The organism is Brevundimonas sp. TWP2-1 (genome assembly GCF_049897645.1).
Classification (GTDB): Bacteria; Pseudomonadota; Alphaproteobacteria; order Caulobacterales; family Caulobacteraceae; genus Brevundimonas.
In genome coordinates, this window is the sequence record NZ_JAFCWR010000001.1 from 1,394,556 (window position 1) to 1,504,479 (window position 109,924).

Genomic DNA, 109,924 nt, shown 5'->3' on the forward strand with positions numbered 1-109,924 from the left:
GTCGCGTTCGGCAAGGCGAGCATGCCGACGTCCGTGATGTCGAACAGGGATGTTTTGAACCAATCGACGCCATAGATACGGGCTTGCTGTTGGCCCGCGACGCCGCCGATGCCCATTTCGCCGATGGCGGGCAAGCCCAGTTCATCGACCAGCGTCGGCGTGACGAGACTGGTCTGCGCGGCGGTGTCGACCACCATGCGGAACGGTCCCTTGCCGTTGATCTCGGCCTCCATGGTTGGTCGTCCGCGTGTGTCGCGGGTCAAGACCGCCACTGTCTGACTGGCGACCGCCTCGGCAACAGAGGACTGTTGCTGCGGCTCCCCGGCCGAGGCCTGCATCGTCGTCAGGGCCGCGAAGGAATGTCCGGGTCGAAACGAAGCGCCACCTCGGCCCCGCCGCCTGGAGCCTCTCTGATTTCCACCGCGCCTTCGTGGCGATCCACCACCGCCTTCAGCGCAAAACGCCCTGCCCATTCTAACAGGCTCAGGTCAGCAATGCGCCATTAGCAGTCATGTCGATCTCGCCAGTGACGATTAATGTCGGTACGGCTTTTCCAGCCAAATAGCCCCCAGCGGGAGAGCCCGCACGAAGCGGGATGCCGATCGGCGCATTTCCAGACAAGACGCCGTGTGCGCCTAATGCGCACTGTCGCCTGAACCCTTCGAGGAGCCGAACATGGCGATGACCGTCGCAGACCTGCTGGCGAAGACCCTGGCCTCGGCCGGCGTGCGCCGAATATGGGGCGTTACGGGCGACAGCCTGAACGGGTTGAACGACAGCCTGCGCCGCTTCGACGACATCCAGTGGATGCATGTCCGCCACGAGGAAACGGCCGCCTTCGCTGCGGGCGCCGAGGCGGCGATCACCGGCGAACTGGCGGTCTGCGCCGGCAGCTGCGGGCCGGGAAACCTGCATCTGATCAACGGCCTGTTCGACTGTCATCGCAACCGGGTTCCGGTGCTGGCCATCGCCGCCCACATCCCCTCCTCCGAGATCGGCCTGGGCTATTTCCAGGAGACCCATCCGCAGGAGCTGTTCCGCGAATGCAGCGACTTCTGCGAACTGGTGTCCAATCCCGCCCAGATGCCGGGCGTCCTGGCGCGCGCCCTGAACACCGCCGTCGGCAAGGGCGGGGTGGCGGTGATTGTCCTGCCCGGCGACGTGGCCCTGGCCAAGGCGCCCGACGGCGCCTCGCCCGACTGGAGCCCGCCCGGCAAGCCGCGCATCAGCCCTGCGCTGGCCGATGTGGCGCGCGCGGCCGAACTGCTGAACGGCGCAGAGAAGGTCACCATCCTGGCCGGCAGCGGCTGCGCCGGAGCCCACGATCAGGTCCTGGCTCTAGCCGACGCGCTTCAGGCCCCTGTCGTCCACGCCCTGCGCGGCAAGGAGCATGTTGAATGGGACAATCCCTATGACGTGGGCATGACCGGCCTGATCGGCTTCTCGTCCGGCTATCACGCCATGATGAACTGCGACGCCCTAATCATGCTGGGCACCGACTTCCCCTATCGCAACTTCTATCCGGCGGACGCCAAGATCATTCAGATCGACCATGACCCGTCCAGCCTGGGCAAGCGCGCCCACCTGGCCCAGGGCGTGGTCGGGGATGTGGCAGAAACCGTCGCCGCCCTGCTGCCGCAGCTGAAGCCCGAGCGGTCGTCGCGCTTCCTCGACGCCGCGCGCAAACACTATGGCGAGGCGCGCAAAGGCCTGGATGATCTGGCGCGGCCGTCGGCGAAGGGGCGCCCCATCCATCCGCAGTATGTGGCCGAGGTGGTCAGCCGACTGGCCTCCGACGACGCCATCTTCACCGCCGACGTCGGCACCCCGACCGTCTGGGCGGCCCGCTATCTGAAGATGAACGGTCGGCGGCGGCTGCTGGGGTCGTTCAACCACGGCTCCATGGCCAATGCGATGCTTCAGGGTATCGGCGCCCAGGCGGCCGCGCCGGACCGGCAGGTGATCTCCCTGTCGGGCGACGGCGGCTTCACCATGATGATGGGCGATTTCATCAGCCTGACCCAGCTGGGTCTGCCGCTGAAGGTGGTCGTGTTCAACAACGGCTCGCTGGGCTTCGTCGCCATGGAGATGAAGGCCGCCGGCTTCCTGGACACCGGCACGGACCTTCAAAACCCCGACTTCGCCGCCATGGCGACAGCCATGGGCGTCAAGGCCTTCCGCGTCGAGGAGTCCGACCAGCTTGAGGACGCCATCGCCCAAGCCCTGGCCCACCCCGGCCCCGCCCTGGTTGATGTCGTCACCGCCAGCCAGGAACTGGTCATCCCACCCAAGATCAAGCTGGAACAGGCCAAGGGCTTCAGCCTGTTCATGCTCAAGGCCATCATGAATGGCCGCGGCGACGAGGTCCTCGAACTGGCTCGCACCAACCTCTGAAGTCCGGACAGCAAAACCCCGCCCCGCATCGCTGCGGGGCGGCGTCTTCATATCGAGCCGATCAGGACTGGATGAAGGCCAGCAGGTCCGGGTTGATGACGTCGCCGTGCGTCGTCAGCATGCCGTGCGGGAAGCCCGGATAGATCTTCAGCGTGCCGTTGGGCAGGAGCGCAGCGGCTTTGACCGACGCGTCCTTGTAGGGAACGATCTGATCGTCATCGCCCTGAAGAACCAGGGTCGGCACCGTCATGACCTTCAGCTCTTCGGTGAAGTCGGTCTCCGAGAAGGCCTTGATGCCGTCGTAGTGGGCCTTGGCGCCGCCGGTCATGCCCTGACGCCACCAGTTGTCGACCACCGCCGGCATCTGCGTAGCGCCCGGACGGTTGAAGCCGTAGAAGGGGCCTGCGGCGACAGCCTTGTAGAATTCGGCGCGGTTAGCGGCGAGGCTGGCGCGGAAGCCGTCGAACACTTCAAGCGGCGTGCCCTCGGGATTGGCGGCGGTCTTGAGCATCAACGGCGGGACCGCGCTGACCAACACGGCCTTGGCCACACGTCCGGCGCCGTGTTTGACGACGTAGCGCACCACTTCGCCGCCGCCGGTCGAATGGCCGATATGGACAGCGTTGCGCAGGTCGAGATGTTCGAAAACGGCTGCGGCGTCGGCGGCGTAATGATCCATATCGTGCCCTTCGGACACCTGGCTGGAGCGGCCGTGACCCCGGCGGTCATGGGCGACGACGCGGAAACCTTTCAGGACGAAATACATCATCTGGGCGTCCCAGTCGTCCGAGCTGAGCGGCCAGCCGTGGTGGAAGACGATGGGCTGGGCGTCCTTGGGACCCCAGTCCTTGTAGAAGATTTCAACGCCGTCCGAGGTGGTGACGTAGGCCATGGTGTCGTCTCCGTTTGAAAATGCCGAAGCGGTCGATGCCGCCGAGGCGAGGGAAGGAAGAAGGGAGGAAAGTCCGAGCGCGGCGCCCCCGGCCAGAAGGCCGCGACGAGACGCCTGGGGGAAGTCGGATGCGAATGCCGTCATTTGCACAGGTCCCAGTGGGTCACGCGGTGCGGCCGCGCCCGTAATCGACACCGGCAGATTGACCCTGGGATCCGGCGCGGTCTTGGACCGAACCGCTGCACTTGGCGCCGCTGCATCGGCGAGCGTGTCAGGCAGCCATGCGACTCTCGCGCCGCCATTGGAACGGCGTGGTGTTCAGATGCCGGCGGAACAGGCGGGTCAGGTGTGCCTGATCGGCCAGGCCGCAGGCGTCGGCGATCTGGCAGAGGCTCTCGTCTGTCTGGAGCATCAGGGCCTTGGCCTTGTCCAGGCGGCGGCGCATGACATAGGCGTGCGGTGTCTCGCCGGTCATGACCTTGAAGGCGCGGCAGAAGTGGCTGGGGCTGAGCCGGGCGCGCGCGGCCAGATCCTCGACATGGATTCGCTCGTCCAGGCTGGCGTCGACGAAGGCCGCCACCTGCTTCATCTGCCAGGGCGCCAGGCCGCCGCGCACCGGTTCGACAGCGCGGACCGTTTCACGCGACCGATCATAGGCCTCGCCCGACCAGACCGGCAGGGCGCGCAGCAGCGCCTGGAGCTGGCCGACGCCTTGGCGCGCGGCCGCGGCGTTGCGATCCAGCGCGCCCTCGACCTCGGCCAGAATGCGGAATGCGGTCGGGCCCAGATTTTCCAGCGTCGGCGCGCCGACGCGGGTCTGCGTGAAGGATAAGAGTGCGTCGGTCATGGCGGCCTCCAGGGGATTTGTCTTGCCCCCAAACTGACGCCGCCCGTCGCTGTCCGCCATCGCACGAAGGGGTGGTGAAATACCGACTTGGTCTTGCCTGCCTATCCTTTGGTATGGGTTTGGCGCCGCGCGGGTTTCATCCAAGCCTGCAAACGCCGCGTCAGCGATGATGTCGTCATCTCCAGCCTGAAGGATCGCCATGTCATCCGCCGACCCCATGATCACGGACGACCCCTATGCCCGCACGGCCCAGGTCTATCCCCGGCTGAGCGAAGAGATGATGGCGCGCGTGCGCAACTACGGCGAGGAGGAAGCCGTCGCCCCCGGTCAGGTGCTGTTCCGGCGCGGCGATCGAAGGGCGGACTTCTTCGTCGTGGTGACCGGCGAGATCGCCATCGTCCGCCAGAGCGACACGGGCGGCGACGAAATCCTGATCACCCATCAACCGCATCAGTTCACCGGCGAACTCGACCAGGTGTCGGAACGCGCGCTGCTGGTCGAGGGGCGCTCGACCGCCGACGGCCGGGTGATCCGCGTCCATCACAGCGACCTGTCGCGGCTGATGTCGTCCGAGCCCGACATCGGCGAGCTGATCATGCGCGCCTTCATCCTGCGCCGGATGGGTTTCCTCTACCACGGCCAGGCGGGGGTGGTTCTGATCGGAGAGCCCAATGACGGCGACACCCAGCGACTGGAGCGGTTCATCATCCGCAACTCCTACCCGCTGCGCACCGTCGATCCCAGGACCGACCCGGCCGCCGCCAATCTGATGGAGATTTTCTCCGTCGGCGAGGGCGATCTGCCCGTGGTGATCTCGCCCGACCGGGCGGTGCTGTCGAACCCCAGCCTGCCGGACCTGGCCGATCATCTGGGCCTGACCGAACGGTTCGATCCGGCCGAGATCTGGGACGTGGTGGTGGTCGGCGCCGGGCCTGCGGGTCTGGCGGCGGCGACCTATGCAGCGTCGGAGGGGCTCTCGACGGCCGTGATCGAGACCCTAGCCCCAGGCGGTCAGGCGGGCACCAGCTCAAAGATCGAGAACTATCTGGGTTTTCCCACTGGGATATCGGGCCAGGCCCTGGCGGGGCGCGCCCTGGTCCAGGCGCAGAAGTTCGGAACCCGGATGTCTGTCTCTCGCGCCGCCGTCGCGCTGGATTGCGCCGCACATCCCTTCACGATCCAGCTGGAGGATGACCAGGTCGTGCAGGCTCGCGCCGTGGTGGTCGCGACCGGCGCCCATTATCGCAAGCTGGATGTCGCCGACTATGCCCGGTTCGAGGGCCACGGCATTCACTACGCCGCCACCGCGATGGAGGCGAAACTGTGCAGCGGCCTGGACGTCGTCGTTGTCGGCGGCGGCAACTCGGCCGGACAGGCGGCCATGTACCTGTCCCAGCACGTCGGCCATGTGCATCTGCTGGTGCGCGGCCCGGGACTGGCGGCGACCATGTCGGACTATCTGGTCCAGCGCATCCATCGCTCGCCGCGCATCACCCTGTATACCCACAGCGAGGTGACGAAGCTGGAGGGCGACCACCTGCTGTCCGGCGTGACCTGGACGGACCGATCGACGGGCGCACAGACGCAGGTGCCGGCGCACGCCCTGTTCGTCATGATCGGCGCGCGGCCTAATACGGACTGGGTCAAGGACTGCCTGCCGCTGGACGACAGCGGGTTCGTGATCACGGGCATGCCGTCCGAGACGGCGCCCGGCGCCTCGCCCTATGAGACCAGCCGACCGGGCATCTACGCCGTCGGCGACGTGAGATCCGGCTCCGTCAAGCGCGTGGCGGCGGGCGTGGGCGAAGGCTCCGTCGTGGTCCAGGCCATCCACGCCTATCTGGCGAGCGTCGATCAGGATTGACGCAAACGAAAACGGCCGCCTCTCGAAAGAAGCGGCCGTTCGATATGTCATTCAAAAGAAGCGCGGGATCGGTCCCGGATGCGGCGTCGGCGCGCCGACATCCACCTCCTGCTGGTCGATGTAGCACCAGCCCCAGCCCTCGGGCGGATCATAACCCTCGATGATCGGATGCTGAGTGGCGTTGAAGTGCGCACGGGCGTGGCGGTTCGGCGATTCATCGCAACATCCGACGTGACCGCACTCGCGGCACAGCCGCAGATGCACCCACCAGCTGCCGATCTTCAGGCATTCCTCGCATCCCGCCGCGCTGGGCGTCACAGGCGCGATGGTGTTCAGGTGGGAGCAGGTCATGGCGGCCTCGGTCAAAGGTTGAGCGCGCGGTCGAGACAGCGCGACAGATCATCGGCGGAACACGGCTTCTCCAGATAACAGCCCGCCCCCTCCGCCATGGCCCGTGTGCGGGTCACCGCGTCGGGAAAGGCGGTCATGAAGATCACCGGGAGTGCGGGTCGACTGGCGCGTATCACCCGCTGCAGCGCCAGGCCGCTCATCCCGGGCATCTGCATGTCGGAGATCACGCAATCGACCGCTTCGTTCGAACCCGCCAGAAAGGCCTCGGCGGAGTCGAACGCGCGCGCCTGAAGCCCCATGGATCGCAGCAGTCGTGTCAGACTGGAACGAACCATGCTGTCGTCGTCGACGACTGCGACCAGAGGGGGCGACTGCATTTTTGCGATACTCGGCGACCGCCAAAGGCGAGCCAGTCAGGGTGATCAGACGTTTCCGCGACGGCTGATCTCGAAAAGGAACCAGACGCGGCGTTCGGTCTCGTCGATCCAGTTCTCCAGCAGGCTGGTGGTCGCCACGTCGCCCAGATCGCTGGTGACGGTGTGGGCGGCGCGCATGCGCTGGGCCAGGTCGGCGTTGTCGTCGCGCAACTCGGCCAGCATGTCCTCGGGACTGACGTAGTCGGCGTCATTGTCCAGCACCCGCTGCAGCGTCTTGATCTGACCGATGGAGCGCAGGGTCGTTCCGCCGATCTTGCGCGCGCGTTCGGCGATGGGATCGGTCATGGCGATGATCTGGTCGCCCTGATCGTCCAGCATCAGATGATAGTCGCGGAAGTGCGGACCGGACATGTGCCAATGAAAGTTTTTGGTCTTCAGATAGAGGGCGAAGACATCTGCCAGCAGGGCGTTCAGCGCGCCGCCGATGTCCTGGGTCGCTTCGGTCGTCAGACCCGTCGGGGTCCGAAGCGGCGCCAGACGGCGGGTCTTGAGGGCTTGGTCATCCATGTCGCGATCCTTTCGGGGCTTGTTCGTTGACTGCACCCTAGGCCTGCGTGTCGGTAACCTATTGCTCGCGCCCTCTGCAATTTGGATGGAAACGCGGACATCGGATCGGCCGCCTCATCCTTTCGTTGCCGCTGCGCCGCTCCCTGCCGTAAGCGTGGGCGGCAAGCAGGGGAGTAGCAGCGTGATGTCAGTCCGACCGGATCAGGCGCGACCCTGGCCTGCCTCCAAGGCGCTGCGCCGCCTGCGGCTGTGGATCAGCCCGCCGCTGATCCTGGCCATCTTCCTGCTGGACACCTTCACGCCCCTGATCAGCGCCGTCGCCGTCTTCTACGTCGTGCCTCTGCTGATGCTGGGCGAGTTCCTGTCGGTCCGAAAGATCCAGTTCCTGTTTGCGGGAATGATCGGGCTGGCGACCTTCAGCCTGCTGTACGACCATGGCCCCAACCCGGAATTCGCGACCCTGCTGCGGTTTTGCGTCAGCATCGCCGCCATCAGCATCACCGGCCTTCTGGTCGTCAGGACCCTGCGGGACCGTCAGACGCTGCTAAGCCAGGCGGCAGCCTTGCGGGTCAGCGAAGCGCGCTATCGCAACATCTTCAACACCCTGGCCGTCGGCATCTGGGAGCACGATCTCGCCCCACTGAGGACGGCCCTGCGGCGGCTCCGCGAGACGGGGGTGGAGGATCTGCGCGGCTATCTGATGCAGCGCCCCGAGTTCGTTCGCGAAACCCAGCAGATGATCCCGATCACCGACGCCAACGACACGGCGCTGAGGCTGCTGGGCGTCGAACGCAAGGAGGACTTCTTCCAGACGCTGGCGGAAATCCTGCCCCCGACGGGCGGCAGCTTCATCGACTTCCTGGTCGCCTTCGACGAGGGACACAGCTACTATCAGGCAGAGACCGAAGTGCTGGACCGGAACGGTCGGGCCATACCGATCATCGTCGCCATCACCTTCCCGCCGCCGGGCGGCGAGACGGATCGGGTCCAGGCGGTCATCCTGAACATCGCCGAACGTCGTCGACTTCAGCTCGCCTTCGACCTCGCCAAACAGGACGCTGACCAGGCCCTGCGCGCCGCCGCCATGGGAGAGCTGTCGGCCTCCATCGCGCATGAGGTGAACCAGCCTCTGGCGGCTATCATGACCTCGTCCGAGGCCGCGCTGCGCTGGATGGACCGGTCCCCGCCCAATCTGGACGAGACGCGCGAGGCTCTGGCCGATGTCCTGCACGCCACCCGCCACGCCACCGGCGTGGTGAAGCGGGTGCGCAAACTGGTCAGCCGCAACCGGCCCGAGACCGAACGGGTCGCCGTGGACATGCTGACGACCGAGGCGCTGAGCCTGGTCCATCACGATCTCCGCCGCATGGGCATTACGATCAGCGCGCAGCTGGCCGCCGCTGACGCTGTCATCCAGGCGGATCGCGTTCTGCTGCAACAGGTCGTGGTCAATCTGTTGATGAATGCGGCCCAGGCCATGACCGCGGCCGAAACACCCGATCCGACCATCGCTGTGCGAACCCGTTTGCACGACGGCCAGGCCGTCATCGACATCATCGACAATGGCCCAGGGTTCGACGCCGACAGCGCCCAGCGTGCCTTCGACGCCTTCTACACCACCAAGGCCGAGGGAATGGGCCTGGGCCTGGCGATCTGCCGTTCGACCGTGGATGCGCACGACGGTACCATCGCCATCATCTCCGAACCGGGCGCCGGCGCCAGGCTGTCGATCGCCTTGCCTGTCCTCGCCGATTGACGGTCAGGCGCGGGCCTTGGGCGTCAGGTCTTGGGACAGCCGCACGAGATCCGCGACCGTGTGGACCTGCATCTTCCGCATCAGGCTGGATCGGTGCAGTTTGACGGTGACCTCGCTGAGACCCAGCTCAGCCGCCGCCTGCTTGTTCATCAAGCCGCCGACGACCAGGTCCATCACCTGCCGCTCACGCGGCGTCAGTTGTGCATAGCGCGCCTCGACGCCGGCGACGTCCCCGGCGCGTTCGCGCGTTCGCCGGTCGCGGTCCAGGGCCTCGTTGACCGCATCGATCAGATCCTGATCCCGGAAGGGCTTGGTCAGGAAGTCCACCGCCCCGGCCTTCATCGCCCCCACGGACATCGGCACGTCGCCATGGCCGGTTATGACGATGACCGGCGTCGTGACGCCCTGCGCCGTCAACGCCTTCTGAAAGTCCAGACCGCTCACACCGGGCATCCTGACATCGGTGATGATGCAACTGACGCGGCTGGAAGGCTGATCCGCCAGAAATGCCGTCGCGGATTCATAGAGGGTGGTCGCCAGGCCGATGGACCGGAACAGCGAATCCAAGGCGCGGCGCACCATCGGATCGTCGTCGATCACGATCACGACCGGCGTTTCGAGCTCAGTTCCGGTCAATCGCCCCTCTCCGGATGATCCATTCCCCACCTGCCTACGGAAGCTGGGCCGTCAGATCAATCCGGTGGACGCTCGACCAAGGGCCAGGTCGGGTCGGCGGCTCAAAGCCTCGACATCAGGCTACGGGCCTGAAGCGCGACAGCCATCGTCGCCGCACCGGCGCCGAGCATGACCACGCCGGTCCAGCCGAACCGCGACCAGGCGACCGTGGCGATTGCTGAACCCGCCGCGCCGCCCAGGAACATGGAACCCATGAACAGGGTGTTGATCCGGCTGCGCGCCTCCGGCCGCAAGGCGTAGACGACGTGCTGGTTCGACACGAGGGCGCTTTGCACGGCGAAGTCCAGCAGTATGACCCCGACGACCAGACCGGCGATCGAGGTCCAGGCGCCGAAGATGATCCAGGACGCCAGGGTCAGAAGCGCCCCCAGGGCGATCACCTCGTGCGGCCCGCGCCTGTCCGCGACCCGGCCTGCGAGGGGCGCGGCGATGATCCCGACCGCCCCGACCACACCGAAAAGTCCCGCGACATCGGAACCCAAGCCAAAGCGCGGCTCCTGCAACCGCAACGCCAGTATGGTCCAGAAGGCCGCAAAAGCGCCGAACAGCAGCGCCTGGGTCAGGGCGGCAAGCCTCAGGGCCGGGAACTCTCGCCACAGATCGATCAACGTGCGCAGCAGGGCGGGATAGGACAGTCGGCTATCGGGCCGGCTTGTCGGCAGGACCGCGAACATCAATCCGCCGGCGATCAGGGCCAGCGGCGCACCCAGCCAGAACATCTCGCGCCAGCCGAAGTGGGCGCCGACAAAGCCCGCCAATGTCCGGCTGAGAAGGATGCCGCACAGGACGCCTGACATGACCGTTCCGACCGTCGCGCCCCGCTTCGCCGGCGACGAAAGGTGGGCCGCAAACGGCACGATCTGCTGCGCGACGGTCGCCGTCACCCCGACCACCAGCGACGCGACGATGACCAGGGCCGCGCCGGGCGCCGCCGCCGTCGCCGCCAGCGCAAGAGCCAGCACCACGAACTGCCCGACGATCAGCCTTTTGCGCTCGATCAGATCGCCCAGCGGCAGCAGAAGGAACAGACCCAGCGCATACCCCAGTTGAGTGACCGTAGGCACGAACCGCGTCGCCTCGCCAGGCAGATCGCGCTCCATCAGCCCCAGCATCGGCTGATTGTAATAGATGTTGGCGACGGCCAGCCCTGCGGCGACGGCCATGGCGAAGATCAAGCCGCTGCTTACGCCCGGCGCGCTGGCCGCGTTTGCGGGTGCAGGCTGGTTTTGCTCTGTCATAAGAGGTTCCAGTTCAAAGGCGCGGACGTATCCTGCCCAGTCTGACACCCGCGTTCTTGTTCATTTCCGCTACTATGGCTCGACCTTCACCGGTGAGCGCATCCGCGACAAGATCGCGGCCTCCAAGAAGATGGGCTTTTGGACGGGTGGCCGGGATGCGGCCTGGGCGGTCGCTGTCGCATAAATTTCGCCAGTTCGCGCAAGTTTCGGCCCACAGCGCTTAATCTGACAGCGCTGACGACAGCAGGACGCCCGAAGCCATCGCGGCTTTGGCGAAATATTGGCCGTCAGACAGACTTTGATGATTGCCTTCAAAACCGACGATGAAAGCACAGCAGCAGTTCCAACACCCGGAGACGCCTCATCAGCCGACCAACCCTCCGATGCTTTCGCGCGCGGGCCGAAACAGCTTGGCGGCGGCAGCTTGAGATTTGGTCCGGTCAGGCAAGCTGCATCCCGCGACGTTCAACCTGAGCGCAGGTCGTTCTGATCGGCGCCGTCGCAGGCTTCCGGGCAAGACGCCCGGAAGCCTGCATTGGATCAGAAGTAGAAGCGAACGGCCGCCGTGACGGTGCGGCCAGGCAGAGCCTGGGCCAGCACGACGCCGCTGGCGGGAAGCGCGTCGGCCGACACTTCCGTCAGTGCGGTTTCGTCGAACAGGTTGTTGGCGGTCACCGACAGCACGACGCGGTCGATGGGGCGCACCTGGACGAAGGCGTTGACCGTGGCGTAGCCCGGCATCTTCAGCAGGTTGGCATCCTGGGTATAGCTGTCGGTCGTGCCGACGACGCTGGCGCCGACGGTGAACAGGTCCGTCTCGTACTGGGGCATGACCTGGAAGATCAGGTCGGCCTGACGACGCGGCGAGTTGCCGACCAGGGCCGCATCCTCGGCCTTGGTGATCTCGGCGCTGGTGACGGTGGCGCTGCCGGTCAGGCTGAACGGACCACGACGCACGCCGGCTTCGAACTCGGCGCCCTTGGCCTCGTAGCTGCGCTGGACCAGCACCAGACGGGTGACGCCGCCGGCATCCGCACGGATCTGCTGATTGGTTTCGCTCACCTCGGCCCAGAAGCCCGTGACGTTGGCGAACAGGCCGTTGGCGCGATACTTCATGCCGACTTCGGCCTGATTCACCGGATCGTAGGCCGCGTCCGCCTGCAGCAGGTCGCCGTCGATGGAGCTGATGGCCGGCGAACGCAGGATCTTGTCCGCCGCCGCGCGTGCGCCCTCACTGTAGCGGGCGAACGTCGAGAAGCTGTCCGAGACGCGATAGTTCGCGCTGACGGAATACGAAACATAGTCGTAGTCGTAGTCGACCGGCGTGGCGCTGGCCGCGGGGGCGAAGGCGAAGGTGCGCTCGGCTTCCGAAATGACGCCGTCGTTGTCCACGTCGATCGTGCGCACGTCGGTCAGGCTATTGGCCACGGTGCGGCCGTTGACGTCGCCGCTGTCGAAGCGGATTGATCCGCCCAGCGCCAGCTTGCCCAGCCGGTAGTTCAGCGAGGCGTAGGGCGCCAGCACCTTGTAGGTCACGTCCGTGCGCGAGTTGGACCCGGCGCCCGAAGGACCGAAGAAGTTGACCACCCCGTCCTGGGTGCGGGGCGTGCCGTTCGTATTGAAGATATCGACCAGGGCCGAGTTTCCGCCCCCCACGACGTCCTGAAGGAAGGGGATGTACTGGCGATCGAACTTCAGATCCTGCTGGGCCGAATAGACGCCCAAGGTGGTCGTCAGGTCGCCGCCGCCGATCTTCCAGACGCGGTTGGCGCGCAGGTCGTTGGTGAAGTTGTCCAGGCTGTCGATGTCGGTGTGGACCAAGGTCGAATAGGCCAGCAGGCCGTTGCCGTTCAGGGTCGTCGGGCTGGTGATCGCCTGACCGGCGCGCGGTCCCGTCGCATAGGCCAGGGTTCCAGGACGACGGCCGAACGCCAGGGGCGCCTGGGCCGCCGGCACCACGGCCAGCGGATAGTTGAAGGACTGATCGCCCGACTGTTGCGCGTAACGCATATGTTCGGAGATGGTCCAGCCGTGCAGGTTAAAGCGGGTCTGGAAGCCCAGCGCGCGGACCTGAACCTGATTGCCGTCCTGCAGATCGACCCGCTTCAGGTTGTTGTCGCCGTCCAGCAGCGGGAAGACCGTGGTGTTGCGCGACGTCAGGGTGTCGCGCGTCATCGAGAAGTTGGGCACGTCGCTGTAGTTGGGATCGTCGTTAGTTCCCGAAACCAGCAACGGCGTCGGGCCATAGGCGACGACGGTGTCGTCCAGAATCTTGCCGTACAGACGCACGAAGCCGCCGTCGAAGGTCTTGGTGATATTGGCCTTGATCTGGCCGCCCTTGTTGCCCGTGAAACCCGCGTCACGCGGGCCTTCGCCCTCGCGGTAGAAGCCGCCGACATGGAAGCGCACGGTGTCGCTCAGGTGGCCGCCATAGCTGAAGTCGCCGCGGTAGGTGTCGTAATCCAGCCCAGAAGAGACCTGGAGCGAGCCGCCTTCGATTTCACCCGTCTGCGAGATCAGGTTGATCACGCCGCCCGGCGCGTTGGAGGCGAAGGTCGAGGACGACCCGCCGCGGATCGACTCGATCTGTCCGACGTTGAAATCGTAACGCAGAAAGTAGTCGGGCGTCAGCGCCAGGATGTCGCCGAACTCCAGGACCGGCAAACCGTCCTCCTGGAACTGCAGATATTTGGAGCCGGTGCTGACCATGGGCAGGCCGCGGATCGTGTAGTTACCGTTGACCTCGCCCGTGCTGGCCTCGGCGCGAATGCCCGGAATGGTGCGAAACAGGTCATTGACCGAATAGGCGCCGATCTTGGCGATCTCGACGTCATTGATCGAGCTGGTCGAGGTCGCGCTGTCCAGCCTGTCGCGCGCCTTGGCCACGCCCGTCACGATCACGTCGTCATTGGCCCGCGTCCGGCTGGCCTCCCAGGCGGTCTGACGCTGGGGCGCGGGCTGCGTCTGCGCGTAGGCAGGCATGGCGAGGATAAGCGGCGCGATCGCGGCCGTGAAGTACAGGGATTTCAAGGAAGCCTCCAAGGCGTTGTCTTGCAGTGTGACGACTGGACAACTGATTTTCGTTCGGAAATTCTTCCATGCAGTTTCTTGCATGGCTCTCATCAATAAAACACGGATGTGTTTGATGATTTATAATGCCAGACTACGGATTAATACTGACATAACGGCGCTTACAAAGCTCGGATTGCTACGCCGGTTTCTTCTACAATCAACTGGATCGATATCTTAGAACTCGTTCCAGTCGTCATCGGCGGCCTCGCTCGACAGGGCGAGCGCACCGACCGTGCGGATGGCCTTGGGCGCCGGCCTGGGGGCGGACACAATGTCTCGGCGTGGCGCCGGCGCGGCGGACAGCGACCCAGAGGTCGCCGCATTCAGCCTGAACCTCGAAACTAGGGTCGCCAGTTCGTCGGCTTCGGTCGCCAGTATGCGCGCGGCGGCGGTCGCCTCTTCCGCCATGGCGGCGTTCTGCTGGGTCATGCGGTCCATGCTGCCGACGGCGCTGTTGACCTGCTTCAGGTTCTCGGACTGAACCTGCGCCCCGTGCGCGATGTCCACGATCAGAGTGTTGGCGTCGCCGATCTTGGACACGACCCGCGCCAGCATCTCGCTGGTTTCGCCGACGCGATCGACGCCCAGTTTAACTTCCTCCGACGACCGGCTAATCAGTTGCTTGATGTCCTTGGCGGCGTCGACGGTGCGCTTGGCCAGTTCGCGCACCTCGCCGGCGACGACGGCGAACCCGCGTCCGGCATCGCCCGCCCGCGCGGCCTCGACGCCTGCGTTCAAGGCCAGCAGATTGGTCTGCAAGGCGATGGCGTCGATCATGTTGATGATCTCGCCGATCTCCTGCGATCCGGCCTTGATGGCGTCCATCGCGACGATCGCTTCCTCAACGATCACTCGGCCGTCCGCGGCGTCGCCATTGGCCAGGGTGATGGCGTTGCGGGCATTGGCCGCGCTGCGCGCCGTGTCCCCGACCATGTCGGTGACGTGATTGGTCGCGGTGGTCGTCTGCTGAAGGCTGGACGCCTGCTGTTCGGTTCTCAGCGACAGGGTTTCGGAGGCCGAGCAGATTTGCGTGGCGCCCAGTCGAACGCTTTGCGCCGACCCAGCCACGCTGGCCAAGCTCTCTTCCAGACCCTGCACCGCCACGTTGAAGGCCGTGCGCAGACGCTCGTACTCCGGAGCGAACGGTGTGCGAATGGTGTGGGTCAGATCGCCGGCGGCCAGAGCTTCCAGGGCCGTGTCCAACTCCTCCACGACGTGACGTTGCGCGGTGTCGGCGACCATCTTCTCGCGTTCGGCGGCGTCCTTAGCCAGGTCGGCGGCCGCCTTGGCCCGTTCGGCATCAGCCTTGGCCAGCGCCGTGTCGCGGAACACCAGGACGGCGCGCGCCATATCCCCCAGTTCGTCGGCATGGCTGGCGTCCACGACGATGTCGTTGTCGCCCTTGGCCAGTTGCCCCATGGCCTCGGTCAGGACCGTGATGGGGCGCGCGATCATGCGGCTGAGCATGGCCGACAGGACCATGGCGATCGTGATCAGGGCGATGCCGCCGACGATCAATGCGATGATCGCCGTGACGATCGCGGCTTCCTGACGCTTCAGATTCGCCTCGGTGACGGCGGCTTCCGCCTCACGCAGATCGCGCAGAGGCAGGACGGCGTCGCTGACCAGCACCTTTTTGCCGGCGTCACGGACTTCTTGCTGGGCCTGCTCGCGCTTGCCCGCCCGAACTTCGGCGATGATGCGATCACCCCAATCGGCTCTCCAGGCCAAGGTGGCCAGGCGCGATTTTTCGAGCAGCGCCTGCTTTTCAGCGCCTGCAAGCTGCCCCTGCAGCTCGACGACGACCTTGTCGAACTCGTCGCGCCCTTCGAAGTAGGATTTCAGATAGGTCTCGTCGCCCGTGACCAGAAAACCCCGGAACTGACTGTTTTGACGCAAGATCGCGGTTTCCAGCGACATCGCCTGGGCTTCGATCGTGCGGCTGAGATTGTTGCTCTCGATGGACGAGCGGATCATCATGATCGTCGCGAAGAAGACCGCCATCATGATCGCCGCCGAAACGCAGATCAGAATGAAAGAAAGCCGGAGCTTTCTCGGAATTCGCATCTTAGACATCATGAGCCCGCCCCTTTTACGCACTTATACTTACGACTATGAGGCAGGCCGATTACTCAGCCGACACCACCCCCATGACCCAAATAATGTCCGAGCCAGTCAAAACACCCTGCTTTTCAGGTGACTAGACCTCCTTAGAGCGCAACGGTTAAAAAGATAGTTAAACCTGGAACGTTGAAATTCGCATGCCAAGGCCGCTTCAGACGCGTATAATTCATCCGTCGTTAAACCATGTGATCATAGGTAAGTCACACTGACGGTGGGCGGTTCAAACAACGCCGACCCACAACTTCAGGGCGAAATCAGTTTCGCGCCGGAAGTCTACTGGTGACAGTTCGTTTTATTCGGAATGCGTAATGATGCGATTGGTGACTGGATGACTTGCCCCGTCGCCGACCCCTTTAACGACGAGCTCCTGCGCCAGGCCGAGCGTTGCCGCGCCATGGGGTCCCCCTTCATCGCCGAGGTTCTTGACTCGGCTGGCAGACAGCTGTTTCGCGCGCCCGCCACGGCCGCAAGGATACGGGATTGGCAGGGCGATCAGACCGCCGCAGCTCTGGCCCTGCGGCTCAACGGCGCCTTGCACGCTCTGGCGCGCGCAGGCCGATCGCAATCTCTTGCCAGTCTGTATCGTCGTGAACATCAAGACTTCGACGGCGCCGTCGCAGAGGCTTTCGCCCAGAACGACCGATACATTGCCGATTGGATGCTTCAACCGCCGCAAACCAATGAGGTGGCGCGGGCCGCCGCGCTCATGGCTGCACTGATGGCTGCGCCGCTTGAGCATGCGATGCCGTTCGAACTGCTTGAGCTCGGGTCCAGCTGCGGCCTTAACCTGAATCTGGATCGCTACAGCTATTCCTTGGGGCCGGTCAGGGCTGGAGACGCTTTCTCTGAGGTCAAGATCGAGCCTCTGTGGCGCGGCGCGTCACCGGCCCGCAACCCGATCTCGATCGTGGCGGCGCGCGGTGTCGATCTCCATCCCCTCCATGCCGGCAATCCAATCCACCGTGAGCGATTGTTGGCGTTCGCTTGGGCCGACCAACCGGCGCGGGGCCAGCGCCTGGAACACGCCCTGCGTATCGCCGCAGCCCATCCCCCGCGCATTGATCAGGGGCATGCGACGACCTGGCTGGCCGATCGCTTGGCGGAGCCCCAGGCTGAAGGACGATGTCGCGTCGTCATGCACACAATGGTGCTGCAGTATCTGAGTGACGACGACCGACACGAAATTTCTTCGCTGCTGTCGGCCGCCGGCGGACGTGCGGACGCTGCCCATCCTCTCCTCTGGATCAGCTTCGAGTGGACCCCCGACCGCCGCCAGGTGGAATTGCGCCTCACCGTTTGGCCGACTGGAGAAACCCGCGTCCTCGCCCATTGCCATCCCTACGGCGACTGGCTGGAATGGCTGCCCTCTCCCGCCGCAGCCTTGGCGGCTTGAGCCTTATCCAATCATCGCCGCCAGCCTTCGATCCGACGCGCGCCGGTGTTGCGAAGTCAACTTTCGCACGCTCTGCTTAGGTCGCCAGACCACCGATCGGTGCTGTCAGTCTAACGCTAACTTGTCTCCACTTCAGACCGCCTAACGGTCTGATCGGAGATCGCATTTCGTGAAGCCGCTATCGTTTAAGCGCCATCGCTTCCCAGCGGCGGTGATCCGTCAGGCTGTGTGGCTCTACTTTCGCTTCAGCCTCAGCCTTCGTGACGTTGAAGAGCTGATGACCGCGCGCGGAATCGATGTGAGCTACGAGACGATCCGCTGCTGGACGATCAAGTTTGGACCTCAGATCGCACGGCGGCTGAAGAAGCTTCGCCCCTCCCCGTCTCCCCGCTGGCATCTCGACGAAGTCGTTTGCTCGATCGGTGGAAAGCGCATGTTTCTGTGGCGGGCGGTTGATGATGAAGGCGAGGTGCTGGACGTTGTCGTCCAGCGACGGCGGGACACCGACGCGGCACTGAGGCTGCTTCGACGTCTCCTCCGAAATCAGCCTGTCGAGCCAGAGAAGATCGTGACCGATGGCCTCGGGTCTTACCAGTCGGCGCTGGGCCAACTTGGCCTGCGGCACCTGCATTCGCCTGGCCGACTGCGAGAAAACAATCGAGCCGAGAACTCGCACCTGCCGATACGCCGGCGGGAGCGACAGCAGCAGCTCTTCAAATCCCAGGCGTCAGCCCAGCGCTTTCTCACCACCCACGCTGCGATCTACAACACCTTCTACGTCCAACGACATCTCATCAGCCGCATGAACCTTCGTCGCTTTCGCGCGGGGGCTGGTGGGGCTTGGGCAGTGGCTACCTCCTGAGGTGCGGTGGCCTGACCAAGTTGTGGCCCGCCGACTTAAGCTGACAACGCTATTTCAGCGAATGGCGCTTAGGCGCAATAGCGCTCTGCCCTCTCCTGCTCCGGAGCGTCCGTCATGCGCCAAGAGCAGACTCGGCCTTGAGGTCAAAAAGGCGACATTCCCCATCCCGGCGTTGTGCGGCTGGCCAGCGCGGCTCCGATGGTCACGTTTTTTCGAAAGCCTCGCCGAAGGCCGCAATGTTGCAATGTTGCAATCGACCGGCGCAGAGCCTCGATCAGATCCATCAGCACCTAGTTTCCCGCCTCCGTCAGGCAACTCGGCGGTCTGGGCCATATAGCCAGCGCGCCCCGCCGATTTCTGATCGGCCAAGACAATGCGTTCGGCCGCTAGGCGCGCAAGGTCCGGCGGCTTGACGCATTATGGAGCCTAGACGCGGAACGGATCACGCGTCCAAATACGCTTCCCCTCAATGCCTAGAGGCCCGCGAAATCCACGGCCTTGGCGAACAGTTCGCCGCGGCTGGTGACATCCAGCTTGCGATAGGCGTGCTTGATATGGGTGCGCAGCGTCTCGATGGAGATGTCCTGTTTCTGCGCAATACGCCCTGTTTCCATCCCCGCCAGCATCATCGTCACGATCTGCTTTTCGCTGGGTGTGAGATGATGAATCTGAAGCATCGCTTCGTAACAGATGCGATCCGCCATTCTGTGCGCGGCGAACCCGATGCTGTCGTCGTCGCCCGGTATCAGTTGCTGACACCGTAGAAGCCATTGCCGATCGGCGTCCATGGCGGTTACGGCATAGGTCGCTGCGCCTGGCGCGGCCTCCTGAAGAAGACGCGCGAGCGCCGCCGCCGTCGCTCCGCTGTCGGACACAAGGTGATCGTCCACCACCCTGAACACGCCGGCGTCTCGCAGCATGCGAAAGGCGGCGTCGTTGGCCCAGCCGATGCGTCCTGAACGCGACAGCAGCATCCTGGCGCGGGGGTCGATGTTCACCCAGGCAGCAATGGCGCGAGACCAGGGCGGGATGATCTCTTCATCGTCGTAAAAATTGAGGTCGCCCTGGCGTGCGTCGAAATCACCGACGTCGCTTCCCACGGCGAGAAAACCCGTTACGCCCACGATCATCCCAGCCCTCCCTTATGCCTGGGCCTCTACGCTCGAACCGTGAACAGCCATTCCGACGGTCGAGCATTCAACGGGCACAGTTCACCCCGCTGTCGTATCCAACCGCACGGAGAATTGACATACCCGAGTTTGGGGAGAGGTTGACGCCTGCGAATACGACGCAATCCGCTCCGGTCTAGAAGACCGGCGCCCTCCTTTTCCGTAGAGATCATGGAGCGGCTTCGTTTGTGCATTCCTTCTCGCAACAACGATACGAAAATTAACTAGACAATAATCGGTAGTTTCTTTGACGATGCAGGACGGGCTCCAGCCGTGAATAGATAAAGACGCCACGACATTGTGGCCCCTGCCGATCTCGTTGGGCGGGCAACAATATTGAAAAGCTGGAGGAATATTATGCGGACCTATCTTATTGCGGCGGCGACTGCTGCCGCGGCCTTGCTGGCGATGCCGGCCGTGTCGAGCGCTCAGACCAACGTGAGTGTCTCGACCACCGTGACCAACTTCTGTGGCATCGGCCTGGCCAATGTTGCGGGCGGTAACGTCGCGGTCGCCAACGGCGCACGTCAAAAGGTCACCACATTGCGTATGTCGTGCAATTCGGCGACCGGCGCAAAGCTGACCTCAAGCGCCACCAACGGCGACTTCAAGTCTTCTGCCGGCAAGCTGATCAACTACGACTGGGATCTGTCCGTGCCGGAAATCCCCAGCCTGGGCTTCGCCGCCAATGACACCTATCCCGGCGAGCCGGCGATGATCACCAACTCGGGCGGTTACAGCCAGAAGCTGGCTGACGGCGTCTACGGCGATCTGTTCCTGAACCTCTGCTACAACGTCCCCGGCGGCAGCGGTGTGGGCGGAACGCAGGGCGATCCGACCAACCCCGGCTCCTCGGGTTGCGCCGCCTCTCCCTCGGGTCCAGGCGCCGCATCGGCTCCGGCCGGCACCTACACGGAAATCTTCAACTTCTCGCTCGATCCCGCCTGATTGCAGCGAAAAAGGGGGCCGACTTCGGTCGGCCCCCTGCTTCTTCTTGAGGGATTTCTACAGAACACGGGGGCAACCAATGACACGTCGTGAATTCGCTACCCTGATGGCCGCAACGGCCCTGACGACAGTCCTGATGACGGGAACTACGACGCCGGCCAAGGCCATGGACGTCTCGCCCATGGTGTCCAAGATCACGCCGTCCGGCGGCGGATCCAGCTATCGGATGACCGTCAGGAACGACAGCGCGACCCCGGCGACCGTCGAGATCGAAACCTACCGCATGCAGGTGGACGAAACCGGCGCCCGTTCCTTGGTCGAAGAGGACAAGGACATCCTGGTCTTTCCCGTCCAGTCCGTCATCCCGCCCAATCGCGAACAGGTGATCCAAGTCCGCTATACCGGCGACGCCGCCGAGGAAGGACGGATGTATCTGGTCCGGGCGGCTCAGCTGCCGATCAACATGCAAACGACTCCCACCGAAGGCGGAGCCGGGGCCGATGTCCAGGTCGCCTTCACCATCAACACCTACGTCTTCGTGGCCCCGCCACGGGCGCGGGCTGAAATCGAGGTGACGACGGTGTCGCGCGCGGCGAACGGCGACGTCGTTTTGACCGCCCGCAACTCGGGCACTGGCTTCGCCTATATCCGGGAGTCCAGGATCATCCTGAAGACCGCAGACGGACAGTCGCACGAAGTGCCGGCCGCCGACGTCGATGTCGGCCAGGTCAGCGTGATCGCCGGCGGCGCTACGCGTCAGGTGAAGATACCGGCGGCCCTCGCCGCCTCGGCATCCGGCGACCTCACCGCTTCCATCGTGCTGCTGTGAGGGCGGGCGATGGCCCGCAAGTCCTCTAAGGGCGGGCGGTCCGGCGCGCGAACCGCATTCCGCCGCATCGGCGCCTTCGCCTGCATGGGCGGCGGCCTAGCCACCGTGGCGCACGCCGGGCCGATCCAGTTGACCGACGAGGTCATGCGCACGGCGCCCCATGACTATTCCGTCGTCGTCGCGATCGATCGAGAAGACAGCTCCGGCGGGGCTGCGGACGCCCCGCCTTCAGCCCCAGGTCCACCCCCATCCGCAGCGCCCCCCGCCCAGGACCAGTCTCCCGCGGTCAGGCCGTCATCGGTCTTCACGCCGATCCAGGGGCCGCTGACCCTGGACGGCAAATATCTGGGCGACATCAGCGGCGCGGTCGATAGCCAGGGCCAGGGGCTGGTGGACGCGAGAGCCCTGCTCGACCTGTTGCGGCCCCAGGTCGGGTCTGATCTCCTCACGACCCTGTCAGGCCGGATCGCGACCCAGACGAAGGTCAATATGGCGGACCTGTCCAGCGACGGCTTCTCCCTGACCTTCGATCCCCTTTCCCTGACATTCATCGCGACATCCACGCCCGAAAGCCGGGCGCGGCGCGATGTCGGCTTCTCCCAGAACCCGGTGATCGACCCGGCCGCCTTCGATCAGCCGGCCAACTTCTCGGCCGGCGCGAACATCGCCCTGGCCCAGCTCTATTCCCATACCGAAAGTCAGTTTTCGCCGCTTCAGGGCGGGATCGACATGTTCGCCAACTTCGGCGGCTTCGACGGCGTCACCCTGACCACCGGCATCGATTATGACGGCAGCAACGACCAAGGCCGCTGGCAGCGGCGCGAGATCCGCCTGACCAAGGACATCTTCAAATCCGCCGTGCGTCTGACCGCCGGCGAGTTCGCGCCCCCTATCGACAGTTTCCAGGGCTCGCAGCGGTTTCTGGGCGTGTCGGCCGCACGGGCCTATTCCACGATCCGTCCGTTCCAGAACGTGCGCCCTGCAGGCCGTCGCCAGTTCATTCTCGACCGCCCGGCCCTGGTCGTCGTCGAGGTCAACGGCGTGGTGGTGGAGCGGATCCGCCTGGACGCCGGCCCCTATTCCATCGGCGATTTTCCTTTCGCGCAGGGGGCCAATACGGTTCGCTTGCTGGTCGAGGACGACAACGGGCAGCGCGAGATCGCCGTGTTCGACCTGTTCGGCGGCGCCGGCCTTCTGGATCGGGGCGTGGTGGACTTCGGCGTGTCGGCGGGGGTGCTGGAAGAAGGCGGAAATCTTCAGTACGGCTCTACGCTGGCTACCAGCGGCTTTGTCCGCAAGGGCCTGTCCGACGTCCTGACGGTCGGCGCCAACGCCCAGATCGCCGACCGCAAGGGCCAGGCCGGCGCGATGGCGACATGGGGATCGAAGCTCGGCTTGGTCCAGCTCAGCGGCGCCGCCAGCCACAATGGCGACACCGGCACCAACGGCTATGTCGCCTCGGTCGACTACCTTTTCGAAAGCGCGCTGGGCAAGAACGCCGATGCGCGCCTGGTGGCGTCGGCCCAGGCGACCAGCCGCTACTTTCAGAGCGCCTTCGACCCGTCCGCCTTCAACAACGAGAAATGGCGCGCCGCCGCGCGGCTGCTGGTGCGTTTTCGCGACTATTCGATCAGCGGCGGCGCCGCCTTCGTGAAGGGTCGCGACCGCAAGGACCGCACCGATTACAGCCTGGGCCTGGGGCGCACCTTTCGCCGGTTCGCGGTCAATCTGACCTGGCAGCGCGGATCGACGGACGACGGTCGCGACGAGGATCGCTTCGGCCTGACGCTGACATCGCGCTTTGGCGGACGCTGGAGCAGCATTGCACGCTACGACAGCGACAAGGATTTCCGCGAGGTGGGCTTGTCGCGCGCCTCGTCCGGTCGTCTCAACGACCTGAGCGGCGATGTGCGGCTGTCTCGGGATCGCAGCAACCAGGCGGTCACGGCCGACCTGCGCTACATCAACAATCGGTTCGACGCCGAGCTTGTGTCCAACCGGCTCGTGTCGTCGGAACCGGGCGGCGCGACCCGCCAGGAATCGCTGTGGCGGCTGTCGACGATGATCGGCTATGCCGACGGCGCGTTCGGCGTGGGGCGTTCGGCCCGCGAAGGTTTCGTCATCGCAACGCCCCACCCGACTCTGTCGCGCTCACGCATCAACCTGACGGACTCCAGCGGCTATACGGTCGCGCACAGCGGATGGCTGGGTCCGGCGCTGGTGGGCCTGGATCGCGGTTACGGCGTCAATCGCTACGAGATCGAGGCCGATCCCCTGCCGCAGGGCTATGATCTGGGCAGCGGCGTCATCAACATCTTCCCCGGCTTCGGCAACGGCTATCGCGTCGTCGTGGGCAGCGAGGCGTCGCGCACCGCGCGCGGCGTCCTGATGTCCGCCAGCGGGCCGGTCGCCCTGGCTGGCGGCGTCATCCAGGCGGTGGACGCCCCAGCCGATGCGGAGGGCAAGCCCTTCTTCACCAACCGCTCGGGACGATTCGTCGCCGACGGCCTGGCCCCCGGTCGCTATCGCCTGCTGATCCAGGGCGCGGTGGTAGGCGAATTCATCATTCCCGAGAAAGTGGAAGGAACAGTCGATGTCGGCGAAATCCGCACGTCTCAGCCGCCGCCGTAGCCGCAGGGGGCTAGGGAACCGCAAGACGCCAGCCCTGACTTGGTCAGACACTGTGACGCTCGCTGTGTCACTAGCCCTGGCGGCGCTCCTGACCCTGATGGCCTCGAACGCGAGAGCTTGCGACCTAGCCTTGAGCCAGAGCCCCAACACGGTGGTCATCAACTACAATCCCTTCGCCATCGGCCCGTCCAGCGGCGCTATCGACCTGGGCCTAAAGAACCAGGGCGACGAGGCCTGCGAGTTGCGACTGTCCTTCGTGGACGACGGCGGCGCGGCCGTCTCCAGCCTGGCCCTAGGCGGGGTGGGGGTGCAGTTCCGCCCGCGAGAAGCGTCCGGGCTTCAGACCTCCGACGTCGAGCCGGGGGTCTTCCACTACACCCTCGCCGGCAAGGCGACAGGTCAGGCCCAGTTGGACGCCGCCATCGTCGTGGACGCCGTGCCCGACGCCGGAACCTACGCCAGCGACCTCAAGCTGCTGGTCGAGGACGCCGATGGGACCGCCCTGCTCGCCCCCATCCCGGTGCGCATGCAGCTGGTCTCGACGCCCAGGGCGCAACTGAACCTGGCCGGCGCCGCGGGCGCTTTCGGGTCCGGCTCCAGCGTAGAAGTGGTGGATTTCGGCGACGCCGCCACCGGTCTGACCCGGCGCATCTTCGTCCAGGTCCGCGCCAATGCGCCGTCGGTCATCTCGATCAAGTCCGAGCATGAGGGCGTGATGCGGCGCCAGGGCGATGTGGAGACGGAGTCCAGCGTACCCTACGCCGTCGAACTGGACGGCGCGGCCGTCGATCTGACGGCGCCGTGGACCAAGGACGTCGATCCCCCGCGCACCCTCGCCGGCATGTCGCTGCCGATGCTGTTCACCCTAGGCGAGGTCAAGGGTCAGATGGCCGGTCGTTATCAGGACGTGATCGCCATCGACATCTCGCCGCACTGACCACGGGCATACCCCATCATGGTTAGCCCATGACGGCGATTACGGCCTAAAGATCAAACTGATAACACGTTAACGCGATGGGCCGAACGGCTTGGAGAGGCCGGCCCTTCTAGATCTCAGACTTGAGACCGACAGCCATATCCCGGGTCTTGGCGGTCTTCGAACATTGGGTGGCGCGAATGTATGAGCAGAAGATGGCGGCGGCGACGCCGCAGCGGAACAACCTTGCCGCGACGGCGGTCTTGGAGGAAAAATTCACGCAGCGCCTGACGCCGTTCAGGCCGACTAGAAATCCGGCATCCCTGACCCATGCGGACTGCACCGCCTGGTTCGAACATGACGCCATCGCCCGGTTCGTTCTGGACGCTCAAGGCTGCGTGCTTCGCGCCAACGCTAGGGCCAGAGCCATGATCGCTGCGGGGGTGCTCGGCTCAGGCGGCGCCTTCATCTGTCCCACCCACCGTAATCGCGCCGAGTTCGACACTCTGGTGACGCGCCTGATGGAAGGTCGACAACCTCAAGGCCGGCTGCTGCTTCGGGCGGGCGACGACGCCTGGTGCCTGCTAGATCTGGCGACGGCGCCGGATGCGGCCGGGCGGATCTTCGCGACGGCGCGGCCCGCCCATTGTATGGGTGTCGAGGGCATGGAGCCGTTGCGCGCCATCTTCGGCCTGACCCGCGCCGAGCTCTCGGTCCTTGCCCACCTGACCCAGGGCGAGGCCCCCAAGGACATCGGCCGCAAGATGGACATGTCGATCCACACCGTCCGCGCCCACCTGCGGGCCATTTGCATGCGCATGGGCGTCAAGGGCATCACCGGCGTCCTGAGACTGAGTTTCCAGCTGACGAACTGAACCTCAGGGCCGGCTCGGCTGAAGACACGCCGACGGCGCCGCGTCCGCCTCGTCAACCTATGCCGATTCGCCCCGGACGCGGGCCTTCACGCCATAGCCTCTTATGAAGACACGCGACGCAAGGTGGTGATGATAGCCACCAGTATTAGTGTCCGGCTAAGTCGGCGTAAGGTTGATAAGGAACTCGTTTTGCGTCCGGAAAGCCCGTCAATACGGATTTCGAGATATATGACGAAGCGTGTGATAGATTTAAAGATGCAATTAACAGGGAATAGGCAAGTCCTCCATCGCGGGACCAGGCAGAGATCGGACGTGTCAATCCGATCGATTAGGCGATATTTCGAGGCTACTCAGTCTGCCCGCACAGGACTTTAAAGGTGGCAGCGTCCTGTGGTGCCGGGACCCGTCGCTTACAGTCAGATGGCAGAGACAAGATAGCCAGGGTGTGTGGCGGACAGAGAGGGATTCGAACCCTCGGTAGGCTTTCACCTACACACGCTTTCCAAGCGTGCGCGATCGACCACTCCGCCACCTGTCCGTTTCACGCCACGTCTTGCGCGCCGCCGGAGGTCGATCCGGCGGGAGGCGGGCCTGATAGAACACACTCGCCCCCTCGGCAAGCGCCTCTCGCATCCCCATATGGACTTCAAAGCCATTTTCCGATGAGGGATCCGCAAATGCTGTTCAAGAAAAGCCCCGAAATGCCCACCGCCGACACCGCCCTGCCCGGTCGCGCCGGGCCCCTGGCCACCGATGCGAACCACTACGTCAGCGGCAATCCACTGAAGGGCCCCTATCCCGAAGGTTTCCAGACCGCCATTTTCGGCATGGGATGCTTCTGGGGCGTGGAGCGGATCTTCTGGTCGTTGCCGGGCGTCTGGGTGACGTCGGCCGGCTATTCCGGCGGGATCACGCCCAACCCGACTTATGAAGAGACCTGCACCGGCCGCACCGGCCACACCGAAGTGGTAAAGGTGGTGTTCGATCCGAAGGTGATCACCTATGCCGAGCTGCTGAAGGCCTTCTGGGAAAACCATGACCCGACCCAGGGCATGCGCCAGGGCAACGACGTCGGCACCACCTATCGCTCAGCCATCTACACCCTGAACGCTGAGCAACAGGCCGAGGCCGAAAGCTCGCGCGACGCCTACCAAACCGCTCTGACGGCGGCAGGACGCGGGACGATCACCACCGAGATCGAACCGGCCGGCGAATATTTCTACGCCGAGGGTTACCACCAAGGCTATTTGGCCAAGAACCCGGCCGGCTACTGCGGCATCGGCGGGACCGGCGTGGTCTGCCCCATCGGGGTCGGCGTCGACGCCTGACGTTCGATGCGGCCGCCGGGTTCCAACCGGCGGCCGACCGGCCTATGGATCGCCGAAAAGTGGGAGCGCTCATGTCCGCCTTCGTCCATCCTGACGAGATCCGCAGCCGGTTCTCGGCCGCCCTGTCCGCCCTGTACCGGGCCGAGGTGCCGCAATACGGCGACCTGCTGACGCTGGTGGCCGACATCAACGCCCAGGCGATCAAGGCCGATGCGGTGGGCGCGGACCGGCTGGCGGCGTCGGGCGAACTGGCCCGCCTGTCGGAGGAACGCCACGGCGCCATCCGCGTCGGCACGGCGGCGGAACTGGCGACCATCGCCCGCGCCTTTGCGGTCATGGGGATGGCGCCGGTCAGCTATTACAATCTGGCCCCGGCCGGGGTGCCGGTCCATTCCACCGCCTTCCGCCCCGTCGATCCGGCCGCCCTGGCGCGCAATCCGTTCCGGGTCTTCACGTCGCTGCTGCGGCTGGAGCTGATCGAGGACGAAGCCCTGCGCGAGGAGGCCGCTGCGACTCTGGCCCGCCGCGACATCTTCACCCCTGGCGCGCGCGACCTGATCGCGACGGCCGAGACCGCCGGCGGTCTGGACGAACACCAAGCCGACCGTTTCGTGTCCGAACTGCTTGAGACCTTCCGCTGGCACGCCCAGGCGACGGTCAGCGCCGCGACCTATGAACGGCTGGTCGCCGCCCACCGCCTGATCGCCGATGTGGTCAGCTTCAAGGGGCCGCACATCAACCACCTGACCCCGCGCACCCTCGACATCGACGCGGCCCAGGCGGCCATGCCCGAACGCGGCATCACGCCCAAGGAGACCATTGAGGGCCCGCCCGCCCGCGCCTGTCCCATCCTGCTGCGCCAGACCAGTTTCAAGGCGCTGGAGGAGGCCATCGCCTTCCCCGGCGAACAAGGGACCACCGCCGGCACCCACACCGCCCGCTTCGGCGAGATCGAGCAGCGCGGCTGCGCCCTGACCCCCGCCGGACGCGCGCTGTACGACGCCGCCCTGGCGTCCAAGGACTTTTCGGCCCTGCCCGACGACTGGGACGCGCTGCGACGCGGCGACCTGGCCTGGTTCCGCTATCGCGCCACGCCGCAGGGCCTGGCCGCGCGGGCGGAGACCGCCGATCTGGACGCCTTGATCGCCCTGGGCCACGTCGTCGCCGAGCCGATCACCTACGAGGACTTCCTACCCGTCAGCGCCGCCGGCATCTTCCAGTCCAACCTGGGTTCAGAGGCGCGCGCCGCCGCCTATGCCGTCGACCCGGCCAAGGCCGAGTTCGAACAGGCCCTGGGCCGCCCGGTCCAGGACGAGATGGCCCTGTACCGCGCCGAACAGGACGCCTCCATCACAGCGACCCTGAAGGCTTTGGGGATCACCGTTCCCGTCTAATTTTCCGATTATCCGGGCATTCGTCAGGTCGCTAAGCAGCCTTCAGGCTTGCTGCCTCCGCAATGGCAGCCGTCAAAGCCAAAAAGTAGTCGTCTGCCAAGACTTTTGCCGTGTCTGGCGATAATCGTTCTATTCTTCCTGTAAAAGATGAGCCCTCGAACACAGGGCGGCCCGGGTCATTCTTTGCACGGTGCTGGAAATTGTTGAAAAGCCAACGTCCCAATGCTCGCGCATTATCCCCTCTAATGCCCTTGTCTCCGCGTCCACTGGTCGAGATGCAGTCCCATTCAAGCCGAGCATACTTCCGACCCGGACTGATAATAACGTTGGGAACATCTACGGCCCGGCAAGCGTAGAACCAATCATTTATGCCCTGACGATCACCTCGTTTTACCTCGATCCAGCAACGATCAGGCAAATCCGGGTCTTCTATTACAGCAGTCAGATTATCACTGCGCACCGTATTGCCCAGCTCATAGAGTCTGTTTTGCCACCGCAAGGCATCAATGCGGGCAACAACCTCTTGAGCCTCAAGTCGTATAATCAGCGCCGCATGCGTCTTTGATCCTACCGCAGCAGCTAAGGCCTCGGTCAAATGCGAGGATTTGACATCAGGATAAGCCTTTCTGAGGCTCCGTTTCATAAATACCAAATTTGCGGGCGTTAGGCGCAGCACGGCCATTGGTCCGTTCCTTTCGCTAAGCTGACGATCACCGATTAAACGCCAGCCACCAAAAGGAGCGGGCAACTCATAAATACGAAGTACGCTTTGACCCGGTGACAGGTCAGGTGCGGCAACCAGATTTGAAGCACGCATTGATTCGAAACGGTTAGCAAGGCCGTCGTCGGCACGTCCGCCTAGATGAGTTAGGGCCTGACTCGAAGTTATAGCCGCCGCCTGATCCGTCTCGTCCGCGTCCATCGGGCGTCTTGCCTGATCCGCGTCCCCGGATCATAGACGCGGCCGTGAACCCGTCCGTATCCCCGTCCGTGCGCCGTTATGATCTGGACTGGATCCGGATCGGCGCCTTCGGCCTGCTGATCCTGTATCATGTGGGCCTGGTCTACGGGGTCTACGACTGGCACATCCACAGCGCCCACACCTTCGAGTGGATGCGCGAAGCCATATTGATCACCAATCCGTGGCGGCTGACCCTGCTGTTCCTGGTGTCGGGCGCGGCGCTGCGGTTCATGACCTTCCGGCGCACCCCGCGCCAGGTCGCCCGCACGCGGTTCGCGCGGCTGGTTCCGCCGCTGATCTTCGGGGCTCTGGTTCTGGTGCCGATCCAGTCCTGGATCGAGTCGATGGACAAGGGCGGCTGGCCCGGCGGGGTCGCGGGCTATGTCGCCTGGCTGGGCCATGAGTTCAGCTGGAGCGGCCTCGCCGACGGCGTCCCGGTCAACCACCTGTGGTTCATCGTCTATATCGCGGTCTACAGCCTCGTCGCCGTCCTGCTGTGGCGCGTGCCGGGCCTGATCGAGCGGTTGGGCGACGGACTGGAGAAGACGCTCAGGGGGCCGTGGCTGCTGATCCTGCCGATCCTGTATCTGATCGCCATCCGCATCGGCCTGTTCCCCTGGTTCGGCCTGACAAACACCCTGCACAACGACTGGTACAATCACGCCCTGTCGCTGGTCGCCTTCCTGTTCGGCTTCAGCATCGTCAGGCGCGAGGGCCTGTGGCGCACGATAGAGCGCTATCGCTGGGTCGCCCTGGCCCTGGCGGCGGTCGCCCTGCCGATCATGATGGTCCAGGTCTGGCATCCGGGCGGCCGCGCCTTCTGGGGCGTGCCCAAGGCCGTCGTCTATGGAATCGACCAGTGGGCGGTGATCGTCGCCATCCTGGGCTTCGGCTCGAAACATCTGCGCGACCGGGGCGGGCCGGTGCTCAATTATCTGACCCAGGCCACCTTCCCCTTCTATCTGGCGCACCAGACGGTGCTGGTGGCGGCGGTCTGGATCATCCGTCCGGCCAATCTTCCGGCGCCGATCGAACTGCTGTCCCTGATCGCCGTCACCTTCGTCGGCAGCCTGGCGGTCTATGAGGTCGTGCGGCGCATTCCCGCCATCCGGCCGCTGTGGGGGCTGAAGCCGCTGGACGACCGGCCATGGCCGCTGGACCTTCAGGCCCTGCTCAAGCCCCGGCTGCGCTATCACCGCCGTCGTCGCCTGCTGGGCGTGGGCGTCGCCGCGCCGCTTCTGGCCCTGACGGTCGTGGCCGCCGCGATCCTGGCCTACCCCGGCTTCAACAACGCGACCCAGTATCTCAGCGAACTGGGCGGGGCGACCGCGCGGGCGCCGATGATCTTCAATGGCGGGGTCTTCGTCGCCGGCGTCATGGCGGCGCTGGCGGGCATCGGTTTCGGTCTGGCCGTCTATGCCCTGACCGGGGCGCGCGTCGCCGGGGTCGTCATCGCCGTGGTCTTCGTCCTGGCGGGGGCGGGCATGTCCGCCTCCACCTTGTGGCCCTGGCCCGATCCGCGCCACATGGTCATCAACCTGGCGCTGGGGATCCAGCTGGCCCCCGTCCTTCTGCTGTGGGGCCTGGCCAGGCGCCGCGACCTGCCGCGCCTGAAGATATTCCTGGCCGTCACCTTCGTCGTCATGGCGATCCTGACGGTCCTGACCAAGCATCTGGTCTTCCCCGGCACGGTCAACGACGCCAATGTCGGCTGGTGGGAGCGAATCTACGCCATCGTCCTGGTGTGCTGGGTCGGGGTTGCGGCCTGGGTTCTGGATCGTAAACTGCTGTCGGTCGCCACGGAATCGCCGGCCCCGCGCCCGTCTTCCGCCGCGTTCGAAGCTCCGCTGTAAATTTTCCCCCTCTTTTTTTGCCCTGATCAACATTGCGTGATTGAAAATCGCGCGAATGTGATCGACTATGCATTTCGTGTTGCGGTGCAGCACTCCGCGTCTTCCCAGCCCTCGGGAGGACATCCGGTTCACACGGGGGCGTCCAGAGCGGCATGAACAAGCTGGCGATCCGGCCTGTCGAACAGGCTGATATCGAGACGACGATCCACGGCGCTCACACGCCGAGCTGGTCGTGGCTGCCCGACGAGGCGCCGCTGGCCATGCCGGTTCAGTCTCTGAGCGCACCCGACGCCGTCGCCGACGTGACGCCCGCGACCTCGCCGCGCACCGTCGCCATGCGCCGCATGATGCTGCTGGCCGGCACCATCGCCCTGACCAGCCTGTCGGCCATCACGCCCTTCTACCTGTATGCCCGCAAGGGCTGGGACGGGACCGAGATCCTGGCCTTCGGCATCTTCATGGTCCTGATCACCGCCATCTCCTGCTGGTTCATCAGCGGCCTGATGGGTCTGTTCGTCATGCTGCGCGGCAAGGACCAGGCGGACCTGGCCTTCTCGCCGCACCCGCCCCTGCCGCGCACCCGCACGGCCCTGCTGATGCCGCTGTATAACGAAGACGCCCGCGCCTCCTTCGCCCGCCTGGCGATGATCGATGGTTCGCTGGCCCGCCTGGGCGCGTCCTCGGCCTTCGACATCTTCGTGCTCAGCGATTCGACCAAGGAAGACGCCGCCGCCGACGAGCGTTCGGTGTTCCAGTCGTTCCGCATGGCCGCCAACTCCAAGGCCTTCTATCGCCGTCGCACCGACAATGCCGAGCGCAAGGCCGGCAATCTGGCCGAATGGGTCCGTCGTTTCGGCGGCGCCTATGAGAACATGATCGTTCTGGACGCCGACAGCACCATGGCCGGCGAAACCCTGCTGCGCATGGTCGACGCCATGGAACGCAATCCGGGCATCGGCCTGATCCAGACCGCTCCGGTCATCATCAAGGCCCGCACCATCTTCGCCCGCGTGTCTCAGTATTCGGTGCGCCTGTACGGCCGCGTCGCCGCAGCGGGTCTCGCTTACTGGACCGGCTCGGAATCCAGCTACTGGGGCCACAACGCTATCCTGCGCACCCGCGCCTTCGCCGCCTGCTGCGGCCTGCCGCATCTGAGGGGCCGCAAGCCCTTCGGCGGTCACGTCATGAGCCATGACGTCGTCGAGGCCGCCCTGATGCGCCGCGCCGGCTGGGCCGTCCACGTCACCGCCGCCCTGGACGGATCGTGGGAAGAGACCCCGCCGTCGATCACCGACTTCATCCGCCGCGACCACCGCTGGTTCCAGGGCAACCTGCAACACCTGGGCCTGATCGGCGCCAAGGGCCTGTCGCCCATGAGCCGCCTGCAGCTGGCCATGGGCTGCATGGCCTATCTGTCGTCGCCCCTGTGGCTGGCGTCGCTGATGGTCGGCCTGTTCATCCAGATGTTCTATCCGGTCGACTGGTCCAGCTTCTTCTACATCCTGAACCCCCAGTTCACCCCCTTCATGCTGGCCTCCTTCCTGTCGGGCGTGCTGCTGATCGGACCCAAGTTCATGGGCGCCGCCCTGGTGCTCAGCCGCCCGGCCGAACTGCGCGCCTTCGGCGGCCGTCGCGCCATCGCCAAGGGCATGGCGGCCGAGATCGCCCTGTCGGCCATCCTGGCTCCCATCCTGATGGTCGCCAACACCAAGGCCTTCATCCAGATCGTCTCGGGTCACGACACCGGCTGGTCGACCCAGCAGCGCGAGGCCGATGGCCTGGCCTGGTCCGATGCGTTCCGCGCCATGCGCTGGCAGATGATCGTCGGCGTCGGCTTCATGATCCCGCTGTGCGTCCGCCCCGACCTGGCCACCTGGTTCGCCCCGATCGTCCTGCCGCTGCTGCTGGCCGCGCCCATCGTCGTTTGGACCTCGCGCGTCCGTTCGGGCGACGCCCTGGCCGCCAAGGGCTATCTGGTCACCCCGGTCCAGGAAGGCGTCAGCGTCAATCCCGCCGTCCTGCACACGCCGCGCTCGCCGCTGCGTGCGGTCGCCGGCGGCGTCCTGGCCCCCGTCGCCGCCCCGGCCATGGTCCCGGCCCGCGCACCCGAGCTTTAAGCCACCGATGCGTGGCGGCCACAGTGTCGCCACAACCGTTACGGCCAAGCTCGACGTGTGACGGGATCGCGTCCACCTTCGATTTTCAGCTCCTGCTGTGGACCCGATTCCATGACCAAGAAGACCAGCGCCGACACCAAGCCCGACCTGCGGATCGTCGAGAGCGAATCCGCCGTCTATGATCTGATGCGCGCGCCCGAAACCACCGCCGACCGCGTCAAACGCCTGCAGATGGAGGCGCATTCCCTGGCCCTGGAAGAGATCGAGGCGCTGGAGAAGCTGCTGCTCGACGCCGCCGCCAAGGCCCGGGCCATCGCCGATGGCGGCGACGCCTATCCCGTCGGCGCCCGCGAGATCGCCTCGCGCCTCGCCGCCGACCTGCCCACCAAGGCCGAGACCATCAAGACCATCGTCCACCGCGTCGGCTAAAACCCAACCTGAGCCGGAGGAACGACCGGCCCCCTCGTCCGCTACCTGAAGACCCCCATCTTCAGGAGCCTCCCATGGACGACCAAACCCACGCGCGCGCTGACGATGTCGCCGACCACGAACGCGCCATCCAGCGCGACATCGACGCCAAGGATCAGGCGGCCGGCGACGACAAACCGTCCGGCGCGGTCCAGGCCGGCGCCCGCCCCTATCCCGTCCCGCCCTTCCCCAAACAGCATCAGACCAAGCCCGGCGACGAGGCCGCGCTCGATCCCGCCCCGATGTACGACGCCCCCTTCTGGAAGGGTTCGGGCAAGCTGGACGGGTTCGCGGCCCTGATCACCGGCGCCGATTCCGGCATCGGCCGCTCGGTCGCCGTCCTGTTTGCGCGCGAAGGCTGCGACGTCGTCATCTGCCATCTGGACGAGGACGCCGACGCCGAAACCACCAAGGCCGCCGTCGAGGCCGAGGGTCGCCGCGCCGTGGTGCTGAAGGGCGACGTCGCCGATCCCGCCTTCGCCGAGGCCGCCGTCAAGGCCACGCTGGACGCCTTCGGCCGTCTGGACGTCCTGGTGCCCAACGCCGCCTTCCAGGAACACGTCAGCGCCTTCGAGGACCTGACCTACGAACATTTCGACCGCACGCTGAAGACCAACCTCTACGGCTATTTCAACATGACCAAGGCGGCGGTCCCGCACATGACGACAGGCGGCGCCATCGTCATGACCGGCTCGGTCACGGGGCTTCAGGGCAACAAGGATCTGCTGGACTATTCCCTGACCAAGGGCGGCATCCATGCCTACGCCCGGTCGCTGGGCACCCATCTGGCCCCGCGCGGCATCCGCGTGAACGTGGTCGCCCCCGGCCCGGTCTGGACCCCGCTGAACCCCGCCGACAAGGACGCCGAAGACACCTCGCAGTTCGGCGCCCAGACGGTGATGAAACGCCCGGCCCAGCCCGAGGAAATCGCCCCCGCCTACGTCTTCCTGGCCTCTCCCCAGATGTCGAGCTTCATCACCGGCGAGATCCTACCCATCATCGGCGGCTATTCCGGGGGTTAGCGAACGCCGACGATCCATCCCTTCTTGCCGGCGGGGGCCCACGCCTCCGCTGGCGCCCAGGCGTTCCTGACGCCGCGCCAACGGGCTTGAAGGAACGCCTCCGGCTCGATCTCCACGCCTTCCAGCATCGCCAGGCAGCTGACGCCGTTGATGTGCGCGCGCAGCGTGATCGCCAGTTCGCCCTCTCCGGTCGGCGTCAGCCAGTCTTCCTTGAAGTCGCGCGACAGACCGAACCAGCCGCCGGCCGTTCGGACCGGCTCCTCATTGACGATCAATCGCTCCTGCGCCCATCCGACCCAGGTGAAGGCGTTCTCCGCTCGCACCACCGAATTGCCGACGCGATACACCCAGGCCTGTCCAATCAATTGCATGCGCCGACCTTAGCGCCCGGCTGCAGATCCGCCCTGCGACCTAAGCGCCGATCTCAGGCCAGCACGTCGTCGTAGTCGGGGTGCCGCTTGTGCCAGGCGACGGCGTAGCTGCAGCGCGGAAACAGCTTCAGCCCCGTCTCGCGCGCATGTTCGGCCATCGCCTGCATGAACCGCCCCGCCGCGCCCGATCCGCGCAGCGACTGTTCCGCCTCTACGTGTAGGATCATCCGCGCGTCGCCCTTCACGGCATAGTCGGCCCAGACCAGGCCCGACCCCTTGTCGTCGTCGAACGCCTGCTCGAACCGGTTGTCGCCCTCGACGTCTTTGAACTGTCCCATGCGTCTCTCCTTTACGGATCAACCGCCGGAGCCGCGCGGACGTTCCGTAAGGCTCAGATAGGCTTGTTGTTCAGCAGATTCAGCAGGCCGATCACGCTCTTGATCGTGAACCAGACGCTGAGCAGGAACCAGGCCAGCAGGAACAGCAGCAGGAAGGGAATGCCGATCAGCACCAGCGAGGCCAGGGCGCTGATCGCGATCCCCACCCAGGCCGCGATGGTCCACCAGAACACCGACCAGAACAGCGCGATCTGCGCGTCGATATGCTGGCGCGCCACGCCCGTCGCCGTCCCGCGCGTCACATAGGACACCACCAGCCCGACCAGGACCAGCACGTTGGCGCTGGGGATCGACAGGATGAACAGCGCCCAGGCGATCAGCGCCCCGACCTTGCCCTCGGACTCGCGTCCGGCGATGAAATTGGGTTCGTTGGTCATCGTCGGTCCTTCAGAACAGCCAGCTGCGAGGATTGGGAACGGCCTGACCGCTCTTCAGTTTCAGCACCCCGAACGCGCCGCGCGCCAAGACCCAGATCGCCAGGGCGAACAGCACCAGCACGCCGATATTGACCACCACCAGGATCGCCCCGACCACCGCCGCAGCGACGGTCCCGAACAGGGTCCGCTGCTGATAGACGGCATGGCTGTGCTCCAGCGCGTCCGTCGCCCCGTCGCGCCGCATCACCGCCAGCAAGGCGACCAGACACGACACGCCCAGCGTCGGCACCGCCAGCAGGATCAGCACATAGATCGCATACAGCCGCATCGGCACGGCCGGCCCCTCGCGGCGCGGCGCAGCGTCGGACGTCATCTGCTCGCGCATGGCGCGGGTCACGGGCGTCGGCGCGACGGGCGTCTCCACGCTCGGCTCAGACGTAGGCTCGGGCCTCATCTCAGGCCTTGGCGCAAACGGCGCCGTCGGCCGCGTCATCTGCCCCGACAGGTCGAACGGGCCCGGCTCAGGCGGATCGAACAGGTCCGGCTCGCGCGCATCCTGAGCGACGGGCTCCGGGGCCCGCGCCCGCCCGGCCAGCGACGCCGGCGAGACGAAGCCGACCTGGGCGTCGTGATCGTGATCGTCGTTGGGGACCGCAGGGTCTTTCGGATCGCCGGGCTCGGCCATGAACATCGCTTCTCACACGCCGGACGCCCGGCTGGACTCAAGGTCGCGACAATGGCCGTCCGTCAGTTTCGACGCAACCGCCCTTACCGCCCCAGCACGATCTCGCACCCCGGCGCGATCACGCCCTGCAACGCCCCCGGCTTCTCGATCCGCACCGTGGCCCGCTGCACGCAGCCGTCCTCCAGGCACGCCCGCGCCAGCCGTTCGGCGAAGGTCTCGACCAGCCCGACATGCCCCTCGGCCGCAATCGCCCGCGCCGCATTGGCCACGGTCTCATAGTTGATGGTGTCGCCCAGCCGTTCGATGGGCCGGGGCTCCAGCTCCAGCATCACGTCGATCACCAGCCGCTGCAGCCGCCCCTGCTCGTGGTCATAGACCCCGATCCCGGCCTCGACCTCCAGCCCGCGCACGAACACGCTCAGCCGCTCGAAACGCAGAGGTTCGTCCGCCGGAAACGGCGTCACGTGAGAGGATGCAACCACGCGCTACTCCTGGATGTCGGGGGTGCGCCAGGCCAGATGCTGGCCCCCGTCGACGGCGATCATCTGGCCCGTCACCATGCGGGCGTCAATCAGCCACAGCACGGCCTCGGCCACCGCCTCGGGGCTGCCGGGCGTCTGCAACAGGGTGGCGCGCGCCTCGGCGGCGAATTCCTCGGGCGTCTGGTGGATCGACGGCAGGGTCGGCCCCGGCCCCACCCCATTGACCCGTATGCCCGGCGCCAGCGCCTGGGCCAGGGTCTGCGTCGCCCACCACAGCCCATTGCGCGACAGGCTGTAGGAGAAGAAGCGCGGATCCGGCTTCAGCACCTTCTGGTCCAGCAGGTTGACGATGGCCCCCTCGACCGCCTGGGCCGCGAACGCCTCGGCCAGTACGATGGGCGCCCTCAGATTGGTCTCGACATGCCGGTCCCAGCTGTCGCGCGTCAGCCCGCCGACCCGGTCGTCCTCGAACACCGAGGCGTTGTTGACCAGCACGCCGACCGGCCCCAGCGCCTCCGCCGCCGCCGGAACCAGCGCCCGCACCTTGGCCTCGTCCGTCAGGTCCGCCTGCAACAGGCACGCGCGCCGCCCCAGGCCCGCGATCTCGTCGGCCAGGGTCCGGGCGTCCTCGCCCGACGCATGATGATGGATCGCCACGTCGAACCCGGCTTCGGCCAGCTTCAGACAGATGGCCCGCCCGATCCGCCGCGCCCCGCCCGTGACCAGGGCGACGCCCCTCGCCGGATGCGACGCGGGCGTGCTCGTCTCAGTCAACCCGACCGAACTCGAACGCATTGAAAGCCGCCAGAACGGCGACGAAGCCGAAGATGATGCCGAGAGCCAGCATGGGATGCTCCTGTTGTTGGTGTTCGATTAGAGCGGGATGGGGCGGGGTTCAAGCGGGGACAGGCCGGGGAGGCCGAATCGAGAACGAAGTTGCTCGTGGCATATTTCGGCTTGCTAACTCGCCAATCGGCTCAAGATCCTAGATCCAGTTCACGCAGCGCCGACCCATTGGGGCAGTTGAGAAAACCTTTTGTGCAAACTGCAATAATGCCTAAAGTTCCGGAAAGGCGATGGAACTGGATTTCATACGGTCGATTTCAGTCTCAAGCGAGCTTATCCAGATCTCGTAGACTTCGTCAAACTTTCTGACCAAGGTCATGAAACGCTCGATCCTTTCTAAAATCTCTCGCGGATCCGCGACTTGACGTAAACCCACGCCCTCGTGAACTATACTTCCTCGCTCTAGGGTGATTGCGTCGATTTCGTCCCATAAGCCTACAGGAAAGACCTTCTGTGGGAGCCCTATGAAATCAAATGTGTCACCGACTTTGGCCCAAGACGTGTTGTTGTTACCCGACCACTTCTTCGTCTTTGCCGCTACCTTGGAGCAGTAATCTTGGCTGGCACCACACTCGGCCATGAAGGACGCGGTCATTCCATTGAGGTGCGCGTCCAGCGCACGTGTTGCAATCGCTTCGAGATAGGATTCGATCTCGGCGGCGACGAGAGCAACGTAGCTTTCACATAGCGATCGCTCTCGTGGTCTTGGAAACCATGCAGTCCCGCGAGGCGGCACCACTAGTTTGCCGTCACGCCCACGCAAGAGCGTAAGGCGCCGCATTGCGACTCCTCTGGTCAGCGTTTTGAAGGCCGCCGACTGATCAGGCATTCACCAAGGCACCGTTGGCGTCCACGTCCACGGTTTTGGAGATGAGGCCTAGGGCAACCAGGATACCCCCGAACATTTTCAGGCGGTAGGCGACCGCATCAACGGATTTGGTGGTCGTTTCCAATGAGGATCGAAACAGGGGATCCTGCTCACAGAGCACTTGGAATGCTTGGACGATATTCGGCCCCTGCTTCACATATGCAGGAATGTCAGCGACAGTATTTAAGTAGTACATTTGCACGTCGAATACCGCGCGATTGAGGCGGTTCTCCCAACGTCCATCAGACCACTTATTGAACCGCTGTCCTTGGAACACCAAGTCGTTGGCGTCATAGGCGGCTTCGAACACATCGACGGCATCACGAACACGCGGCTCCCATGTCGCCCAGTCTTCGTTAAAGGTCTTCGCAACCATGTCGAGGAACTGCTTGAGCTGCCCGCGATAGTCTTCGAGGAAGAAGCGATAGCCTAAGTAGCGCAGCATCAACTCGATGTCCCGCATGCGGAAATCCGGCTCTGGCCCTGGGAAGACGGCGCGAAGGCCGGGGCTGACTTCGGCATATTCCATGATGAAGTTCGAGAAGGGTCCCGGCGAGAGCGCTTGGCGTAACTCTTGAGCCGAAAGTTTCACGCTGCCGGAGTTGAGCCTCAGAAAAATACTGTAAAGGACATCGTCCGCCTTCCATCCCCGGATGACATTGGTTCGTATGGAATAGTTTTCCAACGCCGTCGCATGCCGTGGATGTAGCCGTTGCAAGTTACTCCAGTCACACCCGTTCAACTCTCTTAACTGTTCAAGGCCGGCCAGCTTGAAGCCATTTGCAGCGGATTGGCCCATCTCACCAAAGAATTGCGCTAGACTAGTAATGCGTTGCTTTCCATCGACTACAATATATGTTTTCGAACGTCCAATTTCTGCCAACGTCAGCGCAGGAACAGGAAAGTTCAGTATCATCGACTCGATGAACTGACTTTTACGCTTAATCGTCCAAGCGTCACGGCGCTGAAAACTTGGAGTTAAGTCGATATTTCGCTTCGAAATTTGACCCAAAAGGGTCTCAATTGTCCAATCCGTATTGTAAAGGACTGTTTCAGCGACATCTTGCTCGGCGACGCGCACATCATCGAGCGTCTCATCGCTGGGATCTTCATCGAAGAGGGAGAAGAGATCGGGATAGCTGGCCATACGGCCAACCTAGCGGGTTTGGCGTAATAAGAAACAGTGCTCGCGAGAGCAATGCGGTTCAGGTGTTTCGACTATAACCAGCCAGTTGCCGGTCTTTCCGCTACGCTTTCCCCCGGCCTATAAGCCGGTCGAACAGGTCCGGCGACACGCTCCGGCTCGTAGACGGACACACACATGACCTGGCGCATCTACGTCGAACCCTTCACCCGTCCCCTCTTCTTCGTCTGGTCGCGCCTGACGCGCGGCAAGACGCTGGGCGTGCGGGCGGTGGCGATGGATGCGCAGGGGCGGGTGCTGATGGTCCAGCATACCTATCTGGCCGGCTGGTGGTTGCCGGGCGGCGGGGTGGATCGGGGCGAGACCACCCAGGCCGCCGTGGTGCGCGAACTGCACGAAGAGGCCGGGCTGATCGCGCGGGCGGCGCCGCGCCTGGTCTCGATTCATTCCAACGACCGCTTCTTTCCCGGCGACCATGTCGTCGTCTTCCGCCTGGACGCCTTCGACCGGGGCGCGCGCACCAGCCATGGCGAGATCGCCGAGATCGGCTGGTTTTCGCCCTCCGACCTGCCGGCCGACACGAACCGGGGCTGTCGCGCGCGTCTGGCCGAAATCTTCGACGGCGCCCCGGTCGATCCCGACTGGTGAGAGACGTCCGCATCTGACGCAGGCGCGTGCCAGCGTCCGCCCATGACCCAAGCCGCCCACGCCTATCGCGTCCGTTCGCAGGAAGTCTGGGACATGGCCCGCAAGGACTATCTGGCGGGCGAGCCGGCGCGCGTCGTCTGCCGCCGCTACGACCTGGGCCTCTCGGCCTTTCGCGTTCGCGCCCGCAAGGCGGGCTGGCGACGACAGGATCAGGACGATCCCGATATGTATGATCCCGCCGTCGAGCTTGAGGACATCGAGGACATCGACCTGTCGGCCATGGCCCTGTCGGCGCGGCGTCGCCTGCAACTGTCGCTGATGCACGGCGAGGCGACCGAGGCCCTGCGCTGGCTCAAGATCTTCGAGACCCTGTCGTCCATGGCGCCCGAAACGCCCGCCGAAACCCCGCCCGCCGAAACCCAGAATGTGCACAGATTGCACTCTGATTTTTCGCTCGCCGCGACCGATCTGGACGATCTGGACGAAGTGCACAGATTGCACCCTGTTTCGACGCCGCCCGCCCCTCAACCCCTGAACCGCGCCGAGCGCCGCCGCCTGCGTCGCGCCGGTCGCCTCAAGCCGCCCTCCGCATCCGGCGAAAGCCGTGCTAGCCAGGGGCCATGAACCCGTCCCTGCTCGCCATCCTCGTCGTCATCCTGGCCGGCGGCGCCACCGCCCTCCAGGCGCCGACCAACGCCAAGCTGGCCACGGCGGTCGCCTCGCCGGTCAACGCCGCCTTCATCTCGTTTGCGGTCGGCACGACGGTGCTGGGGATCGTCGCGGCCCTGATGCACACGCGGCCGGACTTCGCCGCGACGCGCGCCCTGCCCTGGTACGCCTGGCTGGGCGGGGTCTACGGCGCCTGTTTCGTCGTCGCCGCCGCCTGGGGCGTACCGCGCCTGGGGGTGGCCATGACCATCACCCTGATGGTCGGCGGCCAGCTGCTGCTCAGCCTGATCCTCGACCATTTCGGCGCCCTGGGCGTGCCGCGCCAGCCGCTGAACATCGGCCGCATCGCCGGCGTGGGCCTGGTTCTGGCGGGCGTCCTTCTGGTTCGGCGGTCGTGAGCCTATATCCCCCCGGATGACCGAGGAGACGCTCGATTCGAACCTGACGGCCGCCGCCCTGATCGCCGACGAGGCGCGTCGGGCGCCCGACAAGCCGGGCGTCTACCGCATGTATGGCGAGGACGGGTCCTGCCTCTATGTCGGCAAGGCCAAGTCGCTGAAGAAGCGCATCGTCCAGTATGCGCAGGGCCGGTTCCACACCCAGCGCATCGGCCTGATGGTGGCCCAGACCCGGTCGATGGAGCTGGTCGTCACGGCGTCGGAGACCGAGGCCCTGCTGCTCGAATCCAACTTCATCAAGAAGCTGAAGCCCCGCTTCAACGTCCTGCTGCGCGACGACAAGTCCTTCGCCGAGCTGATGATCCGCAGCGACCACCGCGCCCCCCAGGTGAGGAAACATCGCGGCGCCCACACCACCCCCGGCCACTACTTCGGCCCCTTCGCCTCGACCTGGGCGGTCAACCGCACGCTGAACACCCTGCAAAAGGCCTTCCTGCTGCGGTCCTGTTCGGACAGCGTCTACGAGACCCGCACCCGCCCCTGCATGCTGCACCAGATCAAGCGGTGCTCGGCCCCCTGCACCGGCCTGATCTCGCTTGAGGACTATGGCGAACTGGTCACCGAGGCCGAACAGTTCCTGCGCGGCAAGTCGCGCGCCGTCATCGGCCGCCTGTCGCAGGAGATGCAGGCCGCGTCGGACGACATGGACTTCGAACAGGCCGCCCGCGTTCGCGACCGCATCCGCGCCCTTTCGGCCATTTCGATGGAAAACTCCGTCAGCGCCGACAGCGTCGCCGAGGGCGACGTCTTCGCCCTGCACTCCGACGGCGGCCAGGCCTGCGTCCAGGTCTTCTTCTATCGCGCCGGCCAGAACTGGGGCGGCCGCGCCTATTTCCCGCGCGTGGACAAGACCGACACCGACCCCGAGATCCTGGCCGCCTTCCTGGGCCAGTTCTACGAGGACAAGCCGATCCCGCGCCTGATCCTGTCCAACGTCCGCCCGCACGAGCTGGAACTGCTGGAGGAGGCCTTCTCGATGAAGGCCGACCGCAAGATCGAGATTGTCCGCCCCATGCGCGGCGAGAAACTGGCCCTGGTCGACCACGCCCTGACCAACGCCCGAGAGGCCCTGGGCCGCCGCCTGGCCGAAAGCTCGGCCCAAGGGAAAATCCTGGACGAGGTCTGCGAGGCCTTCGGCCTGGAGACCCGGCCCGAGCGGATCGAGATCTACGACAATGCTCACATTCAGGGCACGAACGCGGTGGGCGGCATGGTCGTCGCCGGCCCCGACGGCTTCCAGAAATCCCAGTACCGCAAGTTCAACATCCGGGGCGAAGACCTGACCCCCGGCGACGACTACGGCATGATGCGCGAGGTCATGCGCCGCCGCTTCGCCCGCCTGGTCAAGGACGAGGAAGAGGGCGAGGACGCCGTCCGCCCCGACCTGCTGCTGATCGACGGCGGCGCGGGGCAGTTGGCCGAGGTGTTGGCGGTCCTGGCCGACCTGGGCCTGGACGACATCGCCGTGGTCGGCGTCGCCAAGGGGCCGGACCGCGATGCGGGGATGGAGAAGTTCTTCATGCCCGGCAAACCGCCCTTCATGCTGCCGCTGAAGTCGCCGGCCCTCTACTACCTGCAACGGTTGCGCGACGAGGCCCACCGTTTCGCTAACGGCGCCCACGCCAAGCGCCGCTCGATGGACATCAAGAAGAACCCGCTGGACGAGATCGAAGGCGTCGGCCCCGGCCGCAAGAAGGCCCTGCTGCACGCCTTCGGCTCCGCCAAGGGCGTCGGCCGCGCCTCGGTGTCGGACCTGGTCAAGGTGGACGGCATCAACCAACCCCTGGCCGAACGCATCCACGCCTTCTTCAGGAAGGCATGAGCCTCAGTCCATCGTCTGACGCAGGTCAGGGTCGTCGCCCAGACCGTTTTCGGCCTTCAGCCTTGCGACGCGGCCGGGATCGATCTCCGCGGCCTTTCGCCCCCCGGCCGCACGGATGGCGGCGGCCATGGCGTGGCGATTGCGCTGCTCGGCCTCGTCCAGCGGCGATGCGCCGTTCACGTAAATCGCATTGATGTCGCCTACGCCCAAGGCGATCAGGGCGGCCACCGTGCGTGGGTCCCTACAGGTCGCGGCGATACTCCAGAAGACGGGTGCAGGCGCGTCGTCAAACGCATCGACGCCATTCCAGTCCAACCCGCCCTCGGCCAGGAAACGCGCCGTAGTCGGACGGCACTGGCCGTTGAAGCCCGACCAGGCCATCACCACGCTTCCCGGTCGCTCCGCCTCCGAGAAACGGTAACCCAGAGCCACCCAGTCCGCGATCACATCGTCCCAACCGGCGGAGACGGCGTGACGCATCGGCGCGTCCAGACCCCGCGGCCCATCCGCCGCCAGGATCGCAGGGGCCGCGACCTTAAGCAGAGCGTCCAACCGTTCCGTGGGTCGGGTCGGCAGGGCCCCCGTGTCCACCTCGCCCGGGTAGTAGCTCATGTCCGCCGTATCCGCCCGTTCCATCGGAAAGACGATCAGCTTGCCGAGATGCTTGACCGGCCGACGGGTCAGCGCCGCCATCATGACGGCGTCCTGACGGTCAATGGCGGTCGAGATCGGCGCCGCCCAACTCACGCCCCGCAGCGCCTCGTCATGACCCGGTTCAGCCGCCCAGCGGTCCACTTCGTCTTTCAGAGGTCCGTTGTAAAAGCCGCCCGCCCGCACGCTGCTGCGCGGCTCCATCGGGCCGGTGTTGGGGTTGGCGTCGATCAGTATGGGCAGCCCGGCCTCGACCAGGGCGCCGACGAAGGCGGAATCCCCGGTCGCGAAGGCGACGGCCGCCAGTCCCCCCTTCTGACGCTCCTCCAGATCGGCGGCGGCGCGCATGATCTCGACAGCCGCTTCTACGTCACGGGCTTGGGCAGCGGCGACGAACCGCTCCCGCACAGCCTGGGCGTCCCGCACACAGGCGAACAGACCAGCCACGTCTCCTGCACCGGCCATCCCACGACACGTTGTCAGACGGCCGGACGACAACAGGTTCAGGTCAGCGCCGCGATCCATCAAGAAGGTCAGGGCGTCCCACTGACGGGCCTGCGCCGCCGTGGCCCAGAGTTCCGCCTCAGCCGGAGTTCGAGCCGATGTCCGGAAACTATCGGGCTGCGCCTGGGCCAGTAATGTCCAGGCGCCGACCTTCACATATCCGGCGATCAGTTGGTCCGGCATCAGATTAGGCTCTCGCCCTCGAACCGGCAGAACGCCGATGCGCTCGACCGTTTCCAGATCGCCAGCCGCCAACGCCTCGCGTAGAGCCATAGCGCCTTCATAGCCGAGGTCGCCTCCGCGTTTTCGAAAATCCTCCAGCAGGCTCCACTGTCGGTTGAGGATCAGCAGTCCTTGCCAGGTGCAGCCGCGATTTTCCTCGGGCGGCGGTCCCCACAGCTCGAACTTGCAACTATGGGTGTCCGACGGCGGATGGCCGGCCGCCGCGACGATCCGCGCCGCCAGCGCCTGCCGCCCGTTCGCCATGGCGTGCGCGGCCAGCGGCGTCTCATACTCACGTACCGTCACGTCTTGGGTTCGAGCCAGCAGCCAGTCGGCGATGGCTTCGTCGCCGTTGTAGACCGCCCACGCCAGCGGGCTGCGTTCGAATCGGTCCCGCACGGCGTAGTCTGTGCGCCCCGCCGCTTCCAGAGCTTCCAGCGTCTCCAGTCGCCGGCTGCGCGCTGCCGCTGCATAGTCGACGATCTGTCCGCTATAGGCGTCGGCGCGGCGGCGCCCCTTCACCGCGCAAATGTCCTTGTCCGCATAAGCCGGCGATTCGACCAGGGCGCGGTTGTAGCGTTCGATGAAGCGCGTGGCGGCTTCCGTATGTCGCAGCTCCGCCTCGGTCATGTAGTCGTCGTAGGCCAGCCACTTGCCCACCTGCTCCCGCCCCACAGCGTTGCGGCAATCAAGGCCCGGCAGATCCCAGGACCCGCCGCCAGGACCGAAAGCTTGCACCGCCGCCGGTCGAAAGTCTCCGGCCGCAACCGCCGCTCGTGCTTCCTCCGCCGGGTCGCGGCGCGACAGTCTGCGCGTCTTTTCCTCCAACGCTGCGCATAAGGCGTCGCCAGCCTCACACCGCATCACGATCATGCCGCCCAGGCGTGAAAGCGGCGAATCTTGCGCCTCGCTCGCGGCGGCGACCGCCGCGAGAGCCGTCCCGATCAAGACCCGCATCAATCCCCGCATGAAATCCCCCCTTTTGCCGACAATCAGTCATGGTCATGCCTGTGGCATGCAGACCGCCGAGAGTTGTGTGGCGCCGATAGACGAAACGGACGACAAAAAAGCCGTGATGATCGCACCTTTCTTGCCTCTCCAACGCCCGCTAGAGGTAGCGCCATGACCAGCCACGAAGACGAACTGACCGCCGGCTACCGCCGCTTCCGGGCCGAGCACTGGCCGACGGCCCATGCAGAATATGAGGCCTTGGCGACGAAGGGCCAAAAGCCGCACACCCTGATCGTGGCCTGCTCGGACAGCCGGGCCGATCCGGCGCTGATCTTCGACGCCAAGCCGGGCGAGCTGTTCGTCTTGCGCAACGTCGCCAATCTGGTTCCGCCCTACGAACCGGACGGCAAGCTGCACGGCGTTTCGGCGGCGCTGGAGTTCGGCGTCAAGGTGCTGGGCGTCAAGCGCATCGTGGTCATGGGCCATGCCCATTGCGGCGGGGTCAACGCCATGATCAACGGCGCGCCGGACATCGTCGCCGACTTCGTCGGCCCGTGGATCGCCCAGGGCACGCCCGTGGTCCAGCACGTCGCCGAGACCGTGGCCCACGACCAGTTGGAACGCGCGGCCGAGGAAGCCATCGTTCGCCTGTCGATCCGAAACCTGCGCACCTTCCCCTGGATCGCCGAGCGCGAAGCCAGAGGCGACCTGAAGCTCAGCGGCCTGCATTTCGGCATCTCGGAGGGCGCCTTGACCGTGATGACCGACAAGCCGCGGTTCGAACCGTTGGCTTGAATGTCAAGGTTTGATATGATTGTGGCATGGGAACCAATGTCCATCTTACCGCCGAGTTGGAGAAGTTCGCCCGAGATCGGGTGAACGCGGGCCGCTACAACAACGTCAGCGAGGTCGTCAGAGACGGGCTGCGTCTGCTGCAGGATCAAGAGATCGCGCGACGCAGCGCAGAGGCGGCGCGCCTCGAAGAAGAGCGGCGACTTCAGATCGAAAGCGAACGCCGCCAGGCCGCGCTTCGCGCCATGCTCGACCGCTGGGCGGCCCAGCCGACCATCGACATCGGCCCCTGGACCCGCGACGAGCTCTACGATTGAGGATCGCACTCGACACCAACATTCTCGTCTATGCCGAAGGCGTGAACGGGCCCGAACGCCGCGACATGGCCCGTCGCATCGTCGATCATCTTCATGTCCGGCATGAAATCGTCGTCGCCGTTCAATGCCTGGGCGAACTGCATCGCGTCCTGACTGGCAAGGCTCGAATGCCGTCTGCCTTGGCGGCGGAGATGGCGCATGGATGGCGGCGGCTGGCGAAGGTGGCCCCTAGCACGGAAGCCGTTCTCGTCGCCGCCTATGACCTGATCGATGCTCACCCGCACCAGATCTGGGACGCGATCATCCTCGCCGCCGCTGCCGAAGCCGACTGCGCCCTACTGCTTTCAGAAGACATGCAGGACGGCTTCGTCTATCGAGGCGTCACCGTCGCCAATCCGTTCGCGGAGACGCTGCACCCCCTGCTCGCGTCCCTGCTGGAGACCCCGTCATGACCACCCACCGCGCCAATCCCATCCCCAACATCCTGACCGGCCTGCGCCTTGTGGCCGGGGTGGTGATGTTCGCCATGATGGCCGGCGCGGCGCCGGGGGCGCTGGAGGCTTGGCTTTCGCCGGAAACCCAAGGTCGGTTCAGCGTCTGGGCCTTCTGGATCTTCGTCATCGCCGCCTCGACCGACTGGGTCGACGGCTTCCTGGCCAGACGCTGGAACTCCACGACGCGGTGGGGAGCCATCCTCGACCCGATCGCCGACAAGGTTCTGGTGACGGGCGCCATCCTGGGCGTTCTGGCCTCGGGCTCCCTGCCGGGCATCGCCCTGCCCTGTGGTCTGATCCTGTTTCGTGAGTTCGCCGTTTCAGCGCTGCGCGAGACCATGGCCGGGCGGATCGAGCTGCCCGTCACCCTGGCGGCCAAGTGGAAGACCACGGTGCAAATGGTCGCCCTGGCCGCCCTTCAGCTGACCCTGCTGTGGAGCGCCCTGGGCCTGCAGAATCCCGACGGCTCGCCGCTGGCCTGGCAGCCGGCGTTCGAATCCTTCGCCATCTTCCTGATCTGGTTCGCCGCCATCATCACCCTGTGGACGGGCTGGCAGTATTTCAGCGAAGCCCGTCGCCAGATGAAGGACCTCTAGGGCCGCAGCGTCAAACCGACCGGCGTGGCCTCGAAGGCCGAAAGCCGGCCCAGATAGCTCATGCCCAGCAGGGAATATTCAAGGCCCTGCTCCACGACCAGCGCCTCGACCTCGTCCACTCGCGCCCCGGCGACCGAGACCGATTTCAGCTGGACCGGCGCGGCGCGCACGACGCCCGAGGCGGTCTGGACGCGGCCGGTGAAATCCGCCGGTTCGGGATCGACGCCCAGCCGCAGGGCGTCCGCCCGCGTCAGGGCCACGACGCTGGCGCCGGTGTCCACCAGCACCCGCACCGCCCGGCCCTCGATCCTGGCCTGGGCCCAGTAGTGACCGTCCGCGCCCTTGACCACCTGGGCGTCCGTGCCTGACGCCTTGGCGGTAGAAGCCGCGACGACAGGCGTCGCCGCCTGGGCCGCCCCGTCCCCCTCAAAATGACGGATTGTCAGGGCCGTTCCGAACGACGCCATGAGGGCGACACCGAGCACGATGACGGACTGGAAATCGATACGAGCCATGTCGCCGGTCTAAGGCGCCAGCGTTTGGATGCCGTGAAACGACGTGGCTGACGAAAGCTTAAACCCCGAACCGCGCTAGCCGAGCTTGGCCGGATCGACCTGCGACCGCCGCGTCGGCAGGTCGGCCATGACCGCCGCGCGTTCGGCGTCGCTCAACGCACGCCAGCCGGCGATCTCCTTCAGGGTTCGGAAACAGCCCAGGCAAAGGCCGCTTTCGCCATCGACGGCGCAGACCATGACGCACGGCGTGGCGATGGCCTTGGGCGGTCCTGGCCTGCTCGGGGTCGGAACGCTCATTGTGACACCGAAGCGAAATACACTCCGACTCCTGACGAATAAATTTGCAATTTCACCGAACTGTCTTATATTGCCCAATGACGCGAAACGACTGACGGTGGAATCCCATTGGTACGACGCGTCTCTTTTCATCGTTCTGCGAAAGGAGACGCCAAGATGAACGATAAGGAGCGTAACCTCCAACACGCCATGATGTCCTTCGCCCTTTGGGGCGGGATGCTGGTGAACAGTCGGCATATGCCGTCGAATTCGAGCCGGGTGGTCAGCCATCCGTCGAACTTCGTACCCTATACGATCAAGAAACGCTGACGGCCCCTTTTCGGCCCGAGCCTGAAAAAGCCCCGGTCTCGGCTGGGGCTTTTGCAATTCCGGACTTGCCTGACGCGGCGTTCGCAGCCGATGACGGACGCGAACACGGAGACGACGCATGGGCCTGATCGCCGAAGACAGACGGAATGCGATCCTGATCTGGACGCTGGACCGCGAGGCCCGGCTGAACGCCCTGCCCGACCTGACGGACGGGGACGAGGTGGCCGCGGCGTGCGAGCGGGTCAACGCCGATCCGTCGATCCGCTGCGTGGTCCTGACCGGCGCCGGACGGGCGTTTTCGGCGGGCGGCGATCTGACGGCGATGCGTGACCGGCGCGACCTGTTCGAAGGGTCAGGCGCCGCCATCCGCGAACGCTATCGTCGGGTCGTCCACCGGATCGTGCGGTCGCTGTACGGGCTGGAGGTTCCGCTGATCGCCGCCGTCAACGGGCCGGCCATGGGGCTGGGCTGCGACATCGCCGGCTTGGCGGATATCCGCATCGCCTCGGATCGCGCCAGCTTCGGCGTGCCGTTCCTGAAGCTGGGCATCATTCCCGGCGACGGCGGGTCCTGGCTGCTGCCGCGCAACATCGGCTATGCCCGCGCCGCCGAGATGCTGTTCACCGCCCGCTCGATCGACGCCGCGACGGCCGCCGAATGGGGGCTGGTCAATCGCGTGGTCGCCCATGACAGTCTGATGGACGAGGCCCTGGCCACCGCCGCCCAGGTCGCGGCCCAGCCGCCCCAGGCGCTTCGCATGGCCAAGACCCTGTTGCGCCAGGGGCGCGACACGACCTTCGACCAGATGCTGGAGATGTCGGCCGCTATGCAGGCCCTGGCCCACCTGACCGAAGATCATCAGGAAGGCGTCGCCGCCGTGCTGGAAAAGCGGCCGGGCGATTTCACCGGCCGCTGATCCACTCGCGTTCTACTGGGCGCGCATCGCCTGGTTGGGACCGACACCGGTCGTAGCGACGCGCTTGGCGCCGGCGGTCTCGCCCGGCTTCATGAACTTGACCAGCACCCGCTGGCCGATCAGCAGGGGCGCATCGCCCGCCGAGGCGACCACCTCGACCACCCGCTCGTCGGTGCGCTGCGACGGATCGTCGGAGGCCAGCTTGCGGGCGCCGAACACCGCCGCGCGACGCATCACCGCGCCGATATAGACCTTGGTGGCGTCGCCCTCGGGGCTGATCTCGACGGCCTGGCCATCGGTCAGGTTGGGCAGGTCGCTCTCGACCACCTCGGCGCGGACGATGCGCGGGGCGTCGGGCTCCAGGTCGAACATGTTCGAGACGTTCAGGGTCGAGGCGCCCGCGCCGGGGTTGGCGTAGCGACGCACGATCCGGCCGTCACTGGGCGCGCGGATGATCGTCAGTTCCTGATCGTAACGCGCCTGGTTCAACTGGGCGCGGGCGGTCTGGACGGCGGCGGTCTGGGAGCCCAGGCGCGCCTGGGCGGTGGCGATCTGGTCTTCGGCCTGGTCCATCCGCTGGGCGGCGACGAAGTTGGTGGCGACCAGCCGTTGCAGACGATCGCGCTCGCGCTGGGCGGTGCGGATATCGACACGGATCTGGGCCAGCTGGCTTTCTGCCTGGGACACGGCGGCCTGGGCGCTCTGGACGGCGAGGCGGGCCTCGTCGTCCTCCTGACGGGCCAGGATCTGGCCGGCGACGACGCGGTCGCCTTCCTGCACCAGCACGTCGCGTACGATGCCGCCACGACGTGCCGCGATCTGGATGATGCCGCCCTCAACGTCCACCTTGCCGTTGGCGATGGCCGCATAGGGGCTTTCGACCTTGGTGGCCGCCGCCTTCTCCTGCTCGACCTTCTTGGTCTTGGCGGCGGACTGGAACAGCATGAAGCCGACCACCAGCACGATCACCAGCAGCAGGCCGATCCAGGTGCGTTTTTTCTTCAGAAAGCCGGGCATTGGCGTGTCGTCCTAAGAGGAAATCGTCGTGTCGGTTAGTGGGACGCCAGGATGGCGTTCGGATCGGGTATGCGGCGCTGGTCGTCCAGGATCTTGCCGTCCTCGATATGGATGACCCGATCGGCCCAGGCCTCCAGACGGGGGTCGTGGGTCACGCAGATCACGGCGGCGCCGTGTTCGGTGGCAGCGCGACGCAGCAGCTTGATCACGACCTGGCCGTTCTCGCCGTCCAGAGCCGAGGTCGGTTCGTCGGCGAACAAGATCTTGGGGTCCTTGGCCAGGGCGCGGGCGATGGCGACGCGCTGCTTCTCGCCGCCGGACAGGGCCGCTGGCCGCTGGTGCAGGCGATGGCCCAGGCCGACCTCTTCCAGCGCGGTCGTGGCGCGCTTCCTGGCCTGACCGGTCGTCAGCCCCTGAAACTTCAGCACCGTCTCGACCTGCTGCAACGCCGTCAGCGCCGGGAACAGGTTGAAGCCCTGGAAGATGAAGCCGCAGTTATCCAGCCGGAACTTGTCGATCCGACCCGAGGACAGTTTCCACAGGTCGTCGACATCCAGCACATCGACCCGCCCCTCTTCGGGTTTCAGCAGGCCGGACAGGGCGGCGATCAGCGTGGACTTGCCCGAGCCCGACGGCCCCATGACCATGGTCAGGTCGCCGTGTCTGGCGTCGAAATCGACGCCCTTCAGCACCTCGACCCAAGCCTTGCCGGACTTGAACCGCTTGACCAGGCCGTTGGCCTCGATGGCGAAGTCGCCGTGCTTGCCGTGAACCTTTGTATGAATGTTCATCGCAGCAGGTCCGCCGGTTGGCTGTTCTTGAGGATGCCCAGCGACAGCAGGCCGGACACCATGGCGATGGCGATCAGGCCGATCCCCACCACGATCAGCAGCGACAGCGGCAAGGCGATGATCACCGCCCCCATCATCGCCAGCAACGACACCAGCCAGGTCAGGACGATGGCCGCGATCACACCCACGACGCCGACCCAGAAGCTGAGTTCGACCACGATCCGGCGGAGGCTGCCCATGCTGACGCCCAAGGCCCGCAACGAGGCGAACTCCTTGATGTTGGCCATGATGGCCCCGCGCAGGGTCTGCCAGGTGATGGCCACGCCGATGATGATGCCCAGCACGACGCAGCCGCCGATGATGATGACCAGGATGCCTTCCTCGAACATGGCGCCGGCGTTGGCGTCGGCCAGTTGCTGCTTGGTCCAGGCCTTCCACTGGCCATTGCCCATGGCGTTCAGCTGAGCCACCACGATGGGCGCGCGGGCCGGATCGCGCAGCTTGACCATCAGGGGGCCGACGCGCGGGCCGGTGGACGCCTGACCCAGCATTCGCAGGGTGTCACGCGACATGACCACGCCTGGCTGCATCATGTTGGGATAGCCGCGCGTGATGCCGACGACGGTGACCGTCTGACCGTTATACAGCGCCTTGTCGCCCAGCTTGACGCCCAGGGTCGTCAGCGCCGTCTCGTCCACCGCCACCGTGTAGGGTTGGCGAAGCGCATCGACCAGTTCCTGGGAATAGTCGGTCGGGATCGTCACCGAACCTGGCCGGGTGTCGATGATGCTGGCCTGAACGAACTTCTGGCGCGGCGCGCCCTGGTTGGCGTTGTCGGCCTGGCTCTTGGTCGGATCGACGTTCTTGATGTTCTGGAAAGTGCCGCCGTCGCCGTCCAGCGGCATGACCTCGACCACTTCGGGATGGTTGTAGGCCAGCGGGATGAAACGACGCGGCACGCCCGACGGTCCGCCGATCAGGCTCTTGGCGCCGGGTTGCATGATGAAGACGTCGGCGTTCGACCGTTCGATGGTCGCGGTGAACCCCTTGCCGATGCCGATGAAGACACCCGTCATCGCCAGGACCAGCAGACCCGACAGGGCCAGGGCCATGACCGCCGCCATATAGCGGCGCCACTCGAACAGCAGTGTTGAAAGCGCAAGCGACATCGTCGTCGATAAACCCCCGGTACGTCCGCCTATCTGAGCGTGAGCCGCCTCACCGCCAAGTTAAATCGGGGTAAGGGTTCCATCTTGCAGACATTGCGGGTTCGAAATCAGGGGATTAAGGGCGGTGCAGCCTCTTGGCGCCGGCCCTCTATCGGCGTTAGTTACAACATAACAGATGGGACAGGCCGTCCCACGCTCCGGGAAACACGCCTCAATGTCCTTGCCCTCTCTTCGCCTCACCGCCTCGCTGATCGCTTTGGGCGCCGCGACCGCCGTCCTGTCGGCCCCCGCCACCTCCGCCCGCGCCGACGAGGGCATGTGGACCTTCGACAACTTCCCCATCGCGACGGTGAACGAGAAATACGGCACCAACATCGACCAGGCCTGGCTGGACCGCGTGCGCAACGCCGCCGTCCGTCTGCAGGGCTGCTCGGCCTCGCTGGTGTCGAACGAAGGCCTGGTGCTGACCAACCACCACTGCGTCGTGTCCTGCATCCAGGACCTGTCCACGGCCGAGAACGACTACGTCAAGAACGGCTGGATGCCCGCGACCCGCGAGGAAGAAAAGAAGTGCCCCGGCCAGACGGCCGAGATCCTGACGGACATCGTCGATGTGACCGACCGTGTAACCGGCGCCGGCGCCGGGCTTGAGGGCGCCGCCTTCGTCCAGGCCCGCGCCGCCGAGATCGACAAGATCCAGAAGGAGACCTGCGGCGACGATCAGAAGCTGACCTGCCAGGTCATCAGCTTCTACCGCGGCGGCCAGTACAAGCTGTACAAGTTCCGCAAATATGACGACGTGCGCCTGGTCTTCGCGCCCGAGTTCCAGGCGGCCTTCTTCGGCGGCGACCCGGACAACTTCAACTTCCCGCGCTACGCCCTGGATGCCGGCTTCCTGCGCATCTACGAGGACGGCAAGCCGGTCGCCACGCCGAACCACCTGACCTGGAACGCCAATGCGCCCAAGGAAGGCGACGTCACCTTCGTCGCCGGCAACCCCGGCTCGACCCAGCGCCTGCTGACCATGGCCCAGCTGGAGGTCCTGCGCGATCAGCAGATGCCGCTGACCCTGATCCAGTCGTCGGAACTGCGCGGGCGCCTGCTCGAATATTCGACCACCGGCGAAGAGGCCAAGCGCGTCACCGTCGATCCGCTGTTCGGCCTGGAGAACAGCTTCAAGGTCTTCTACGGCCAGCAGGGCGCCCTGACCGATCCGGCCTTCATGGCCACCAAGCGTTCGGAAGAACAGGAACTGCGCCAGCGCGTCGCCGCCGACCCGGCCCTGGCCCAGCGCATCGGCGACCCGTGGGCCGATCTGGAGCGCGTCTCGACCGCCCAGCGCGACCTGTATCTGCCCTACCGCCAGCTGGAATCGGCGGCGGGCCAGCGGTCGTCGCTCTACAGCTACGCCAAGGCCATCGTCCGCGCGTCCAAGGAACGCGCCAAGCCCGTCGCCGAACGTCGCGCCGGTTATTCGGACGCCGACATCGCGTCACTGGGCCGCCGCCTGGCGACCGAGACGCCGATCTCGACCGATCTGGAGAAGATCTTCGTCGATTTCTGGCTGTCCAAGACCCGCGAATATCTGACCGTGGACAACGCCAACGTGAAGGCTCTGCTGGGCAAGGAAAGCCCCGAACAGGTCGCCGAGCGCCTGATCGACGGCACGCGCCTGGCCGATCCGGCCTTCCGCGCCCAGGCCCTGGCCATGACGCCGGAGCAGTTGGCCGCCTCGGGCGATCCGCTGATCGCCTTCGTCCTGGCCAATGACGACGCGGCCCAGGCCGTGCGCACCCAGTGGGAATCGGCCGTGTCCGGCCCGACCAGCCGCGCCGGCGAGAAGATCGCCCAGGCCCGGTTCGCGGTTTACGGCACCAACCTGTATCCCGACGCGACCTTCAGCCTGCGCCTGTCCTATGGTCAGGTGAAGGGCTGGACCTATCGCGGCGTGACGGTGACGCCCTTCACCGAGATCGGCGGCCTGTACGAGCGCAACACCGGCGCCGAGCCGTTCAATGCGGCCGAGGACTGGATGGCGGCCGAGGACAAGGTCAACAAGTCGACCGTCTATGACTTCGTCTCGACCAACGACATCATCGGCGGCAACTCGGGCTCGCCCGTGATCAACGCCAAGGGTGAAGTCATCGGCGCCGCCTTCGACGGCAACATCCACTCGCTGGGCGGCAGCTTCGGCTACGATCCCGAACTGAATCGCACGGTGACGGTCTCGACCGCCGCCATCACCGAGGCCCTGCGCAACGTCTACAACCAGCCGCGCCTGCTGCGCGAACTGGGCGTGGCTCGCTGATCAAAGCCCTTCTCCCCTCCGGGGGAGAAGGTGGCTCGCCCCCGGGCATCGCCTCTCGCGATCCCGAGGATAAACTCCACGAGACGGATGAGGGGACTGGTTGACCCAGACCCCCTTTTTCCATTCTGAATGCGGACAGAGCCCCCTCATCCGAGCCCTTCGGGCCCACCTTCTCCCCCGAGGGGAGAAGGATCAGGAGTATTCTTCATGCGTCTCGCCCTTCTCGCCTCCGCCGCCGTCATCGCTCTCGCCGCCGCCTCTTCGGCCAGCGCTGAAGAAGGCATGTGGACCTACGACAACTTCCCCATCGCCCGCGCCAACCAGACGCTGGGAACGAACATCGACCAGGCCTTCCTGGATCGGGTGAGGCTGTCGTCGGTGAAGTTCGGCGGCTGCTCGGCCGGCGTGGTCTCGGGCCAGGGCCTGGTGATGACCAACAACCACTGCGTCGCCACCTGCGTCGCCAACCTGTCCACGCCCCAGGTCAACTACGCCGAGACCGGCTTTACCCCGAAGTCGCGCGACGAAGAGCTGAAATGCCCCGGCGCCACCGCCGAGATCCTGACCGACATCAGCGACGTGACCGAGCGGATGCACAAGGCCGGCGAGGGGCTTGAAGGACAAGCCTTCACCCAGGCCCGCGACGCCGAGGCCGGCCGGATCGAAAGCGAAACCTGCGGCAATGATCCCAAGATCCGCTGTCAGGTCGTCAGCCTGTACCGGGGCGGCCAGTTCAAGCTCTACACCTACCGCAAATATTCCGACGTCCGCCTGGCCTGGGCGCCGGAAGACCGTGCCGCGACTTTCGGCGGCGACCTGGACAACTTCTCCTTCCCCCGCTTCGCCATCGATGCGGCCTTCATCCGCCTTTACGAGGACGAAAAGCCGGTCGAGACCCCGACCCATTTCGCCTGGAACCCGAACAAGCCGACGGAAGGCGAGGCCGTCTTCATCTCCGGCAATCCCGGTTCGACCCAGCGCCTGCTGACGATGGATCAGCTGACCACCATCCGCGACGTGGTCCTGCCGCTGGACCAGCTGATCGCCTCAGAGCTACGCGGCCGGCTGATCCGCTATTCCGAAGAGGGCGAGGAGCAGGCCTTCATCGCCATGGACCCCATCGTCGGGTTGGAGAACACCTACAAGCGCGGGCGCGGCCGGATGGCCGCCCTGATCGATCCGGCCTTTATGGCCCGCAAGGCTGAACAGGAAACCGACTTCCGCGCCCGCGCCGCCTCATCCGGCGTCGATCCCTGGTCCAGCCTCAGCACGGTCCAGCCCATCGCCCGCGAACTCTATCCCTCCATGGCCCTGCTGGAAGGCGGCACGGGTCTGGGCACCACCTCGGTCGCCGGCGGGTCGCAGCTGTTCAGCTACGCCCGCACCCTGGTGCGCGGCGCCCAGGAGCGGGCCAAGCCGTCAGACAAGCGCCTGCCCGAGTTCGCCGACAGCCGCCTGTCGGGCGTCGAATCCCGCCTGTTCGCCGAACGTCCCACCTATCCCGAGCTGGAGCAGATCCGGCTGGAATGGTGGCTGTCCAAGACCCGCGAATGGCTGACGGTCGACAATCCGTCCGTCCGCACCCTGCTGGGCAAGGAGAGCCCCGAGACCCTGTCGGCCCGCGTCGTCGCCGGCACGACCCTGGCCGACCCGGCCGTGCGCCGCGCCCTGTGGACGGGCGGTCTCGCCGCCGTTCAGGCCTCCACCGACCCGATGATCCAGTACGCCTTGGCGATCGACGCCGACGCCCGCGCCGTCCGCGACGCCTGGGAGACGCGGGTCCAGGCTCCGACCGACCGCGCCTCCGAACAGCTGGCCGCCGCCCGCTTCGCCGCCTATGGCGACGCCGTCTATCCCGACGCCACCGGCACCCTGCGTCTGACCTACGGCCAGGTCGAAGGCTCGGACGTTCCGGGTCAGCGGTTCGCCGCCTTCACCACCTTCGCCGGCCTGTGGGACCGCGCCACCGGCGCCGAGCCCTTCGCCGTCGCGCCCAAACTGCTGGCGGCGAAAGACCGGATCGACCCGAACGCCGTCATGGACATGGCCGTCTCGACCGACACCATCGGCGGCTCGTCCGGCTCGCCCGCCATCAATGCGAAGGGCGAGATCATCGGCGCCAATTTCGACTCCACCGTCCTGACCCAGCGCAACGCCTACGGCTACGACCGCGCCGTCAACCGCAGCGTCATCGTCACCACCCAGGCCGTCACCGTGGCCCTGCGCGACGTCTACGGCATGGACCATCTGGTCGAGGAGCTGGGCGTTTCCAGGTGAGCGAGATCGTCTTCCGCGCCGCGACGCCTGACGATGTCGCCGCGCTGCACCCCCTGATCGAACGCGCCTATCGCGGTGACACGGCCAAGGTCGGCTGGACGCACGAGGCGGACCTGCTGTTCGACACGCGCACCAGCGCCGAGGAACTGACGGCCCTGATCGCCGATCCCGACCGGGTCATCCTGCTGGCGCATCGCGACGATGTCCTGATCGGCTGCGTCCAGGTCGCCCGCGCCGGCGACGAACGGGCCTACCTCGGCATGCTCACCGTCGAACCGACCCTGCAGGCGTTCGGCCTGGGCCGCCGCCTGCTCGCCGCCGCCGAGACCGAGGCCGTCTCCCGCTTCGGCGCCCATCGCATGGAGATGACCGTTATCAACCGCCGCGCCGAACTAATCGCCTGGTACGAGCGGCGCGGCTATGCCCCCACTGGCGAGACCCGCCCCTTCCCCGTCGATCCGCCCCGGCCGGAACTGGACTTCGTGGTGTTGGAGAAGGGGCTCTGACCTGATCCTTCTCCTAGTGGGAGAAGGTGGCCCGAAGGGCCGGATGAGGGTCGGGCGGTGGGCCAGGTCGCATCACCGGACCCTCACCCTTTCGCGTTGACCGAGCGCTGACGCTCTCGGACGCTCAAGCCCTCTCCCAATGGGAGAGGGAAGTTCCATTTGGCCCCTTGCAAAACGGACACCGTTGTCCATTTAAGCGCGTCACCATGTCGCGCTCCGCCCCCAAACCTGTCCGCAAGGACGCCGTCCACAACCGCGCCGCCGTCCTTGAAGCCGCACGCGCGGTCTTCGCGGACCAGGGTCTGGACGCGCCGCTGGACCTGATCGCCGAAAAGGCCGGGGTCGGGCGGGGCACCCTCTATCGTCACTTCGCCGACCGCACCGAACTGGCGCTGGCGGTGCTGGAGGCCGATGTCGCGGACCTGGGTCGGCGTACCGCCGAACAGGGGGAAGATCCGTCCGTCTTCTTCTGGTTCTTGGACCGACTGGCCGAGGACATGATCCGCAACGCCGGCCTGGCGGGGGTCGTGCGGAACGTGCGGTCGCCCGATGCGCTTACCCCCTTGCGGCAGAGCTTGATGGAGGCGGGGGCCGCACCGCTGGCGCGGGCCCAGGCCGCCGGTCTGGTGCGAGAGGATCTGCGGCCGATGGACATCCGTCTGATCGCCACCCTGCTGGGCGCCGGCTTTCAGGGCGCCGACGCGGCCGAGCGTCAGGCCGTCTCGCTGCGCACACGGGCGATCATCCTCGACGGACTGAAGCCTCGCGGGGGGCCGCTCTGATGGCCCGCAACAACTGGCACCTGCCTTGGGAACAGTATGTCGAGACGCTGAAGCCGCACGAGCGGCCGATGATGCCCGGCTCGCCCGCCACCCCCGACCATTCCTGGCCGATGCGGATCCAGTACGCCCTGACCGGCCTGCTGGTCGCCATGGTCGGGTCGCTGGGCAATGCCGCCGTCACCGCCAACATTCAGAACCTGCAAGGGTCGCTGGGGATCACCATCACCGAGGCCGCCTGGCTGCCGGTCGTCTTTGTCATGACCAACGCCTGCATGAACCTGATCCTGGTCAAGTTCAGGATGCAGTACGGCCTGCGCCTGTTCACCCAGATCTTCCTGGGCGCCTTCGTGCTGGTCTGCGCGGCCCACCTGTTCGTCGACAATTATCAGTCGACCCTGCTGGTGCGGGCCATCGCCGGCATGGCGGGCGCGGGCCTGAGCAGCCTTGGATTCCTCTACATCATCCAGGCCTTTCCGGCGGCGCACCGGCTGAAGGGGCTGATCATCGGCATCGGCCTGGCCAGTTTCGCCGTGCCGATCGCGCGCCTGATCATGCCCAGCCTGCTTCAGCTCGGCGACTGGCGCGCCTTCTATCTTTACGAACTGGGCATGTGCCTGGTCGCCTGGGGCGCGGTGCAGGTGGTCAAGCTGCCGCCGTCCGAGCGGCTGCGGGTGTTCGACCGTCTGGACTTCCTGACCTTCGCCCTGTTCGCGCCGGGCGTGGCGCTTCTGTGCGCCGCCCTGGGCCTGGGGCGGGTCGTCTGGTGGACGCAGGCCCCGTGGATCGGTTGGGCCCTTATCGGCTCCATCGTCCTGCTGACGGCCGCCTTCCTGGTCGAGCACAACCGCAAAAATCCGCTGATCAACACCCGCTGGCTGACGGGGCCGGACCTGCTGCGCCTGTTCGGGGCCATACTGCTGATCCGCATGGTGCTGACCGAACAGACCTCGGGCGCGGTGGGCTTCCTGACCGTCGTGGGGCTGGGGCCGGACCAGCTGCATGGGCTGTTCGTCGTCATCCTGCTGTCGATGATCGCCGGCACCCTGGTCAGCGCCTTCACCCTGAACATGGAAAAGCTGAACAAGCCGATCGCCATCGCCCTGGCCCTGATCGCGGTCGGCGCCTGGATGGACAGCCATTCGACCATCCTGACCCGCCCGGCCCAGCTGTATTTCAGCCAGGCCCTGATCGCCTTCGCCTCGGCCATGTTCATCGGCCCGGCCCTGATGATCGGCATCGCCAAGGTGCTGACCCAGGGCAAGCAGAACCTGATCAGCTTCATCGTCATGTTCAGCGTGCTTCAGAACGTGGGCGGTTTAGCCGGCGGGGCCCTGACCGGCACGCTGCAGATCGTCCGCGAGAAATACCATTCCAACCAGTTGGCGGCCGGCATCTCGGCCTTGGATCCGCAGGTGGCGCTGCGCCTGCGCCAGCTGTCGGGCGCCTATGCGTCCACAATCACCGACCCGGCCCTGCTGAACGCCGAGGGGGCGGCCCTGCTGAGCCGGCAGGTGACGCAGCAGGCGAATGTCCTAGCCTACAACGACGTCTTCCTGGTCATCGCCGTGATCGCGGCCCTGGGCTGCGCCTGGGTGACCGTCACCCATCTTCGCCCGCGCTGGAAGGCGCGGCGCGACGCCAAGAACACCACGACCGACGCTGCAGCCCAGGCCGCCACCGTCGCTGCTGCAGATTGAATCGAGACCCGCCATGACCGACGCCGCCCCGCCCGCCCCTGCACCTCAACCGGCCCCCGCCGCGCAGGCGCCGGCCCCTGCGCCCAAGAAGAATGTGCTGTGGGCCGTCATCGCCGCCGGGGTCGCCCTGCTGGGCGTCCTGATGGTGCTCTATGCCTGGCAGTTGCCGCCGTTCAAGGGCGCGATCCAGCGCACCGACAACGCCTATGTGCGCGGCCAGGTGACCATCATCAGCCCGCAGGTGAACGGCTATGTCGTCCAGGTGCCGGTTCAGGATTTCCAGACCGTTCAACAGGGGCAACTGTTGGCCCAGGTGGACGATCGCATCTATCGCCAGCGGCTGGAGCAGGCCGAGGCTAGCCTGCACGCCGCCCAAGCGGCTTTGTCCAACTCGACCCAGACCCAGGCGTCCGCGCGCGGTTCGGTGGCCCAGCAGCGCGCCTCCATCGCCGCCGCCGAGGCGACCCTGACCCGCGCCCAGGCCGACGCCAATCGCGCCCGCACCCTGAAGGCCGGCGGTTGGGTGGCCCAGGCCAATGTGGATATCGCCGAGGCCGCCCTGCGCAGCGCCCAGGCCCAGGTCGCCCAGGCCCGCGCCGCCGAAGGCATCGCCGAGACCGGCGTCACCTCCGCCGTGGTCGGCCGCGACAGCCTGGCCGCCGCCGTCGAGAACGCCCAGGCTGCCGTGCGTCTGGCCCAGATCGACCTGGCCAACACCCGCATCGTCGCCCCCCGCCCCGGCCGCCTGGGCGAGATCGGCGTGCGCCAGGGCCAGTATGTCACGGCCGGAACCCAGCTGATGGGCCTGGTCCCCGACGTGGTCTGGGTCACGGCGAACATGAAGGAGACGCAGATGAAGAACATCCGCGTCGGCCAGCCGGTCGAGATCACCGTAGACGCCCTGGGCGGCCAGACCCTGCGCGGCCACGTCGAACGCATCGCCCCCGCCGCGGGCTCCGAGTTCAGCGTCATCCGCCCCGACAACGCCACCGGCAACTTCACCAAGGTCGCCCAGCGCATCCCCGTCCGCATCCGCATCGATCCCGGCCAGGAAGGGATGGACCGGCTGTCACCGGGGATGTCGGTGGTGGCGAAGGTGAACACGGCGGGCTAGGCGCCCGTGTCGGAACGCCTTGGTCGCCCTCGCGCTTCCTCTCCCATCAAGGGAGATCGTCATGGATCGCGAACAGACCGAAGGCCGGGAAAAGAACGGGGCCGATCCGGCCGGCAAGCCGGACGCCCTGACCTCCGACAAGGACACCAAAAAGGTCGGTCAGGCCGAGCGTCAGAGCGCGGGACCGGATGGGCCGGACGCGACGGAGATCGGCGACACCTTCAAGAGAAAGCCCTGACGCGGCTTCTTAGGCCCCGCGCGCGGATAGGCCGGCTAGAACCGAATGTTTAAATCTGGTGCGGGCGGCCGGGCTTGAACCGGCAAGGACTTTCGTCCGGCAGATTTTAAGTCTGCTGCGTCTACCAGTTTCGCCACGCCCGCGACCGGACCGGCTGTATAGCCAGCCTGTCCGTCGGGGCCAAGCGGGCTTAGCGAGCGGCGGGCGCCGCCGGCTTCATCGCCCGGAAATCCACGTCGGAATCGGCGATCAGCCACAACAGGCCGGCCCAGGCGGCGACGTTCTGGTTCAGTTGCACCGGGTCGATCTTGTCCAGGGTGTCGTTTGCGGTGTGGTGCAGGTCGAAATAGCGCGTGCCGTCCTGGGCCAGCCCGAAGAAGGGCACGCCCAGCGGTCCCATCGGGCCGACATCGACGCCGCCATCGGTCTCGACCTCGTTCGAGGCCAAAACGCCGATGGGATAGAGTACACGCGTGGCGGCCTTCTGGAAGTCCGAACCTTGCGCGCCGGCGGGCAGGCGCAGGGCGTAGACGCGGTCGGCGCCGAAATCGCTCTCGCCGGCGATGATGTGCTTGTCCAGGGCCGCGCCCTGCCCACGCGCATAGACGGCGCCGCCGTTGCCGGTCTGGGGCGTCGGCTGGGAGACCTCCTCCGAACCGTAGAAGATCACGCGCAGGGTGCGGGCCGGGCGGCGGCCGCTATCGGCGATGGCCTTGGCCGCTGCGACGGTGATGGCGCCCCCTGCCCCGTCGTCGATGGCGCCGGTGCCCAGGTCCCAGCTGTCCATATGCGAGCCCAGCACGATGATCTCGTCCGGTCGCGTGGCGCCGGGCAGATCGCCAATCACGTTCTGGCTGGTGGTCCGATAGGTGCGGGCGGTCGAGGTCAGGCGCATCCGCACCGGCTGCCCCAGGGCGACCAGGCGGCTGACCTGATCGGCGTCGGGAGCGGCCAAGGCGAAGGCGGGGATGGTCGGCTTGCCGTCCACATAGCGAGTGGTGCCGGTGTGGGGCATCCGGTCCTCGTCCGAACCGACCGAGCGCATGACGAAGGCCGATGCGCCCTTGGCCGCCGCCACGCCGGGGCCGGCGCCGCGCACGCGGGTCTGGGGACCATAGCCGGAGCCGTCCTGCATGGGGTGCATCTGGCCCAGATCGACATAGACGATCTTGCCCTGCACGGCGGCGTCAGGCGCGGCCTGCAAATCCTCGAAGGTGGAGAACCGGACGATCTCGGCCTCGACGCCATTGCGGGGCGTGGCCGGTGAATGGCCCAGCGCGGCGGCGACCAGGGCCTGGGCGTTGTCGCCGACGATGGCGGCCGAGCTTTCGCCCCGCTCCCATCCGACCAGCGGGAACTCTTCGATCCGCACGTTCTGGAAGCCGTTGGCGCGCAGATAGTCGGCGGCCCAGGCGGCGGCCTGCTGTTCCGAGCGCGAGCCGGCCGGGCGCGCGCCGAACCGCGTCGTCAGTTGGGTGACATAGTCCATGGCGATGTTGGAGCGCATCGCCGCATCGCGCACCACGATGGCCTGTTCCACCGTTGCGGCGTCCTGGGCGTTCGCGACAGGGGCGAAGGCGACGAGACCCAGAGCGACGGCGCTGGCGGTCAGCAGACGGATGGACATGGGCAGGCTCCGGACTCAGGCAAGAGCCGGAACCTAGGTAGGTTCAGTCGTTCTGGAAATAGGGTTCGACAGGACCCTGCAGTTTCACGGTCAGGGCCTTGCCCTTGCGATCGACGCGATTGCCCAGGGCCAGCCGCACCCAGCCCTCGGAGACGCAATATTCCTCGACATTGGTCTTTTCCTCGCCCTTGAAGCGGATGCCGACGCCGCGTTGCAGCACCTCGGCGTCGTGATGGGGGCTGGACGGATCGACCGAGAGGCGATCGGGAGGCGTGTCGGACATGGTCTTCGAGCGAGCTCAGGTTTTCGGCAAGGCGCGGTGATAGACGCGCGCGCGTCTCATGCCAATCCGAAACCGGGCGGCGGCGTGCTTATGGCAGCAGATGATAGTGCTGGGCCACGGCGACGATCATCACGGTTCCCAGCGTCGGAACGGCGACAATGATGGCGCGACGCAGACGATGCGCGACGTAAAGCAGTTCCCCGACCATGACGTTTTCCTCGATGCAGTCGCTCTCTGACGGAGCGTTCGAAGATCATTGGTCGAACTGATCATCCTGTCGAGACGAAACGTCCGAACAGGGAGCACAAATATCGTTACTGCACAGTCTGGCGCGGCTGGGCGTTGGGGGCGGCCGACGGCTGATAGGCTTGGGGACCGGCGGGCGGCGTAGCGACCGGCACCGCCGGACGACGTGCCGGCGTCGCAGCCGGACGACGGGCGGGCGTGGCGGCAGGGCGAGAGGCGGCCGGGCGGGGCGTCGGACGGGCCGCAGGCGTCGCGGTCGCGGCGGTCGGCTGAGCAACCGGCGTGGACGCAGGCGTTGCGGCGGCGGGCGTCGCAGCCGGCGGCGGCGTGGCGGCTTCGGCGGCGGCGGCGCGGGCGGCCATCTGCTGGGCCTGGAATCGGGCGGCCAGCTTCTCGGTCAGTTCCTTGGCCTGGGGCGCCGTCATCTGGGCCATGATGGCGGCCAGGGTGCGCGGACGCATGGCGGCGGCGACGGGCAGGCGTACGCGGTCCTCCAGCGTGGCCATGACGGGTGCGGCCTCCTTGGGCCGCATGGCGGAATAGACCTGGACCAGGCGGTCGATCTCGGCCTTCTCGCGCTCGTCCACCTGACCGAGCATCTGCTTCATCTCGGCTTTCAGGGCGGCCAGCGCCTGGATCTTGGCCTCCAGCTTCTGTTCGGCGGCGATCATCAGCGGCAGGGTGGTGGCGAAATCCTGGTCGCGCGCGTCCAGCGCCTCACGGCGTTGCGACAGCGACTGGATGATCCTGAGTTCAGCGGGCGAAATCCCGGCCTGCTGGGCCAGTTGTTCGGGCGACAGGGCGGAGCAGGTGCCCGGCAGGACAGGCTTGACCGGCGCGCCGGCTGCGGCAGGCGCCGCTTCCTCGGCCCAGGCCTTGGCGCCGTCGAACAGGCCGGGCGCCACGCCGATGGCGCGCACGGCCACCACCCCGCCGATGGCGATGGCGATGAGGGGCAGAAGGCGGGGTAAGCGGGCCATGAAATGGGGTTCCGAACTCAGGCGGCGAACAGATCGTCGTCGAGATTACGACGCGCGGCGTTGAGGCTTTGTTTGGCGGAATGGTTAGCGGAACGTCCTGCGGTCAGGGCCTGGACGATGGCGGCGACATTGTCGCGACCGGCTGGGGCGACGCTCGCTGCGGCGCGATGGCTGGTCGAGGGGCTGGCCATGCCCTGAATACGCTCGGCCAGGGCGGCCATGCGCTCGGCGCGTTCTTCGTCCTCGGTCACAGCGGGAGCAGCGACGGCGGCGGGCGCGCGGCGGGCGGGCTCGTCCTCGACGATGCGAACGGGCGCGGGGGCCGGGGCGCGGGCGATCAGGATTTCCAACTGCGCCTTGACCTCACGCGCCTTGATGATGCGGTCGTGCAGCAGATCCGTCTCCTGGCCCGAGGCACGCAGGGTGGCCAGGGCGTTCTCAGCGCGACCGGCGGCGGCGTTCAGCTCGGTCACCGCCTGGGCGAAGGCCAGTTGTCCCGTGCGCAGGGCGGCCAGCTTGCGTTCCAGCTTGATGCCGTAGCCGACCGCTGCGACCAGCAGCAGCATCAGCACCGCGTCCATGATCATTCCGGCCATCAGACATTCACTCCCAGGCGGGCGGCGACTTCGGGATTGACCGGCCCTTCGACGCGTATGGCGATGTGCTGACCCTTGCGACCCATTCGGCCGGTGGTCAGGGGGATGGCGCCGGCGCGGATCGACACCTCCGAATCCGGCGTGGCGTTCAGCATCAGGGTGTCGCCGACCTTAAGGTTCAGCACGCTGGAAAGGGGCATCATCTGCTCGTCCAGCACGACGCGGACCTCGGTCTCGGTGGTCCACAGTTCGGTGGCCAAGTGGCCTTCCCAGATGTTGTCGCGGCCAAACTTCTCGCCCATGAACTGCTGCAGCAGCATCTTGCGGATCGGCTCCAGCGTCGCATAGGGCAGCAGCAGCTCGATCCGCCCGCCGCGATCTTCCATGTCGATGCGCAGCTTGATCAGGATGGCGGCGTTGGCGGGGCGCGCGATGGCGGCGAAACGCGGGTTGGTCTCCAGCCGGTCCAGGTTGAAGTGAACGGGGGTCAGGGGTTCGAACGCCTGGCGGGCGTCGTTAAGCACGACCTCGACCATTCGCTGCACAAGCACCCGTTCGATGGTGGTGTAGGGCCGCCCCTCGATCCGCAGCGCCGCCGTGCCGCGACGACCGCCCAGCAGCACGTCCACGATCGAATAGATCAGGTTGGAATCGACGGTCAGCAGGCCGTAGTTGTCCAGCTCCTCGGCGCGAAACACCGCCAGGATGGCCGGCAGCGGGATCGAGTTCAGATAGTCGCCGAACCGGATCGACGAGATGTTGTCCAGGCTGACTTCGACGTTGTCAGAGGTGAAGTTGCGAAGGCTGGTCGTCATCAACCGCACCAGACGGTCGAACACGATTTCCAGCATCGGCAGCCGCTCGTAGCTGACCAGAGCGGAGTTGATGATCGCCCGAATGCCCGAGCGTTCGGAGCCGTCGTCATCGCCCAGGTCGAAGCCCAGCAGGCTGTCGATCTCGTCCTGGTTCAGGACGCGTTCGGACATGACGTCGCCGGGATCGCCGAGACCGCCGAACGGGTCGAGCTGGGCTGCGTCAGTCATGCCTATTGCACCAGCATTTCTTCGATCAGCACGGCGTCGACCTTGCCCGGCGCGGCGATCAGATTGACGCGGCGCAGGATTTCGGCCCGCAGCTGATAGGTGCCGGCCGAACCGCTCAGGTCCTCGGGACGCAACTCACGCACGAAGCCGGTGAACATGTCCTGCAGACGCGGCATCTCTTCCTGCAGATGGGTCGCCACCTCGGCGTCCTGCATCTCCAGCGTCAGCTTCAGCTTCAGGAAGGTCGGACGACCGTCGGGCGACTGAATGTTCATGACCATGTCCGGCAGGGTGTAGAAGGTGACGCCGTCAGGCCCCGGCGCGATGACGCCCAGCGACGGGTCCGCCTCGCCGCCCTCGGCGCCGCCGTGACCACCGGATTCCTTCTTCTCTTCCTTGCCATGATCGGCCTTCGCGTCCGCCTTCTCTTCGCCGTGACCCGCTTCAGCCTCGGCGCCCTGCGCCTCTGCGGGCTTGGGCTTCAGCATGAAGAAGGCGGTGCCCCCGCCCCCGCCCAGCACCAAGAGCGCGACAGGCGCGATGATGAACAGCAGCGGCAGCTTCTTTTTCTTGGGCGCGGCGGCGTCGCCTTCGACAGCGGCCTCGCCCTCCTTCACGGCAGGCAGATTGGCGTCCGCAGCGGGATCGCCCTTCTTCTTGCCAAACTTGAACATGCGCGCGCCCCGGAGACTCTCTCATGACAAGGATCGTCGGGTTTGGTTAACGCGACGTTTACAATGGGCAGGATTTGCCGGGTCATTCGGGGGTCGATGGCGCTCAAACCCGCATTCCGCCTGGATTAACCCTGTTGGCACGGCCGTTGCGAGGGACGAGAGCGAAGGAGCACGCCACTCGTGGAAAACGCCGCCTATATTGGACTGTCACGCCAGATGACGCTGCGCCGCGAACTGGACATCGTGGCCAACAACGTCGCCAACGCCAACACGACCGGCTTCAAGGTCGAGCAACTGATGCTCGGCACGGAGATTGGCCAGCGCGCCCGCAACGACTCCATCCGCCCCTCGGCCAGCTTCGTGCTGGACAACGGCGTGGGCCGCGACTTTGGTCAGGGGTCGATGCAGCAGACCGGCCGCGCCCTGGACTTCGCCATCGCCGGCGAAGGCGCCTTCTTCACCGTGCGCGACGGCGCGAACGGCGAGGCCTACACCCGCGACGGCGCCTTCACCATGGACCCCGAAGGACGGCTGACCACCAAACAGGGCCAGGCGGTCCTGGGCGGGGGCGCGGAGATCGTTCTGGACCCCAACCTGGGCGCGCCCAGCGTCGGCGCCGACGGCACCATCACCCAGGAAGGCCAGGTCACCGGCCGTCTGTCGGTCGTGAGATTCGAGGCGCTGGGCGTCCTGGAGAAGGGCGGCGACAGCCTGTACCGCAACGACTCCAACACCCAGCCAATCGAGGCGGCGGACGCCCAGGTCCATCAGGGGTCGCTGGAATCGTCCAACGTCAACTCGTTGATCGAAATCACCAATCTCGTCGAGATCAGCCGCGCCTACGAGAGCATCTCGCGCATGATCGAAAACACCAACGACCTTAGCCGTCGCGCCGTCGAGCGCCTCGGCAAGGCCGCTTAAGGGAGCCCCGGACAATGCGCGCACTTCGCACCGCCGCCTCGGGCATGGCCGCCCAGCAGTTGAACGTGGAGGTCATCTCCAACAACATCGCCAACATGAACACGGTGGGCTTCAAGAAGCAGCGCGCCGAGTTTCAGGACCTGCTCTACCAGAACGTCGAACGCATGGGCGCCCAGTCCTCGGCCGCCGGCACCGTGGTCCCGACCGGCATCCAGATCGGCGCGGGCGTGAAGGCCGGCGCGGTCTATCGCATCACCGAACAGGGCACGCCCCAGGCGACCGGCAACCCCTACGACATGGCCATCGACGGCAAGGGCTATTTCCAGATCACCCTGCCCTCGGGCGAGTTGGGCTACACCCGCGCCGGCAACCTGCAGGTCAGCCCGGAAGGCCAGATGGTCACCGACGACGGCTATCTGCTGGAACCGGCGATCACCATTCCGCAGGACACCACCAAACTGTCGATCTCCAAGACCGGTCTGGTTCAGGTGACGCAGGCCGGGCAGACCGCGCCGACCACCGTCGGTCAGATCGAACTGGCCAACTTCTTCAACGAAGCCGGTCTGGAAGCCATCGGCGACAACCTGCTGCTGGAAACCGCCGCCTCGGGCCCGGCCATCGTCGGCACGCCCGGCGATGCGGGCTTCGGCCAGGTCATGCAGGCCTATACGGAGTCTTCGAACGTCGACGCCGTGTCGGAGATCAGCGCTCTGATCGTGGCCCAGCGGGCCTATGAGATGAACTCCAAAGTCATCAGCACCGCCGACCAGATGCTGTCGGTCGCCTCGCAAGTGAAGAGCTGAACCATGATCCTGATCCGCTCCCTCCTGCTCGCCGCCGCCGTCAGCGCCGCAGCCAGCGCTGCATTCGCCGGCCCCGTCGTCCTGCGCGTCAATCCCGTCGATGACGACGGCCGGGTCACCCTAGGCGATCTGTTCGAAGGCGCGGGCGCCGCCGCCAATGTCGCCGTCGCCGAGCGCGTCGGCCCCTCGGTCGTGCTGGAAGCCGGCCAGCTTCAGGCCCTGGCCCGGCAGGCTGGTCTCGACTGGAGCAATCCCAACGGTCTGCGCCGCGTCGCCGTGCGTCGCGCAACCGGCCCGGTCCAGACGTCGTCGGACGCGGCGTTCCAGCCGGTGGCTCAATCCGCCGCCCAGCCTATCGCCCGCGCCGCCGATCGCCCCGGCGCCGCATCGCAGGTCATCGCCCGCAACGACATGGTCCGCGTCACCTATCAGGTCGGGGGCGTGAACCTGGCCGTCATGGGCAAGGCCATGCGCAGCGCCGGTCTGGGCGAGCCCGTCGCCATCATGAACACCACCTCCAACCGCGTCATCGATGCGGTCGCCTCCGGTCCCGGCCAGGCCATCGCCGGCCCCGGCGCCGACAGCGTCCGCGCAAATCCCCAACAGTTCGCCGCCCGCTAGGGAATCCTCGTCATGCGTAAGACCATCCTGATCCTCGCCGTCCTGGCCCCGCTGGCCGCCTGCTCCACCGTCGCCGAGACGGTGCGCGGTCCCGAACTGGCCCCCATCGGCTATCCCGCCGCCCTGATCCCGGCGCAGCAGGCCTATCTGCCGGCGCGCGACACCGCCCCCGCCAGCGCCAACAGCCTGTGGCGCACCGGCGCCCGCACCTTCTTCGGCGACCAGCGCGCGCGGCACATCGGCGACATCCTGACGGTCAAGATCGACATCGACGACCGCGCCCAGACCCAGAACTCGACCCAGCGGTCGCGCTCGAACGAGATCAGCGGCGGCGTCAACAACCTGTTCGGCCTTGAAAGCAGCCTGGGCCGCGCCTTCCCCGGCGGATTCGACCCGTCGGCCATGGTCGGGATGGAAGGCGATCTGAAGTCGGCAGGCAACGGCTCGGTCACGCGCGCCGAGAAAGTCTCCCTGACCATCGCCGCTGTCGTCACCGACGTTCTGGCCAACGGCAATCTGGTCATCCAAGGTCGGCAGGAAGTGCGCACCAACCGCGAGGTCCGCGAACTGACCGTCGCCGGCATCGTGCGGCCCGAGGACATTTCGTCCGCCAACGCCATCAACCACACCCAGATCGCCGAGGCCCGCATCTCCTACGGCGGTCGCGGTGACATCAGCCGCGTTCAAGGCGCACCGGCCGCCCAGGCTCTGGTCGAGCGTTTCAGCCCGTTCTGATCGCCGCCGTGAACCGTTGACGGATAACCGCGTTCAGCCTTGATGCGGCGGTCTGGTCTATTGCGGTTGCGGCCGGGTCTGACGACATTGAGGGCGACGCGGCGATGCGCGTTGTCGGCGGGGGCTGACACATGATGCTTATTCTTTCCGCCGTGATGGCGGTTGCCCTTCAGGCCGCACCGACGGCCGCTTGGACCTGGAGCCTTTATGAGGGCGATGGCCCTCTGGTGCTGGCCAACGAGGTTCCCGACACGGCAAATCTGCGCGCCACCCTCCAGTGCCAGCCGGGCTCGGGGGCCGTCTCGGTCGCAGTCTATGCCGAAGACGCGAAAAGCGGTTTCGCGCGGATCACCGCTGGAGGCGCGACCGCCACCAGCGAGGCCCGCGTCGGGCGCGGCGGCAAGCTGGAGACCGCAGTCCCGGTCGATCACCCCGCCTTTTCCGCATTCGTCGCGACCGGCCGCATGACCGTCGCCGTCGGCGACGCCGCCGACACGATCACGGTCGAACGCCCCCATCTGGCCAAGCTTCGTCGCTTCGCCGACCGCTGCGCCGGATAGGAAACCCATGCGTCTGTCTCGCCTTATCCTGCCGGTAATCGCCCTGTCCGCCCTGGCGGCCTGCGCCACCAACGCGCCCGCCCCGGCCGCAAATCTGGCGGCGGCGGGTCCCGCGCCGGCGCCCATGCCTGGCTACGACTGGTTCCTGAACCGCGACGGGCCGGAAGCGATCCTGGCTTACGGCGTCGCCAATAGCGACGAGGTCAAACTGCATCTGCGCTGCCAAGCCGGCTCCGGCGCATTGGAGCTGACGGCGGCCAGCGAAAAGCCCGGCCGCGAAATCCATCTCGAATCGGGCGGCGACACCGAACGTTACTCCGCCGCCTCGGAACCGGCGGGCGTGCACGACGGCGAACTGCTGACCGCCCAGGCCAAGACCGAGGATCCGGTCTTCCAACGTTTCCGCCGCCTGGGCTGGATCGCGTCCTGGTCTGACGATGAGCGCCAAATCTACGCCGCCCACCCGGCCGCCAAGGCGGGAATCGAGCAGTTCTTCACCGTCTGCGGTTGACGCATCGGTCACGCTCGGCTTGCGTGCGCCCCTAAAGAGGAGGGGCGTGATGAAGTTTTCCCATTTGGCCGTGGCCGCCTTGCTCGCGAGCACGTCGCCGCTGGTCGCGGTCGCCCAAACGCCGCCCGCCGCCGTCGCGGCCACACCGGCAGACGCGGCGTTGAACGCCCTGATCGTCGATTACGAGACCTATCTGAAGGCGGTCGATCCTCTGTCCGCCAGCGGAGAAGGCGACGTCGAGGCCATGGGCCGTCTTCCCGACCTGTCGCGCGCGTTCGAACTGGCCCAGCGCGCGCCGTTGGAGGCTTTCGTCGCCCGGCTGAAGGCCATCGACCCGGCAAGTCTTTCCCACGCCGGCGGCATCAACCACGCCTTCCTGCTCTACACCCTAAACCGCAGCCTGGAGGGGCTGGACTACGACACGTCGCGCCTGGCGTTTGACAGCGAGGGCGGCCCCGGAACCTGGGCGCTCTACATCGGCGGCAGCACCCGGCTGAACTCCGTCGCGGAAGCCGAAGCCTATATCCGGCGCGTAAAAGGCTTTGGAAACATCTACGCCCAGACGACCGAAAACGCCCGGCGCGGCCTGGAGACCGGCCTGGTCCAGGCCCGCTCCGTCACAGAAAGCGCGCTGGCGCTGGCGCGCAACGACGTGGCGATCGCGCCGGACGCCGAGCCCTTGCTCAAGCCTCTGACCACCCTGCCCGCCACCGTGCCCCAGGCCGACAAGGACCGGCTGACGGCGGACGCCGCATCAGCGGTCGCCACGATCATCGTCCCGGCCCGTCAGGCCTGGCTGACCTTCCTTGAGACCGACTATCTGCCAAAGGCGCCGGTCGAACCCGGCATCGGCAACCGTCCCGGCGGTAAGGCGATGTACGCCTATCTGGTGCGCGGCCACACCACCACGGACCTGACGCCGGACCAGATCCACCAGATCGGCCTGTCGGAGGTCGCTCGCATCCGCGCCCGCATGGACGCCGAGATGAAGGCCGCGAGCTGGACCGGCGACTTCGCCGGCTTCCTGGCCTTTCTGCGCACCGACCCTCAGTTCTACGCCCCCACGCGCGAGGCCCTGATCGAGAAGGCCTCGGAAATGGCCAAGCGCGCGGACGGCGGCCTGCCGGCCCTGTTCGCCACCCTGCCCCGCCTGCCCTACGACGTGCAGCCGGTCCCGCCGCAGATCGAGGAAAACTACACCACTGGCCGCTATAACGGCGGCTCGATGCAGAACGGCGTCGCCGGCCACTACGTCGTCAACACGTCGAAGCTCAACCAGCGCCCGCTCTACGAACTGCCCGCCCTGACCCTGCATGAGGCGGTCCCCGGCCACCACATCCAGATCGCCTTGCAGCAAGAAGCCGAGGGGCAACCCTATTTCCGACGTCAGGCCAATGTCAGCGCCTTCACCGAGGGCTGGGGCCTGTACGCTGAATATCTGGGCGAGGAGATGGGCTTCTACCGCACCCCCTACGAACGGTTCGGCCGTCTGTCCTACGAGATGTGGCGCGCCTGTCGCCTCGTCGCGGACACCGGCCTGCACTGGATGGGCTGGTCAGAAGAGCAAGCCCGCGCCTGTTTCCGCGACAACTCGGCCCTGGCCCCCCACAATATCGAGACCGAGCTTCAGCGCTATATCGGCTGGCCGGGTCAGGCCACGGCCTACAAGATCGGCGAGATCCGCCTGCGCGAGATCCGCGCGCGAGCTGAACGCGAACTGGGACCGAAGTTCAACGTCCGCACCTTCCACGACGCGCTGCTGACGGAGGGCCCGCTGCCGCTGGCGCTGCTGGACCAGCGGATGGACGCCTGGATCGCGGAGGAGAAATAGCCGTCACCTCCCCGTTCGCGAAGGCGAATGGGGAGGTGAGCTTTTAAGCCCACTCCGGAACCGGGAGCCCCTTCGACTTCAGGAATTCCGGGTTGAACAGCTTGGACGCATAACGCGAGCCCGGATCGCACAGGCAGGTGACGATGGTCTTGCCCGGCCCGATCTCGCGCGCCAACCGTACGGCGCCGGCGATATTGACCCCGGCCGATCCGCCCAGCGACAGGCCTTCGTACTTCACCAGGTCGAACAGGATCGGCAGGAACTCCGCGTCCTCGATCCGGTAGGCGTGGTCCGGCTTGAAGCCGTCCAGATTGCCGGTGATCCGCGCCACCCCGATCCCCTCGGTGATCGACGAGCCCTCGCCCGTCATCTCGCCCTTGGTGAACCAGTTGAACATGGCAGCGCCGGCCGGATCGGCCAGGGCGATTTTCACCTCCGGCTTGCGCTCGCGCAGATAGGCGGCGACGCCGGAGATGGTGCCGCCCGATCCCACGGCCGAGACGAAGGCGTCCACCGCGCCGCCCGTCTGGTCCCAGATTTCCGGACCGGTCGTCGTGTAGTGGGCGTCGCGGTTGGCGGTGTTGTCGAACTGATTGGCCCAGATTGCGCCGGCCTCTTCGCTCTCGTTCAACTCGGCCGCCAAACGCCCGGAATAATGGACGAAATGGTTTGGGCTGGAGAAGGGGGCGGCGTCCACCTCGACCAGGCGCGCGCCCAGCGAACGGATGGCCGACTTCTTCTCTTCCGACTGGGTGCGGGGAATGACGATGACCACCGGATGGCCCAGTGCGGCGCCGACCAGGGCCAGGCCGATGCCGGTGTTGCCCGCCGTGCCCTCGACGATGGTCCCGCCGGGCTTCAGCGCCCCAGATGTTCGCGCGCCCTGGACGATCGACAGGGCGGCGCGGTCCTTGATCGAACCGCCGGGGTTCATGAACTCGGCCTTGCCCAGGATTTCGCAGCCCGTCTCGTCGGACAGGCGGTTCAGGCGCACCAGCGGCGTATTGCCGATCAGGTCGATGACAGACGGTGTGACGGACACGTTTCAGCTTTCAGGCGAGGTCGAACGGGAGGGGATCAGGCCGCGACCTGACGCTTGCCTAGGTGGATGCCGCACTCAACCTTGTCCATCCCCGACCAGCGCCCGGCGCGCGCATCTTCGCCGTCATCGACGGCACGCGTGCAGGGCCAGCAGCCGATGGAGCGATAGCCCTGCTCGACCAACGGATGGCGCGGCAGATCGTTCTCGTCCAGCCAGGCCTCGACGTCGTCGGCGTCCCAGTCCGCCAGCGGATTGATCCGCAGCACCCCGTCCAGCACCTCGAACGGCTTCAGCTTCGCCCGCGTCGCGGCCTGATAGCGTTTGCGCCCGGTGATGACGGCGTTGAACCCGGCTGTCGCTCGCGCCAGCGGCCGCACCTTGCGCAGATCGCAACAGGCGTCGGCGTCGGTCCGCCAAAGGTCGTCGCGGGCGTCCAGCCTCGCCTTCTCGTCCGCATCAGGCGTCACCAGCCGCACGTCGGTCAGGCCCAGGGCCTTGGTCAGCTGGGTGCGATAGGACAGGGTCTGGAGGAAATGCTGGCCGGTCTCGAGGAAGACCACCGGCACGTCGGGGTCCGCCTCGGCGACAATGTGCAGCAGGGCCGCCGATTCCGCCCCGAAGGAGGATATGGCGCCGACGCGCAAGCCCAGGGCCGGGTCCAGAGCCGCCTTCAATATCTCCGACGCATCCTTGCCCGCCGTCTCGCGGTTTAGCCTATCAGCCAGACCTTGCAGGTTGGGGTCGTTCAACGCCGCCCGCCGCCTTTGCCAGATGGTGGGCGCCGGATCGACGGCCGGCTGATAAGACCCGCTGAACGCCTGATCCATCCGCGCCCACGCCGTCGTGTCCGCGCCCGGCGCCAGTTCGACCGCGTCGAAGCCCGAGCGGCGCAGGTGCCGCGCCTGGTCCGGCAGCACCTTGCCCGCCGCGATCAGCCGCCCGGTATAGCCCCGCTCGCGCAACACCGCCGCCAGCGAGAAGCCGCGTCCGTCGCGAAAGGCGTCGAACTCCAGCACCAGGACGTCGGTCGCGGCGGCGGCCGCCTCGACGTCGTCCAGCGGCGTCGTGACCGACAGCCGCGGTCCGTTCTGGACCCCTTCAAGCGTTTGCAGCATCGAGCGTCTCATAGATGGCGTCGCGGAAGGGATCGGGACCGACGCGGCGCACCGTGTCGATAAACCGCTCGCCCTCAGCGCGGATTTCAAGATAGCGGTCCAGAGTCCGCTGGATCGCGGGCGCGACCTCGTCCGCCGGCAGGCTCTTGCCGACGATGTCGCCCAGGGCCGCCTGTTCGTCGGGTGAACCGCCGACGGTGATCTGGTAATATTCCTCGCCCTTGCGATCGACGCCCAGCACGCCGATGTGGCCGACGTGGTGGTGGCCGCAGGCGTTGATGCACCCGCTCATATTGATCCGGACCGGCCCCAGCCTCTCTTGATAGTCCATGTCGGCCAGCCGCTTCGACAGAGCCTGGGCCACCGGGATCGACCGGGCGTTGGCCAGGCTGCAGTAGTCCAGTCCCGGGCAGGCGATGACGTCCGTCGCCAGATCGGCGTTGGCCGTGGCCAGCCCCGCCTCCAGCAGCGCACGCCACAGCGCCGGCACATCGTCCAGCTTCACATGCGGCAGGACCAGATTCTGCTCATAGGCGGCGCGCAGTTCGTCGAAGGCGTATCGCTCGGCCAGGTCCGCCACCGCGTCCATCTGGTCCGCCGTGATGTCGCCCGGTACGCCCCCGACCGGCTTCAGCGACACAACCACGGAGGCATAGCCCGCCTGGCGGTGACGCCGCACATTGTTCCTCGCAAACCGGGCGAAGTCCGGATCGGCCAACAGGGCGCGGTCGAACGGTGCGCTGGCCTTGGGCAGGTCTTCGAACGGCGGCGGGGCGAAATAGGCCTTGATCCGCTCGGCCTCTTCCTCGGGGATCCGCAGGTCTTCGTGGCGCAGGGTGGCGTAGTGCTTGTCCACCTCCTCGCGGAAGGCCTCCAGCCCGACCGAGGCGACCAGGATCTTGATCCGCGCCTTATGGATATTGTCGCGCCGTCCCAACAGGTTCCACGCCCGCAGTAGGGCGGTCAGATAGGCCAGCAGGTCCGCCGCCGGGACGGCCGATGCGATCTCCTGGCCGATATGGGGCAGACGCCCCTGCCCACCGCCGACGAAGACGCGGAAGGCTGTCCCGCCGTCCTCGCCACGCACGATCTGAAGGCCCACGTCATGGGTGCGGATCGCCGCCCGATCCTTCTCCGCCCCGATCACCGCAATCTTGAACTTGCGCGGCAGGAAACTGAATTCCGGGTGGATGGTCGACCACTGGCGGATGATCTCGCACCAGGGGCGCGGATCCTCGATCTCGTCGTCCGCCGCCCCGGCGAAGACGTCGGTCGTGGTGTTGCGGATGCAGTTCCCAGACGTCTGGATGGCGTGCATCTCGACCTCGGCCAGATCGCTTAGGATCGCCGACAGGTCGGTCAGGGCCGGCCAGTTGTACTGGATGTTCGTGCGCGTGGTGAAATGGCCGTAGCCCTTGTCATAGGTGCGGGCGATATGGGCCAGCTGGCGCATCTGCCGACTGTTGAACGTCCCATAGGGAATGGCCACCCGCAGCATATAGGCGTGCAGTTGCAGATAGACGCCGTTCATCAGCCGCAACGGCTTGAACTCATCCTCGGTCAGGGCGCCGGACGCGCGGCGCGCCACCTGGTCGGAAAACTCCTCGACCCGTTCACGTACCAGGGCGTGGTCGAACTCGTCATAGCGATACATCAGGCGGGCTCCCGCACCAGGCTGTTGCCCACGGTCGGCCCCGTCGCACGGATCCGTTCCTTCAGCCGGTCCCGGCCGGAAGGCGTGTGGTCCTGAACCTCGACCAGATAGGGGTTCACGAAGATGTCCGGTCGCGCGGCCGCATCGGCCAGCACGATCTCGGCCGTCGCCTCATCCAGCACAGACGCCTGTTCCAGCCGATCAACCGGCTGATTGTCTAGGCCCGCGTAGATAACCCGGCCGTCCGACAGGCGGTTCGCCGTCACGATCTTCACGCCGCCACCTCGTCCCGCTGGTCGATCTGGCTCGCCGAGAAGGCCGCCGTCTCGCCGACGAACAACAGGGCCGGGCCGGTCAGGGCCGCGCCGCGCACCAGGGCGCCCAGCCCGTCCAGACGGCCGGTCAGAACCCGCTCGTCCGGCCGGCTGCCGTTCTCGACCACCGCCACCGGGGTCGACGGGGACCGCCCGGCCGCGATCAGATTGGCGGCCGTCTCCTCGGCCCTGTCCGTGCCCATATAGATGGCCAGGGTATGGTTCGGCCCGGCCAGTCGCGACCAGTCGGCCTCGACCCCGCCGGGCTTGGCCTGGGCCGTCACGAAGGTGACCGCCTGGGCGTGGTCGCGGTGGGTCAGGGGAATGCCCGCCGACGCCGCGCAGGCCAGGGCCGCCGTCACGCCCGGCACCACGAAGACCGCCACACCGGCCGCGCGCATGGCCTCCAGCTCCTCGCCGCCGCGTCCGAAGACAAAGGGATCGCCGCCCTTCAGCCGCACGACCCGATGGCCGGCGCGAGCTTCTTCGATCATCAGGGCCTCGATCTGGTCCTGGGGCACCGAATGTTCGCCGCGCGCCTTGCCGACATAAAGGCGTTTGGCGTCGCGCCGCGCCCGCTCCAGCACGGCGTCCGGCACCAGACGGTCGTGAATAATGACGTCGGCGTCCTGCAACACCCGCAGCGCCTTAAGGGTCAGCAGCTCCGGATCGCCTGGCCCCGCCCCGACGATATGGACCACGCCCTGTTCCGGCGCGGCCGAATTCAACAGCCGCAGCATTTCACGCCGCGCCTCTGCCGTACGGCCCGCCGCCGCCAGATCGGCCGCCGGTCCCCGGAAGGCCTTTTCCCAGAACCGACGCCGAGCCATGAAGTCGGGCACATTGGCCTTGACCGTGTCGCGCAGCTCGCGCGCCAGCCGGGCGACATTGGCCAGGCCGGCGGGCAGCACGCCCTCGACCGCCGTGCGGATGTCGCGCGCCAGGATGGGCGCCGATCCGCCGGTCGCAATGCCGATCACCACCTCGTCCCGATCAATCAGGGCCGGGGTCTGGAAGTCGCTCAGATGGGGCTTGTCCACCACATTGACCTGCGCCCCCGCCGCCCGCGCCAGGGCGCCCAGCCGCGCCAGTTCATCCGCATCGTCCAACGCCATGAAGACCAGCCGCGCGCCCGCCAGATCCTTGGCCTCGGGCGTCCGCAGCACCGGCGCCGGCGCGCTCAGCGGGATTTCCATCCGGGGCGGCGCCCCGTCAGGCGCGAACCACAGCAGCTGCGCCGGCGTGTTCAGAAACAGTCGCAGCTTGGCCAAGGCGGGTTCACCGCCGCCGATGATCACGATCTTGGCGGCCTCCAACGGAATGGAGGCGAGAAATACACGCATCGTCTTGCTTTCAGGGCCGTCGGGAGAGGAAACAGGGACGACGGCAGGGCGCGAACCTTCGTCTTCCCCGTCCAGAGCCGCAAACCAGATTGCCTTTGGCTCGCTGATAGGATTTCTAACGGCGATGGCCCGTTCCCTGCTCCCGCTCAACGCTCTCCGCGCCTTCGAGGCCGCCGCGCGTCACCTGAACTTCTCGCGCGCCGCCGACGAACTGTCCGTGACGCCCGGCGCTGTCAGCCAGCAGATCCGCCTGTTGGAAGACATCGTCGGTGGCCCCCTGTTCGTGCGCGAGGCGCGCGGCCTGCAGCTGACCGACCTGGGCCGATCTTCCGTGCCCCTGTTGCGTGAAGGGTTCGAACGGCTGATGGACGCCTCGGCCCTGTTGCGCGAGCCGCCGCGCCGCAAACAGGTTTCGATCAGCGTCGCGCCGGGCTTCGCCTCCAAATGGCTGATGCCGCGCATGGACGACTTTCACACCGCCCATCCCGAGATCGAGCTGTGGATTTCGGCCGACATGGAGCCGGCCGACCTGACCGAGGGCAAGGTGGACTTAGCCGTTCGCTATGGCCCCGGCGACTATCCCGGCCTGACGGTGGACCGGCTGATGACCGAGACTGTACTGCCCGTCTGCGCCCCGTCGCTGATGGACGGCGACAAGCCGATCCGAAAGCCAGGCGACCTGATCGGCCATACCCTGCTGCACGACATGTCCAACGACGGCGATCCCAGCCGACCGGACTGGGCCATGTGGTTGAAGGCGCGCGGCATTCGTCATCCCGACCCGCGTCGGGGCTCGCGCTTCAACCAGTCGGGCCTGCTGATCGAGGCGGCCATTTCAGGGCGCGGCGTGGCCCTGGCCAAACGCACCCTGGCCCAGGCAGACCTGGCGTCGGGGCGGCTGGTGGCGCCCTTCCCGGACGGGTCGGAAGCGGTCGGCTTCGCCTATTACGTCGTCCAGCCCCGTGATCGTCCGCCGTCGCCCAGCGCGACCGCCTTCGTCGGCTGGCTGAAGAAACAGGCCGTGGATCACGACAATACGATGGGTCAGCTGTAGGCTCAGGCCTCAGATTGAAAAGGACATCCGCCATGGCTGACGAAAAGGCCCCTCGCCTCGCGGTCCTTATCGATGCGGAGAACGCCTCCGCCCGCATCGCCGAGGCGCTGTTCAACGAGATCGCCACCCTAGGCGAGGCCTCGGCGCGGCGCATCTACGGCGACTTCGCCAGCCCGCAGATCGCCGGCTGGACGCGGGTTCTGGCCCGTTTCGCCATCCAGCCCCAGCAGAATTTCGCCAATACCAAGGGCAAGAACTCTGGCGACATCGCCCTGGTCATCGACGCGATGGACCTGCTGCATTCGGGGCGGTTCGACGGCTTTTGCCTGGTGTCGTCCGACGCCGACTTCACCCGACTGGCGGCCCGCATCCGTGAGGAAGGCGTCGATGTCTATGGGTTCGGCGAGCAGAAAACGCCCGAAAGCTTCCGCCAGGCCTGCACCCGCTTCATCTATACAGAAAACCTGATCTCCCCGATTCCGGCCGAAGCAGGCGCAAAGTCCCCGGTCGCGGAAAGCCGCGCGGCCAAGCGCAAGCCGTCGGAGGCGGCGCGTCTGATCGCGGCCATCATCGCCGACATGGACGAGGACGGTGACGGCTGGGTGGCGGTGGGCGGCATCGGCAATCGACTGCGCAACGCCCATCCCGACTTCGATCAGCGCACCTATGGCTACGCCAAGCTATCGGACCTGATCCGCGCGACGGGCAGGTTCGAGGTCGAGACCGGCGAGCGCGGCGCGATGCGGATCCGCGACCGCGCCTAGGGCTCTAGGCCCCGGCTTTAGGCTCTGACGGCCTGACTGGCGGACACGCCCAGGGCCTGAAGCGCGGCGGCGGCGATATGTTCGGCGTTCAGGCCGGCCTCGGCATACATAGCCATCGGCGCATCCTGATCCTGGAACACGTCGGGCAGGTTGAGGGTGCGGATCTTGAGTCCGCCGTCCAACGCGCCCTTCTCGGCCAGCAGTTGCAGCACGAAGGCGCCGAAGCCGCCCATGGCACCCTCCTCGACCGTGATCAGGGCCTCGTGCTCGCGCGACAGACGCAGGATCATGTCGGCGTCCAGCGGCTTGGCGAAACGGGCGTCCGCCACCGTCGCCGACACACCCTTGGCCGCCAGCATGTCCGCCGCCTTCAGCGATTCCTGCAGGCGGGTGCCCAGGCTGAGGATCGCGACCGAGGTCCCCTCGCGCACGATCCGGCCCTTGCCGATCTCCAGCGGGGCGGCAAGCTCGGGGATTTCCAAGCCCACGCCGTCGCCGCGCGGATAGCGGAAGGCGCTGGGCCGGTCGTCGATGGCAAGGCTTGTCGAGATCATCGCCGCCAATTCGGCCTCGTCGGCGGCGGCCATCAGCACCATGCCGGGCAGCGCGCCCATGAAGCCGATATCGAACGATCCCGCATGGGTCGCTCCGTCCGAACCGACCAGACCTGCACGGTCCATGGCGAACCGCACCGGCAGCGACTGGATGGCCACATCGTGGACCACCTGGTCGTAGCCGCGTTGCAGGAAGGTCGAATAGATGGCGCAGACCGGCTTCATCCCGTCCGCCGCCAGCCCCGCCGCGAAGGTCACCGCATGCTGTTCGGCGATGCCGACATCATAGGTGCGCTCCGGGAAGGCTTGACCGAACAGGTCCAGCCCGGTGCCCGACGGCATGGCCGCCGTGATCGCCACGATCGACGGATCGATCCTGGCGTGTTTGATCAGCTCGGTCCCGAACACCTTGGTGTAGCTGGGCGTGTTGGAGATGGCCTTGGCCTGTTTGCCCGACACCACGTCGAACTTGACCACGGCATGCAGCTTGTCGGCGCTGCTTTCGGCGTGGGTGTAGCCCTTGCCCTTTTGCGTCACGACGTGAACCAGCACCGGCCGGTCCTCGATGGCGGCCGCCTTCTTCAGGATCGGCACCAGATTGTCCATGTCGTGCCCGTCGATGGGACCGACGTAGTAGAAGCCCAGTTCCTCGAAGAAGGTGCCGCCGGTGACCATGCCGCGTGCATATTCCTCGGCCTTCTTGGCCGCCTTGCGGAAGGGGCGCGGCAGGTGCTGGGCGACGGATTTGCCCAGCCGCCGGACGTTCTGATAGGCCCCGCCCGACACCAGGCCGGCTAAATAGGCGCTCATCCCGCCCACCGGGGGCGCGATGGACATGTCGTTGTCGTTCAAGATGACCATCAGCTGGCCGCTGGTCGCCTCGGCGGCGTTGTTCATCGCCTCATAGGCCATGCCGGCCGACATGGAGCCGTCGCCGATCACCGCCACGACGCGGTTCTTCTCGCCCTTCTGATCACGCGCGGCGGCGAAGCCCAGGGCGGCGCTGATCGAGGTCGAGGCATGGGCGGCGCCGAACGGATCGTATTCGCTCTCGCTGCGCTTGGTGAAGCCCGACAGGCCGCCGCCCTGGCGCAAGGTGCGGATGCGGTCGCGCCGTCCGGTCAGGATCTTGTGCGGATAGCACTGATGCCCGACGTCCCAGATCAGGATGTCCTTGGGCGTCTCGAACACATGGTGCAGCGCCGTGGTCAGTTCGACCACCCCCAGACCCGCACCCAAGTGACCGCCGGTGACGGACACCGCATCGATCGTCTCGGCCCGCACTTCCTGCGCCAGCTGTTTCAGCTGGGCGATATCGAAGGCCCGGGTGTCGGCCGGGAATTTGACGGTGTCGAGAAGCGGGGTGTCGGGCATCAGCCGTAAAACCTTGGAAAGTCTGATTGATCAACCCGCAGGTCGCGTCAACGTTTCGTATCAGGACCGGCGCTTTAGCACAAAGTCCACGCTGGCCCTGAGGATTTCGGCGTCCTCGCCGAACGGCTCAAGGTGCGAGCGGGCTTGGTTTGCGAGATGCGCGACCCTGTGTCGCGCCGCTTCCAGACCCAGAAGGGTGACGAAATTGGTCTTGCCCAGGGCCGCGTCCTTGCCGCCCGCCGCCTTGCCCATCTCCTCGGCCGACCCTTCGGCGTCCAGCAGGTCGTCGACGATCTGATAGGCCAGGCCGACATCGTGGGCGAAGCTGATCAGGGCATGCTGCTGCGACATGGAGGCGTCGGCGATGATCAAGGGGATTTCGAACGCATAGGCGAACAGTGCGCCGGTCTTCAGCCGCTGCATTCGCGCGACGCCGCCCAGGTCGTCACGCACGCCCAGCAGATCGATCATCTGACCGCCCGCCATGCCGCGCGCCCCGGACGCCAGCGACAGCCGCGCGGCCAGTTCGCACCGCACGGCCGCATCGTCGTGGGTGTCTTCATGCAGGATGATGTCGAAGGCGGCGGTCTGAAGCGCATCGCCGGCCAGCACCGCCGTCGCCTCGTCATAGGCGCGGTGAACCGTGGGGCGGCCCCGGCGCATGTCGTCGTCGTCCATGCACGGCAGGTCGTCGTGAACCAGGCTGTAGGCGTGGACGCATTCCAGGGCGCAGGCGGCGCGCAGCACCGACCGCTCGTCGATGTCGAACAGGCGCGCGGCCTCCAGCGCAAAGAACGGCCGCAGCCGTTTGCCGGGACCCAGCGCCGCATAGCGCATGGCCTCGGTCAGGCGCGATTCGGGGCCCTCCGCGCGCGGCAGCAGTTCATCCAGCGCGACCGTGACCAGATCGGCGACCTCGGCCACGCGGTCGATCACCGCCTGTTCCGGCGAGTTGGCGGCGATGACGCGGTTCAAGACCGGCCGCCCATTGCCGACCTGACGCGGAACAGATTGATCATTCGAACGACGCCGCCTCGACACCCTTGGCCTGACCGTCGGGGCCGACGACGATCTTCTCGACGCGCAGCTGGGCCGCCTTCAGGCGCGCCTCGCAGTGGGCCTTCAGCTTGGCGCCCTCTTCGTACAGGGCAATGGATTCTTCCAGCGGCGCCTGGCCGGACTCCAGGCGGGACACGATGGTCTCCAGCCGCTGCAGGGCGTCTTCGAAGCTGAGGTCGGCGGGGATGGCGGCGGCGGTGTCGGTCATGCGCGGACCCTAATGGGGCGCAACCGCCGCATCAACGTCAGAAGCGGCTATCGTTTCTCGTAGCGCCGCTGGGACCAGTATTTGAAGCCCTGGTTGTGGACCAGTTTCCAGCCCTCGCCCTTCAGCGCGCGACCGACCATATGGTTGAAATAGCCGTGGGCGAAGACCAGCACGTCCTGGCCGCTCTCGGCCCGCGCGATCAGCTTGCGCGCCGCCTGATCGGCGCGCGCCTCGGCCTGGGCGCGGGTCTCCTGTCCGTCGTGATGGTCGAAGGCGTGCCACCAGAAGCGCGACACCACGCCCCACCATTTGGGCGACAGCTTGATCCATTCCGGAATCGGCGGCGGCGGCAGGGGCGCCTCGATGAACATCACGTCGGCCATCACCTCGCGCCCGGCGGCGGCGGCGGCGGCGGTTTCCTGGGCGCGCTGACGGGTCGAGGCGTAGATGGCGCCGGCGCCTTGCGCGGCGGCGACCAGTTCCGGCGGGGGCGTCTGGCCGGCCAGCAGACCGCCGATCTCGTATTTCGCCCACCACTCGCCGTACTGGCGCGCCGTGATCAGGCATTTGCGCGACAGGGCCGGCTCGCCGTGGCGCGTCAGGGTGATGGCGCCGGGTCGCAGGGCCACAAGCGCGCCGACGGATCCCGCGCCGTCAGGCGGGGACACGGACGGTTCGGTCGAATCGAGGGACAGGGCGGGGGCTGACATGACAAACGGACGGGCCTTTGGTTTCAAGGCGTTAAGCGTCCTCAGTCCTCCCCGAGCGCGGCGACGTGGGCGACCGCAGAGCGGCCTAGTCCTTCAAGGTCGTAACCGCCCTCAAGCGCCGACACAACCTTGCCCGAACACGTCCGACGCGCGACCTCCAGAATCGCACGCGTCGCCCAGGCGAAATCCTCGGCTTCCAGCGACTGATGCGCCAGCGGATCGCGCCTGTGGGCGTCGAAACCGGCCGATATCAGGATCAGGTCCGGCCGGAACGATTCCAGCGCCGGCATCAGCCCGCCGGCGAAGGTCGCGCGCCAGTCTTCTCGCGCCGCATGGGGAACGACCGGGGCGTTGACGATATTGCCGACGCCGGTTTCGGACGCCGCGCCCGTGCCGGGATAGAGCGGCATCTGGTGGATGGAGGCCAGGAACAGGCTGTCGTCGTCTTCGAACGCGGCCTGGGTGCCGTTGCCGTGGTGAACGTCGAAATCCACCACCGCCACCCGCGCCATCCCTTCGGATTGAGCCACGCGCGCCGCGACGGCGACGGAGGAGAACAGGCAGAACCCCATGGCGCGATCCGGTTCGGCATGGTGGCCGGGCGGGCGCACGGCGGCGAAGGCGCGGTTCATCTCGCCCCGCGCCACGGCCCGCACCGCGTCGATCGCTGCGCCCGCCGCCAGCCTCGCGGCCGGCACGCTGCCGGGCGAAAGCATGGTGTCGGCGTCCAGTTGGATCATCCCCTTGACCGGCGACGCGTCCAGCAGGCGCGCGACATAGGCGGCCGGATGCACCCGCTCCAGATCAACGACCTCGGCCGGCGTCGCCGCACGCCGGTCGCCGGCGAGCCCGGCCTCGGCCAGGGCGTCCAGCACCGCCTTCAGACGCTCGGGACTTTCGGGATGTCCCGCGCCGGGCGCGTGAGACAGCATCGATGGATGGGTGAAGATCGGCAGTTGGTTCATGGCGGGTTGGTCATTTCTCGGATGCGCCTTGCGGCCAGCCTATCGCAAGCCGATGTGCAAGGCGACGAAACAAGCCCGAGGAGATCGTCATGAAGGCAATCGGCACGACCGGCCCCCGCCCCGCGACCGACCCCGTCGCCCTGGTCGCCTTCGACGCGCCCGAACCGATCCTGCGCCCACGCGATCTGCTGGTTCAGGTCAACGCCGTCAGCCTGAACCCCGTGGACACGAAGGTGCGCGGCAGCCGGCAGCCCGAGGAGGGCCAGACCAGCATCCTGGGCTATGACGCGGCCGGGGTGGTGATCGGCGTCGGCGACGAAGCCAGCCTGTTCAAGGTCGGGGACGAGGTCTTCTACGCCGGCCAGATCGACCGGCCAGGCTCCAACGCGGAACGCCAGGCTGTGGACGAGCGGATCGTCGGACCAAAGCCCAGGTCCCTGACATTCGCAGAGGCCGCCGCCCTGCCCCTGACGGTCATCACGGCCTGGGAGCTGTTGTTCGACCGGTTGAAGGCCGGCAAGGACGAAGACGAGAGCCTGCTGATCGTCGGCGGCGCCGGCGGCGTCGGCTCGGCCCTGATCCAGATCGCACGCGCCGTCACCAAGCTGCGTGTCGTCGCCACCGCCTCGCGTCCCGAAACCCGCCAATGGTGCCTGGACCTGGGCGCCCACGCGGTGATCGATCACTCCGGCCCGATCGACGAAGCCCTTGCGGCGGCCGGCGAGCGCGCACCGAAATATATCGCATCCCTGACCCACACCCAGGCCCATTTCGAAGCCTTGGCCCGCGCGGTGGCGGTGCAGGGCGTGATCGGCGCCATCGACGACTTCAAGGGGCTGCCGGTCGAACTGCTGAAACAGAAGGCGGCCGGCTTCGTCTGGGAGTTCATGTTCACCCGCCCCGTGCAGCAGACCCCCGACATGATCGAACAGCACAGGTTGCTGACGGAGGTCTCGCGTCTGGTGGACGCCGGCGTCGTCCGCACCACCCTGACCGAAAACCTCGGCGTGCTGTCGGTCGAAAATCTGCTTGAGGGTCACCGCCGGCTGGAAAGCAGCGCGACAATAGGCAAGATCGCGCTGGACGGCTTTTGACCTCTGCCTCTATGGGCGGATGATGACCGAGATCGTGATCCGCCCTGCCCGCCTCGACGACGCCGCCGCCTTGGGCGCCCTGGGCCGCCAGACCTTCGTCGACACCTTCGTCGAGGGATTCAGGATCCCGTATCCCGAAGCCGATCTGAACGCCTTCCTCGACGCCAGTTTCGATCCCGAGCCGACGCGGAAAAAACTCGCCGAACCGGGCAGCGCCTGGTGGGTCGCCGAGCGGGACGGCGATCTGCTGGCCTTCGCCAATGCGGGTCGCAACGGCCTGCCCCATCCCGAGGCCCGACCGGAGCACATGGAGTTGCGGCGCCTGTATGTTTCCAAGGCCGCGCAGGGTCTGGGCCTGGGCACGAAACTGCTGACCCTGTCGCTGGACTGGATGGATGCCCACACCCAAGGCCCGCTGTGGATCGGCGTCTGGAGCGGCAACGACAAGGCCCAGCGCCTCTACGCCGCCTACGGCTTCAAGAAGGCCGGGGAATACGACTACCCCGTCGGCGCCTGGCGCGACCGAGAGTTCATCTTGCGGCGCGGATAGACTATATCGTCGGCATGACCCGCGCCGAACTGCTGGAAAAGCTGCGTGAGCTGAAGCCCTGGCTGGAAGAACAGGGCATCGTCAACCTGCGCCTGTTCGGCAGCTATGCCCGCGACGAGGCCGGACCGGACAGCGACGTGGACCTGCTGGTGGATACATCCAGGCCCATGGGCATCGAGTTTCTGACCACGGAACGCCTGCTGGCTGAGCGACTGGAGACGCCGGTCGAGTTTTGTTCTTGGGAAGTCATGCGGCCCTATGTGCGCACGAAGGTCGAGAAAGACCTGATCCTTGTCTAACGGGGCCGATGCGGACCTGATCGCCGAAATATTGGACGCCGCCGGACGTGTAAGAGTTTACATCGAGCAGGACGGTCGAGAGGGCTTCTTGCGACAGAGCCAGGTGTATGACGCGGTCTGTATGAACCTGTTGCGGATCGGCGAGTGCGCCCGTTTCTTGAGTGACGACGTCAAGGGACGACTGCCCAGCATTCCGTGGCCCGACATCGTAAGTCTGCGTAACCGGGTGGCCCACAGCTATGAAACGCTGAAGCCCGAAGTGCTTTGGCTTATCGCCAGCGTGAGCCTGCCGGCGCTCCACCAAGCCCTTCAGGTTCTGGACGCCGACTGATGCTCCTGCCCTTCTTCACCGCCCTGCGCGACGCCAAGGTTCCGGTGTCGATGAAGGAATGGCTCCATCTGATGGAGGCGATGGATCGCGATTTGGCCGGGCGCGAGATCGAGACCTTCTATCACCTGTCGCGCGCAGTCCTGGTCAAGGACGAGAAACACTATGACCGTTTCGACCAGGTGTTCGGTGCCGTTTTCAAGGGCGAGGAGTCGGTCGGCGCGGGCGAGGACCTGACGACAGACATCCCCGAGGACTGGCTGCGGCTGCTGAACGAGAAATATCTGACCGACGAGGAAAAGGCTCAGATCGAGGCGCTGGGCGGGTTCGACAAGCTGATGGAGACGCTGAAACAGCGGCTGGAGGAACAGCACGAACGGCACTCCGGCGGCTCGAAATGGATCGGCACGGGCGGGACCAGCCCCTTCGGTCACGGCGGCTACAATCCCGAAGGCGTGCGCATCGGCGGACCGGGCAAACACGGCCGGGCGGTCAAGGTGTGGGAGAAGCGCGAGTTCAGGAACCTGGACGACACGGTCGAACTGGGTACGCGCAACATCAAGGTGGCGCTGCGCCGCCTGCGCAGGTTCGCGCGCGAGGGGGCGGCGGAAGAACTGGACATCGACGGCACCATCGACGGCACGGCGCGCCAGGGCTGGCTGGACATTCGGATGCGGCCAGCGCGGCGCAATACGATCAAGGTGCTGCTGTTCCTCGACATAGGCGGCTCAATGGACGGCCATATCAAGCTGGTGGAGGAGCTATTCTCGGCCGCCAAGACCGAGTTCAAGAACCTGGAGTTCTTCTACTTCCACAACTGCCTTTACGAGGGCGTGTGGAAAGACAACCGGCGTCGGCACACCGAGCGAATCCCGACCTGGGACCTGCTGCACAAATATCCGGGCGACTGGCGGGCCATCTTCGTCGGCGACGCGACCATGTCGCCTTACGAGATCACCATGCCCGGCGGCTCCGTCGAGCACTGGAACGAGGAGGCTGGCGCCGTCTGGATGAAGCGGGCGCGTCAGCAGTGGGAGAAGTCGATCTGGCTGAACCCGGTGCAGGAACGGTACTGGAGCTACACCGCCTCGGTCGGCCTGCTGCGCGAGGTGATGGAGGAGCGGATGTTCCCCCTGACGTTGGAAGGTCTCGACAAGGCGATGCGCGCCCTGACAAGGTAGGTTCGCGTCACGGGCGAGTTCCTGCCCGGCGAACTGTTTCGAGGGGCCTTGTCCATGATCGCCGCCGCCTTCGCCCTGCTTCTGTTTCAGCAACCCGCCCCGAGCGTCGTGTGGGAGGCGCCCGAGCCAGACCCCGTGGTCGAGGCGCCCGCGCCGACGGTGCAGCATTCCGTGCCGGCGTGGGGCTTGGCCGATCCCTTCGGTTTCGAGCGCGCCCGGTGCAGTCCGCTGGTGCGCGGCGCCAAGTCGATGGAGACCTGCCAGACCGAAGTGCGCGAACAACTGGCCCTGGCCATGGGACCGGACCTGCCGGACGCCCTGCGCCCCAGCGGCATGGCGGGCGACTGTCAGATGATCCAGGCCAACGCCGGCGGCTCGGCCTATGCCGTTCAGTGTGGGCCGCAATCGCGGGCGGCCAGCGCGCCGTCGGCCTTGCGGGAAATGGACTGCCGTCCCCGTCCCGTCGAAGGCGGCTTCAGTTCGGAATGCCGCCCTGTCGATGCGAAGGACAGCAAGGGCCTGTCGATCAACCTCTGGGGCGACAAGGACTGATCGAAACGCAGAAACGCCGCCCGCTTTCGCGGACGGCGCTTCCTATTTTCGCGCAATTCCAGTGAGGTTTAGGCCTTGTCGCGGAGGCTGTCCTTGACGCCGCCAACGGTGTTCTGGACCTTGCCTTCGACTTGGTCGGCCTTGCCTTCGGCCTGAAGTTTGCTGTCGCCGGTCACCTTGCCGGCGGCTTCCTTGATCTTGCCGCCGATGTTCTTGGCGGCGCCTTCGACACGATCATGATCAGCCATCTGGACTCTCCGTTTTCAATAGCCGCGACAGGGCGTTGCGGGTTGAAAAGGAAACGACGCAGCCCTGCGCCCGTTCCGTACGGCTCAGCTTGCGCGACGCAGCCAGACTGCGACCGCCCAGGCGTGGGAATCGTGTCTCAGGCGGGACAGGGCGAAGGTCGGATCCAGCCACACCAGGGTATGGTCGTCCTCGCATTTCGCATCCGGGTTTTCGGCGGTGACGGTCGCGGTCCAGAAGCCGCCGACATTGTTCACAGGCTCACGCGTCGAACGCACGAAATACTGGCTGGCCTCGGCGATGCGATTCAGCGGCGCGATGTCGAGGCCCGTCTCCTCGACGAACTCGCGCTTCAGAGCCTGAACCTCGGTCTCCTCGGCATCCACACCGCCGCCCGGCAGATCGAAATAGGGACCGGCTTCGCGCTCGACGCGGACACAGGCGATCAGTCCGTCGCGTTCGACGATGCCGAACGCCGTGGCGCGGTGACGATATTCCGAAGCGGGTTTGCTAACGCCGAACTGCAACATGAAAGAATACCGACCCTAGAGGTCGAACGACAGCCTGGCGCGCACGCCCTTGTGGGCGCCGTCGAACTCGACGGCCGATCGCAGGCCCGAGGCCATGGCCGAGATGATCTTGCCGCCCAGGCCCGTGCCCTTGGGCGTGCCGTCGCCCATGCCGGGGCCGTCGTCCTCGACCATTAGGGCGACCTTGTTCTCGCCCTCGCGACGCAAATGGATGCGGATTTCGCCCCCCTGCCCCGGCGCATAGGCGTATTTGACGGCGTTTGTGACCAGTTCGGTGACGATGACGCCGATGGACACCGCCTGGTCGGTCGTGACCGACAGAGGTTCGGCGTCCAAGGTCAACTTGGGCGATCCCTCGTCAGGCCCGATGGACTTGGACAGTTCGTCCATCAGCCCCACTAGATATTCGTCCATGGCGACGGTGCTCATGTCGCCCGACGTGTAGAGGCGTCGGTGAACGTGGGCGACGGCCTCAATGCGCGCCTGAGACTCGCGCAGCGCATCCCTGGCGCCTTGATCGGTCACGTGTCGCATCTGCAGCGACATGAAGCTGGACACCAGTTGCAGCGAGTTGCCGACGCGGTGGTTCACCTCGCGCAGCATGGCCTCGGCCCGGTCGCGGGCCAGGCGGATTTCTTCCTGCGCCAGGTCGTTCTCACGCTGCAGCCGGCGACGCAGCAGGGCGTCTTCCAGCGCCGAGCGCAACAAGGAGGTGAAGTCCTCGGACACGTCCTTGATGACATAGTCGGCGGCGCCCGCGCGCAGGGCCGCCACCGCGATGCGCCCATCCTGCGTGCCTGTCACATAGACGACCGGCGGCGGCGCGTTCAGCGCCAGGATGTCGGGCAGGACATCCAGACCATCGCGCGCCGGCATGTAGTGGTCGAGAGCGCAGATATCGTACTCATGCTGCTGCAACAGCTCCAGGCCCGCGTCCCCATCGGGGGCGCAGGTGACGGCATAGCCGTGACGCCCCAACTCCTTCTCGACCAGCCGGGACAGGCCCCGGTCGTCGTCGATGTAGAGCAGGCGGATGGGCTGCTGCGTCTCGATCACTCGATCTCCGGCGCCTGGATGACCGACAGGAACAGGCCCAGCTGGCGGATCGCGCCGGCGAAGGATTCATAGTCGACCGGCTTGGTGATGTAGACGTTGCAGCCCAGGTCGTAGCAGCGCTGAATCTCGACCTTGTCGTCCGTGGTCGTCAGCACGACGACCGGCGCACGCTTCAGGCGGTCGTTGCCCTTCACCTTCTCCAGAATGTCAGTTCCCGACATATCCGGAAGGTTGAGGTCAAGCAGGATCAGCAGCGGCCCGTTAGCCAGAATTTCTTCGCTGAACAGATAGTCCAGCGCCGCGCCGCCCTCGTCGAAATGCTTGATTTCATTGTTTATATTGGCCCGGCGGATGTTCTTTTCGATCAGCTTGGCATGACCGTGATCGTCCTCGACCATGATGATTTTGACGGGTTGCGTCACAGCGCGCCTCCGGGTTCAGCTAGGATCAGTCGTTTGGGGAATTTCAGCAGGAAAGTCGAGCCTTTACCCAGCTCGGACTCGATGTCGATCGTGCCCTCGATCCGTCGCACGCTGTTGCGCACGAAGGCCAGGCCCAGCCCCTCGCCCGACCGGTCCTGCTTGCCGGATCGGCGGAACAGTTCGAAGATCCGTTCGTGGTCGCGCGGCGCAATGCCCCGACCGTTGTCGGCGACCCGATAGACGACCCAGCCGCCCGGCACGTCCTCGCCCGAAACCACGATCTCGCCAGGCCTACTGGCGTCCAGATATTTGACGGCGTTGTCGATCAGGTTGCCCATGATCTGCTCCATCGAAATCCGGTCGCTTTCGATTTCGGGCAGAGGCTGGACGTCGATGCGAGCGCCCGACGCCTCGGTCTGGTGGTGGACGCTGTTGGCGATGTTCTGGGCCATGGCGGTCATGTCCAGCGTCTCCGGCAGCAGATTGCGCCGACCTTCGCGCGACAGCTTCAGGATGGCGTTGATCAGTCGATCCATCTTCTCGGTCGAGGCGCGGATGAAGCCGATGGCCTCGGGCATGTCCTCTCGGACCGCCATGACGACGTCGGGATCGACCTCGCGCGTCTTCTCGGCGTCGGTGATGGACTTGTCGATGACCTTGCCAGCCTGCTCCAGTTCGGAAGTATAGCCCATCACATTGACCAGGGGCGCGCGCAGGTCATGGCTGACGATGTAGGCGAAGCGCTGGATTTCCTCGTTGGCACGCATCAGGTCGCCGGTGCGTTCACGGACCTTGTCCTCCAGACCGGCATTGGCGGCGTCCAGCGTCGCGCGGGCGGCCTGAAGTTCAGACACGTAGCGCCGCACCATCCAGGCCGACAGCAGCGCCAGGACGATCACCAGCAGGCCCGCGATGGCGTTCATCGTCACCGTCAGGACGCCGAACCGCTCGGAGGCCCTACTGCGCTCGGCGATCCGGGTCGATTTGATTGTGTCGAAGTCCTCCACGGCGACGCGCAGCTCATCCATGTAGCGCTTGCCTTCGCCGGACCTTACGGACTGGATCGACTGACCGATCCGCCCCTGCTGCGCCAAGGTCACGGTCCGTTCCATCTCGGCCCACTTGAGGTCTGCCAGACGATGGATACGGTCGATAGGCGCCTTGAGCGTCCGGTCCTGCACCGCGCCTTCCTCAAGAAAGACCACGGCCGGCTCCATCTCCGCCCTTGCGTCGCGATAGGGCTGAAGGAAATCGCTGCGGCCAGTCAGCAGAAATCCCCGCTGTGCGGTCTCGGCGTTCAACATGGAAATCAGGATCGTACGCGACGCACGCCGCATCTGCTGCGCGTGCTCGACGGTGCGGTTCACCGACGCCGTCCGCTGGATCATCACGAAGGTGGTGGCGTTGACGAGGATCAGCAGCCCGAACACCAGGATCAGCATCGCTGACATGGACCGCGCGAGCGACGATGTGCGCATGAAGTCGCGCAATCGCGACCATTGGGATCGAGGGCTTGGGATCATGACGGTGGAGCTTTAGCGGCGTGCGGCGCCGCGTCAAACGTCAAACTGAATCCGCCGTGTTTCCAGGCCGTTATCAGACCTGGCCCAGTGTACGCAACCGTGCCTTGGGGTGGATTTCGTTCTGGCTCATCACCACGGTCTGCCCCCGGAAGCGTTCGATGATCGACCGCACATAGGGGCGGGTCATCGGCCCGGTCAGCAGCACAGGATTTTCGCCCGTCATGGCGATACGCTCAAAGGTGTCGCGAACGGCGCGGATGAAGTCCTGAAGCCGAGACGGCGCCATGGCCAGCTGCTTGTCCTCGCCCTGCCCCACCAGGCTTTCGGCGAAGGCGTTCTCCCATTCCGGCGACAGGGTGACGATGGGCAGCGCGCCTTCGCCGTCCTTGTTCTGCCAGCACAGCTGACGGCCCAGGCGTGCGCGGACGTGCTCGACCAGGGTGGTGACGCTGGAGCTGTGCGGTGCGGCCTCGGCCAGGCCTTCCAGGATCGCCGGCAGGTCGCGGATCGAGACCTTCTCGCGCAGCAGGGCCTGCAGCACCCGTTGCAGGGTGGTGACCGTGACCACGCTCGGGACCAGTTCCTCGACCAGCTTCTTCTCTTCGGCGCCCAGTTCTTTCAGCAGCTTCTGCACCTCCGCATAGGACAGTAGGTCCGCCATATTGTCCTTCAGGATCTCGGTCAGGTGGGTGGTCAGCACCGTCGATGGATCGACCAGGGTGTAGCCCCGGAACGTCGCCTCTTCACGCATCCCGTCCTCGATCCAGGTGGCGGGCAGACCGAAGGCGGGCTCGCGCATGTGCTCGCCGGGCAGTTCAACCTGACGCCCCGACGGGTCCATCGCCATCAGATGACCCAGCCGCACCTCGCCCGCGCCGCTCTCCATCTCCTTGATGCGGATGGCGTAGCCCTGGGTCGGCAGGCGCATGTTGTCGAGGATGCGCACCTGGGGAATGACGAAGCCGTATTCCTGGGCCAGCGAGCGTCGCAGGGCGCGGATCTGATCGGTCAGGCGGCGGCCTTCCAGATCGTTGATCAGGCTGAGCAGCGAATACCCCAGCTCGATCTTGACCTCGTCGATAGTCAGGATGTTGGAGATGGGCTCTTCGACGTCTTCCTTGGGCTTGGCGGCGGCGGCGGTCGCGGCGATCTCGGCCTCGGTCGGTTGCGGCTTCAGGCGGTTGCGCCCCAGCTTCCAGGCCATGAAGCCCGAGCCGATGGCCAGTGCCGCGAACGGCAACAGAGGCATGCCGGGGATAAGACCGATCAGGCCGGCCGCGCCCGACACGACGCCCAACGACACGGGGTTTGTGGCCAGCTGCGTGACCATGGCCTTGTCCGCCGTACCCTCGACGCCGGCCTTTGACACCAGGAAGCCGGCGGCGATGGAGATGATGATGGCCGGAACCTGCGTCACCAGGCCGTCGCCGATGGTCAGCTGGACATAGGTATTGGCGGCCTCCATCGCCGGCATGCCGTGCGTCAGGGTTCCGATCAGGATGCCGCCGATGGCGTTGATGAAGGTGATGATCAGGCCGGCGACGGCGTCGCCGCGCACGAACTTGGACGCGCCGTCCATGGCGCCGAAGAAGGTCGATTCCTGCTCCAGCTCCTTGCGGCGGATCTTGGCCTGGTCCTCGGTGATAAGGCCGGACGACAGATCGGCGTCGATGGCCATCTGCTTGCCCGGCATGGAGTCCAGGGTGAAGCGGGCCGAGACTTCTGCGATCCGGGTCGATCCCTTGGTGATGACGACAAAGTTCACCACCAGGATGATGGCGAAGATAATCACCCCGATGATGAAGTTGCCGCCCATCATCAGTTGCCCGAAGGCGTTGATCACCTGACCGGCAGCCTCATGGCCTTCCTGGCCATGCGTCAGGATCAGGCGCGTCGAGGCCAGGTTCAGACCCAGGCGGAACAGGGTCGAGACCAACAGAACCGTGGGGAAGATGGCGAAATCCAGCGGCCGCTTCATCATCACGGCCGTCATCAGGATCAGCACGCTGGACACCAGCGAGAAGGCCAGCAGCAGGTCCAGAAGCATCTTCGGAACCGGCAGGATCAGCAGCATGATCACGCCGATCACGCTCACCGCCATCAGCACTTCGCCGCGGTTGACCCAGCCCAGGACGTCGCGCCCGGTGGGGCGCGCCATGCCGTCCTTCATCATCATGGGCGTTTCAGTCACGTCCCAGCGCCTTCAGTGCGCGACGCGTCGCCTCGGCGATCACGGCGTCGCGTTGATCGTCCGTCGCCTCGGGCGCGCCGGTGAAATAGGCGGCCATAAGAACCGGCGAACCCGACAGCGGCGTCAGCACGCCGATGTCGTTGGTCGCGCCATTGGCGCCGGTCCCGGTCTTGTGCGCGACCGTCCAGCCCTGGGGCGCACCCGCCTTGATGCGGTTGGGTCCGGTCGGCGAGGCGATCATCCAGCCGCTGATCAGTTGGTCGTGCTCGGGCGTCAGCCGGTCGCTGAACGCCAACTCACGGATGTTAGCGATGGTCTGGTCCGGCAGACAGGTGTCGCGCGGATCGTTGGGCAGGGCGGTGTTCAGGTCCGGCTCCAGGCGCGAGATGACGGTGGTGGTGTCGCCGAACGTCGGCCACCACGAACGCCATACGGCGATTCCGCCCATTTCACGGATCAGGATATTGGCCGCTGGATTGTCGCTGACCTCGACCGCCGCCTGCATCAGTTCGCGGATCGTCAGGGTGCGGCCGATGGCTTTTTCGGTGACCGGCGCATGGGGGATCATGTCCGCCCGCGTGACGGCGACGGCGCGGTCCAACTGTTCTTCCTCGCGCTGCACCCGCTCCAGCGTGGCGACGGCGAGGAAGGCCTTGAAGGTCGAGCAGAAGGCGAACCGCTCCTGCCCGCGCCACGACACCCGGCGTTGGCTGCCGACATCCAGCACCGCCACGCCCAGCCGTCCGCCGTGGCGCTCTTCCAGGTCGTTAAGCAGGAAGGGTTGCGGGGTCTCTTCCGCCTTGGGTTCGTCGCGTCGCGGATAGCAGCCGACGAGCGCCAGCGCGCCCGCCCCGCCGATCAGCGTCCTGCGATCGAACCCGGTCGTCATCCTCAGGCCGCGTAGCCCGAGGCCGACACGCCGCTCATGGGCGCCGGAATGGCCGTGCCCTCGTCGGAATATTCGTTCAGCTTGTTGCGCAGGGTGCGGATCGAGATGCCCAGGATATTGGCCGCATGGGTGCGGTTGCCCAGGCAGTGGGTCAGGGTGTCCAAGATCAACGTCTTTTCCATCGCCGCCACCGTCTGGCCCACGAAGCTGCGGGTCACGGCGTCGGCGGCCTGGGCGGCGCGGGCGGCGACGCCCAGGCCGCCGTCATAGGCATGGCCCGTCATCGCCCCCGCGCCCTGGCCCGAAAGCGGCTGACCGTCCGGCAGACGGATGGCGTCCACGTCGATCTCGGGTCCGGTCGCCAGCAGCACCGCGCGGTGCATGGCGTTCTCAAGCTCGCGCACGTTGCCGGGCCAGCGGTGGGCGGCGATGGCCTGGCGCGCCTGGGCCGAGATCGGGCGGACCGGCACGCCGTTGGCGGCGGCGTATTTCTTGATGAAGTGGTCGGCCAAAACGACGATGTCGCCCGGACGCTCGCGCAAGGACGGCAAGCGCAGATTCACCACGTTCAGGCGATACAGCAGGTCCTCGCGGAACGTGCCCTCCGCCACGGCCTTGGCGAGATCGCGGTTCGAGGTGGCGATGATGCGGATGTTGACCGAGACCGGCTTGGAGCCGCCGACGCGGTCGATGACCCTTTCTTGGATGGCGCGCAGCAACTTGGCCTGAAGCCGGGCGTCCATCTCCGAGATTTCGTCCAACAACAGCGTGCCGCCGTCGGCCTCCTCGAACTTGCCGATGCGGCGCGCGACGGCGCCGGTGAAGGCGCCCTTCTCGTGGCCGAACAGTTCGGATTCCAGCAGGTTGTCGGGAATGGCGGCGCAGTTGACGCTGATGAAGGGACGTTCGGCGCGACGCGAATGCTCGTGCAGATACCGGGCCATCACCTCCTTGCCGACGCCGCTTTCGCCGGTGATCAGGATCGAGGCTTCCGAGCGCGCGACCTGGTCGGCCAGTTGCAGCACCGCCTTCATCGACGGATCGGCCGAGATCATCGGCTTTTCGTCGTCGGCGACGGCCGACAGGACGGCGGCGATCAGTTCGGCGTCGGGCGGAAGCGGGATGAACTCCTTCGCGCCGGCCTTGATCGCGGCGGCGGCTTCGCGCGCATCGGCGTCGATGCCGAAGGCCACGACCGGGATGGTGATCCGCTCGGCCTCGTTGGCGGCGATCAGGGCGGCGATGTCCAGCTGATAATCGACCATCAGCAGGTCCGCGCCCTGTCCCCGGCGCAGTTGTTCGGTCGCCTGGTCGGCGCGCTCGACGTGGGTGACCTTGGCGCCGTGCGCCATGGCCATCTTCACCGCCGAAGCGAGCTGCCCGCTCAGTCTGCCTACCACCAGAAGACGCATCGTTCTTCTCCCTTAATTTCTAAAATCGGTCGCCTGTCAGGCGCCCGAATCCTCGGTCTTGATGATTTCCGTCATGGTCACGCCCAGTCGGTCATCGACGACGACGACCTCGCCGCGCGCGATCAGGCGGTTGTTGACGAAGATGTCGATCGCCTCGCCGACCTTGCGGTCCAGCTCCAGCACCGACCCCTTGTTCAGCTTCAGCAACTGGGCCACCGACATGTGCGACTTGCCCAGCACAGCCGAGATATTGACCGGCACGTCGAAGACGGTGGCCAGGTCTGCGGCGGTCTTGTCGCCGGCGTCGTCCACGGGCGGCAGGCCCGAAATGCTGGAGAACTCCTCCAGCGCCAAGTCGTCGGATGCCATCAGAACATGCTCCTGTCGACGGGAAGGGTTTCGGCGTGTCCGGCCTCGGCTGCGAGGGCGGCGGTCAGCGCCTCAGCGACCCGGTCGGCCGAACCTTGCGGGTCGTGATCGGCGCGGCCGTCGGCCCATTCCAGCTGAAATGCCGCGCGCGCCATGTTGGGCTCGTCACGGAACGCGACGACGCCGGTGAAACCGCTGTCGGCGCACGCCCGCTCGATCAGGGCGCGCGCCTCCTCGTCCAGCTCCGACGTGCGCACGACCAGTCGAGGGGAGGCGTCGATCTCCTGGGCCAGCATTTCCAGCGCGGCCTTTAGCGGCGCCTGGGGGAAACGCTCCAGCGCGGCGCCGCCGATGGCGCGGGCGGCGGCCAGTGCCAGGTCGGCGGACTGCTCGCGATGCGCCTGAGCCACGGCCTTCAACGTCGGCATGGCCGAGGCCACCGACTGGGCGATGTTGCTCAGGGCAATGGCGCGAAGGTTCTCGATCTCGCCAAGCGCTTGTTCGCGGGCCTCCAACCGTCCCTGCGCCACAAGGGCCTCGACCTCGGCCAGCAGATAGGAGCGTTTGGCGGGCTTCCACGCACTGGGGCGCAAGACCGTACCGTCCGCGTCGAACTCCGTGTCGAAGACAAAGGGGCGATGGATCTCTGGGGAATGGGTCATGTCAGTAGATCAACTCATCCTCGGCGCCTTGGCCGGCCAGCATGATGTCGCCCTTGGCGGCCAGGTCCTTGGCGACCTGAACCATGGCCATCTGCGCCGCATCGACGTCCTTCAGACGCACGGGCCCCATCGATTCCATGTCTTCGCGCATGATCTTGGAGGCGCGCTCGGACATGTTGGAGAAGAACATCTCGCGCAGCCCCTCCGAAGCGCCCTTCAGCGCCAGGCCCAGCGAATCCTTGTCCACGCCACGCAGCAGAGTCTGGACGCCGCCGGGATCCAACTTGGACAGATCCTCGAACACGAACATCAGGGCGCGAATGCGCTCGGCCGACTCGCGATTGCGCTCTTCCAGGGCGCCGATGAAACGGGCCTCGGTCTGGCGGTCGAAGCTGTTGAAGATGTCGGCCATCATCTCGTGGCTGTCGCGCTTGGACGTGCGGGCCAGGTTCGACATGAACTCGGTGCGCAGCGTCGCCTCGATCTTGTCGAGGATCTCACGCTGCACCGGCTCCATGCGCAGCATCCGCTGCACGCATTCGAGGGCGAAATCCTCGGGCAGGCTGGTCAGGACGCGGGCGGCGTGATCCGAGCGCACCTTGGACAGGATGACGGCGACGGTCTGGGGGTATTCGTTCTTCAGATAGTTGGCGAGGACGGCCTCGTTCACATTGCCCAGCTTGTCCCACATCGTGCGACCGGCCGGCCCCCGGATCTCTTCCATCAGGCCGTCGACGCGATCCTTGGGCAGGAAAGCAGCCAGCAGCTTCTGGGTTTGTTCGTAGCTGCCCATGACCGAGCCGGAGCCCGAAAGACCCGAGACGAACTCGATCATCAGGGCCTCGACGGCCTCGGCGCTGACGCTGCCCAGCGTCGCCATGGCCTGAGAGATTTCCTTGACCTCGTCGTCGTCCAGCCGCTCCCACAGGGCGGTGTGCTCCTCGCCCAGCGCCAGCAGGATGACGGCGGCCTTCTCCGGCCCCGTCAGCTTGTTCGGGTCGTCGATCGCAGACTTCTTGTTGACCAGCTTCGCCATCAGCCTTCGGCCACCCAGGTGCGCAGGATGCCGGCGGCATCATCCGGATGGGCCTGGACGAAGTCGGCGACCTTCTTGACCGAGGACGCCTTCACCTGCCCCTCGATGCGGGCGATGTCGATCTTCTGATCCATTTCGGTGGGGGCAGGCAGTTGAACCAGCTGCGGCTGACCGTCCGCGCCGATCACCGTCGTCGCCACCGTCGTCACCGGCGCGCCGTTGGCGCCCATGACGGCCGGCAGGTTCGTCCCGCCCGAGGCCGTCTTCAGCAGCGGACGCAGCACGAAGAAGATCAGCAACAGGGCGACGACCGTCAGTATGCCCAGCTCGACGAAGCGCATGATGTCGTTCTTGGAGAAGTCCAGCAGCGACGACTTGCCCTCCAGACCGCCGGCGATGCCGGTGTCGTGGTTGAAGCGGACGTTGATGACCTCGATCTTGTCGCCGCGCGTCTCGTCGATGCCGGCGGCGGCGGCGACCAGCGACTTGATCTGGGCGATCTCCTCGGCGGTGCGCGGCGCATAGGTCGGCTCGCCCTTGCCGTCGGCGGCGGGCGTCCACTTGCCGTCCACGGCGACGGCGACGGCCAGCTTCTTGACCTCGCCCGGCTCCTTGGTCGTGGTCGTGGTGGTCTTGGAGATTTCGTAGTTGGTGGTCTCGGCGTTTTCCGAGTTGGTCGAACCGGCCGGCGTGGCGCCGGGCGCGGCGCCGCCGGGGATGTTGTTCGTGGCGGTGACGCCGCCGTCGGCCTGGGCCGTGTTGTCGGCGGACTGCGAACCGTTGGTGGTGGTCGAACGGACCACCTGGCCATCGGGATCGAACTTCTCTTCCTGGGTGGTGGCGCGGCTCTGATCAATGTCGGCCGTCACCTGAACCCGAGCCGAGCCGATGCCCACGACGCCTTCGACGATGTCCTTGATGCGCGCCTGCAGCTGGCTTTCGGTATTGCCCTTGGCCTCGGCGGCGGAGGCCGAGGAGAAGGTCCCGTCGTCGCTGCCGGCGGCCAGGGTGCGGTTGTTCTGATCCGCGACGGTCACACGATCCGGCTTCAGGTTCGGCACCGACGAGGCCACCAGATTGCGGATCGCCCGCACCTGATCCGCGCTCAGATCGCGCCCGCCCAGCCCCACCAGAACGGCGGCGGTCGGATCGCCTGCGGCTGAGGTGAACATCTCGCGGCGCGGCATGGTGATGTGCACGCGGGCGGCGGTGATGCCGCGCATCGACATGATGGTGCGCGACAGTTCACCCTGCAGCGCGCGCTGCTCGTTCAACTGCTGCTGGAACTCGGTCTGGCCCAGGACGGACTGATTGTCGAACAGCTCGTAGCCGACCGACCCCGAGGTCACGAGACCCTTCTCGGCCACCAGCATCCGCGCCGTGCCCACGTCGTCGCGGTTGACCATGACGGTCGAGCCGTCGCCCTTGGACGTATATTTGATGCCGGCCTGATCCAGGGCGGTGGTGATCTCGCTGGCCTCGCGCAGATCTAGGTTGGAATAGAGCAGCGCGTCAGGCGCCTGGCCCATGCGCAGCATGACGGCGACCAGCACGGCGGCCACGCCCGCGGCGACGCCGAGGACCGCGGCCAGACGGCCGATCCCGAACTTCTGCAACGCCGCTGTGAAGCCGCCCACGCGTCCCCGCCCCATACACGCGGGAGACACAGACGCCCCGCTAGGCAGAAAATGCCGCCTGGATGGTAAACGTCGCGTTAAGAGAGGTTACGGTCGCGTCGGCGACCGGGCTTCCAGCTGCGGCAAGACGGCTGGCGCGCCCGACGGCAGGGGCGCCTTTGGGTCTCTCAGCCACGACACGACGTCGCGATAGACGATCTCGGCATCCAGATCGCGGTTCAGCAGATGCCAGCCGTTCGGATACCAGGCGGTGCGCAATGTGCCGCCCTCGGCCTCGGCCCGTTGCAAGGCCAGCCGCATCGGCCCCTTCTTCACCACCTCGTCGTGGGCGCCGTACATCAGGATGGCGTCGCCCCGGATGCGGCCCAGGCTGCGCGACGAGGTCTCCATCAGATCGACCAGCCCATAGACGGTGTCGAACCGCGTCGCGAGAATGCTCATCGGGTCGCGCCCGTTGCGGATCAGCTCCAGCGTATTGGACGACGCGTGGATGTCGCGGGTGATGAACTCGGGCGGCTCCAGCGCCACGTCGCCCAGCGCCCGCGCCGCAATGTTCAGCGCCGTGCTGTTCAGCGGCCCTTGCGTGGACCAGCCCCAGACGCCGGGCGCTAGCAGAACCACCCGATCAGCATCCGGCGGATTGTCCGAACCAAAGGCCGCCGCCGTCACCGACCCGCCCATGCTCTCGCCCACCACGGCGACGACGGCGTTGGGATAGCGAGCCCGCGCCATGGCCGTGATCTCGCGCAGGTCGTCGGTCATTCTCTGTTCGCCGGCCCATTCGCCCCGCCCCGGCGCTGCGCCGAACCCGCGCTGGTCGTATGACCAGGTCTCGATCCCCTGCTCGGCCCACCACGGACCGGCCAGACGGAAGCTGGCGTCGTGGTCGTTCATGCCGTGCAGCGCCACGATCACCGCCCAGGGCGCCCGATCCGCCGGTCCCCAGCGAAGATAGGGCAGACGCGCGCCATCCGACATGACCAGGGCGCGATCCTCGACATGAGCCCCGGTGAACCCCGGCGGCGGCGTCAAAGGCGGCTGGATATGGGGCGTGGCGCAGGCGGACAGGGCGAGCGCAGCCGCCAGCGGGATCAACTTGGAGAAATGCAAAACCATTGGTCCCACGCATCGGCTCACGAAAGAACTGGGTCCACGCCTTCGCAAGGACGAGCGGTCGCAGAACTCAGGATCGAACGCACCCGTTCCCGCAAATACGGAACCACCTCCGCCTCGAACCACGGGTTCTTCCTCAGCCAGGCCGTATTGCGCCAGGACGGATGCGGCAACACCAGCAGGTCCGGCGCATACTCCCGCCACGCCTGCACCGTCTCGGTCATGTTCCGCTTGGCTCGATCCCCCAGCGCCCAGGCCTGGGCATAGCCGCCGACCAGCAGGGTCAGTTCCATTTGCGGAAGGGCGTCCAGCAACTGCGGCCGCCACAGGTCCGCACACCGTGTCGGCGGCGGATAGTCGCCCCCTTTGGGCACCGTCCCCGGATAGCAGAAGGCCTGGGCCGCCACGCCGATGCGGTGATCGGCGTAGAAGGTCTCGTAGTCCACGCCCATCCAGTCACGCAGCCGGTCGCCCGACGGATCGGTGAACGGCAGGCCGCTTTCGTGCACCCGCCGTCCCGGCGCCTGGCCGCAAATCAGCAGCCGCGTCTCAGGAAAGACCCGCACCACCGGGCGCGGCGTGTGGGGCAGCACGCCCGCGCAGGCGCGACAGGCGCGGATGTCTCTCAGGACCTCATCGAGATCAGTCGTCATCGCCCTCGACGACCGGCGGACGGCGGCTCAGCGCCAGCGCCGTCTCTTCCTCGGTGGCCTGACGCAGGCGCGTTACGCCGCGGACCTGGTCCGGATCAACCGGCTTGCCCTTCTTTGTGATGGTCAGCTTGCCCTGGCGCATCAGGCTCAGCGCAATGGCGCGGACCTTGGGCAACATGCGCTGCCACTGCTCCGGCTGTAGCTCTTTGGCCACTTCGGCGGGCTCAATGCTCTTGCCGGGCTCAAGCGCAGCAATTTTGTTCAGGATTGCGGTTTCGATCGGATCGCTCATTGCGCCTATATGCTGCAACGCACGCCCATAAGTAAGGCCAAGTCTGCATGCCCAAGAAAATCACCATCACCGAGGGCGAGTTCGCCGGCTGGCAGACCTACGATCTGCACGACACCTTCGACACCGTCGTCGGCCCCTTCTACGGCAAGCCCGACCCCGACGGTCACATGCGCTGCGCCTTCCGCGCCGAGCAGAAGCACATGAACGCGGGCGGCCGGATGCACGGCGGCTGTCTGATGACGTTCGCCGACATCGCCATGTTCCAGATCGCCTATCAGGAGATGGAGGGCGCCTCGGGCGTCACGGTCCAGCTGGATTCGACCTTCATCGACGGCGGCTATGTCGGCGAACTGATCGAAGCCACCGGCCAGGTCACCAAGGCGGGCAAGAGCCTGATCTTCGTGCGGGGCCAGATCAACACCGGCGACCGCCTGCTGATGACCTTCTCCGGCGTCATCCGCAAGTTCACGCCGCGCGGCTGATCCGCGCGATTCCCGCCATGATAAGAGTGAAGGCGGCGGCGGGCCATAGGGCCGCGAGGCCCAGCCAGCCGAAAGTCAGGGCGCCCAGCACAGCTCCGAACGTCAAGCCCGCCCATAGCGTCAGATAGTGACGAAAGGCGGATCGGTCCCCGCCCTTGACCGCCCCGGCCAGAGCTTGCCCCAGCTTGACCAGGGTTCCGGTCATATAGGTCAGGCTGACCCCGACCTCTCCGTTGCGCAGGAAGACCGAGTTCTCGGCGCCCATGGCCATGACCATCAGGCCGACGGCCGGGGCAGTCAGCCCCGCGCCCGCCGCAGCGGCGGCCAGCGCCAAAAGCAACGCCTCGAACATCAGCACCCGGCTACGCGACCGTGCGTCCTCGCCGCCCGCGACCAAGGCGCCGGCAAAGGATCCCAGCACGAACAGACCAAGCACGGCGGCCAGATGCGCCGCCGCCGGCCAATGTCCCTCGGCCACGCTGGCGGCGAGCCGCGTGGAGTTGCCGCTCATGAAGGAAACGAAGACGCCGCCCAGCTGCAGAAAGCCCAGGCTGTCCACATAGCCCGCCAACCCCGCCAGCAGCAGGGCCAGCCACCGGTCGGACGGCGCCAGGAATCGCAAGGCCGCTTACCCCCCTACCTTGGCCGGGGCCCGGTAATGGACCATCCGCGCGAAATCCAGGCCGACTACGGCGACGATGTCGGAGATGGTGAACCGGTTCAGGGCGATGAGCTTCCACTTGGTCGGGCGCCGGTCCAGGGTCTTCATGAAGCGTTCCACATGTCGACCACCGCCTGTTCGCGTGCATCTCTGCCGAACAGGTTCGGCTCCGGATATAGCGCGGGCAGATGCGGGTTGGGCGCGCGGTGCGAGCTATAGAGTTTCATGTCGGCGTTCCCGTTTTGGGCAACGTTACTACCCGAAGACCGCCGCCGGCATGACCCCGACGATGGCCGCGCTCATGGCGGTGGCCATGAAGCCGGCGAACAGGGCCTTCCAGATCAGGCCCAGAACCTCTTCGCGCCGCTCGGGCATCAGCACCGACAGGCCGGTCACGGTGATGCCCACCGAACCGATGTTGGCGAAGCCGCACAGGGCGTAGGTCATCAGCATCCGCGTGCGCTCGCTCATGGCGTCGGCCGGGATTTTGCCCAGGTCGATGAAGGCCACGAACTCGGTCAGGGCCAGTTTGACGCCCAGCAGCCAGCCGGCCTGGCCCGCCTCGCGTGCATCGACGCCGATCAACCAGGCCAGGGGCGTCAGCAGAACCCCCAGGATACGCTCGACCGTCAGCGGCTCGCCGAAGACGATGAAGCCGCCCAGCATGACGTTGACCAGGGCCACCAGGGCCACGAAGACGATCAGCACCGCCGAGATGTTCAGCACCACCATCAGGCCGTCGGACGTACCCTTAGAGATGGCGTCGATGGCGCTGTCGTATTTCAGGGCCGAGTCGTAGCTGATCGCCTGGATGGCTTCCTTGTTGGGTTCCGGCACCATGATCCGAGCCAGCAGCACGCCAGCCGGCGCCGAGACGATGGAGGCGACCAGCACGTGGCCGGCGGCGTTGGGCAGGGTCTGCGACAGGATGCTGGCGTAGGCGACCATGGTCGAACCGGCGACCGTCGCCAGGCCCACGGTCATCATCAGGAAGATTTCGGACCGGCTCAGCTTGTCCAGATAGGCCTTGATGACGATCGGGCTTTCGATGGTGCCCAGGAAGATGTTGGCCGCCACCGCCAGGGCCGATGCGCCGCCCAGACCCATGGTGCGCTGGAACAGCAGGCCAAAGCCGCGGATCAGCCACTTCAGGATCTTCCAGTGCCACAGCAAGGCCGACAGGGCCGAAATGACCATGATCAGCGGCAGGACGTTGAAGGCGAAGGTGAACAGGGCGCCTTCGTTCTGCACCGCATAGGGCTGATCGCCCCCGCCCAGATAGCCGAACACGAACCGCGTCCCCTGCGACGTCGCGACCGCCAGGCCGTCGATGGCCCCCGTCACCGCCGTCAGCACGGCGCGCGATCCCGGAATGGCGAACAGGGCCAGGACCAGACCGGCCTGAACCAGGACGGCGCCGATCGCCAGCTTCCATGGGAAGACGCGACGGTTCTCGGAGAACGCCCAGCAGATGGCGATGATGACGACCAGGCCGAACAGGCTCTGGAGGTTCAGAAGACTGAACATGAAAGACGATCCCCGTATCCGGCGCGCCCGCCGGTCTTCATGCGCTTCAAGGACAAAGCAGCGCGGCTGGCAAGCGAAACGAAAAAGGGCGGCCCCTCGGGACCGCCCTCATCATGCCGTCGCGGACCGGCTCAGAGCTGGCCGCGCACCAGCTTGCCGTAGTGGCCCATCAGGTCCAGCGACAGGGCGCCGGGGGTGAAGCGATACTCGCCCACTTCGGCGACCGGCGTCACTTCGACGGCTGTGCCGGTCAGGAAGCATTCGGAGAAGCCCGACAGTTCTTCCGGCAGGATGTCGCGCACCACGACCTCGACGCCCTTCTCGCGGGCGATCTCGATCACCGTCTGGCGGGTGATGCCGTCCAGGATGTGCTCGACCTTGGGCGTGTGGATGACGCCGTCCTTGATGAAGAAGACGTTGGCGCCGGTCGCCTCGGCGACATAGCCGCGCCAGTCCAGCATCAGGGCGTCGGCAAATCCGTTACGCTCAGCCGTGTTCTTGGACATGGTGCAGATCATGTACAGACCCGCCGCCTTGGCCGTCGTCGGCGCCGTCGCCGGATCGGGGCGACGCCACTTGGCCCATTCCAGTCTCAGGCCGCGCGCCTTGACCTCGGGGTCGAAATAGCTGGGCCAGTCCCACACGGCGATGGCCAGATGGACCTTGTTGTTCAGCGCGGAAACGCTGGTCTGTTCCGGGCCGAGGTAGGCGACGGGACGCACGTAGCAGTCCGTCAGGCCGTTCTTGGCGCAGGTTTCCTTACAGAAGGCGTCGATTTCAGCGACGCTGTAGGGTATCTCGAAATCGAGCAGGTTGGCGGACCGCTTCAGGCGCTCGGAATGCTGCGTCAGCTTGAAGATTTCGCCAGCGTACATACGCTCACCCTCGAAGACCGACGAGCCATAGTGCAGGGCATGGGTCAGAACGTGCGTTTTCGCTTCCCTCCAGGGGACGAAATCGCCATTCACCCAGATCCAGCCGTCACGATCGTCGAAAGGAACGAAGGCCATTGAAATACGTCTCCCGCGAAATTGACGGTGTTAGAGCCTCACGAATCGCTCAGGTCAACGCCCGCAGCGGGGGAAACGTCGCATGAGCATGACGGAATCGCGCTCGCACGGCCGTTCAGGCCCCATCGCCGGCCCCGGCGTGGGCCGCCATCTGCTGATCGTCGATGACGATGATCGCATCCGCGAGCTGCTGAAAGAATTTCTGGCGCGCGAAGGCTACCGGGTCACCGGCGCCGCCCACGCGGCCGCCGCCAAGCGGATGATGGAGCTGATCGAGTTCGATCTGGTCGTGCTGGACGTCATGATGCCGGGCGAAAGCGGGCTGGACCTGACCAGCTGGGTTCGCGGCAAGGCCGAACTGTCCAAGACGCCCGTGCTGCTGCTGACCGCACGCGGCGATCCCGAGGACCGGATCGAGGGCCTGTCGCGCGGCGCCGACGACTATATGTCCAAGCCGTTCGAACCGCGCGAGTTGGTGCTGCGCATCGACGCCATCCTGCGCCGCACCGGCGGCAAGCCGATCGGTCCCAAGGAGGTCAAGCTAGGCACGGCCGTCTTCGACATGGAACGGCTGGAGCTGATCCGCGATGGCGTCCCCCAGCGCCTGACCGAGGCCGAGGCGCAACTGCTCAAGACCCTGGCGCTTCACGCCCACGCTCCGGTCGAACGGATGAGCCTGTCGCCCGACACCGCCGACATCACCGGCCGCGCCGTGGACGTTCAGGTGACGCGCCTGCGCCGCAAGCTGGAGGTCGACCCCAAGAACCCGCGCTATCTCCAGACGGTGCGAGGCGTCGGCTATATGCTGGCGCCCGATTGATCCGATGCGGCTGCTGCCCGCCTATCTGTGGCCGCGGTTCCTGAAGCGGCGCCTGCCGACCTCGCTGTGGGGCCGGTCGCTGCTGATCATCGTCCTGCCCGTACTGGTCATGCAGATGGCGGTGACCTGGGTCTTCTTCGACGCCCACTGGCAGACCGTGACCGCGCGCCTGTCCGAAGGCCTGGCCGGCGACATCGCCTGGGCCGTCGAAAGCTACGAGGACGATCCCAGTCCGGCGAACCTGGACAAGCTGGCCAATCGCGCCGAGCGGTCGATGTCCCTGTCCATCGTGCTTCAGGAAGGCCGCACCCTGCCGACGGAAGAGCGACGCGGGGCCATCGGCGTGGTGGACCGGGTGCTGGACAAGGCCTTGGACGCCCGTGTGGACCGCCCCTACTGGTTCGACACCACCCGCTACCCCGCCTATGTCGACATTCAGGTGCAGGAGCCGCAGGGCGTCCTTCGCATCATCGCCCCGCGCGAGCGCGCCGTGGCGACCCAGGCCCACATCTTCGTGCTGTGGCTGGCGGTGGCGACCGTCCTGCTGATGGGCGTCGCCATCCTGTTCATCCGCAACCAGGTCCGCGCCATCGAGCGGCTGGCCGACGCGGCCGAGGCCTTCGGGCGCGGCGAGACCGTGCCCCGGTTCAAGCCGCACGGCGCGCGCGAGGTCCGCGCCGCGGCCGTCGCCTTCATGGCCATGCGCGACCGCATTCAGCGCCATATCGACCAGCGCACCGCCCTGCTCGCCTCGGTCAGCCACGACCTGCGCACGCCCCTGACCCGTCTTCGTCTCGAACTGGCCCTGGCCCCGCCGTTCAAGCGCCAGGCCGCCATGCGCGGCGATCTGGACGAGATGGAGCATATGATCGACGAATACCTCGACTTCGCCCGCGGCGAGGCCGGCGAACCGCCCAAGCCGGTGTCGATCTCCGACCTGCTGAAGGCGGCCGGCGAAGACGCCCGACGTGTCGGCGCCGAAGTCGAGGTCTTGGTTCCCGAAGGCCTGACCGCGTCCGTGCGCCCCCTCGCCTTCAAGCGCGCCCTGGTGAACTTGGCCGGCAACGCCGCCTCGCACGGCGAACATGTGCGCCTGTCTGGCCGCGCCCTGGCGTCCGGCGGGCTGGAGATCATCGTCGAGGACGACGGGCCGGGCATCCCCGAGGCCATGTATGACGAGGCCTTCCGCCCCTTCTCGCGCCTGGACGAGTCTCGCAATCAGAACCGCAAGGGCGTCGGCCTGGGCCTGGCCATCGCGCGCGACGTGGCGCGCGGCCACGGCGGCGACGTCGCCCTGGACCGCAGCGACATGGGCGGGCTGAAGGCCACGATCCGCGTTCCGGGAACCGTCACGGTCGCCGAGACCGTCTGAGGCCTTTCAGCTTTCGCCGGTCGGGGGCTGGCGAAACCGTGCCGCAAGGGTCATCTTGGTCCCGACAGGGCTTGGAGATGAATTCGATGCGTAGACTTGCCTTCTTTGCACCCCTGGCCGCGACCCTCGCAGCCGCCGCCATGGCCCAGGCGCAAGCCCCGACCGTCAACGTCACGGTCGGCCCGGAACTTCAGCGTCAGGTCGAGAAGCTTGGCGACCGCGAGGTCAACGAACAGATCGCCGGCCTTCAGGCCG

The 109,924-nt window shown here is 66.3% G+C and carries 115 protein-coding genes and 2 tRNA genes (2 of these 117 only partly in view); 53 read left to right on the forward strand and 64 right to left on the reverse strand.

Translation table 11 applies throughout. The annotated features are described in order from the left end of the window. Window positions 1-233: the start of an aspartyl protease family protein gene (locus ACP7BH_RS06930; RefSeq protein WP_425982699.1), read on the reverse strand. 403 nt of this gene lie to the left of the window's left edge; only the first 233 of its 636 coding nucleotides appear in the window; it begins with the start codon at window positions 231-233; the stop codon falls past the left edge of the window. A gap of 442 nt (window positions 234-675) precedes the next feature. On the opposite strand from ACP7BH_RS06930, the gene poxB reads away from it, so the two are divergent. After that, on the forward strand, window positions 676-2,394 hold the full coding sequence (gene poxB / locus ACP7BH_RS06935) for a ubiquinone-dependent pyruvate dehydrogenase (RefSeq protein ID WP_425982698.1): 1,719 nt from the start codon (window positions 676-678) through the stop codon (window positions 2,392-2,394). A 61-nt stretch (window positions 2,395-2,455) separates the two neighbouring features. Here the strand turns inward: poxB and ACP7BH_RS06940 are convergent, their stop codons facing one another. Both ACP7BH_RS06940 and ACP7BH_RS06945 read right to left on the reverse strand, forming a co-directional pair. After that, entirely contained in the window at window positions 2,456-3,286 is an 831-nt protein-coding gene (locus ACP7BH_RS06940; RefSeq protein WP_425982697.1) for an alpha/beta fold hydrolase, read from the reverse strand. A 271-nt stretch (window positions 3,287-3,557) separates the two neighbouring features. Next, the gene (locus ACP7BH_RS06945; protein ID WP_425982695.1) at window positions 3,558-4,133 is read right to left on the reverse strand and encodes a helix-turn-helix transcriptional regulator; all 576 of its coding nucleotides are present in this window, start codon (window positions 4,131-4,133) and stop codon (window positions 3,558-3,560) included. A gap of 199 nt (window positions 4,134-4,332) precedes the next feature. Here ACP7BH_RS06945 and ACP7BH_RS06950 point away from each other — a divergent pair, with 199 nt between their 5' ends. Next, a complete protein-coding gene (locus ACP7BH_RS06950; protein WP_425982693.1) occupies window positions 4,333-5,997 on the forward strand; it encodes an FAD-dependent oxidoreductase in 1,665 nt (554 codons plus the stop codon). A 51-nt stretch (window positions 5,998-6,048) separates the two neighbouring features. Here ACP7BH_RS06950 and ACP7BH_RS06955 read toward each other — a convergent pair whose 3' ends face one another. Genes ACP7BH_RS06955 through ACP7BH_RS06965 form a run of 3 tightly spaced genes read right to left on the reverse strand, consistent with a single transcriptional unit; the run spans window position 6,049 to window position 7,292 of the window. Continuing rightward, window positions 6,049-6,348, reverse strand: coding sequence for a UBP-type zinc finger domain-containing protein (locus ACP7BH_RS06955; RefSeq protein WP_425982691.1), 300 nt, complete (start codon window positions 6,346-6,348; stop codon window positions 6,049-6,051). 11 nt (window positions 6,349-6,359) lie between these two features. Then, on the reverse strand, window positions 6,360-6,725 hold the full coding sequence (locus ACP7BH_RS06960) for a response regulator transcription factor (RefSeq protein WP_425982689.1): 366 nt from the start codon (window positions 6,723-6,725) through the stop codon (window positions 6,360-6,362). Window positions 6,726-6,770: 45 nt separating this feature from the next. Then, window positions 6,771-7,292: a Dps family protein gene (locus ACP7BH_RS06965; RefSeq protein WP_425982687.1), complete on the reverse strand. Its 522-nt coding sequence runs from the start codon at window positions 7,290-7,292 to the stop codon at window positions 6,771-6,773. A gap of 184 nt (window positions 7,293-7,476) precedes the next feature. Between ACP7BH_RS06965 and ACP7BH_RS06970 the strand changes: the two genes are divergently transcribed. Beyond that, window positions 7,477-9,048, forward strand: coding sequence for an ATP-binding protein (locus tag ACP7BH_RS06970; RefSeq protein WP_425982685.1), 1,572 nt, complete (start codon window positions 7,477-7,479; stop codon window positions 9,046-9,048). A gap of 3 nt (window positions 9,049-9,051) precedes the next feature. Here ACP7BH_RS06970 and ACP7BH_RS06975 read toward each other — a convergent pair whose 3' ends face one another. Further along, on the reverse strand, window positions 9,052-9,684 hold the full coding sequence (locus tag ACP7BH_RS06975; protein WP_425982683.1) for a response regulator transcription factor: 633 nt from the start codon (window positions 9,682-9,684) through the stop codon (window positions 9,052-9,054). Window positions 9,685-9,785: 101 nt separating this feature from the next. Then, window positions 9,786-10,907: an MFS transporter gene (locus ACP7BH_RS06980; RefSeq protein ID WP_425982681.1), complete on the reverse strand. Its 1,122-nt coding sequence runs from the start codon at window positions 10,905-10,907 to the stop codon at window positions 9,786-9,788. Between ACP7BH_RS06980 and ACP7BH_RS06985 the strand changes: the two genes are divergently transcribed. Next, on the forward strand, window positions 10,906-11,166 hold the full coding sequence (locus ACP7BH_RS06985; protein WP_425982679.1) for a hypothetical protein: 261 nt from the start codon (window positions 10,906-10,908) through the stop codon (window positions 11,164-11,166). The two genes, ACP7BH_RS06980 and ACP7BH_RS06985, sit on opposite strands and share 2 nt — an antisense overlap. 356 nt (window positions 11,167-11,522) lie before the next feature. Here the strand turns inward: ACP7BH_RS06985 and ACP7BH_RS06990 are convergent, their stop codons facing one another. Then, window positions 11,523-14,012: a TonB-dependent receptor domain-containing protein gene (locus tag ACP7BH_RS06990; RefSeq protein ID WP_425982677.1), complete on the reverse strand. Its 2,490-nt coding sequence runs from the start codon at window positions 14,010-14,012 to the stop codon at window positions 11,523-11,525. 216 nt (window positions 14,013-14,228) lie between these two features. Next, complete coding sequence (locus ACP7BH_RS06995) at window positions 14,229-16,058, reverse strand: methyl-accepting chemotaxis protein (protein WP_425982675.1); 1,830 nt, start codon at window positions 16,056-16,058, stop codon at window positions 14,229-14,231. 421 nt (window positions 16,059-16,479) lie between these two features. On the opposite strand from ACP7BH_RS06995, the gene ACP7BH_RS07000 reads away from it, so the two are divergent. Both ACP7BH_RS07000 and ACP7BH_RS07005 read left to right on the forward strand, forming a co-directional pair. Further along, complete coding sequence (locus ACP7BH_RS07000) at window positions 16,480-17,571, forward strand: DUF2332 domain-containing protein (RefSeq protein WP_425982672.1); 1,092 nt, start codon at window positions 16,480-16,482, stop codon at window positions 17,569-17,571. 169 nt (window positions 17,572-17,740) lie between these two features. Beyond that, window positions 17,741-18,433, forward strand: coding sequence for an IS6 family transposase (locus ACP7BH_RS07005; protein ID WP_425982669.1), 693 nt, complete (start codon window positions 17,741-17,743; stop codon window positions 18,431-18,433). Window positions 18,434-18,906: 473 nt separating this feature from the next. Here the strand turns inward: ACP7BH_RS07005 and ACP7BH_RS07010 are convergent, their stop codons facing one another. Beyond that, window positions 18,907-19,563: a helix-turn-helix transcriptional regulator gene (locus ACP7BH_RS07010; protein ID WP_425982666.1), complete on the reverse strand. Its 657-nt coding sequence runs from the start codon at window positions 19,561-19,563 to the stop codon at window positions 18,907-18,909. 396 nt (window positions 19,564-19,959) lie between these two features. Between ACP7BH_RS07010 and ACP7BH_RS07015 the strand changes: the two genes are divergently transcribed. The 5 genes from ACP7BH_RS07015 (at window position 19,960) to ACP7BH_RS07035 (ending at window position 25,801) form a co-directional block, all read left to right on the forward strand. Beyond that, complete coding sequence (locus tag ACP7BH_RS07015; RefSeq protein WP_425982663.1) at window positions 19,960-20,550, forward strand: hypothetical protein; 591 nt, start codon at window positions 19,960-19,962, stop codon at window positions 20,548-20,550. Window positions 20,551-20,629: 79 nt separating this feature from the next. Beyond that, complete coding sequence (locus ACP7BH_RS07020) at window positions 20,630-21,379, forward strand: fimbria/pilus periplasmic chaperone (RefSeq protein ID WP_425982660.1); 750 nt, start codon at window positions 20,630-20,632, stop codon at window positions 21,377-21,379. A 9-nt stretch (window positions 21,380-21,388) separates the two neighbouring features. Continuing rightward, on the forward strand, window positions 21,389-24,010 hold the full coding sequence (locus ACP7BH_RS07025; protein ID WP_425982657.1) for a fimbria/pilus outer membrane usher protein: 2,622 nt from the start codon (window positions 21,389-21,391) through the stop codon (window positions 24,008-24,010). A gap of 64 nt (window positions 24,011-24,074) precedes the next feature. Beyond that, window positions 24,075-24,947 (forward strand): hypothetical protein, encoded by an 873-nt coding sequence (locus ACP7BH_RS07030; protein WP_425982654.1) that lies wholly within the window; start codon window positions 24,075-24,077, stop codon window positions 24,945-24,947. A gap of 122 nt (window positions 24,948-25,069) precedes the next feature. Beyond that, entirely contained in the window at window positions 25,070-25,801 is a 732-nt protein-coding gene (locus tag ACP7BH_RS07035) for a LuxR C-terminal-related transcriptional regulator (protein ID WP_425982651.1), read from the forward strand. A gap of 448 nt (window positions 25,802-26,249) precedes the next feature. On the opposite strand, the gene ACP7BH_RS07040 is transcribed toward ACP7BH_RS07035, so the two are convergent. Beyond that, window positions 26,250-26,339: transfer RNA gene (locus ACP7BH_RS07040), tRNA-Ser, on the reverse strand. 139 nt (window positions 26,340-26,478) lie between these two features. Between ACP7BH_RS07040 and msrA the strand changes: the two genes are divergently transcribed. Then, window positions 26,479-27,129: a peptide-methionine (S)-S-oxide reductase MsrA gene (gene msrA / locus ACP7BH_RS07045; protein WP_425982648.1), complete on the forward strand. Its 651-nt coding sequence runs from the start codon at window positions 26,479-26,481 to the stop codon at window positions 27,127-27,129. A 71-nt stretch (window positions 27,130-27,200) separates the two neighbouring features. Further along, the gene (locus ACP7BH_RS07050) at window positions 27,201-28,523 is read left to right on the forward strand and encodes a VOC family protein (protein WP_425982645.1); all 1,323 of its coding nucleotides are present in this window, start codon (window positions 27,201-27,203) and stop codon (window positions 28,521-28,523) included. Between the two features lie 31 nt (window positions 28,524-28,554). Here ACP7BH_RS07050 and ACP7BH_RS07055 read toward each other — a convergent pair whose 3' ends face one another. Continuing rightward, window positions 28,555-29,205 carry a hypothetical protein gene (locus ACP7BH_RS07055; protein ID WP_425982642.1) on the reverse strand — a complete coding sequence of 217 codons (651 nt, stop codon included), beginning with the start codon at window positions 29,203-29,205 and terminating at the stop codon, window positions 28,555-28,557. A gap of 308 nt (window positions 29,206-29,513) precedes the next feature. On the opposite strand from ACP7BH_RS07055, the gene ACP7BH_RS07060 reads away from it, so the two are divergent. From ACP7BH_RS07060 to ACP7BH_RS07075, 4 genes are all read left to right on the forward strand, one after another. After that, window positions 29,514-31,337: an acyltransferase family protein gene (locus ACP7BH_RS07060; RefSeq protein ID WP_425982639.1), complete on the forward strand. Its 1,824-nt coding sequence runs from the start codon at window positions 29,514-29,516 to the stop codon at window positions 31,335-31,337. A 152-nt stretch (window positions 31,338-31,489) separates the two neighbouring features. Next, window positions 31,490-33,454, forward strand: coding sequence for a glucans biosynthesis glucosyltransferase MdoH (mdoH, locus tag ACP7BH_RS07065; RefSeq protein ID WP_425982637.1), 1,965 nt, complete (start codon window positions 31,490-31,492; stop codon window positions 33,452-33,454). A gap of 111 nt (window positions 33,455-33,565) precedes the next feature. After that, the gene (locus tag ACP7BH_RS07070) at window positions 33,566-33,883 is read left to right on the forward strand and encodes a hypothetical protein (RefSeq protein WP_409714189.1); all 318 of its coding nucleotides are present in this window, start codon (window positions 33,566-33,568) and stop codon (window positions 33,881-33,883) included. Window positions 33,884-33,957: 74 nt separating this feature from the next. Beyond that, on the forward strand, window positions 33,958-34,944 hold the full coding sequence (locus tag ACP7BH_RS07075) for an SDR family oxidoreductase (RefSeq protein WP_425982634.1): 987 nt from the start codon (window positions 33,958-33,960) through the stop codon (window positions 34,942-34,944). On the opposite strand, the gene ACP7BH_RS07080 is transcribed toward ACP7BH_RS07075, so the two are convergent. The 8 genes from ACP7BH_RS07080 to ACP7BH_RS07115 form a co-directional block, all read right to left on the reverse strand. After that, entirely contained in the window at window positions 34,941-35,315 is a 375-nt protein-coding gene (locus ACP7BH_RS07080; protein WP_425982631.1) for a hypothetical protein, read from the reverse strand. The genes ACP7BH_RS07075 and ACP7BH_RS07080 overlap by 4 nt on opposite strands. 53 nt (window positions 35,316-35,368) lie before the next feature. Further along, window positions 35,369-35,653, reverse strand: coding sequence for a GNAT family N-acetyltransferase (locus ACP7BH_RS07085; protein WP_425982628.1), 285 nt, complete (start codon window positions 35,651-35,653; stop codon window positions 35,369-35,371). Window positions 35,654-35,706: 53 nt separating this feature from the next. Then, window positions 35,707-36,090, reverse strand: coding sequence for a hypothetical protein (locus ACP7BH_RS07090; protein WP_425982625.1), 384 nt, complete (start codon window positions 36,088-36,090; stop codon window positions 35,707-35,709). Window positions 36,091-36,100: 10 nt separating this feature from the next. After that, complete coding sequence (locus ACP7BH_RS07095) at window positions 36,101-36,775, reverse strand: hypothetical protein (RefSeq protein WP_425982623.1); 675 nt, start codon at window positions 36,773-36,775, stop codon at window positions 36,101-36,103. A gap of 83 nt (window positions 36,776-36,858) precedes the next feature. Next, the gene (gene folB / locus ACP7BH_RS07100) at window positions 36,859-37,257 is read right to left on the reverse strand and encodes a dihydroneopterin aldolase (protein WP_425982621.1); all 399 of its coding nucleotides are present in this window, start codon (window positions 37,255-37,257) and stop codon (window positions 36,859-36,861) included. A gap of 3 nt (window positions 37,258-37,260) precedes the next feature. Continuing rightward, entirely contained in the window at window positions 37,261-38,031 is a 771-nt protein-coding gene (locus ACP7BH_RS07105; RefSeq protein WP_425982618.1) for an SDR family oxidoreductase, read from the reverse strand. A gap of 283 nt (window positions 38,032-38,314) precedes the next feature. Then, window positions 38,315-38,884 carry a hypothetical protein gene (locus ACP7BH_RS07110; RefSeq protein ID WP_425982615.1) on the reverse strand — a complete coding sequence of 190 codons (570 nt, stop codon included), beginning with the start codon at window positions 38,882-38,884 and terminating at the stop codon, window positions 38,315-38,317. A 40-nt stretch (window positions 38,885-38,924) separates the two neighbouring features. Then, window positions 38,925-40,118 (reverse strand): DUF262 domain-containing protein, encoded by a 1,194-nt coding sequence (locus ACP7BH_RS07115; RefSeq protein WP_425982613.1) that lies wholly within the window; start codon window positions 40,116-40,118, stop codon window positions 38,925-38,927. 174 nt (window positions 40,119-40,292) lie between these two features. Between ACP7BH_RS07115 and ACP7BH_RS07120 the strand changes: the two genes are divergently transcribed. The 4 genes from ACP7BH_RS07120 to uvrC are packed head-to-tail and all read left to right on the forward strand — an operon-like array spanning window position 40,293 to window position 43,712. Continuing rightward, a complete protein-coding gene (locus ACP7BH_RS07120; protein WP_425982611.1) occupies window positions 40,293-40,763 on the forward strand; it encodes an NUDIX domain-containing protein in 471 nt (156 codons plus the stop codon). A gap of 42 nt (window positions 40,764-40,805) precedes the next feature. Then, window positions 40,806-41,387 carry a hypothetical protein gene (locus tag ACP7BH_RS07125; protein ID WP_425982609.1) on the forward strand — a complete coding sequence of 194 codons (582 nt, stop codon included), beginning with the start codon at window positions 40,806-40,808 and terminating at the stop codon, window positions 41,385-41,387. Next, window positions 41,384-41,830, forward strand: a complete 447-nt coding sequence (locus tag ACP7BH_RS07130; RefSeq protein WP_135193410.1) for a DMT family transporter — start codon at window positions 41,384-41,386, stop codon at window positions 41,828-41,830. The genes ACP7BH_RS07125 and ACP7BH_RS07130 overlap by 4 nt, the downstream gene beginning before the upstream one ends. 16 nt (window positions 41,831-41,846) lie before the next feature. Beyond that, the gene (gene uvrC, locus ACP7BH_RS07135; RefSeq protein ID WP_425982607.1) at window positions 41,847-43,712 is read left to right on the forward strand and encodes an excinuclease ABC subunit UvrC; all 1,866 of its coding nucleotides are present in this window, start codon (window positions 41,847-41,849) and stop codon (window positions 43,710-43,712) included. Between the two features lie 3 nt (window positions 43,713-43,715). Here the strand turns inward: uvrC and ACP7BH_RS07140 are convergent, their stop codons facing one another. Beyond that, window positions 43,716-46,058 carry a hypothetical protein gene (locus tag ACP7BH_RS07140; RefSeq protein WP_425982606.1) on the reverse strand — a complete coding sequence of 781 codons (2,343 nt, stop codon included), beginning with the start codon at window positions 46,056-46,058 and terminating at the stop codon, window positions 43,716-43,718. A 153-nt stretch (window positions 46,059-46,211) separates the two neighbouring features. Here ACP7BH_RS07140 and ACP7BH_RS07145 point away from each other — a divergent pair, with 153 nt between their 5' ends. From ACP7BH_RS07145 to pgsA, 4 genes are read left to right on the forward strand one after another with little or no spacing between them, the layout of a single operon-like run. Continuing rightward, on the forward strand, window positions 46,212-46,835 hold the full coding sequence (locus ACP7BH_RS07145; RefSeq protein ID WP_425982604.1) for a carbonic anhydrase: 624 nt from the start codon (window positions 46,212-46,214) through the stop codon (window positions 46,833-46,835). Between the two features lie 26 nt (window positions 46,836-46,861). Further along, complete coding sequence (locus ACP7BH_RS07150; protein ID WP_425982601.1) at window positions 46,862-47,149, forward strand: type II toxin-antitoxin system ParD family antitoxin; 288 nt, start codon at window positions 46,862-46,864, stop codon at window positions 47,147-47,149. Continuing rightward, entirely contained in the window at window positions 47,146-47,601 is a 456-nt protein-coding gene (locus ACP7BH_RS07155; RefSeq protein ID WP_425982598.1) for a PIN domain-containing protein, read from the forward strand. Before ACP7BH_RS07150 ends, ACP7BH_RS07155 begins: the two co-directional genes overlap by 4 nt. Beyond that, window positions 47,598-48,239 (forward strand): CDP-diacylglycerol--glycerol-3-phosphate 3-phosphatidyltransferase, encoded by a 642-nt coding sequence (gene pgsA, locus ACP7BH_RS07160; protein WP_425982596.1) that lies wholly within the window; start codon window positions 47,598-47,600, stop codon window positions 48,237-48,239. Before ACP7BH_RS07155 ends, pgsA begins: the two co-directional genes overlap by 4 nt. On the opposite strand, the gene ACP7BH_RS07165 is transcribed toward pgsA, so the two are convergent. Together ACP7BH_RS07165 and ACP7BH_RS07170 are read right to left on the reverse strand one after the other, a co-directional pair. Next, window positions 48,236-48,754: a retropepsin-like aspartic protease family protein gene (locus tag ACP7BH_RS07165; RefSeq protein WP_425982594.1), complete on the reverse strand. Its 519-nt coding sequence runs from the start codon at window positions 48,752-48,754 to the stop codon at window positions 48,236-48,238. The two genes, pgsA and ACP7BH_RS07165, sit on opposite strands and share 4 nt — an antisense overlap. A gap of 75 nt (window positions 48,755-48,829) precedes the next feature. Next, window positions 48,830-49,051 carry a DUF1289 domain-containing protein gene (locus ACP7BH_RS07170; RefSeq protein WP_425982592.1) on the reverse strand — a complete coding sequence of 74 codons (222 nt, stop codon included), beginning with the start codon at window positions 49,049-49,051 and terminating at the stop codon, window positions 48,830-48,832. A gap of 156 nt (window positions 49,052-49,207) precedes the next feature. On the opposite strand from ACP7BH_RS07170, the gene ACP7BH_RS07175 reads away from it, so the two are divergent. Further along, window positions 49,208-49,360 carry a hypothetical protein gene (locus tag ACP7BH_RS07175; protein WP_167762455.1) on the forward strand — a complete coding sequence of 51 codons (153 nt, stop codon included), beginning with the start codon at window positions 49,208-49,210 and terminating at the stop codon, window positions 49,358-49,360. A 118-nt stretch (window positions 49,361-49,478) separates the two neighbouring features. Next, window positions 49,479-50,276, forward strand: a complete 798-nt coding sequence (locus ACP7BH_RS07180) for a crotonase/enoyl-CoA hydratase family protein (protein WP_425982590.1) — start codon at window positions 49,479-49,481, stop codon at window positions 50,274-50,276. Window positions 50,277-50,288: 12 nt separating this feature from the next. Here the strand turns inward: ACP7BH_RS07180 and ACP7BH_RS07185 are convergent, their stop codons facing one another. The 3 genes from ACP7BH_RS07185 to ACP7BH_RS07195 are packed head-to-tail and all read right to left on the reverse strand — an operon-like array spanning window position 50,289 to window position 53,253. Further along, window positions 50,289-51,293: an HlyD family secretion protein gene (locus tag ACP7BH_RS07185; protein ID WP_135193421.1), complete on the reverse strand. Its 1,005-nt coding sequence runs from the start codon at window positions 51,291-51,293 to the stop codon at window positions 50,289-50,291. A gap of 35 nt (window positions 51,294-51,328) precedes the next feature. Continuing rightward, window positions 51,329-52,084 (reverse strand): ABC transporter ATP-binding protein, encoded by a 756-nt coding sequence (locus tag ACP7BH_RS07190; RefSeq protein WP_135193422.1) that lies wholly within the window; start codon window positions 52,082-52,084, stop codon window positions 51,329-51,331. Further along, entirely contained in the window at window positions 52,081-53,253 is a 1,173-nt protein-coding gene (locus ACP7BH_RS07195; RefSeq protein ID WP_425982587.1) for an ABC transporter permease, read from the reverse strand. Before ACP7BH_RS07195 ends, ACP7BH_RS07190 begins: the two co-directional genes overlap by 4 nt. Before the next feature lie 214 nt (window positions 53,254-53,467). Between ACP7BH_RS07195 and ACP7BH_RS07200 the strand changes: the two genes are divergently transcribed. From ACP7BH_RS07200 to ACP7BH_RS07230, 7 genes are all read left to right on the forward strand, one after another. Further along, window positions 53,468-55,561, forward strand: coding sequence for a S46 family peptidase (locus tag ACP7BH_RS07200; RefSeq protein WP_425982585.1), 2,094 nt, complete (start codon window positions 53,468-53,470; stop codon window positions 55,559-55,561). Between the two features lie 207 nt (window positions 55,562-55,768). After that, window positions 55,769-57,838, forward strand: coding sequence for a S46 family peptidase (locus ACP7BH_RS07205; RefSeq protein ID WP_425982581.1), 2,070 nt, complete (start codon window positions 55,769-55,771; stop codon window positions 57,836-57,838). Beyond that, window positions 57,835-58,344, forward strand: coding sequence for a GNAT family N-acetyltransferase (locus ACP7BH_RS07210; protein WP_425982579.1), 510 nt, complete (start codon window positions 57,835-57,837; stop codon window positions 58,342-58,344). Before ACP7BH_RS07205 ends, ACP7BH_RS07210 begins: the two co-directional genes overlap by 4 nt. A gap of 206 nt (window positions 58,345-58,550) precedes the next feature. Beyond that, a complete protein-coding gene (locus tag ACP7BH_RS07215) occupies window positions 58,551-59,126 on the forward strand; it encodes a TetR/AcrR family transcriptional regulator (RefSeq protein WP_425982577.1) in 576 nt (191 codons plus the stop codon). Next, window positions 59,126-60,823: an MFS transporter gene (locus ACP7BH_RS07220; protein WP_425982576.1), complete on the forward strand. Its 1,698-nt coding sequence runs from the start codon at window positions 59,126-59,128 to the stop codon at window positions 60,821-60,823. Before ACP7BH_RS07215 ends, ACP7BH_RS07220 begins: the two co-directional genes overlap by 1 nt. 13 nt (window positions 60,824-60,836) lie before the next feature. Beyond that, on the forward strand, window positions 60,837-61,937 hold the full coding sequence (locus tag ACP7BH_RS07225; protein ID WP_425982573.1) for an HlyD family secretion protein: 1,101 nt from the start codon (window positions 60,837-60,839) through the stop codon (window positions 61,935-61,937). A 61-nt stretch (window positions 61,938-61,998) separates the two neighbouring features. Continuing rightward, a complete protein-coding gene (locus ACP7BH_RS07230; RefSeq protein WP_425982570.1) occupies window positions 61,999-62,175 on the forward strand; it encodes a hypothetical protein in 177 nt (58 codons plus the stop codon). A 56-nt stretch (window positions 62,176-62,231) separates the two neighbouring features. Here the strand turns inward: ACP7BH_RS07230 and ACP7BH_RS07235 are convergent. The 7 genes from ACP7BH_RS07235 to ACP7BH_RS07265 all read right to left on the reverse strand — a co-directional run bounded on the left by ACP7BH_RS07235 (window position 62,232) and on the right by ACP7BH_RS07265 (window position 67,624). Next, window positions 62,232-62,318: transfer RNA gene (locus tag ACP7BH_RS07235), tRNA-Leu, on the reverse strand. Window positions 62,319-62,365: 47 nt separating this feature from the next. Beyond that, on the reverse strand, window positions 62,366-63,802 hold the full coding sequence (locus tag ACP7BH_RS07240; RefSeq protein ID WP_425982567.1) for a M20/M25/M40 family metallo-hydrolase: 1,437 nt from the start codon (window positions 63,800-63,802) through the stop codon (window positions 62,366-62,368). 43 nt (window positions 63,803-63,845) lie between these two features. Beyond that, window positions 63,846-64,085: a DUF3297 family protein gene (locus tag ACP7BH_RS07245; RefSeq protein ID WP_045810378.1), complete on the reverse strand. Its 240-nt coding sequence runs from the start codon at window positions 64,083-64,085 to the stop codon at window positions 63,846-63,848. Between the two features lie 314 nt (window positions 64,086-64,399). After that, window positions 64,400-65,311 (reverse strand): MotE family protein, encoded by a 912-nt coding sequence (locus tag ACP7BH_RS07250; protein ID WP_425982566.1) that lies wholly within the window; start codon window positions 65,309-65,311, stop codon window positions 64,400-64,402. Window positions 65,312-65,328: 17 nt separating this feature from the next. Next, complete coding sequence (locus tag ACP7BH_RS07255; RefSeq protein ID WP_425982564.1) at window positions 65,329-65,907, reverse strand: DUF6468 domain-containing protein; 579 nt, start codon at window positions 65,905-65,907, stop codon at window positions 65,329-65,331. Next, window positions 65,907-66,950, reverse strand: a complete 1,044-nt coding sequence (fliM, locus tag ACP7BH_RS07260; RefSeq protein ID WP_425982562.1) for a flagellar motor switch protein FliM — start codon at window positions 66,948-66,950, stop codon at window positions 65,907-65,909. The genes ACP7BH_RS07255 and fliM overlap by 1 nt, the downstream gene beginning before the upstream one ends. Before the next feature lie 2 nt (window positions 66,951-66,952). Further along, a complete protein-coding gene (locus ACP7BH_RS07265; RefSeq protein WP_425982559.1) occupies window positions 66,953-67,624 on the reverse strand; it encodes a flagellar basal body-associated FliL family protein in 672 nt (223 codons plus the stop codon). Window positions 67,625-67,804: 180 nt separating this feature from the next. On the opposite strand from ACP7BH_RS07265, the gene flgF reads away from it, so the two are divergent. The 7 genes from flgF to ACP7BH_RS07300 all read left to right on the forward strand — a co-directional run bounded on the left by flgF (window position 67,805) and on the right by ACP7BH_RS07300 (window position 73,606). After that, entirely contained in the window at window positions 67,805-68,545 is a 741-nt protein-coding gene (gene flgF, locus ACP7BH_RS07270) for a flagellar basal-body rod protein FlgF (protein WP_425982557.1), read from the forward strand. Between the two features lie 14 nt (window positions 68,546-68,559). Next, a complete protein-coding gene (gene flgG / locus ACP7BH_RS07275) occupies window positions 68,560-69,348 on the forward strand; it encodes a flagellar basal-body rod protein FlgG (protein ID WP_135195043.1) in 789 nt (262 codons plus the stop codon). A gap of 3 nt (window positions 69,349-69,351) precedes the next feature. Next, a complete protein-coding gene (locus ACP7BH_RS07280) occupies window positions 69,352-69,969 on the forward strand; it encodes a flagella basal body P-ring formation protein FlgA (protein ID WP_425982555.1) in 618 nt (205 codons plus the stop codon). Window positions 69,970-69,981: 12 nt separating this feature from the next. Next, window positions 69,982-70,704, forward strand: a complete 723-nt coding sequence (gene flgH, locus ACP7BH_RS07285; protein WP_425982552.1) for a flagellar basal body L-ring protein FlgH — start codon at window positions 69,982-69,984, stop codon at window positions 70,702-70,704. 131 nt (window positions 70,705-70,835) lie between these two features. Then, a complete protein-coding gene (locus tag ACP7BH_RS07290; protein ID WP_425982549.1) occupies window positions 70,836-71,264 on the forward strand; it encodes a hypothetical protein in 429 nt (142 codons plus the stop codon). Between the two features lie 7 nt (window positions 71,265-71,271). Continuing rightward, window positions 71,272-71,775 carry a hypothetical protein gene (locus tag ACP7BH_RS07295; protein WP_425982547.1) on the forward strand — a complete coding sequence of 168 codons (504 nt, stop codon included), beginning with the start codon at window positions 71,272-71,274 and terminating at the stop codon, window positions 71,773-71,775. A gap of 49 nt (window positions 71,776-71,824) precedes the next feature. Beyond that, window positions 71,825-73,606, forward strand: coding sequence for a DUF885 domain-containing protein (locus tag ACP7BH_RS07300; RefSeq protein WP_425982545.1), 1,782 nt, complete (start codon window positions 71,825-71,827; stop codon window positions 73,604-73,606). Window positions 73,607-73,649: 43 nt separating this feature from the next. Here the strand turns inward: ACP7BH_RS07300 and ACP7BH_RS07305 are convergent, their stop codons facing one another. Genes ACP7BH_RS07305 through cysG form a run of 5 tightly spaced genes read right to left on the reverse strand, consistent with a single transcriptional unit; the run spans window position 73,650 to window position 79,074 of the window. Next, on the reverse strand, window positions 73,650-74,648 hold the full coding sequence (locus ACP7BH_RS07305; RefSeq protein ID WP_425982542.1) for a cysteine synthase A: 999 nt from the start codon (window positions 74,646-74,648) through the stop codon (window positions 73,650-73,652). Window positions 74,649-74,683: 35 nt separating this feature from the next. Continuing rightward, entirely contained in the window at window positions 74,684-75,763 is a 1,080-nt protein-coding gene (locus ACP7BH_RS07310) for a phosphoadenylyl-sulfate reductase (protein ID WP_425982539.1), read from the reverse strand. After that, window positions 75,747-77,417: a nitrite/sulfite reductase gene (locus tag ACP7BH_RS07315; protein WP_425982537.1), complete on the reverse strand. Its 1,671-nt coding sequence runs from the start codon at window positions 77,415-77,417 to the stop codon at window positions 75,747-75,749. Before ACP7BH_RS07315 ends, ACP7BH_RS07310 begins: the two co-directional genes overlap by 17 nt. Beyond that, entirely contained in the window at window positions 77,417-77,692 is a 276-nt protein-coding gene (locus tag ACP7BH_RS07320) for a DUF2849 domain-containing protein (RefSeq protein ID WP_425982534.1), read from the reverse strand. Before ACP7BH_RS07320 ends, ACP7BH_RS07315 begins: the two co-directional genes overlap by 1 nt. Then, a complete protein-coding gene (cysG, locus tag ACP7BH_RS07325; RefSeq protein WP_425982532.1) occupies window positions 77,689-79,074 on the reverse strand; it encodes a siroheme synthase CysG in 1,386 nt (461 codons plus the stop codon). Before cysG ends, ACP7BH_RS07320 begins: the two co-directional genes overlap by 4 nt. A 124-nt stretch (window positions 79,075-79,198) precedes the next feature. On the opposite strand from cysG, the gene gcvA reads away from it, so the two are divergent. Then, the gene (gcvA, locus tag ACP7BH_RS07330) at window positions 79,199-80,128 is read left to right on the forward strand and encodes a transcriptional regulator GcvA (RefSeq protein WP_409713234.1); all 930 of its coding nucleotides are present in this window, start codon (window positions 79,199-79,201) and stop codon (window positions 80,126-80,128) included. 32 nt (window positions 80,129-80,160) lie between these two features. Further along, on the forward strand, window positions 80,161-80,892 hold the full coding sequence (locus ACP7BH_RS07335) for an NYN domain-containing protein (RefSeq protein ID WP_425982530.1): 732 nt from the start codon (window positions 80,161-80,163) through the stop codon (window positions 80,890-80,892). 17 nt (window positions 80,893-80,909) lie between these two features. Here the strand turns inward: ACP7BH_RS07335 and dxs are convergent, their stop codons facing one another. The 5 genes from dxs to ACP7BH_RS07360 form a co-directional block, all read right to left on the reverse strand. Further along, entirely contained in the window at window positions 80,910-82,823 is a 1,914-nt protein-coding gene (gene dxs, locus ACP7BH_RS07340; protein WP_425984777.1) for a 1-deoxy-D-xylulose-5-phosphate synthase, read from the reverse strand. Between the two features lie 57 nt (window positions 82,824-82,880). Continuing rightward, on the reverse strand, window positions 82,881-83,756 hold the full coding sequence (locus tag ACP7BH_RS07345) for a polyprenyl synthetase family protein (protein ID WP_135195623.1): 876 nt from the start codon (window positions 83,754-83,756) through the stop codon (window positions 82,881-82,883). A 79-nt stretch (window positions 83,757-83,835) separates the two neighbouring features. Continuing rightward, window positions 83,836-84,087, reverse strand: coding sequence for an exodeoxyribonuclease VII small subunit (locus ACP7BH_RS07350; RefSeq protein ID WP_008260204.1), 252 nt, complete (start codon window positions 84,085-84,087; stop codon window positions 83,836-83,838). Between the two features lie 47 nt (window positions 84,088-84,134). After that, window positions 84,135-84,797: a histidine phosphatase family protein gene (locus ACP7BH_RS07355; protein ID WP_425982528.1), complete on the reverse strand. Its 663-nt coding sequence runs from the start codon at window positions 84,795-84,797 to the stop codon at window positions 84,135-84,137. 41 nt (window positions 84,798-84,838) lie between these two features. After that, window positions 84,839-85,762 carry a histone deacetylase family protein gene (locus tag ACP7BH_RS07360; RefSeq protein WP_425982526.1) on the reverse strand — a complete coding sequence of 308 codons (924 nt, stop codon included), beginning with the start codon at window positions 85,760-85,762 and terminating at the stop codon, window positions 84,839-84,841. A gap of 89 nt (window positions 85,763-85,851) precedes the next feature. On the opposite strand from ACP7BH_RS07360, the gene ACP7BH_RS07365 reads away from it, so the two are divergent. From ACP7BH_RS07365 to ACP7BH_RS07390, 6 genes are read left to right on the forward strand one after another with little or no spacing between them, the layout of a single operon-like run. Continuing rightward, the gene (locus ACP7BH_RS07365) at window positions 85,852-86,856 is read left to right on the forward strand and encodes a zinc-binding alcohol dehydrogenase family protein (protein WP_425982524.1); all 1,005 of its coding nucleotides are present in this window, start codon (window positions 85,852-85,854) and stop codon (window positions 86,854-86,856) included. Between the two features lie 22 nt (window positions 86,857-86,878). Further along, window positions 86,879-87,406, forward strand: a complete 528-nt coding sequence (locus tag ACP7BH_RS07370; protein WP_425982522.1) for a GNAT family N-acetyltransferase — start codon at window positions 86,879-86,881, stop codon at window positions 87,404-87,406. A gap of 14 nt (window positions 87,407-87,420) precedes the next feature. After that, window positions 87,421-87,705 carry a nucleotidyltransferase family protein gene (locus ACP7BH_RS07375; RefSeq protein WP_154725757.1) on the forward strand — a complete coding sequence of 95 codons (285 nt, stop codon included), beginning with the start codon at window positions 87,421-87,423 and terminating at the stop codon, window positions 87,703-87,705. Next, a complete protein-coding gene (locus tag ACP7BH_RS07380) occupies window positions 87,698-88,036 on the forward strand; it encodes a DUF86 domain-containing protein (protein WP_425982519.1) in 339 nt (112 codons plus the stop codon). The genes ACP7BH_RS07375 and ACP7BH_RS07380 overlap by 8 nt, the downstream gene beginning before the upstream one ends. Further along, the gene (locus ACP7BH_RS07385) at window positions 88,036-89,214 is read left to right on the forward strand and encodes a vWA domain-containing protein (RefSeq protein ID WP_425982516.1); all 1,179 of its coding nucleotides are present in this window, start codon (window positions 88,036-88,038) and stop codon (window positions 89,212-89,214) included. Before ACP7BH_RS07380 ends, ACP7BH_RS07385 begins: the two co-directional genes overlap by 1 nt. Before the next feature lie 54 nt (window positions 89,215-89,268). Further along, window positions 89,269-89,766: a hypothetical protein gene (locus tag ACP7BH_RS07390; protein WP_425982514.1), complete on the forward strand. Its 498-nt coding sequence runs from the start codon at window positions 89,269-89,271 to the stop codon at window positions 89,764-89,766. A 68-nt stretch (window positions 89,767-89,834) separates the two neighbouring features. On the opposite strand, the gene ACP7BH_RS07395 is transcribed toward ACP7BH_RS07390, so the two are convergent. From ACP7BH_RS07395 to ACP7BH_RS07465, 15 genes are all read right to left on the reverse strand, one after another. Then, window positions 89,835-90,014, reverse strand: coding sequence for a CsbD family protein (locus ACP7BH_RS07395; protein ID WP_135195023.1), 180 nt, complete (start codon window positions 90,012-90,014; stop codon window positions 89,835-89,837). A gap of 84 nt (window positions 90,015-90,098) precedes the next feature. Continuing rightward, the gene (locus tag ACP7BH_RS07400; RefSeq protein WP_425982512.1) at window positions 90,099-90,542 is read right to left on the reverse strand and encodes an NUDIX domain-containing protein; all 444 of its coding nucleotides are present in this window, start codon (window positions 90,540-90,542) and stop codon (window positions 90,099-90,101) included. 15 nt (window positions 90,543-90,557) lie between these two features. Then, window positions 90,558-91,598 carry a sensor histidine kinase gene (locus ACP7BH_RS07405; protein ID WP_425982509.1) on the reverse strand — a complete coding sequence of 347 codons (1,041 nt, stop codon included), beginning with the start codon at window positions 91,596-91,598 and terminating at the stop codon, window positions 90,558-90,560. Beyond that, window positions 91,595-92,020, reverse strand: coding sequence for a response regulator (locus ACP7BH_RS07410; protein ID WP_425982506.1), 426 nt, complete (start codon window positions 92,018-92,020; stop codon window positions 91,595-91,597). Before ACP7BH_RS07410 ends, ACP7BH_RS07405 begins: the two co-directional genes overlap by 4 nt. Next, window positions 92,017-93,471: a sensor histidine kinase gene (locus ACP7BH_RS07415; RefSeq protein ID WP_425982503.1), complete on the reverse strand. Its 1,455-nt coding sequence runs from the start codon at window positions 93,469-93,471 to the stop codon at window positions 92,017-92,019. Before ACP7BH_RS07415 ends, ACP7BH_RS07410 begins: the two co-directional genes overlap by 4 nt. A gap of 145 nt (window positions 93,472-93,616) precedes the next feature. Then, on the reverse strand, window positions 93,617-95,719 hold the full coding sequence (gene flhA, locus ACP7BH_RS07420; RefSeq protein WP_346494677.1) for a flagellar biosynthesis protein FlhA: 2,103 nt from the start codon (window positions 95,717-95,719) through the stop codon (window positions 93,617-93,619). A gap of 7 nt (window positions 95,720-95,726) precedes the next feature. Further along, a complete protein-coding gene (gene bla / locus ACP7BH_RS07425) occupies window positions 95,727-96,623 on the reverse strand; it encodes a class A beta-lactamase (RefSeq protein ID WP_425982501.1) in 897 nt (298 codons plus the stop codon). 2 nt (window positions 96,624-96,625) lie between these two features. Continuing rightward, complete coding sequence (locus ACP7BH_RS07430; protein ID WP_425982499.1) at window positions 96,626-98,035, reverse strand: sigma-54 interaction domain-containing protein; 1,410 nt, start codon at window positions 98,033-98,035, stop codon at window positions 96,626-96,628. Between the two features lie 36 nt (window positions 98,036-98,071). Continuing rightward, the gene (gene fliN, locus ACP7BH_RS07435) at window positions 98,072-98,404 is read right to left on the reverse strand and encodes a flagellar motor switch protein FliN (protein ID WP_425982496.1); all 333 of its coding nucleotides are present in this window, start codon (window positions 98,402-98,404) and stop codon (window positions 98,072-98,074) included. Then, the gene (locus tag ACP7BH_RS07440) at window positions 98,404-99,066 is read right to left on the reverse strand and encodes a flagellar assembly protein FlbE (RefSeq protein ID WP_425982494.1); all 663 of its coding nucleotides are present in this window, start codon (window positions 99,064-99,066) and stop codon (window positions 98,404-98,406) included. Before ACP7BH_RS07440 ends, fliN begins: the two co-directional genes overlap by 1 nt. A 1-nt stretch (window position 99,067) precedes the next feature. Beyond that, window positions 99,068-100,102 (reverse strand): flagellar motor switch protein FliG, encoded by a 1,035-nt coding sequence (gene fliG / locus ACP7BH_RS07445; protein WP_425982492.1) that lies wholly within the window; start codon window positions 100,100-100,102, stop codon window positions 99,068-99,070. Then, window positions 100,102-101,739, reverse strand: a complete 1,638-nt coding sequence (fliF, locus tag ACP7BH_RS07450) for a flagellar basal-body MS-ring/collar protein FliF (RefSeq protein ID WP_425982489.1) — start codon at window positions 101,737-101,739, stop codon at window positions 100,102-100,104. The genes fliG and fliF overlap by 1 nt, the downstream gene beginning before the upstream one ends. 87 nt (window positions 101,740-101,826) lie before the next feature. Next, window positions 101,827-102,855, reverse strand: a complete 1,029-nt coding sequence (locus tag ACP7BH_RS07455) for an alpha/beta fold hydrolase (RefSeq protein WP_425982486.1) — start codon at window positions 102,853-102,855, stop codon at window positions 101,827-101,829. 17 nt (window positions 102,856-102,872) lie between these two features. After that, window positions 102,873-103,505 carry a uracil-DNA glycosylase family protein gene (locus tag ACP7BH_RS07460; RefSeq protein ID WP_425982483.1) on the reverse strand — a complete coding sequence of 211 codons (633 nt, stop codon included), beginning with the start codon at window positions 103,503-103,505 and terminating at the stop codon, window positions 102,873-102,875. Further along, on the reverse strand, window positions 103,495-103,797 hold the full coding sequence (locus ACP7BH_RS07465) for a DUF3253 domain-containing protein (protein WP_425982480.1): 303 nt from the start codon (window positions 103,795-103,797) through the stop codon (window positions 103,495-103,497). The genes ACP7BH_RS07460 and ACP7BH_RS07465 overlap by 11 nt, the downstream gene beginning before the upstream one ends. Window positions 103,798-103,844: 47 nt before the next feature. Between ACP7BH_RS07465 and ACP7BH_RS07470 the strand changes: the two genes are divergently transcribed. Next, window positions 103,845-104,279 carry a PaaI family thioesterase gene (locus ACP7BH_RS07470; RefSeq protein WP_425982477.1) on the forward strand — a complete coding sequence of 145 codons (435 nt, stop codon included), beginning with the start codon at window positions 103,845-103,847 and terminating at the stop codon, window positions 104,277-104,279. Here the strand turns inward: ACP7BH_RS07470 and ACP7BH_RS07475 are convergent. The 5 genes from ACP7BH_RS07475 to ACP7BH_RS07495 form a co-directional block, all read right to left on the reverse strand. After that, a complete protein-coding gene (locus ACP7BH_RS07475; RefSeq protein ID WP_425982474.1) occupies window positions 104,263-104,901 on the reverse strand; it encodes a YoaK family protein in 639 nt (212 codons plus the stop codon). The two genes, ACP7BH_RS07470 and ACP7BH_RS07475, sit on opposite strands and share 17 nt — an antisense overlap. A 6-nt stretch (window positions 104,902-104,907) precedes the next feature. Next, window positions 104,908-105,048, reverse strand: a complete 141-nt coding sequence (locus ACP7BH_RS07480; RefSeq protein ID WP_425982473.1) for a hypothetical protein — start codon at window positions 105,046-105,048, stop codon at window positions 104,908-104,910. Next, complete coding sequence (locus tag ACP7BH_RS07485) at window positions 105,045-105,167, reverse strand: hypothetical protein (RefSeq protein WP_425982471.1); 123 nt, start codon at window positions 105,165-105,167, stop codon at window positions 105,045-105,047. Before ACP7BH_RS07485 ends, ACP7BH_RS07480 begins: the two co-directional genes overlap by 4 nt. Window positions 105,168-105,195: 28 nt before the next feature. Continuing rightward, window positions 105,196-106,467, reverse strand: a complete 1,272-nt coding sequence (locus tag ACP7BH_RS07490; protein ID WP_425982468.1) for a NupC/NupG family nucleoside CNT transporter — start codon at window positions 106,465-106,467, stop codon at window positions 105,196-105,198. Between the two features lie 131 nt (window positions 106,468-106,598). Beyond that, window positions 106,599-107,477, reverse strand: a complete 879-nt coding sequence (locus tag ACP7BH_RS07495; protein WP_425982466.1) for a branched-chain amino acid aminotransferase — start codon at window positions 107,475-107,477, stop codon at window positions 106,599-106,601. Window positions 107,478-107,565: 88 nt separating this feature from the next. Between ACP7BH_RS07495 and ACP7BH_RS07500 the strand changes: the two genes are divergently transcribed. The 3 genes from ACP7BH_RS07500 to ACP7BH_RS07510 all read left to right on the forward strand — a co-directional run. Beyond that, window positions 107,566-108,297 (forward strand): response regulator, encoded by a 732-nt coding sequence (locus tag ACP7BH_RS07500; protein WP_409714001.1) that lies wholly within the window; start codon window positions 107,566-107,568, stop codon window positions 108,295-108,297. 4 nt (window positions 108,298-108,301) lie between these two features. Beyond that, window positions 108,302-109,669 (forward strand): ATP-binding protein, encoded by a 1,368-nt coding sequence (locus ACP7BH_RS07505; protein ID WP_425982463.1) that lies wholly within the window; start codon window positions 108,302-108,304, stop codon window positions 109,667-109,669. An 86-nt stretch (window positions 109,670-109,755) separates the two neighbouring features. After that, window positions 109,756-109,924, forward strand: partial view of a hypothetical protein gene (locus tag ACP7BH_RS07510; protein ID WP_425982460.1) — the beginning only. It continues 308 nt past the right edge of the window; only the first 169 of its 477 coding nucleotides appear in the window; it begins with the start codon at window positions 109,756-109,758; its stop codon lies beyond the right edge, outside the window.

Excerpts from the sequence above, each read along its gene's own strand:
- poxB (WP_425982698.1), top strand. The coding sequence starts at position 676 with ATGGCGATGACCGTCGCAGACCTGCTGGCGAAGACCCTGGCCTCGGCC.
- ACP7BH_RS06940 (WP_425982697.1), bottom strand. The coding sequence starts at position 3,286 with ATGGCCTACGTCACCACCTCGGACGGCGTTGAAATCTTCTACAAGGAC.
- ACP7BH_RS06945 (WP_425982695.1), bottom strand. The coding sequence starts at position 4,133 with ATGACCGACGCACTCTTATCCTTCACGCAGACCCGCGTCGGCGCGCCG.
- ACP7BH_RS06950 (WP_425982693.1), top strand. The coding sequence starts at position 4,333 with ATGTCATCCGCCGACCCCATGATCACGGACGACCCCTATGCCCGCACG.
- ACP7BH_RS06955 (WP_425982691.1), bottom strand. The coding sequence starts at position 6,348 with ATGACCTGCTCCCACCTGAACACCATCGCGCCTGTGACGCCCAGCGCG.
- ACP7BH_RS06960 (WP_425982689.1), bottom strand. The coding sequence starts at position 6,725 with ATGCAGTCGCCCCCTCTGGTCGCAGTCGTCGACGACGACAGCATGGTT.
- ACP7BH_RS06965 (WP_425982687.1), bottom strand. The coding sequence starts at position 7,292 with ATGGATGACCAAGCCCTCAAGACCCGCCGTCTGGCGCCGCTTCGGACC.
- ACP7BH_RS06970 (WP_425982685.1), top strand. The coding sequence starts at position 7,477 with ATGTCAGTCCGACCGGATCAGGCGCGACCCTGGCCTGCCTCCAAGGCG.
- ACP7BH_RS06985 (WP_425982679.1), top strand. The coding sequence starts at position 10,906 with ATGGCGAAGATCAAGCCGCTGCTTACGCCCGGCGCGCTGGCCGCGTTT.
- ACP7BH_RS06980 (WP_425982681.1), bottom strand. The coding sequence starts at position 10,907 with ATGGCCGTCGCCGCAGGGCTGGCCGTCGCCAACATCTATTACAATCAG.
- ACP7BH_RS06995 (WP_425982675.1), bottom strand. The coding sequence starts at position 16,058 with ATGGCGGTCTTCTTCGCGACGATCATGATGATCCGCTCGTCCATCGAG.
- ACP7BH_RS07000 (WP_425982672.1), top strand. The coding sequence starts at position 16,480 with ATGCGTAATGATGCGATTGGTGACTGGATGACTTGCCCCGTCGCCGAC.
- ACP7BH_RS07010 (WP_425982666.1), bottom strand. The coding sequence starts at position 19,563 with ATGATCGTGGGCGTAACGGGTTTTCTCGCCGTGGGAAGCGACGTCGGT.
- ACP7BH_RS07015 (WP_425982663.1), top strand. The coding sequence starts at position 19,960 with ATGCGGACCTATCTTATTGCGGCGGCGACTGCTGCCGCGGCCTTGCTG.
- ACP7BH_RS07020 (WP_425982660.1), top strand. The coding sequence starts at position 20,630 with ATGACACGTCGTGAATTCGCTACCCTGATGGCCGCAACGGCCCTGACG.
- ACP7BH_RS07025 (WP_425982657.1), top strand. The coding sequence starts at position 21,389 with ATGGCCCGCAAGTCCTCTAAGGGCGGGCGGTCCGGCGCGCGAACCGCA.
- msrA (WP_425982648.1), top strand. The coding sequence starts at position 26,479 with ATGCTGTTCAAGAAAAGCCCCGAAATGCCCACCGCCGACACCGCCCTG.
- ACP7BH_RS07050 (WP_425982645.1), top strand. The coding sequence starts at position 27,201 with ATGTCCGCCTTCGTCCATCCTGACGAGATCCGCAGCCGGTTCTCGGCC.
- ACP7BH_RS07055 (WP_425982642.1), bottom strand. The coding sequence starts at position 29,205 with ATGGCCGTGCTGCGCCTAACGCCCGCAAATTTGGTATTTATGAAACGG.
- mdoH (WP_425982637.1), top strand. The coding sequence starts at position 31,490 with ATGAACAAGCTGGCGATCCGGCCTGTCGAACAGGCTGATATCGAGACG.
- ACP7BH_RS07070 (WP_409714189.1), top strand. The coding sequence starts at position 33,566 with ATGACCAAGAAGACCAGCGCCGACACCAAGCCCGACCTGCGGATCGTC.
- ACP7BH_RS07075 (WP_425982634.1), top strand. The coding sequence starts at position 33,958 with ATGGACGACCAAACCCACGCGCGCGCTGACGATGTCGCCGACCACGAA.
- ACP7BH_RS07080 (WP_425982631.1), bottom strand. The coding sequence starts at position 35,315 with ATGCAATTGATTGGACAGGCCTGGGTGTATCGCGTCGGCAATTCGGTG.
- ACP7BH_RS07085 (WP_425982628.1), bottom strand. The coding sequence starts at position 35,653 with ATGGGACAGTTCAAAGACGTCGAGGGCGACAACCGGTTCGAGCAGGCG.
- ACP7BH_RS07090 (WP_425982625.1), bottom strand. The coding sequence starts at position 36,090 with ATGACCAACGAACCCAATTTCATCGCCGGACGCGAGTCCGAGGGCAAG.
- ACP7BH_RS07095 (WP_425982623.1), bottom strand. The coding sequence starts at position 36,775 with ATGGCCGAGCCCGGCGATCCGAAAGACCCTGCGGTCCCCAACGACGAT.
- ACP7BH_RS07110 (WP_425982615.1), bottom strand. The coding sequence starts at position 38,884 with ATGCGGCGCCTTACGCTCTTGCGTGGGCGTGACGGCAAACTAGTGGTG.
- ACP7BH_RS07115 (WP_425982613.1), bottom strand. The coding sequence starts at position 40,118 with ATGGCCAGCTATCCCGATCTCTTCTCCCTCTTCGATGAAGATCCCAGC.
- ACP7BH_RS07120 (WP_425982611.1), top strand. The coding sequence starts at position 40,293 with ATGACCTGGCGCATCTACGTCGAACCCTTCACCCGTCCCCTCTTCTTC.
- ACP7BH_RS07125 (WP_425982609.1), top strand. The coding sequence starts at position 40,806 with ATGACCCAAGCCGCCCACGCCTATCGCGTCCGTTCGCAGGAAGTCTGG.
- ACP7BH_RS07130 (WP_135193410.1), top strand. The coding sequence starts at position 41,384 with ATGAACCCGTCCCTGCTCGCCATCCTCGTCGTCATCCTGGCCGGCGGC.
- uvrC (WP_425982607.1), top strand. The coding sequence starts at position 41,847 with ATGACCGAGGAGACGCTCGATTCGAACCTGACGGCCGCCGCCCTGATC.
- ACP7BH_RS07140 (WP_425982606.1), bottom strand. The coding sequence starts at position 46,058 with ATGCGGGGATTGATGCGGGTCTTGATCGGGACGGCTCTCGCGGCGGTC.
- ACP7BH_RS07145 (WP_425982604.1), top strand. The coding sequence starts at position 46,212 with ATGACCAGCCACGAAGACGAACTGACCGCCGGCTACCGCCGCTTCCGG.
- ACP7BH_RS07150 (WP_425982601.1), top strand. The coding sequence starts at position 46,862 with ATGGGAACCAATGTCCATCTTACCGCCGAGTTGGAGAAGTTCGCCCGA.
- pgsA (WP_425982596.1), top strand. The coding sequence starts at position 47,598 with ATGACCACCCACCGCGCCAATCCCATCCCCAACATCCTGACCGGCCTG.
- ACP7BH_RS07165 (WP_425982594.1), bottom strand. The coding sequence starts at position 48,754 with ATGGCTCGTATCGATTTCCAGTCCGTCATCGTGCTCGGTGTCGCCCTC.
- ACP7BH_RS07170 (WP_425982592.1), bottom strand. The coding sequence starts at position 49,051 with ATGAGCGTTCCGACCCCGAGCAGGCCAGGACCGCCCAAGGCCATCGCC.
- ACP7BH_RS07175 (WP_167762455.1), top strand. The coding sequence starts at position 49,208 with ATGAACGATAAGGAGCGTAACCTCCAACACGCCATGATGTCCTTCGCC.
- ACP7BH_RS07180 (WP_425982590.1), top strand. The coding sequence starts at position 49,479 with ATGGGCCTGATCGCCGAAGACAGACGGAATGCGATCCTGATCTGGACG.
- ACP7BH_RS07185 (WP_135193421.1), bottom strand. The coding sequence starts at position 51,293 with ATGCCCGGCTTTCTGAAGAAAAAACGCACCTGGATCGGCCTGCTGCTG.
- ACP7BH_RS07190 (WP_135193422.1), bottom strand. The coding sequence starts at position 52,084 with ATGAACATTCATACAAAGGTTCACGGCAAGCACGGCGACTTCGCCATC.
- ACP7BH_RS07195 (WP_425982587.1), bottom strand. The coding sequence starts at position 53,253 with ATGTCGCTTGCGCTTTCAACACTGCTGTTCGAGTGGCGCCGCTATATG.
- ACP7BH_RS07200 (WP_425982585.1), top strand. The coding sequence starts at position 53,468 with ATGTCCTTGCCCTCTCTTCGCCTCACCGCCTCGCTGATCGCTTTGGGC.
- ACP7BH_RS07205 (WP_425982581.1), top strand. The coding sequence starts at position 55,769 with ATGCGTCTCGCCCTTCTCGCCTCCGCCGCCGTCATCGCTCTCGCCGCC.
- ACP7BH_RS07215 (WP_425982577.1), top strand. The coding sequence starts at position 58,551 with ATGTCGCGCTCCGCCCCCAAACCTGTCCGCAAGGACGCCGTCCACAAC.
- ACP7BH_RS07220 (WP_425982576.1), top strand. The coding sequence starts at position 59,126 with ATGGCCCGCAACAACTGGCACCTGCCTTGGGAACAGTATGTCGAGACG.
- ACP7BH_RS07225 (WP_425982573.1), top strand. The coding sequence starts at position 60,837 with ATGACCGACGCCGCCCCGCCCGCCCCTGCACCTCAACCGGCCCCCGCC.
- ACP7BH_RS07230 (WP_425982570.1), top strand. The coding sequence starts at position 61,999 with ATGGATCGCGAACAGACCGAAGGCCGGGAAAAGAACGGGGCCGATCCG.
- ACP7BH_RS07240 (WP_425982567.1), bottom strand. The coding sequence starts at position 63,802 with ATGTCCATCCGTCTGCTGACCGCCAGCGCCGTCGCTCTGGGTCTCGTC.
- ACP7BH_RS07245 (WP_045810378.1), bottom strand. The coding sequence starts at position 64,085 with ATGTCCGACACGCCTCCCGATCGCCTCTCGGTCGATCCGTCCAGCCCC.
- ACP7BH_RS07250 (WP_425982566.1), bottom strand. The coding sequence starts at position 65,311 with ATGGCCCGCTTACCCCGCCTTCTGCCCCTCATCGCCATCGCCATCGGC.
- ACP7BH_RS07255 (WP_425982564.1), bottom strand. The coding sequence starts at position 65,907 with ATGGCCGGAATGATCATGGACGCGGTGCTGATGCTGCTGCTGGTCGCA.
- fliM (WP_425982562.1), bottom strand. The coding sequence starts at position 66,950 with ATGACTGACGCAGCCCAGCTCGACCCGTTCGGCGGTCTCGGCGATCCC.
- ACP7BH_RS07265 (WP_425982559.1), bottom strand. The coding sequence starts at position 67,624 with ATGTTCAAGTTTGGCAAGAAGAAGGGCGATCCCGCTGCGGACGCCAAT.
- flgG (WP_135195043.1), top strand. The coding sequence starts at position 68,560 with ATGCGCGCACTTCGCACCGCCGCCTCGGGCATGGCCGCCCAGCAGTTG.
- ACP7BH_RS07280 (WP_425982555.1), top strand. The coding sequence starts at position 69,352 with ATGATCCTGATCCGCTCCCTCCTGCTCGCCGCCGCCGTCAGCGCCGCA.
- flgH (WP_425982552.1), top strand. The coding sequence starts at position 69,982 with ATGCGTAAGACCATCCTGATCCTCGCCGTCCTGGCCCCGCTGGCCGCC.
- ACP7BH_RS07290 (WP_425982549.1), top strand. The coding sequence starts at position 70,836 with ATGATGCTTATTCTTTCCGCCGTGATGGCGGTTGCCCTTCAGGCCGCA.
- ACP7BH_RS07295 (WP_425982547.1), top strand. The coding sequence starts at position 71,272 with ATGCGTCTGTCTCGCCTTATCCTGCCGGTAATCGCCCTGTCCGCCCTG.
- ACP7BH_RS07300 (WP_425982545.1), top strand. The coding sequence starts at position 71,825 with ATGAAGTTTTCCCATTTGGCCGTGGCCGCCTTGCTCGCGAGCACGTCG.
- ACP7BH_RS07310 (WP_425982539.1), bottom strand. The coding sequence starts at position 75,763 with ATGCTGCAAACGCTTGAAGGGGTCCAGAACGGACCGCGGCTGTCGGTC.
- ACP7BH_RS07315 (WP_425982537.1), bottom strand. The coding sequence starts at position 77,417 with ATGTATCGCTATGACGAGTTCGACCACGCCCTGGTACGTGAACGGGTC.
- cysG (WP_425982532.1), bottom strand. The coding sequence starts at position 79,074 with ATGCGTGTATTTCTCGCCTCCATTCCGTTGGAGGCCGCCAAGATCGTG.
- gcvA (WP_409713234.1), top strand. The coding sequence starts at position 79,199 with ATGGCCCGTTCCCTGCTCCCGCTCAACGCTCTCCGCGCCTTCGAGGCC.
- ACP7BH_RS07335 (WP_425982530.1), top strand. The coding sequence starts at position 80,161 with ATGGCTGACGAAAAGGCCCCTCGCCTCGCGGTCCTTATCGATGCGGAG.
- ACP7BH_RS07350 (WP_008260204.1), bottom strand. The coding sequence starts at position 84,087 with ATGACCGACACCGCCGCCGCCATCCCCGCCGACCTCAGCTTCGAAGAC.
- ACP7BH_RS07355 (WP_425982528.1), bottom strand. The coding sequence starts at position 84,797 with ATGTCAGCCCCCGCCCTGTCCCTCGATTCGACCGAACCGTCCGTGTCC.
- ACP7BH_RS07360 (WP_425982526.1), bottom strand. The coding sequence starts at position 85,762 with ATGAACCAACTGCCGATCTTCACCCATCCATCGATGCTGTCTCACGCG.
- ACP7BH_RS07365 (WP_425982524.1), top strand. The coding sequence starts at position 85,852 with ATGAAGGCAATCGGCACGACCGGCCCCCGCCCCGCGACCGACCCCGTC.
- ACP7BH_RS07370 (WP_425982522.1), top strand. The coding sequence starts at position 86,879 with ATGACCGAGATCGTGATCCGCCCTGCCCGCCTCGACGACGCCGCCGCC.
- ACP7BH_RS07375 (WP_154725757.1), top strand. The coding sequence starts at position 87,421 with ATGACCCGCGCCGAACTGCTGGAAAAGCTGCGTGAGCTGAAGCCCTGG.
- ACP7BH_RS07385 (WP_425982516.1), top strand. The coding sequence starts at position 88,036 with ATGCTCCTGCCCTTCTTCACCGCCCTGCGCGACGCCAAGGTTCCGGTG.
- ACP7BH_RS07390 (WP_425982514.1), top strand. The coding sequence starts at position 89,269 with ATGATCGCCGCCGCCTTCGCCCTGCTTCTGTTTCAGCAACCCGCCCCG.
- ACP7BH_RS07395 (WP_135195023.1), bottom strand. The coding sequence starts at position 90,014 with ATGGCTGATCATGATCGTGTCGAAGGCGCCGCCAAGAACATCGGCGGC.
- ACP7BH_RS07400 (WP_425982512.1), bottom strand. The coding sequence starts at position 90,542 with ATGTTGCAGTTCGGCGTTAGCAAACCCGCTTCGGAATATCGTCACCGC.
- ACP7BH_RS07415 (WP_425982503.1), bottom strand. The coding sequence starts at position 93,471 with ATGTCAGCGATGCTGATCCTGGTGTTCGGGCTGCTGATCCTCGTCAAC.
- flhA (WP_346494677.1), bottom strand. The coding sequence starts at position 95,719 with ATGATGATGAAGGACGGCATGGCGCGCCCCACCGGGCGCGACGTCCTG.
- bla (WP_425982501.1), bottom strand. The coding sequence starts at position 96,623 with ATGACGACCGGGTTCGATCGCAGGACGCTGATCGGCGGGGCGGGCGCG.
- ACP7BH_RS07430 (WP_425982499.1), bottom strand. The coding sequence starts at position 98,035 with ATGCGTCTTCTGGTGGTAGGCAGACTGAGCGGGCAGCTCGCTTCGGCG.
- fliN (WP_425982496.1), bottom strand. The coding sequence starts at position 98,404 with ATGGCATCCGACGACTTGGCGCTGGAGGAGTTCTCCAGCATTTCGGGC.
- ACP7BH_RS07440 (WP_425982494.1), bottom strand. The coding sequence starts at position 99,066 with ATGACCCATTCCCCAGAGATCCATCGCCCCTTTGTCTTCGACACGGAG.
- fliG (WP_425982492.1), bottom strand. The coding sequence starts at position 100,102 with ATGGCGAAGCTGGTCAACAAGAAGTCTGCGATCGACGACCCGAACAAG.
- ACP7BH_RS07455 (WP_425982486.1), bottom strand. The coding sequence starts at position 102,855 with ATGGTTTTGCATTTCTCCAAGTTGATCCCGCTGGCGGCTGCGCTCGCC.
- ACP7BH_RS07460 (WP_425982483.1), bottom strand. The coding sequence starts at position 103,505 with ATGACGACTGATCTCGATGAGGTCCTGAGAGACATCCGCGCCTGTCGC.
- ACP7BH_RS07465 (WP_425982480.1), bottom strand. The coding sequence starts at position 103,797 with ATGAGCGATCCGATCGAAACCGCAATCCTGAACAAAATTGCTGCGCTT.
- ACP7BH_RS07470 (WP_425982477.1), top strand. The coding sequence starts at position 103,845 with ATGCCCAAGAAAATCACCATCACCGAGGGCGAGTTCGCCGGCTGGCAG.
- ACP7BH_RS07480 (WP_425982473.1), bottom strand. The coding sequence starts at position 105,048 with ATGAAGACCCTGGACCGGCGCCCGACCAAGTGGAAGCTCATCGCCCTG.
- ACP7BH_RS07485 (WP_425982471.1), bottom strand. The coding sequence starts at position 105,167 with ATGAAACTCTATAGCTCGCACCGCGCGCCCAACCCGCATCTGCCCGCG.
- ACP7BH_RS07490 (WP_425982468.1), bottom strand. The coding sequence starts at position 106,467 with ATGTTCAGTCTTCTGAACCTCCAGAGCCTGTTCGGCCTGGTCGTCATC.
- ACP7BH_RS07495 (WP_425982466.1), bottom strand. The coding sequence starts at position 107,477 with ATGGCCTTCGTTCCTTTCGACGATCGTGACGGCTGGATCTGGGTGAAT.
- ACP7BH_RS07500 (WP_409714001.1), top strand. The coding sequence starts at position 107,566 with ATGACGGAATCGCGCTCGCACGGCCGTTCAGGCCCCATCGCCGGCCCC.
- ACP7BH_RS07505 (WP_425982463.1), top strand. The coding sequence starts at position 108,302 with ATGCGGCTGCTGCCCGCCTATCTGTGGCCGCGGTTCCTGAAGCGGCGC.